Annotated in this window: 105 protein-coding genes (2 of these 105 cut by a window edge); 48 read left to right on the top strand and 57 right to left on the bottom strand. The window is 69.8% G+C overall.

The window, feature by feature from the left end:
- Window positions 1–692, bottom strand: partial view of an ATP-dependent zinc metalloprotease FtsH gene (gene ftsH / locus ACFV9C_RS32290; protein ID WP_380199347.1) — the 5' end (the start) only. Its footprint begins 1,354 nt before the window's first position; 692 of the gene's 2,046 nt are visible here — the first part of the coding sequence; it begins with the start codon at window positions 690–692; its stop codon lies beyond the left edge, outside the window.
- A 48-nt stretch (window positions 693–740) separates the two neighbouring features.
- Here ftsH and ACFV9C_RS32285 point away from each other — a divergent pair, with 48 nt between their 5' ends.
- Together ACFV9C_RS32285 and ACFV9C_RS32280 are read left to right on the top strand one after the other, a co-directional pair.
- Complete coding sequence (locus ACFV9C_RS32285) at window positions 741–1,013, top strand: nucleoside hydrolase (protein WP_380199345.1); 273 nt, start codon at window positions 741–743, stop codon at window positions 1,011–1,013.
- A 186-nt stretch (window positions 1,014–1,199) separates the two neighbouring features.
- Window positions 1,200–1,730: an ATP-dependent Clp protease proteolytic subunit gene (locus ACFV9C_RS32280; protein ID WP_380199343.1), complete on the top strand. Its 531-nt coding sequence runs from the start codon at window positions 1,200–1,202 to the stop codon at window positions 1,728–1,730.
- On the opposite strand, the gene ACFV9C_RS32275 is transcribed toward ACFV9C_RS32280, so the two are convergent.
- From ACFV9C_RS32275 to ACFV9C_RS32265, 3 genes are read right to left on the bottom strand one after another with little or no spacing between them, the layout of a single operon-like run.
- Window positions 1,714–2,685: a zinc-binding alcohol dehydrogenase family protein gene (locus ACFV9C_RS32275; protein WP_380199341.1), complete on the bottom strand. Its 972-nt coding sequence runs from the start codon at window positions 2,683–2,685 to the stop codon at window positions 1,714–1,716. The genes ACFV9C_RS32280 and ACFV9C_RS32275 overlap by 17 nt on opposite strands.
- Before the next feature lie 9 nt (window positions 2,686–2,694).
- Window positions 2,695–2,904, bottom strand: coding sequence for a hypothetical protein (locus ACFV9C_RS32270; RefSeq protein WP_380199339.1), 210 nt, complete (start codon window positions 2,902–2,904; stop codon window positions 2,695–2,697).
- On the bottom strand, window positions 2,901–3,194 hold the full coding sequence (locus ACFV9C_RS32265; RefSeq protein ID WP_380199337.1) for a hypothetical protein: 294 nt from the start codon (window positions 3,192–3,194) through the stop codon (window positions 2,901–2,903). Before ACFV9C_RS32265 ends, ACFV9C_RS32270 begins: the two co-directional genes overlap by 4 nt.
- Before the next feature lie 7 nt (window positions 3,195–3,201).
- Between ACFV9C_RS32265 and ACFV9C_RS32260 the strand changes: the two genes are divergently transcribed.
- Together ACFV9C_RS32260 and ACFV9C_RS32255 are read left to right on the top strand one after the other, a co-directional pair.
- Entirely contained in the window at window positions 3,202–3,792 is a 591-nt protein-coding gene (locus ACFV9C_RS32260) for an IclR family transcriptional regulator C-terminal domain-containing protein (RefSeq protein ID WP_380199335.1), read from the top strand.
- Between the two features lie 8 nt (window positions 3,793–3,800).
- On the top strand, window positions 3,801–4,223 hold the full coding sequence (locus ACFV9C_RS32255; protein WP_380199333.1) for a VOC family protein: 423 nt from the start codon (window positions 3,801–3,803) through the stop codon (window positions 4,221–4,223).
- On the opposite strand, the gene ACFV9C_RS32250 is transcribed toward ACFV9C_RS32255, so the two are convergent.
- The 3 genes from ACFV9C_RS32250 to ACFV9C_RS32240 form a co-directional block, all read right to left on the bottom strand.
- Window positions 4,220–4,681: a hypothetical protein gene (locus ACFV9C_RS32250; RefSeq protein WP_380199331.1), complete on the bottom strand. Its 462-nt coding sequence runs from the start codon at window positions 4,679–4,681 to the stop codon at window positions 4,220–4,222. The two genes, ACFV9C_RS32255 and ACFV9C_RS32250, sit on opposite strands and share 4 nt — an antisense overlap.
- A 4-nt stretch (window positions 4,682–4,685) precedes the next feature.
- Window positions 4,686–5,261, bottom strand: a complete 576-nt coding sequence (locus ACFV9C_RS32245) for an RNA polymerase sigma factor (protein ID WP_380199329.1) — start codon at window positions 5,259–5,261, stop codon at window positions 4,686–4,688.
- 69 nt (window positions 5,262–5,330) lie between these two features.
- Window positions 5,331–7,982: a CHAT domain-containing protein gene (locus tag ACFV9C_RS32240; RefSeq protein WP_380199328.1), complete on the bottom strand. Its 2,652-nt coding sequence runs from the start codon at window positions 7,980–7,982 to the stop codon at window positions 5,331–5,333.
- A gap of 49 nt (window positions 7,983–8,031) precedes the next feature.
- On the opposite strand from ACFV9C_RS32240, the gene ACFV9C_RS32235 reads away from it, so the two are divergent.
- Window positions 8,032–9,294, top strand: coding sequence for a S8 family serine peptidase (locus tag ACFV9C_RS32235; RefSeq protein WP_380199327.1), 1,263 nt, complete (start codon window positions 8,032–8,034; stop codon window positions 9,292–9,294).
- A gap of 191 nt (window positions 9,295–9,485) precedes the next feature.
- Here ACFV9C_RS32235 and ACFV9C_RS32230 read toward each other — a convergent pair whose 3' ends face one another.
- On the bottom strand, window positions 9,486–9,875 hold the full coding sequence (locus ACFV9C_RS32230) for a hypothetical protein (RefSeq protein WP_380199326.1): 390 nt from the start codon (window positions 9,873–9,875) through the stop codon (window positions 9,486–9,488).
- 158 nt (window positions 9,876–10,033) lie between these two features.
- Here ACFV9C_RS32230 and ACFV9C_RS32225 point away from each other — a divergent pair, with 158 nt between their 5' ends.
- The gene (locus ACFV9C_RS32225; RefSeq protein WP_380199325.1) at window positions 10,034–11,479 is read left to right on the top strand and encodes an alkaline phosphatase PhoX; all 1,446 of its coding nucleotides are present in this window, start codon (window positions 10,034–10,036) and stop codon (window positions 11,477–11,479) included.
- On the opposite strand, the gene ACFV9C_RS32220 is transcribed toward ACFV9C_RS32225, so the two are convergent.
- The gene (locus tag ACFV9C_RS32220) at window positions 11,448–12,461 is read right to left on the bottom strand and encodes a serine hydrolase domain-containing protein (RefSeq protein ID WP_380199324.1); all 1,014 of its coding nucleotides are present in this window, start codon (window positions 12,459–12,461) and stop codon (window positions 11,448–11,450) included. The two genes, ACFV9C_RS32225 and ACFV9C_RS32220, sit on opposite strands and share 32 nt — an antisense overlap.
- A 72-nt stretch (window positions 12,462–12,533) precedes the next feature.
- Here ACFV9C_RS32220 and ACFV9C_RS32215 point away from each other — a divergent pair, with 72 nt between their 5' ends.
- A complete protein-coding gene (locus tag ACFV9C_RS32215) occupies window positions 12,534–13,112 on the top strand; it encodes a TetR/AcrR family transcriptional regulator (RefSeq protein ID WP_380199323.1) in 579 nt (192 codons plus the stop codon).
- On the opposite strand, the gene ACFV9C_RS32210 is transcribed toward ACFV9C_RS32215, so the two are convergent.
- The 10 genes from ACFV9C_RS32210 to ACFV9C_RS32165 form a co-directional block, all read right to left on the bottom strand.
- Window positions 13,078–14,184 carry an MFS transporter gene (locus ACFV9C_RS32210; protein WP_380199322.1) on the bottom strand — a complete coding sequence of 369 codons (1,107 nt, stop codon included), beginning with the start codon at window positions 14,182–14,184 and terminating at the stop codon, window positions 13,078–13,080. The genes ACFV9C_RS32215 and ACFV9C_RS32210 overlap by 35 nt on opposite strands.
- 146 nt (window positions 14,185–14,330) lie before the next feature.
- On the bottom strand, window positions 14,331–14,762 hold the full coding sequence (locus ACFV9C_RS32205) for an ArsR/SmtB family transcription factor (protein WP_380199321.1): 432 nt from the start codon (window positions 14,760–14,762) through the stop codon (window positions 14,331–14,333).
- 1 nt (window position 14,763) lies between these two features.
- Complete coding sequence (gene groL / locus ACFV9C_RS32200; RefSeq protein ID WP_380199320.1) at window positions 14,764–16,413, bottom strand: chaperonin GroEL; 1,650 nt, start codon at window positions 16,411–16,413, stop codon at window positions 14,764–14,766.
- Between the two features lie 13 nt (window positions 16,414–16,426).
- On the bottom strand, window positions 16,427–17,446 hold the full coding sequence (locus ACFV9C_RS32195; RefSeq protein ID WP_380199319.1) for an NAD(P)-dependent alcohol dehydrogenase: 1,020 nt from the start codon (window positions 17,444–17,446) through the stop codon (window positions 16,427–16,429).
- The gene (locus ACFV9C_RS32190; RefSeq protein ID WP_380199318.1) at window positions 17,443–18,135 is read right to left on the bottom strand and encodes an iron-sulfur cluster assembly protein; all 693 of its coding nucleotides are present in this window, start codon (window positions 18,133–18,135) and stop codon (window positions 17,443–17,445) included. Before ACFV9C_RS32190 ends, ACFV9C_RS32195 begins: the two co-directional genes overlap by 4 nt.
- Entirely contained in the window at window positions 18,132–19,127 is a 996-nt protein-coding gene (locus ACFV9C_RS32185; protein WP_380199317.1) for an amidohydrolase family protein, read from the bottom strand. The genes ACFV9C_RS32190 and ACFV9C_RS32185 overlap by 4 nt, the downstream gene beginning before the upstream one ends.
- 8 nt (window positions 19,128–19,135) lie before the next feature.
- Window positions 19,136–19,471 (bottom strand): propane 2-monooxygenase effector subunit MimD, encoded by a 336-nt coding sequence (gene mimD / locus ACFV9C_RS32180; protein WP_380199496.1) that lies wholly within the window; start codon window positions 19,469–19,471, stop codon window positions 19,136–19,138.
- A 5-nt stretch (window positions 19,472–19,476) separates the two neighbouring features.
- Complete coding sequence (locus ACFV9C_RS32175) at window positions 19,477–20,574, bottom strand: aromatic/alkene monooxygenase hydroxylase subunit beta (protein ID WP_380199316.1); 1,098 nt, start codon at window positions 20,572–20,574, stop codon at window positions 19,477–19,479.
- 1 nt (window position 20,575) lies between these two features.
- Window positions 20,576–21,595, bottom strand: a complete 1,020-nt coding sequence (locus ACFV9C_RS32170; protein WP_380199315.1) for an FAD-binding oxidoreductase — start codon at window positions 21,593–21,595, stop codon at window positions 20,576–20,578.
- A gap of 10 nt (window positions 21,596–21,605) precedes the next feature.
- Window positions 21,606–23,222: a hypothetical protein gene (locus ACFV9C_RS32165; protein WP_380199314.1), complete on the bottom strand. Its 1,617-nt coding sequence runs from the start codon at window positions 23,220–23,222 to the stop codon at window positions 21,606–21,608.
- A 149-nt stretch (window positions 23,223–23,371) separates the two neighbouring features.
- Between ACFV9C_RS32165 and ACFV9C_RS32160 the strand changes: the two genes are divergently transcribed.
- Window positions 23,372–25,051, top strand: a complete 1,680-nt coding sequence (locus ACFV9C_RS32160; RefSeq protein WP_380199313.1) for a sigma-54-dependent Fis family transcriptional regulator — start codon at window positions 23,372–23,374, stop codon at window positions 25,049–25,051.
- Here the strand turns inward: ACFV9C_RS32160 and ACFV9C_RS32155 are convergent.
- Window positions 25,044–25,277 carry a hypothetical protein gene (locus ACFV9C_RS32155; RefSeq protein WP_380199312.1) on the bottom strand — a complete coding sequence of 78 codons (234 nt, stop codon included), beginning with the start codon at window positions 25,275–25,277 and terminating at the stop codon, window positions 25,044–25,046. The two genes, ACFV9C_RS32160 and ACFV9C_RS32155, sit on opposite strands and share 8 nt — an antisense overlap.
- The gene (locus tag ACFV9C_RS32150) at window positions 25,250–25,822 is read right to left on the bottom strand and encodes an NADPH-dependent F420 reductase (protein ID WP_380199311.1); all 573 of its coding nucleotides are present in this window, start codon (window positions 25,820–25,822) and stop codon (window positions 25,250–25,252) included. Before ACFV9C_RS32150 ends, ACFV9C_RS32155 begins: the two co-directional genes overlap by 28 nt.
- A gap of 81 nt (window positions 25,823–25,903) precedes the next feature.
- On the opposite strand from ACFV9C_RS32150, the gene ACFV9C_RS32145 reads away from it, so the two are divergent.
- Complete coding sequence (locus ACFV9C_RS32145; protein ID WP_380199310.1) at window positions 25,904–26,386, top strand: MarR family winged helix-turn-helix transcriptional regulator; 483 nt, start codon at window positions 25,904–25,906, stop codon at window positions 26,384–26,386.
- Here ACFV9C_RS32145 and ACFV9C_RS32140 read toward each other — a convergent pair.
- Together ACFV9C_RS32140 and ACFV9C_RS32135 are read right to left on the bottom strand one after the other, a co-directional pair.
- On the bottom strand, window positions 26,364–27,383 hold the full coding sequence (locus tag ACFV9C_RS32140; RefSeq protein ID WP_380199309.1) for an L-idonate 5-dehydrogenase: 1,020 nt from the start codon (window positions 27,381–27,383) through the stop codon (window positions 26,364–26,366). The genes ACFV9C_RS32145 and ACFV9C_RS32140 overlap by 23 nt on opposite strands.
- A 20-nt stretch (window positions 27,384–27,403) precedes the next feature.
- Window positions 27,404–27,844 (bottom strand): SRPBCC family protein, encoded by a 441-nt coding sequence (locus ACFV9C_RS32135; protein WP_380199308.1) that lies wholly within the window; start codon window positions 27,842–27,844, stop codon window positions 27,404–27,406.
- A gap of 86 nt (window positions 27,845–27,930) precedes the next feature.
- On the opposite strand from ACFV9C_RS32135, the gene ACFV9C_RS32130 reads away from it, so the two are divergent.
- Window positions 27,931–28,986: a hypothetical protein gene (locus ACFV9C_RS32130; protein ID WP_380199307.1), complete on the top strand. Its 1,056-nt coding sequence runs from the start codon at window positions 27,931–27,933 to the stop codon at window positions 28,984–28,986.
- 52 nt (window positions 28,987–29,038) lie between these two features.
- Entirely contained in the window at window positions 29,039–29,545 is a 507-nt protein-coding gene (locus ACFV9C_RS32125; protein ID WP_380199306.1) for a hypothetical protein, read from the top strand.
- Between the two features lie 50 nt (window positions 29,546–29,595).
- On the opposite strand, the gene ACFV9C_RS32120 is transcribed toward ACFV9C_RS32125, so the two are convergent.
- Window positions 29,596–33,021: an error-prone DNA polymerase gene (locus ACFV9C_RS32120; RefSeq protein ID WP_380199305.1), complete on the bottom strand. Its 3,426-nt coding sequence runs from the start codon at window positions 33,019–33,021 to the stop codon at window positions 29,596–29,598.
- A gap of 90 nt (window positions 33,022–33,111) precedes the next feature.
- Between ACFV9C_RS32120 and ACFV9C_RS32115 the strand changes: the two genes are divergently transcribed.
- The 4 genes from ACFV9C_RS32115 (at window position 33,112) to ACFV9C_RS32100 (ending at window position 35,341) form a co-directional block, all read left to right on the top strand.
- Window positions 33,112–33,732 (top strand): hypothetical protein, encoded by a 621-nt coding sequence (locus tag ACFV9C_RS32115; RefSeq protein ID WP_380199304.1) that lies wholly within the window; start codon window positions 33,112–33,114, stop codon window positions 33,730–33,732.
- 214 nt (window positions 33,733–33,946) lie between these two features.
- Entirely contained in the window at window positions 33,947–34,699 is a 753-nt protein-coding gene (locus tag ACFV9C_RS32110; RefSeq protein WP_380199303.1) for a GNAT family N-acetyltransferase, read from the top strand.
- A gap of 2 nt (window positions 34,700–34,701) precedes the next feature.
- Window positions 34,702–34,926, top strand: coding sequence for a translation initiation factor IF-1 (infA, locus tag ACFV9C_RS32105; protein WP_344187311.1), 225 nt, complete (start codon window positions 34,702–34,704; stop codon window positions 34,924–34,926).
- Between the two features lie 79 nt (window positions 34,927–35,005).
- Window positions 35,006–35,341 carry a hypothetical protein gene (locus ACFV9C_RS32100; protein ID WP_380199302.1) on the top strand — a complete coding sequence of 112 codons (336 nt, stop codon included), beginning with the start codon at window positions 35,006–35,008 and terminating at the stop codon, window positions 35,339–35,341.
- Here the strand turns inward: ACFV9C_RS32100 and ACFV9C_RS32095 are convergent.
- Entirely contained in the window at window positions 35,338–37,452 is a 2,115-nt protein-coding gene (locus ACFV9C_RS32095; protein WP_380199301.1) for a transglycosylase domain-containing protein, read from the bottom strand. The genes ACFV9C_RS32100 and ACFV9C_RS32095 overlap by 4 nt on opposite strands.
- Before the next feature lie 21 nt (window positions 37,453–37,473).
- Window positions 37,474–42,972, bottom strand: coding sequence for a carboxyl transferase domain-containing protein (locus ACFV9C_RS32090; RefSeq protein WP_380199300.1), 5,499 nt, complete (start codon window positions 42,970–42,972; stop codon window positions 37,474–37,476).
- 171 nt (window positions 42,973–43,143) lie between these two features.
- Between ACFV9C_RS32090 and ACFV9C_RS32085 the strand changes: the two genes are divergently transcribed.
- Window positions 43,144–44,511: an FAD-binding oxidoreductase gene (locus tag ACFV9C_RS32085; protein ID WP_380199299.1), complete on the top strand. Its 1,368-nt coding sequence runs from the start codon at window positions 43,144–43,146 to the stop codon at window positions 44,509–44,511.
- On the opposite strand, the gene ACFV9C_RS32080 is transcribed toward ACFV9C_RS32085, so the two are convergent.
- A complete protein-coding gene (locus ACFV9C_RS32080) occupies window positions 44,495–45,196 on the bottom strand; it encodes a hypothetical protein (protein ID WP_380199298.1) in 702 nt (233 codons plus the stop codon). The genes ACFV9C_RS32085 and ACFV9C_RS32080 overlap by 17 nt on opposite strands.
- Window positions 45,197–45,307: 111 nt before the next feature.
- Window positions 45,308–45,679, bottom strand: coding sequence for a DUF5997 family protein (locus ACFV9C_RS32075; RefSeq protein ID WP_380199297.1), 372 nt, complete (start codon window positions 45,677–45,679; stop codon window positions 45,308–45,310).
- A gap of 67 nt (window positions 45,680–45,746) precedes the next feature.
- On the opposite strand from ACFV9C_RS32075, the gene ACFV9C_RS32070 reads away from it, so the two are divergent.
- Window positions 45,747–46,409, top strand: coding sequence for a LysR family substrate-binding domain-containing protein (locus tag ACFV9C_RS32070; RefSeq protein ID WP_380199296.1), 663 nt, complete (start codon window positions 45,747–45,749; stop codon window positions 46,407–46,409).
- Window positions 46,410–46,442: 33 nt separating this feature from the next.
- On the top strand, window positions 46,443–46,958 hold the full coding sequence (locus ACFV9C_RS32065) for a VOC family protein (RefSeq protein ID WP_380199295.1): 516 nt from the start codon (window positions 46,443–46,445) through the stop codon (window positions 46,956–46,958).
- Here the strand turns inward: ACFV9C_RS32065 and ACFV9C_RS32060 are convergent.
- Entirely contained in the window at window positions 46,955–48,880 is a 1,926-nt protein-coding gene (locus ACFV9C_RS32060) for a GMC family oxidoreductase (RefSeq protein WP_380199294.1), read from the bottom strand. The two genes, ACFV9C_RS32065 and ACFV9C_RS32060, sit on opposite strands and share 4 nt — an antisense overlap.
- Before the next feature lie 33 nt (window positions 48,881–48,913).
- Here ACFV9C_RS32060 and ACFV9C_RS32055 point away from each other — a divergent pair, with 33 nt between their 5' ends.
- Entirely contained in the window at window positions 48,914–49,684 is a 771-nt protein-coding gene (locus ACFV9C_RS32055; RefSeq protein WP_380199293.1) for an SDR family NAD(P)-dependent oxidoreductase, read from the top strand.
- 45 nt (window positions 49,685–49,729) lie between these two features.
- Window positions 49,730–50,827: an aldo/keto reductase gene (locus tag ACFV9C_RS32050; RefSeq protein ID WP_380199292.1), complete on the top strand. Its 1,098-nt coding sequence runs from the start codon at window positions 49,730–49,732 to the stop codon at window positions 50,825–50,827.
- Here the strand turns inward: ACFV9C_RS32050 and ACFV9C_RS32045 are convergent.
- Genes ACFV9C_RS32045 through ACFV9C_RS32035 form a run of 3 tightly spaced genes read right to left on the bottom strand, consistent with a single transcriptional unit; the run spans window position 50,814 to window position 53,360 of the window.
- Window positions 50,814–51,398 (bottom strand): TetR/AcrR family transcriptional regulator, encoded by a 585-nt coding sequence (locus ACFV9C_RS32045; protein WP_380199291.1) that lies wholly within the window; start codon window positions 51,396–51,398, stop codon window positions 50,814–50,816. The genes ACFV9C_RS32050 and ACFV9C_RS32045 overlap by 14 nt on opposite strands.
- Window positions 51,399–51,414: 16 nt before the next feature.
- Entirely contained in the window at window positions 51,415–52,359 is a 945-nt protein-coding gene (locus ACFV9C_RS32040) for an aldo/keto reductase (RefSeq protein ID WP_380199290.1), read from the bottom strand.
- On the bottom strand, window positions 52,359–53,360 hold the full coding sequence (locus ACFV9C_RS32035; protein ID WP_380199289.1) for a hypothetical protein: 1,002 nt from the start codon (window positions 53,358–53,360) through the stop codon (window positions 52,359–52,361). Before ACFV9C_RS32035 ends, ACFV9C_RS32040 begins: the two co-directional genes overlap by 1 nt.
- A 62-nt stretch (window positions 53,361–53,422) precedes the next feature.
- Between ACFV9C_RS32035 and ACFV9C_RS32030 the strand changes: the two genes are divergently transcribed.
- The 3 genes from ACFV9C_RS32030 (at window position 53,423) to ACFV9C_RS32020 (ending at window position 56,365) form a co-directional block, all read left to right on the top strand.
- Entirely contained in the window at window positions 53,423–54,028 is a 606-nt protein-coding gene (locus ACFV9C_RS32030; protein ID WP_380199288.1) for a TetR/AcrR family transcriptional regulator, read from the top strand.
- A gap of 256 nt (window positions 54,029–54,284) precedes the next feature.
- Window positions 54,285–54,767, top strand: coding sequence for a (2Fe-2S)-binding protein (locus tag ACFV9C_RS32025; protein WP_380199287.1), 483 nt, complete (start codon window positions 54,285–54,287; stop codon window positions 54,765–54,767).
- Window positions 54,768–54,847: 80 nt separating this feature from the next.
- Window positions 54,848–56,365, top strand: a complete 1,518-nt coding sequence (locus tag ACFV9C_RS32020; RefSeq protein WP_380199286.1) for a DUF222 domain-containing protein — start codon at window positions 54,848–54,850, stop codon at window positions 56,363–56,365.
- Between the two features lie 1,087 nt (window positions 56,366–57,452).
- Here the strand turns inward: ACFV9C_RS32020 and cpt are convergent.
- Both cpt and ACFV9C_RS32010 read right to left on the bottom strand, forming a co-directional pair.
- Window positions 57,453–57,980, bottom strand: a complete 528-nt coding sequence (gene cpt, locus ACFV9C_RS32015; protein ID WP_380199285.1) for a chloramphenicol phosphotransferase CPT — start codon at window positions 57,978–57,980, stop codon at window positions 57,453–57,455.
- Window positions 57,965–60,142, bottom strand: coding sequence for an MFS transporter (locus tag ACFV9C_RS32010; protein ID WP_380199284.1), 2,178 nt, complete (start codon window positions 60,140–60,142; stop codon window positions 57,965–57,967). Before ACFV9C_RS32010 ends, cpt begins: the two co-directional genes overlap by 16 nt.
- Before the next feature lie 76 nt (window positions 60,143–60,218).
- Here ACFV9C_RS32010 and ACFV9C_RS32005 point away from each other — a divergent pair, with 76 nt between their 5' ends.
- Genes ACFV9C_RS32005 through ACFV9C_RS31985 form a run of 5 tightly spaced genes read left to right on the top strand, consistent with a single transcriptional unit; the run spans window position 60,219 to window position 65,396 of the window.
- The gene (locus ACFV9C_RS32005; RefSeq protein WP_380199283.1) at window positions 60,219–62,180 is read left to right on the top strand and encodes a potassium transporter Kup; all 1,962 of its coding nucleotides are present in this window, start codon (window positions 60,219–60,221) and stop codon (window positions 62,178–62,180) included.
- Window positions 62,180–63,019, top strand: a complete 840-nt coding sequence (locus ACFV9C_RS32000) for a helix-turn-helix domain-containing protein (protein WP_380199282.1) — start codon at window positions 62,180–62,182, stop codon at window positions 63,017–63,019. The genes ACFV9C_RS32005 and ACFV9C_RS32000 overlap by 1 nt, the downstream gene beginning before the upstream one ends.
- Window positions 63,000–64,205 (top strand): FAD-binding oxidoreductase, encoded by a 1,206-nt coding sequence (locus ACFV9C_RS31995; RefSeq protein WP_380199281.1) that lies wholly within the window; start codon window positions 63,000–63,002, stop codon window positions 64,203–64,205. The genes ACFV9C_RS32000 and ACFV9C_RS31995 overlap by 20 nt, the downstream gene beginning before the upstream one ends.
- On the top strand, window positions 64,202–64,792 hold the full coding sequence (locus tag ACFV9C_RS31990) for a dihydrofolate reductase family protein (RefSeq protein ID WP_380199280.1): 591 nt from the start codon (window positions 64,202–64,204) through the stop codon (window positions 64,790–64,792). The genes ACFV9C_RS31995 and ACFV9C_RS31990 overlap by 4 nt, the downstream gene beginning before the upstream one ends.
- On the top strand, window positions 64,752–65,396 hold the full coding sequence (locus tag ACFV9C_RS31985) for a DUF664 domain-containing protein (RefSeq protein ID WP_380199279.1): 645 nt from the start codon (window positions 64,752–64,754) through the stop codon (window positions 65,394–65,396). Before ACFV9C_RS31990 ends, ACFV9C_RS31985 begins: the two co-directional genes overlap by 41 nt.
- On the opposite strand, the gene ACFV9C_RS31980 is transcribed toward ACFV9C_RS31985, so the two are convergent.
- Window positions 65,393–66,007 (bottom strand): maleylpyruvate isomerase family mycothiol-dependent enzyme, encoded by a 615-nt coding sequence (locus ACFV9C_RS31980; RefSeq protein ID WP_380199278.1) that lies wholly within the window; start codon window positions 66,005–66,007, stop codon window positions 65,393–65,395. The two genes, ACFV9C_RS31985 and ACFV9C_RS31980, sit on opposite strands and share 4 nt — an antisense overlap.
- An 88-nt stretch (window positions 66,008–66,095) precedes the next feature.
- On the opposite strand from ACFV9C_RS31980, the gene ACFV9C_RS31975 reads away from it, so the two are divergent.
- From ACFV9C_RS31975 to ACFV9C_RS31955, 5 genes are all read left to right on the top strand, one after another.
- Window positions 66,096–67,310 carry a helix-turn-helix domain-containing protein gene (locus ACFV9C_RS31975; RefSeq protein WP_380199277.1) on the top strand — a complete coding sequence of 405 codons (1,215 nt, stop codon included), beginning with the start codon at window positions 66,096–66,098 and terminating at the stop codon, window positions 67,308–67,310.
- A 65-nt stretch (window positions 67,311–67,375) separates the two neighbouring features.
- Entirely contained in the window at window positions 67,376–67,540 is a 165-nt protein-coding gene (locus ACFV9C_RS31970) for a hypothetical protein (protein WP_380199276.1), read from the top strand.
- Window positions 67,541–67,564: 24 nt separating this feature from the next.
- Complete coding sequence (locus tag ACFV9C_RS31965; protein ID WP_380199275.1) at window positions 67,565–68,785, top strand: DegT/DnrJ/EryC1/StrS family aminotransferase; 1,221 nt, start codon at window positions 67,565–67,567, stop codon at window positions 68,783–68,785.
- Window positions 68,782–69,510, top strand: a complete 729-nt coding sequence (locus ACFV9C_RS31960) for a hypothetical protein (protein ID WP_380199274.1) — start codon at window positions 68,782–68,784, stop codon at window positions 69,508–69,510. Before ACFV9C_RS31965 ends, ACFV9C_RS31960 begins: the two co-directional genes overlap by 4 nt.
- Window positions 69,504–70,235, top strand: coding sequence for an amidohydrolase family protein (locus ACFV9C_RS31955; RefSeq protein ID WP_380199273.1), 732 nt, complete (start codon window positions 69,504–69,506; stop codon window positions 70,233–70,235). Before ACFV9C_RS31960 ends, ACFV9C_RS31955 begins: the two co-directional genes overlap by 7 nt.
- Before the next feature lie 18 nt (window positions 70,236–70,253).
- On the opposite strand, the gene ACFV9C_RS31950 is transcribed toward ACFV9C_RS31955, so the two are convergent.
- From ACFV9C_RS31950 to ACFV9C_RS31935, 4 genes are read right to left on the bottom strand one after another with little or no spacing between them, the layout of a single operon-like run.
- Window positions 70,254–70,802, bottom strand: coding sequence for a GNAT family N-acetyltransferase (locus tag ACFV9C_RS31950; protein ID WP_380199272.1), 549 nt, complete (start codon window positions 70,800–70,802; stop codon window positions 70,254–70,256).
- A gap of 41 nt (window positions 70,803–70,843) precedes the next feature.
- Window positions 70,844–71,182 (bottom strand): hypothetical protein, encoded by a 339-nt coding sequence (locus tag ACFV9C_RS31945; protein ID WP_380199271.1) that lies wholly within the window; start codon window positions 71,180–71,182, stop codon window positions 70,844–70,846.
- Between the two features lie 53 nt (window positions 71,183–71,235).
- On the bottom strand, window positions 71,236–72,351 hold the full coding sequence (locus ACFV9C_RS31940) for a CPBP family intramembrane glutamic endopeptidase (protein WP_380199270.1): 1,116 nt from the start codon (window positions 72,349–72,351) through the stop codon (window positions 71,236–71,238).
- A 3-nt stretch (window positions 72,352–72,354) separates the two neighbouring features.
- Window positions 72,355–72,939 (bottom strand): TetR/AcrR family transcriptional regulator, encoded by a 585-nt coding sequence (locus ACFV9C_RS31935; RefSeq protein WP_380199269.1) that lies wholly within the window; start codon window positions 72,937–72,939, stop codon window positions 72,355–72,357.
- Window positions 72,940–72,985: 46 nt separating this feature from the next.
- Here ACFV9C_RS31935 and ACFV9C_RS31930 point away from each other — a divergent pair, with 46 nt between their 5' ends.
- Window positions 72,986–75,466, top strand: a complete 2,481-nt coding sequence (locus tag ACFV9C_RS31930; RefSeq protein WP_380199268.1) for a beta-glucosidase — start codon at window positions 72,986–72,988, stop codon at window positions 75,464–75,466.
- Between the two features lie 18 nt (window positions 75,467–75,484).
- On the opposite strand, the gene ACFV9C_RS31925 is transcribed toward ACFV9C_RS31930, so the two are convergent.
- Complete coding sequence (locus ACFV9C_RS31925) at window positions 75,485–76,456, bottom strand: ArsR/SmtB family transcription factor (protein ID WP_380199267.1); 972 nt, start codon at window positions 76,454–76,456, stop codon at window positions 75,485–75,487.
- Window positions 76,457–76,515: 59 nt separating this feature from the next.
- On the opposite strand from ACFV9C_RS31925, the gene ACFV9C_RS31920 reads away from it, so the two are divergent.
- Genes ACFV9C_RS31920 through ACFV9C_RS31910 form a run of 3 tightly spaced genes read left to right on the top strand, consistent with a single transcriptional unit; the run spans window position 76,516 to window position 79,143 of the window.
- Window positions 76,516–77,760 carry a hypothetical protein gene (locus ACFV9C_RS31920; protein WP_380199266.1) on the top strand — a complete coding sequence of 415 codons (1,245 nt, stop codon included), beginning with the start codon at window positions 76,516–76,518 and terminating at the stop codon, window positions 77,758–77,760.
- Window positions 77,672–78,481: an ATP-binding cassette domain-containing protein gene (locus ACFV9C_RS31915; protein WP_380199265.1), complete on the top strand. Its 810-nt coding sequence runs from the start codon at window positions 77,672–77,674 to the stop codon at window positions 78,479–78,481. Before ACFV9C_RS31920 ends, ACFV9C_RS31915 begins: the two co-directional genes overlap by 89 nt.
- Window positions 78,478–79,143, top strand: coding sequence for a hypothetical protein (locus ACFV9C_RS31910; protein WP_380199264.1), 666 nt, complete (start codon window positions 78,478–78,480; stop codon window positions 79,141–79,143). Before ACFV9C_RS31915 ends, ACFV9C_RS31910 begins: the two co-directional genes overlap by 4 nt.
- Here ACFV9C_RS31910 and ACFV9C_RS31905 read toward each other — a convergent pair whose 3' ends face one another.
- Both ACFV9C_RS31905 and ACFV9C_RS31900 read right to left on the bottom strand, forming a co-directional pair.
- Window positions 79,144–80,196 carry a LacI family DNA-binding transcriptional regulator gene (locus ACFV9C_RS31905; RefSeq protein ID WP_380199263.1) on the bottom strand — a complete coding sequence of 351 codons (1,053 nt, stop codon included), beginning with the start codon at window positions 80,194–80,196 and terminating at the stop codon, window positions 79,144–79,146.
- Window positions 80,197–80,200: 4 nt separating this feature from the next.
- Window positions 80,201–82,558, bottom strand: a complete 2,358-nt coding sequence (locus tag ACFV9C_RS31900) for a glycoside hydrolase family 3 N-terminal domain-containing protein (RefSeq protein ID WP_380199262.1) — start codon at window positions 82,556–82,558, stop codon at window positions 80,201–80,203.
- Window positions 82,559–82,817: 259 nt separating this feature from the next.
- Between ACFV9C_RS31900 and ACFV9C_RS31895 the strand changes: the two genes are divergently transcribed.
- From ACFV9C_RS31895 to ACFV9C_RS31885, 3 genes are read left to right on the top strand one after another with little or no spacing between them, the layout of a single operon-like run.
- Window positions 82,818–84,188, top strand: coding sequence for an extracellular solute-binding protein (locus ACFV9C_RS31895; protein WP_380199261.1), 1,371 nt, complete (start codon window positions 82,818–82,820; stop codon window positions 84,186–84,188).
- On the top strand, window positions 84,185–85,126 hold the full coding sequence (locus ACFV9C_RS31890) for a carbohydrate ABC transporter permease (protein ID WP_380199260.1): 942 nt from the start codon (window positions 84,185–84,187) through the stop codon (window positions 85,124–85,126). The genes ACFV9C_RS31895 and ACFV9C_RS31890 overlap by 4 nt, the downstream gene beginning before the upstream one ends.
- A 3-nt stretch (window positions 85,127–85,129) precedes the next feature.
- Complete coding sequence (locus ACFV9C_RS31885; RefSeq protein WP_380199259.1) at window positions 85,130–85,963, top strand: carbohydrate ABC transporter permease; 834 nt, start codon at window positions 85,130–85,132, stop codon at window positions 85,961–85,963.
- 68 nt (window positions 85,964–86,031) lie between these two features.
- Here ACFV9C_RS31885 and ACFV9C_RS31880 read toward each other — a convergent pair whose 3' ends face one another.
- Genes ACFV9C_RS31880 through ACFV9C_RS31870 form a run of 3 tightly spaced genes read right to left on the bottom strand, consistent with a single transcriptional unit; the run spans window position 86,032 to window position 88,582 of the window.
- Window positions 86,032–86,775 (bottom strand): FAD:protein FMN transferase, encoded by a 744-nt coding sequence (locus ACFV9C_RS31880; RefSeq protein WP_380199258.1) that lies wholly within the window; start codon window positions 86,773–86,775, stop codon window positions 86,032–86,034.
- Window positions 86,772–87,194, bottom strand: a complete 423-nt coding sequence (locus ACFV9C_RS31875; RefSeq protein WP_380199257.1) for an FMN-binding protein — start codon at window positions 87,192–87,194, stop codon at window positions 86,772–86,774. The genes ACFV9C_RS31880 and ACFV9C_RS31875 overlap by 4 nt, the downstream gene beginning before the upstream one ends.
- A 5-nt stretch (window positions 87,195–87,199) precedes the next feature.
- Window positions 87,200–88,582, bottom strand: coding sequence for a ferric reductase-like transmembrane domain-containing protein (locus ACFV9C_RS31870; protein WP_380199256.1), 1,383 nt, complete (start codon window positions 88,580–88,582; stop codon window positions 87,200–87,202).
- A gap of 191 nt (window positions 88,583–88,773) precedes the next feature.
- On the opposite strand from ACFV9C_RS31870, the gene ACFV9C_RS31865 reads away from it, so the two are divergent.
- Window positions 88,774–91,002 (top strand): HelD family protein, encoded by a 2,229-nt coding sequence (locus ACFV9C_RS31865; protein ID WP_380199255.1) that lies wholly within the window; start codon window positions 88,774–88,776, stop codon window positions 91,000–91,002.
- Here the strand turns inward: ACFV9C_RS31865 and ACFV9C_RS31860 are convergent.
- The gene (locus ACFV9C_RS31860) at window positions 90,970–91,836 is read right to left on the bottom strand and encodes a helix-turn-helix transcriptional regulator (RefSeq protein ID WP_380199254.1); all 867 of its coding nucleotides are present in this window, start codon (window positions 91,834–91,836) and stop codon (window positions 90,970–90,972) included. The genes ACFV9C_RS31865 and ACFV9C_RS31860 overlap by 33 nt on opposite strands.
- Before the next feature lie 101 nt (window positions 91,837–91,937).
- Between ACFV9C_RS31860 and ACFV9C_RS31855 the strand changes: the two genes are divergently transcribed.
- The 4 genes from ACFV9C_RS31855 (at window position 91,938) to ACFV9C_RS31840 (ending at window position 97,639) form a co-directional block, all read left to right on the top strand.
- Entirely contained in the window at window positions 91,938–92,975 is a 1,038-nt protein-coding gene (locus ACFV9C_RS31855; RefSeq protein ID WP_380199253.1) for a zinc-binding dehydrogenase, read from the top strand.
- A gap of 87 nt (window positions 92,976–93,062) precedes the next feature.
- Window positions 93,063–93,782, top strand: a complete 720-nt coding sequence (locus ACFV9C_RS31850) for a hypothetical protein (RefSeq protein ID WP_380199252.1) — start codon at window positions 93,063–93,065, stop codon at window positions 93,780–93,782.
- A gap of 123 nt (window positions 93,783–93,905) precedes the next feature.
- The gene (locus tag ACFV9C_RS31845) at window positions 93,906–96,326 is read left to right on the top strand and encodes a penicillin-binding protein (protein ID WP_380199251.1); all 2,421 of its coding nucleotides are present in this window, start codon (window positions 93,906–93,908) and stop codon (window positions 96,324–96,326) included.
- Between the two features lie 50 nt (window positions 96,327–96,376).
- A complete protein-coding gene (locus ACFV9C_RS31840; RefSeq protein WP_380199250.1) occupies window positions 96,377–97,639 on the top strand; it encodes an aminotransferase class I/II-fold pyridoxal phosphate-dependent enzyme in 1,263 nt (420 codons plus the stop codon).
- On the opposite strand, the gene ACFV9C_RS31835 is transcribed toward ACFV9C_RS31840, so the two are convergent.
- A complete protein-coding gene (locus tag ACFV9C_RS31835; protein WP_380199249.1) occupies window positions 97,630–98,142 on the bottom strand; it encodes a PaaI family thioesterase in 513 nt (170 codons plus the stop codon). The genes ACFV9C_RS31840 and ACFV9C_RS31835 overlap by 10 nt on opposite strands.
- Window positions 98,143–98,260: 118 nt before the next feature.
- On the opposite strand from ACFV9C_RS31835, the gene ACFV9C_RS31830 reads away from it, so the two are divergent.
- Window positions 98,261–98,896 (top strand): excalibur calcium-binding domain-containing protein, encoded by a 636-nt coding sequence (locus ACFV9C_RS31830; protein ID WP_380199248.1) that lies wholly within the window; start codon window positions 98,261–98,263, stop codon window positions 98,894–98,896.
- Here the strand turns inward: ACFV9C_RS31830 and ACFV9C_RS31825 are convergent.
- The 3 genes from ACFV9C_RS31825 to ACFV9C_RS31815 all read right to left on the bottom strand — a co-directional run bounded on the left by ACFV9C_RS31825 (window position 98,851) and on the right by ACFV9C_RS31815 (window position 102,645).
- Entirely contained in the window at window positions 98,851–99,723 is an 873-nt protein-coding gene (locus tag ACFV9C_RS31825; RefSeq protein ID WP_380199247.1) for a hypothetical protein, read from the bottom strand. The genes ACFV9C_RS31830 and ACFV9C_RS31825 overlap by 46 nt on opposite strands.
- A 24-nt stretch (window positions 99,724–99,747) precedes the next feature.
- Window positions 99,748–101,202 (bottom strand): hypothetical protein, encoded by a 1,455-nt coding sequence (locus tag ACFV9C_RS31820; protein WP_380199246.1) that lies wholly within the window; start codon window positions 101,200–101,202, stop codon window positions 99,748–99,750.
- Window positions 101,203–101,283: 81 nt separating this feature from the next.
- Window positions 101,284–102,645, bottom strand: a complete 1,362-nt coding sequence (locus ACFV9C_RS31815; protein ID WP_380199494.1) for an NAD-dependent succinate-semialdehyde dehydrogenase — start codon at window positions 102,643–102,645, stop codon at window positions 101,284–101,286.
- Between the two features lie 126 nt (window positions 102,646–102,771).
- Between ACFV9C_RS31815 and ACFV9C_RS31810 the strand changes: the two genes are divergently transcribed.
- Window positions 102,772–103,806, top strand: coding sequence for a hypothetical protein (locus tag ACFV9C_RS31810; RefSeq protein WP_380199245.1), 1,035 nt, complete (start codon window positions 102,772–102,774; stop codon window positions 103,804–103,806).
- Here ACFV9C_RS31810 and ACFV9C_RS31805 read toward each other — a convergent pair.
- Window positions 103,786–104,355 carry a histone deacetylase gene (locus ACFV9C_RS31805; protein WP_380199244.1) on the bottom strand — a complete coding sequence of 190 codons (570 nt, stop codon included), beginning with the start codon at window positions 104,353–104,355 and terminating at the stop codon, window positions 103,786–103,788. The two genes, ACFV9C_RS31810 and ACFV9C_RS31805, sit on opposite strands and share 21 nt — an antisense overlap.
- A gap of 80 nt (window positions 104,356–104,435) precedes the next feature.
- Between ACFV9C_RS31805 and ACFV9C_RS31800 the strand changes: the two genes are divergently transcribed.
- Window positions 104,436–106,469, top strand: a complete 2,034-nt coding sequence (locus ACFV9C_RS31800) for a phosphocholine-specific phospholipase C (RefSeq protein WP_380199243.1) — start codon at window positions 104,436–104,438, stop codon at window positions 106,467–106,469.
- A gap of 81 nt (window positions 106,470–106,550) precedes the next feature.
- Here the strand turns inward: ACFV9C_RS31800 and ACFV9C_RS31795 are convergent, their stop codons facing one another.
- The 6 genes from ACFV9C_RS31795 to ACFV9C_RS31770 all read right to left on the bottom strand — a co-directional run.
- A complete protein-coding gene (locus tag ACFV9C_RS31795; protein ID WP_380199242.1) occupies window positions 106,551–107,438 on the bottom strand; it encodes an ABC transporter ATP-binding protein in 888 nt (295 codons plus the stop codon).
- A complete protein-coding gene (locus ACFV9C_RS31790; protein WP_380199241.1) occupies window positions 107,435–108,244 on the bottom strand; it encodes an ABC transporter ATP-binding protein in 810 nt (269 codons plus the stop codon). Before ACFV9C_RS31790 ends, ACFV9C_RS31795 begins: the two co-directional genes overlap by 4 nt.
- Window positions 108,237–109,112: an ABC transporter permease gene (locus ACFV9C_RS31785; RefSeq protein WP_380199240.1), complete on the bottom strand. Its 876-nt coding sequence runs from the start codon at window positions 109,110–109,112 to the stop codon at window positions 108,237–108,239. Before ACFV9C_RS31785 ends, ACFV9C_RS31790 begins: the two co-directional genes overlap by 8 nt.
- Before the next feature lie 5 nt (window positions 109,113–109,117).
- Window positions 109,118–110,212: an ABC transporter permease gene (locus ACFV9C_RS31780; RefSeq protein ID WP_380199239.1), complete on the bottom strand. Its 1,095-nt coding sequence runs from the start codon at window positions 110,210–110,212 to the stop codon at window positions 109,118–109,120.
- Entirely contained in the window at window positions 110,209–112,068 is a 1,860-nt protein-coding gene (locus ACFV9C_RS31775) for an ABC transporter substrate-binding protein (RefSeq protein WP_380199238.1), read from the bottom strand. Before ACFV9C_RS31775 ends, ACFV9C_RS31780 begins: the two co-directional genes overlap by 4 nt.
- 250 nt (window positions 112,069–112,318) lie before the next feature.
- Window positions 112,319–113,251, bottom strand: partial view of a hypothetical protein gene (locus ACFV9C_RS31770; RefSeq protein ID WP_380199237.1) — the end only. It continues 2,208 nt past the right edge of the window; the window shows 933 of its 3,141 coding nt (coding positions 2,209–3,141); the start codon falls outside the window, past its right edge; the stop codon is at window positions 112,319–112,321.

Genomic DNA, 113,251 nt, shown 5'->3' with positions numbered 1-113,251 from the left:
ATCCCCGCGACGTCCGCGAACGTCACCCGCACCGTGCTCGGGTCGACCGGCTTCTTCTGCTGCCCGCCACCGCCGAGCAGCCCGCCCAGACCACCACCGGCCCGGCTCCGCCGGAACAGCCAGAAGTAGAACGCCGCGATCAGGATGAACGGGCCGAGCGAGATCAGCAGGTTCCACAGCACCCCGCGCTGCGCGACCACCGGCGTCGCCCGAACCGTGGCGCCGCCCTTCTGCAGTTCGCCGTACAGGTTGTCGTTCGCGAACGTCGGCCGCTCGGTGGTGAACTTCGTGTACGTCGACCCGCTCTTGCCCGGCACCTCCGCCGCCTGCTTCAGCCGCCCCTGGATCGTGTCGCCCTGGGCGAAGACCTCCGCGACGTTCTGCTTCTGCACCTGTGCGGCGAAGTCGGTGTAGGCGATCGTCTGCTCGCCGCCGGCCAGCTGGTCCTGCATCGTCGTGAGCAGGAACAGGACGAGATAGCCGCCGATGATCCACGCGGCCCACTTCCACCAGCGCGGCCGGCGCGGCTTGTCGTCGTCCCCGTGCCCGGCCGGCAGCCCCTCGGTCCGCCACGGCTTGTGCGGCGCCCGCGACGACCTGTCGTCCTTCCGGTCACCGCTCCGATCGGCACTCTGGTCGGCCCCGTTCGGCTCCGAGGCCTGGTCCTTGGCCGGCGGTTCCTTCTCGCTCATGGTGCCCAACATAAGACCTTCGGCAACCTGTACACAGTAGGCTGACGCATGGTTACACCGCTGATCCTCACGTTCACCGGCGAGCCGTCGGTGCCGGAGTCGCCGTCGCCGGCGCAGGAGTTGCTCGTCGACGTACTGCGGGAACCGGCGACGATCGTGGCGACCGGGGCGCTGACGAACTTCGCGTGGCTGCTCACGGAGGCGCCTGACGCGGCCGCGAACATCACGGAGATCGTGTGGATGGGCGGGTCGACGGACCGCGGCAACCTCGACACCAATGCCTTCTGGGACAAACTTCTCACCGCGATCTCCGTCTGCTGACAGCGGAACACCCTTCTCCCCGAAGCTCCTCTCCCGCAGGCTGGAGCAGTCGAAGGAGAACACATGTACGTCGAGAAGCAGACTGCTACCTGGCCACCGCACGGACCCGAGGTGCCCGGACCATGGCCCAGGCAGCCTCCGAAGCCGGAGTCGCCGCAGCCGATACTTCCTGCTTGGTATGAGCCGGTGTCGGTGAACGTGGAGCGGGAGCTGGCCGATCGGTTGCTCGCGGAGCGGGTGATTCTGGTCGGTGGGCGGTTGGACGACGGGCTGGCGGAGCACGTTGCGGCGCAGCTGTTGCTGCTGGATGCCGGGGGCAACCAACCGGTGACCATCCACCTGTCGGCGACGGACTCCGAGCTGGATGCCGCGCTCTCGGTCGCCGCAGCGATCGACCTGATCGGCGCGCCCGTCCACGTCGTTGCCCGCGGCACCGTCCGTGGTCCCGCGGTCGCCGTACTCGCCGCCGCCGCGCGACGTCAGGCGCACAAGCACACGATGTTCGTACTCTCGGTCCCGCCGTTCACCGCCAACGGAACCGCCGACGAACTCGCCGCGCTCGCCGCCCAGCACGACCGCGAACTCACCCGCCTCCGCGACCTCGTCACCCAGGCCACCGGCCGCACCCCGGACGAGGTCGCCGAGGATCTCACCACCGGCCGAGTCCTCTCCGCCGAGGAGGCGCAGATCTACGGCCTGATCACTGACCTGCTGTAAATGTGAGCACCAGACGGCCGGAGGTCTTCCCGGCCGCCTGGCGCTCCCACGCCGACCCGACATTGGTGAGCGTGACGGTCTCGTGCGCGACTCTGATCGCACCCGCCGCCGCATGCTGGAGTACGGCGGTCAGCGCATAGTGCCGCTGCTCCGCCGTCAGCGCGTTGTTCGTGTACCCGAGCACACTCGCCGACTTGCTCCGCAGTACGGCCGACGAGAACACCGCCTCGTCCCCCGACGACCCGCCGAGGTTGACCAGCCGCCCGCCGTCCGCCAGTACCCGCGACGCAGCCGTCGCCGCGACGCCGAACACCGGATCGACCACCACGTCGTACGGCCCACCGAGCCGCGCCGTCAACTCGTCCACCTCGGGGCTCAAGGCAACCACCTCGTCCGCCCCGGCATCCACCGCCCGCTGTCGCGAAGCATCCGACCGTACGACGGCCACCACCCGCGCCGCCCCGAGCACCCGGGCCGCACCGATCGCCACCTGACCGACCGCACCGCCGCCTCCGAGCACCAGCACCCGCTCCCCCGCCCGCAGCCGCGCCCGCCACGTCAACGTCATCCACCCGGCCACCCCGGACAACCCGATCGCCGCCACCGCAGCGTCGTCCGCGCCCGGCTCGAGCACCACCAGGTCCCCATCCGGTACGGCGGCCCGCTCGGCGAGACTGCCGTCGCCCGGGGCCATCCCGGCTGACGTCGCGAAGAACACCCGCGTCCCGGGCGCGACCGTCGCGGACTCCTCCACCACACCGACGCCCTGCACACCGGGCACGTACGGCAGCGCCGGCGCCCCGAAGTACGACGTACCGGAAGCGCACAGCAGATCCAGCGGCACGATCGGCGCGGCCGTCACCCGCACGATCGACCGGCCCGCACCCGCGACCGGGTCGGGATGTTCCGCCTGCGTCGGCGGTTCACCGTGGGTGTGCAGGACTGCGGCTCGCACGCGGCCTCCTCAGGTGGCGATGTCCGGATAGGGTAACGAGTGGTGCTGTAGTGCGTGGCCGTAGGCCTTCTGGTATTCGAGTGGGCCGTGGTCACGTTCGAACATCGCGATGAAGAGCGTCAGCGTGAGGAACGGATGCGCGCCCAGCTCGAAGAGCGCCACGTGGTCGTGATCGCGGTCAACCGTGTAGAGGAACTTGTTCAGCAGGTACTTGCTCATGCCGGCACTCCGTTCGGGTACCAGGTGAAGCAGGCCTCCATGGTGTGGAACAGGTCCAGCGAGTCCACGTGATCCGCCTTCGCGCCGGCTCCGGCGACGCCCATCATCAGCATGAAGTCCATGAACCCGCGCGTCGCGTTGCCCGGCAGGTGCAGGCTCTCCAGCGTCACCTCGGTCCGTTGTTCCCGGCCGTGATGATCAGCTCCCCGTCCGCACACGGCAGCGGCTCGTACGGGAACAGGCTCCCCGCCCGGATCGCCGGTCAGGCTCATCAGCCCGAAGGTGCTCACGCTCGGGATGGCGTACGTCGGTTCGCTCGGCCTCTGGGACATCGCGCGACCGCATCTGGAGGCGCTCGTCGCCCGCACCGGCGAGTCGTCTTCGATGGCGCAGCTCGACGGGTCGGACATCGTCTACGTCGCCCGCGTGTCGGTGCCGAAGCTGATCGCGCTGCGGGTCGACATCGGCACCCGGTTCCCCGCCGTACAGACGTCGCAGGGGAAGGTGCTGCTGTCGGCGCTCTCTCCCGACGAGTTGGCGGACGTACTGGCGCAGCCGAGCCGGGCGGGGCTTCCGCCGTACATCGGGCGAAGTGGTGAGCAGCTGCGGGACGAGCTGACCGAGATCCGGGCGCGCGGCTGGGCGTTGGCGGACGAGGAACTCGCGCCGGGAGTTCGTTCGGTCGCTGCACCGGTCCGCGACGGGACCGGCACGGTCCGAGCCGCGATGAACGTGACCGTGCATGCGGCGGAGACGTCGGTCGACACGCTGCTGCAGGACCACCTGCCACGGCTGCTCCGCACGGCCGGAGACGTCAGCGCGGAGTGGGCGCTGTGGCAGTCGCGGCCACATGTGGAGATCGAGTTGCGGGACGAGACGACTGCTTGAATGGTGTGATGACTGATTCCATCCCCCGGTTCCATCTGGCGATGCCGGTCGACGATCTGGACGCGGCGCGGCGCTTCTACGGTGAGGTTCTCGGACTCGAGCAGGGCCGGAGTTCCGAGACCTGGATCGACTGGAACCTGCGCGGCCACCAGTTCGTCACGCACCTCGCACCCGAGCGCGCGCAGCGGATCCACAACCCGGTCGACGGGCACGACGTACCGGTGCCGCACTTCGGGCTGATCCTCGCGGTCGACGACTTCCAGGCGTTCGCGGAGCGGCTCAAGACCGCCGGCACCGAGTTCGTGATCGAGCCGTACGTCCGGTTCCAGGGGCAGGCCGGCGAGCAGTGGACGATGTTCTTCCTGGACCCGGCCGGGAACGCCCTGGAGTTCAAGGCGTTCGCGGACGACTCGCAGGTGTTCGCGACCTAGGGCGTGATCCAGCCCGTCAGGATCGTGATGCCCGAGCGCGTGCTGCAGACCAGCCGGTACGGGACGGTCGGCGGCGGGCCGAGGACGAAGAAGCCGAGCTCGTCGATGTCCGCGGTGACCAGCGTGCCGCCGTCGCCGCGGGCCGTGACCGAGCCATCCTCGGGTGGGTCGAGTTGCCCGAGAACGGCGTCCGGGGTGAGCTCCAGCTCCACTGTCCAGCCGTCCGACGCGAACGTCATCGACCGCAGTACCGCACTCTCGGAGCGGACCGCGAGCGCGGCCGGCGGATCCAGCGCCGAGTCGTAGGTGAGCGCCGCCAGTTCGGCGTCGATGGTCCGCCACGCGAACGCCGCCTCGCCCGCCTCGACGAACGCCGGCGGTACGTCGTCGGACGCGGCGAGCGCCGCACGCAGCGCCTCGATCAGTTTCTCGTCGTCGTTCCAGTCCGGGTCGATCACGATCTCACCCCCTCGTTCCGTCGTCGGCCGCGAGCATCGCCAGGGCCGGGGTCTGCCGGAGCCGGGTCAGGCACCTGGCCCGGTTCGGCCCGATGCTGCCGATCGGCAGTTCCAGTCGCCGGCTGATCTCGTCGTACGGCGCCGGCGGGTCCTGCATGAGCAGCGAGAGCAGCAGCTGGCACCGGCGGGACAACTCGCCGAACGCGGTCCGCAGGATCGCGCCGCGCTCGTGCCGCAGTACTTCCTCCTCCGCGATCGCCTGCTCCGGTACGTCGGCGGAGTCCGCCAGGTCGACCGGCTCGACGCGACTGCCGGCCCGGATCGTCCGGAAGCACTCGCGCTGGGTCGTGGTCGCGATCCAGCCCGGCAGCGCGGCCGGCTCGCGCAGGCCGGGCAGGTGCTCGACCAGCCGCAGCCACACGATCTGCCCGACGTCGTCGATGTCGGGCTGCGCCAACCGGTACCGCCGGCAGATCGAGTAGACCAGCGGCGCGTACCGCTGGACCAGCTCGTCCCACGCGTTCTTCTCGCCGTCCCTGGCCCTGGCGACCAGGTCGACGACCGTCGGATCGTTCCGCATGCCGTCCCCCTTTCCGCCGGACCACTCTGCTCTTACTGGTACAGAGCGCTCCGGCCGACTGCTGATACATCACGCCCCGAGTGCGACGAACGATCGCCCGGCCGCCTCCGCGACCGGGTCGTCTTCGGTGGTCCGGCGGGCCGCCGCGAACGCCTCCGCCAGCGACTGCCCGGCCCGCAGGTTCGCGTGCACGGCGAGCATCAGCGGCGCGGTCGCCGGGTCGTTCACCGGTACGACGCTCGCGAGGATCCCGGCCGCGCCGAGCGGGATCAGGCTGCTGCTCAGCCCGAGCAGCTCGTCCGCGCCGACCGGCTTCGCGAGCCCGGAATCGCAACTGGACAAGACCATCCGGTACGGCGCCCTGCGCAGCCGCTCGAAGTCGTACACGGTCAGCGGCCCGTCGTCGAGCCGCAGCGACGAGAACAGCGGACTGTCCGCGCGGAACGTGCCGTGCGCCGCGATGTGCGCGATCCACGCGCCGTCGAGGGCCCGCAGTACGTTCTCCGCCGTCGCGTCGCCGTCCGCGAGCACGGTCGCGTCCGGGTACTCCGCCGCCAGCCGCATCACCTCACCGCGCGCCGCGGACAACCCCGGCCCGAGCACCAGCACCACCCGGCGCTCCGCCGGCGCGCGTACCTCCCGAGCCCGCAACCACACCGCCGCCGATGGCACCACGTTCACCGCCTGCTCCCCCAGCGCCAGCCCCCAAGGCAACGCCTGCAACCGCCCCGGCGGCACCACCACCACCGGCCGATCCCCGATCAGCTCCCGTGCACTCCCCAGCACCGCGTCCGCCAACCGGCTCCCCAACACCTCGAACGACAGCCGCCCACCTCCCCCACCCACCACCTGACGCCGCCCGGCCACCGCCCGTCCGGGTGGGTGCGGTTCAGGTGTGGGGGTTGGTGGGCGGTTGTGGGCCAGCCGACGGAGGTGGAAGCGGGAGCGTTCTCCCTCGAGAGCAGCTGCCGCCAGCGGACCTACTTCGTGGCGCGTGATCCGCCCGTCCCGCACCACCACCGCATGCAGCACCCCGCCGACGTCGACCAGTTCGACGAGCACCGTCCCGCCCAGCGCCTCGATCAACTCGTCGACGTCGAACGGAAGCAACGCGCCGTCCCGCGCTCCACCCTGCGCAAGGAACGTCCGTTCCCGCACGGTCTTCTCCAGCCGCCGCCGTTCCTTCTCCAGCAGCGGATCCGGTGCCGCGTCCAACCGCCGTACGACGTCCCGCAGCGCCGCGAGCTCACCGGCCAACTGCCCGTCGTCAGACGGCCGGACCGGCGGAACACCCAGCGCTGTCGCCCGCCACCGCTCGGCCCACACCAGCAACCGCCGCAGCTCATCGCGCCGCAACGCGTCCCGCAACGCCAGCTCGGCCAACTCGGCGCCCTGCCCCGTCGCCAACGCCCGCAGCTCGGTCGCGCCCATCGTCAACCGGTGCTCGTCCAACGCATCCAACCCACGACCGCACGCCGACAACATCGCCCGTACGTCGTCCCTCGCCTCGGCCCGCAGCGCCTTCCCCAGCCAGGCCGCACTCCGCGCGATCGGCGGCGCGTCCTTGCTGTGCTGCCCCGCCAGCTCCAACTGCCGATCCGCCGCCACCGGCCGCCCCGCCGCCAACGCCAACCGGCCAGCCAGCAGATGCGCGGCCGTCGCCTCCGACGCACCCACCGCATCGAGCCGCCGCGCCACCTCGGTCACGCGCCGAAGCAACGCCTCCCCGCGCTCACCCGCCTGGTACCGCGCCTCCAGCACCACCATCGACGACCGCACCGACCACCACTCCCGCCGCTGCGCCGAGAACAACCGCCGCGCCCGTTCCGCCCGCTCCTGCGCCCCGGCCGGATCCCCCGCCGCCAGCGCGGCCGTCGCCGCCGCGAACAACAGCTCGCCCCGCTTCGTCGCCGTACCGCCACCGGCGGCGATCGCCTGATCCATCTCGGCCAGCGCCTCCGCGCTCAGCCCGGCCGCCAGCAGTACGCCGCATCGGTCGATCGCGAGGTCCGGCCAGCTGACCCCGACCGCCGCGAACCGCCGGCCCGCCTCGTCCAGGTACCGCAGCGCGGCCGGCAGATCCCCGCGCGCGTACGCGACCAGCCCGCGGTTTCCACGCGCCTCGGCGTACTCGAACTCCTGGCCGACCGCGGCGTACAACTTCTCCGCGACCGCGAAATCCGCGTCCGCCCGCTTGGTCCCGCCCAACGCCAACTGGATGAATCCGCGATAGTTCCGCGACCGCGCCTCCCAGACCTGATCGCCGGACCGCCGCAGCCGGGTGATCGCCGCGCGCAGATCGTCGAGCGCCTCCCGGTGCCGGCCGAGCACCAGCAGTACGTCGGCCCGCCGCAGCAGCACCCGCCCCGTCAACGCGCCGCGGCTGAGGTCGACCGCCCGGTCCAGCCGGGCCAGCCCCTCGCGGCTGCGGCCCGCCCGGCCGAGCGTTGCGCCCAACGTGGCAAGGACATCCGCCTCCCGCTCCGACCGCCCGGACTGCTCGGCCAGCCGCAGCGCGGTCCGCAACTGCCGGACCGCCGGCGGCACCTCGCCGAGCTGCCGCAGCCCGATCCCCCACGCCTGATGCGCGATCGACGCGGCGACGGCCGGCGGCGAGCCGGCCAGCACGGTCCGCGCGGCGGCGATCGCGTCGTGCGGACGCGACAACGCGAGCGGCAGCAGATTCTCCACCGCCGCGGCACTCCCCCCGGCCACCGGCATTCTGAAATGATACGGCGGCAGATTGATCCAGGGGAGGAAAAGGAAAATGGTGGATCAAACGAATGAGCGAAAGTACGTCGCGCAACTCGCATTGATTCTCGCGGCGTACGGCAAAGAGGTCGAGATCTTCCCGCCGGACTGGGAGAAACGGCCGGAGGGGGCCGACTACCTGTACCGCACCGGCGTGGTGCTGGTCCGCGACGAGGACGTCCCGCGGGTGATCGAACTGTTCCGCGGCGGCCGCCCGGCCGAGGGCGGGATCGGCGGCGTCACCCGGCTGCTGCTGCCCGCCGAGGTACCGCCGGACGCACCGGAGGATCGTTCGTACACCCAACGATTCCTGCGGTACGCCGACCTGCGTCTCGGGCGCGGCGTGGTGACGCCGGAGCACCTGTTCTACGTGTGCCCGAGCGTCAGCCCGTGCCCGGCGACCGAGCCCGAGGAGGTACCGCCCGGCAGCCCGCCGGACCCGGTGCTGCCGACGCCGTTCCTGCCCGCGGGCGCCGCGGACGGCCGCGGCGTGAAGGTCGTCGTACTCGACGTCGGCTGGTCGGACGCGCCCGCGGCGTACTGGCTGGGCGGGGTGACCGGCGACCCGGAGACCGCGTTCGACGGTTCCGGGCGGATCCGGCCGTACGCCGGGCACGGCACGTTCATCGCCGGAGTGATGCGGGCGGTCGCGCGCAACGTGGAGATCGTCGTGAAGAGCTACTTCACCACGGCCGGGGCGATGTGGGAGTTCGATCTCGCGCAGGCGCTGGACGAGGTACTCGATCTGGCGCCGGACATCATCAGCCTGTCGGCCGGTACGCGGACCCGCTTCAACCTTCCGCCGCTCGGGCTGGACGTGTTCATCAAGACCAGGCTCGACCGGATCAACGGCCTGGCCCTGGTCGCGGCCGCGGGCAACGAGGCGACCCGGGACTACTTCTGGCCGGCCGCGTTCCCGGAGACGGTCGGGGTCGGTGCGCTCGCGGACAACGGGCGCGACCGGGCGTCGTTCAGCAACTTCGGTGGCTGGGTCGACGTGTACGCACCCGGCTCGGAGCTGGTGAACGCGTTCCTCACCGGCGAGTACCAGTGCACCGAACCGCCGCACGCGGGCGAACTGCGTGAGTTCGGGGGAATGGCGCGCTGGAGCGGTACGTCGTTCGCGACCCCGCTCGTCGCCGGGCTGATCGCGGGGCGGATGTCCGTCACCGGCGAGAACGCCGTCCAGGCGGCCGGCGCGCTGCTCGCGTTCGCCCGGACGCAGCCGGTTCCCGGGACCGGTCCGGTCCTCCAGGCCGGGGACGCGCTCGCCTCGCTCTGAGACGACCGCTGACGCGCGCCGACGCGGTGCGGACCTCCGGCCTGACCGCCCGGACTCCCCGCACCGCGTCAGCCTCCCCCTCTACGCCGCCCTGCGCCGCTCTCCCCCCTGCAACGGCCGAGGGCGTCCCCCCACACTGCTGCGGAGTCGCCCTCGGCACGGATTGATACACCCGATCGGCCGGAAAGTTTTCACCGTGCGGGTGGCTTCGGATGCTCACAAAGGAACGGCGCCCGGGAGGCGCTGGAGTGGTACGCGTACTGCTTCCCGTCGACCTCGAGGATCGTCCGGTTCCCCTGCACCAGCATCTGGGTGTACATCATCCCCGGCTCCGGGCAGCCCAGACTGCCGTCCGGCCAGGTCACCTCGGCCGAGCTGACCACCTGCACCGCGGCGGCGTCGACGCCCAGTCGCTTGGCCAGGTCGGCCGTCGCCTGCTCGGCGGGACTGCCGCCGGGGCTCGCAGGTCCGGAACTGCTACTCGTGCTCGGCGTCATGGACGGTTGTCCTCCAGTCGTCGATTCGTTGCCGCACGCAACCAGCAGCGCGGCCACAGCCACCACGGTCAGCGCCTTGCGCATCACGATCACCTCTCACCCTAGACGCCGCCCGGTGACGGTTCGTTGCAGCGACCCAACTGAGAGTTTACTGAGAGCAGTTCACCTGATGTTTGCCGCTTGTCAGCCGACGGCCGGAAGGATCCAGATCTCGGGAACCGTCATTTCCAAGGAGTCACACCATGTCTGTCGACCGCCGTTCCGTCCTCCGCGGCGCCGCTGCCGGCGCCGCCGGCGTCGGCTTCACCACCGTCGGCGCCGTGCCGACGCTGGCCGAGGCCACGCCCGCGTCGCACCCCGGCCGCGGGCCGTTCCCGCAGCACCGGCCCTTCCCGCCGCTGCTCGACGACCCGAAGGGGATCCTCGCGCTGCCGGCCGGGTTCAAGTACAAGATCGTCACCAAGGCCGGCGAGACCAAGCTGAAGAGCGGCCACCCCACGCCGGCCCTGCACGACGGTACGGCGGTGTTCGCCGGGACCCGCGGCCGGTACCAGCTGATCCAGAACCACGAGATCGGCGGCAACGACGCGCTCGGCGTACCGCAGCTCGCGGGCACCGTCTACGACACCGGCGTCGGCGCGGCCGGCGGCTGCACCGTGATCGACGTCGACAAGGACGGCACGAACCTCGGTGAGTGGGTCGGCATCTCCGGCACGCTGACGAACTGCGCCGGCGGCCCGACGCCGTGGGGCACCTGGATGACCTGCGAGGAGACCGAGAACAAGGCCAACGGCACCACCCGGCTGAAGGACCACGGGTACGTGTTCGAGGTCTGGGGCGACGGCAAGACCGCACACCCGGTGCCACTGAAGGCGCTCGGCCGGTACGCCCACGAGGCGCTCGCGATCGACGCGGACCGGACCCACGTCTACCTGTCCGAGGACGCGTCCGGCCCGACCGGGTCCTTCTACCGCTGGTCGGCGCCGCGCGGCTACAAGCTCAGCTCGCGCAGCTGGCAGGACCTGCAGAACAAGGACTTCGGCACGCTCGAGGCGCTGGCCATCCTCGGTGACGACGGCCAGCCGATCCCGGACGTCGCGTACCTGACGTCCGCGCAGCTGCTCCGCCCGTTCCGGGTGAAGTGGGTGCCGGTGCCGGACCGCGACGGCGCGACCACCTCGGTGCGCAAGCAGTTCGCCGACGGCCAGATCACCCGCGGCAAGAAATTCGAGGGCGTCTTCGGCACCGAGGACGGCGTGTACGTCGTCAACTCGTACGCCGAGTCCGGTACGGCGGACCTGCCCAAGGACGCGGTCCCGCACGACGGCATGGTCTGGTTCTACAACTACAAGACCGAGACCATCCAGCTGGTCACGTACTTCCCGGACAACGCCGCCGCCGACCTCGGCCCGGACGCGAAGTACGACGACTACAACTTCGACAGCCCGGACAACGTCACCGTGACGCCGTGGGGCTCGCTGGTGCTGGCCGAGGACGGCAACGCCAGCAGCCACGTGCTGAGCGCGACGCCGGGCGGCCCGGCGTACGCCATCGCCCGCAACCAGCTGAACCTCTCCGAGTTCACCGGCCCGTCGTTCTCCGCCGACGGCAAGGTGCTGTTCGTCAACATCCAGACGCCGGGCATCACGCTGGCGATCACCGGCCCGTGGCGCGACTACCTCGGCTGAGCGCCCGGAGCAGGTTGACCGGACGCGCGTCCGGCGCGTTGCGTACCTCGGTCATCAGGTAGGAGAAGCTGGTCTCGCGGCCCGGCCAGGCGCCGTGCCGCGAGCCACCGGCCCCGGCGTGCCCGAACGCGTCCGCGTCGTCGCCCATCCGGCCGTCACCGTTCTGCAGTTCGAAGCCGGCGCCGTACCGCATCTCGCTGCTCCGCCGCAGCTCGCGCCGGCCGAGCTCAACGGTCTTGGGTGTCAGGACACCGTCGGGGTCCAACAGAGCTGAATAGAACTTGGCCATCCCGCGGGCCGTCGCATAGCCACCGACCGCGGCCAGGCCCGCCGTTCGGTACTCGGTGCTGTTCCAGATCTTCTCCGCCCCCGGCACCCACAAGGGGTTCGGCCCATCGACCAGTACGCCTGCCGGCGCCACCATCGTCGCGACCCGGTGGTGCAGCTCCGCGGGCAACCCGATCCACACCTCGAGCTCCAGCGGCGCGGCGAACTCGTCCGCGAAGAACCGCCCGACGGTCCGCCCGTCCACCCGGCGCACCAGCTCGTCCAGCAACCAGCCCCAGGAAATCGGGTGGTAGACGAACCCGGCGTGGGCATCCGGGGCCTGCGCGGCCAGGTGCGCCGCCATCACATCGTGGTCGAGCAGCTCGGCATACCCCGCCTCCACGCCCGGCAGCCGCGCCTGGTGCGACAGCACCTCCGCGACCGTGACCGCTTCCTTGCCCTGGGCACCGAACTCGGGCCAGTACCGGCTGAGCGGATCGTCCAGCGTCAACTGTCCGCGCTGCACGAGCAGCAGGACGCACGCGGCGGTCAGCCCCTTCGTGCCGGAGAACATCAGGTGGATCGTGTGGCGGCCCGCCGTACCGCCCCACAGGTCGACCACCAGCTCGCCCCGGTGGTACGCCGCGAACGCCGCGCCCGGCTCGCCGTCCTCGGTGAAGTTCCGCTCGAACGCCTCAGCTACTTGTGCCCACATGAGACATGATGGTACCGACCGTTCTTATCTTGCTCCAGCTCGGTAGGGTGGGGCCGTGGAGGTGATCGCACGATGCCGGTGAAGGCTGGCGAACGGCTGGACCCCGAGGCGACCCGGGCCCGGATCCTGAAGGCGGCGGCCGAGGTGTTCGGCCGGCGCGGGATCCACGCGGCCGGGATCAGCGAGATCGTCGAGGCGGCCGGCGCGTCGAAGCTCACGATCTACAAGAACTTCGGCTCCAAGGAGGGCCTGGTCGAGGCGGTGCTGACCGACCGTACGCAGCGGGTCCGCGCCTGGCACCACGAGGCCGTCGACGCCGCACCGCCCGGCCGCGCGCAAGTGCTCGCGGTCTTCGACCTGATCGCGACCTGGTACGCCGAGGCCGGGTTCCGCGGCTGCGCGATGATGAACGCGGCCACCGAGGACCGCGGCCAGGACGGTGCACCGCGACGGCTCGCGCGGGATCATCTTCGGTTCTACCGGGAGCTGTTCGAGCGGCTGCTGGCCGACGCGCGGGAGCCCGAGGTCATCGCGCGGCAGCTGGTCGTCGTACTGGAAGGCGCGACGCTGATCAGCGCGATCGACCAGGACCCGGGGCTGGGCGCGGAGGCGCGGGTCATCGTGGAGACCCTGCTCGACGCGGCATTCTGAGCAGTACGACGGCACACGCGAGCCCGGTGCCGGCCGCAACCAGGAAGGCTGCCGGGAACCCGGCCCGCTCGGCGATCAGGCCTCCTAGCGGACCGGCCGCCATCACGCCGAGGTCCCAGAACGACGTCATCACGCCCATCGACACGCCCGGCCGGAGTCCACGCACCCGGTCGAGCGTCATAGAGACACACGCCGGGTAGATCAGCGCCATCCCGAACCCGGCGAACGCCGTACTCACGAGAGCTACCACCGGCGTACTCGCCAGCGCGATCCCGGCCAGCGCGACAACCTCCACGGCGACCGTCGACACGGCGACCACGCGCCCGCCGTACCGATCGACCAACGGGCTCCCGGCGAACCGCAGCACGAGGAAGGCGCCCGCAAACACACTCAGCGCGAAGCCATCGCCGCCAAGGCGTCCGTCCCGCAGGCGCAGCACCAGCAACGCGGCCACCGTCCCGTAGCAGTAGGCCGCAAGCCCAATAATTGCCCCCGGCAACGACGCGACCACCCGGATCCTCCCCAGCGGAAGCATCCGCCCCGGATCGCGCCGGGTACTCACCACCAGCAGAACTGAGACAACACACAGTCCGGCAACCACCCACCAGACCACCCGGCCGACAGCACTTGCCAGTACCGGACCTGCGGCCAGGCCGCCCCACATCGAGAGGCCGAACCAGCCGGCGAGCCTCCCGCGTTGGGAGGTGCGGGCGCCGGACAGGACCCACGGCAGAGCGGCCGAGAACAACGCGGCCTCGCCTGCGCCCATCACCAACCGCGCGACCAGCAGCACCAGCAGATCGGGCGCGAACAGTTGCCCCAGGCCACCAACCGCGGCGAGCACTCCCCCGGCGATCACCACCGGCCGCGACCACCCCGCATCCGCCAGCCACCCCGCGAACGGTCGCCCGCACGCCGTCGCCAGGAACGCGATCCCGACCGCCGTCCCACTGGCCAGCGCACCCCCACCAAACTTCGCCGGCACGTACGTCGGCAACACCTGCAACGCCGCCCCGAACGCGAGGTACCCACACAACACCGCCACCCACAACCGCCGCACCGGAACACCCACACGTAAGATAGTACCGCTCGTTACCATCTATCCGCATCCAGCCCGACAGCGATGTAGGAACACCCGCCGGGGTCGCGCGACAAGCAATGGCTTGTCGTCCGACCTCGGCGCTTGTGGTCAGCTCGGCGTACGGCGGGCGGGCTGGGTCAGGCGGCGGGGACGGGTGTGCGATCGGGGGCGAGGGTGCCGTCGGGGGTTATGTGAGCGAAGATCTGGTCGACCAAGGCGCGAACGTGCGGGTCGTCGACCGTGTAGATGTGGTGCCGGCCTTGACGATGCACCGTGGTCAACCCGGCGATCCGGAGTTTGCCGAGGTGCTGGCTGGCGGTTGCCACGCTCACGCCGGCGCGGTCCGCCAGCGTGCCCACGTCGTACGAGTCCTGCGTCGCGAGCCACACCAGGTGCAGCCGCACTGGTGAAGACAGCAACCCGAACGTCCGCGCCGCGGAGGCAAGCTGCCGCCGGGGCGGGCCAACCGTGTGTTGGCCCGCCGCACCTCGGATGTACGTCGTGCTGCCAGCGCTCCGCCCGGACCTGACCACCGTGGCCGCATCCACCGCGGGCTCAGGCGCGGACATCTCAGTAGATGTTCGACGGGCGGACCATGCCCTCGGCCAGGTCGCCGAAGCCGGGGGCGAGGATCGCGCCGGGGTTGCCGAGGACCTCCTCGACCACGGCGGTCTCGGTCGTGATCAGCAATGCCGCGATCGACGCCGCGCTCTCCAGTGCCGCGCGGGTCACCTTCAGCGGATCCATCACGCCCTGGTCGAACATGTCGTCGTACTGCCCGGTGAGCGCGTTGAACCCGTGCCCCAGCGGCAGGTCGGCGACCTTCTTCACGACGTCGTCGCCGTCGTACCCGGCGTTGATCGCGATCCACCGCAGCGGTTCCGGCAGCGCCCGCCGGACGACCTCGCGGCCGATCGCGTCGTCACCAGTCAACTCGACGCGAGACACCGCCTCCTGCGCCTGCACCAGCGCCGTACCGCCGCCGGCCACCACGCCTTCCTCGACCGCGGCCCGGGTAGCGGCGAGCGAGTCCTCGACCCGCAGCATCCGCTCCTTCAGCTCGACACTCGTGGCCCCGCCGACCCGGACCACCGCGACCCGCCCCGACAGCCGCGCCATCCGCAGCTGCAGGCTGTCCCGGTCCGCGTCGATCCGCGCCCGCTCGAACTGCGTCTCCAGCTGCGCCAACCGCGCCTCGACCAGTGCGGGATCACCGTGCCCGCCCACGATCGTCGTACTGTTCTCGCTGATCGTGATCCGGTCACATGTACCAAGGTGCTCCAACGAGACGTCGGCCAACTCGAGCCCGGTGTCCTGAGCGATCACGTGCCCGCCCAGCGCCACCGCCAGGTCCTCCAGCTCGGCGATCCGCCGGTGCCCGAAACCAGGCGCCCGTACGACGACCGACTGCATCGTGCCGTGCATGTTGCCGCCGACCAGGAACTGCAGCGCCGGCCCGGTCACGTCCTCGGCCATCACCACGAGCGGCCGGTCGGCACGCTTGGCGACCTCGACGGTCGGCATGATGTCCTGTACCTGGTTGATCTTCCGGTTGGTGAGCAGGATGACCGGCCGCTCGTGCACCGCCTCCATCCGCTCCTTGTCGGTGACCATGTACGCCGACGTGTACCCGTGGTCGAACTCGATCCCGTCGACGACCTCGACCGAGAGCCCGAGCCCGTCGGACTCCTCGGTGCTGACGATGCCGTTCCGCCCGACCCGCTCGACCGCCTCGGCGATCACCTCGCCGATCGACTCGTCGTCGCCGGCCGCCATCGTCGCGATGTTCCGCAGGTCCTGCCCGCCGCCGACGTCGGCCGCCCACGAGCGCAGCGTCGCGACCACCACCGGTACGGTCTGCTCGATGCCGCGGCGTACCCGCATCGGGTTGGCGCCCTCGTCGACCGCCCGGAGTCCCTCGCGGACCATCGCCTGAGCGAGCACGGTCGCGGTCGTCGTACCGTCGCCGACCACCCCGTTGGTCTTCATCGCGACTTCCTTGACCAGCTGGGCGCCCATGTTCGCGAACGGCTCGCGCAGCTGGATCTCGCGGGCGATCGTCACCCCGTCGTTCGTGATCGTCGGCGGTCCGGTCAGCTTCTCCAGGACGGCGTTGCGGCCCTTCGGCCCCAGTGTCACCTTGACCGCGTCGGCCAGGGCGTTCACCCCGGACTCGAGCAACCGGCGCGCGTCTTCGTTGAACCGCAGTTCCTTCGCCATGGTCAGACCTCTCTCACGGGATGAGGATCGCCCGGCCGCGGACCAGCCCGCGGCCGAGGTCGTCGATCGCCTGCTGGTAATCGGCGAGCGGGTACTTGCTGGTGTGCAGGGTGACCTTGCCCTGGGCGGCGAGCACCATCAGTTCCTGCAGGTCGGTGTAGGAGCCGACCAGGTTCCCGACGAAGTTGACCTCGGTCGAGATGATGTCGATGGTCGGTACGTCGAGGTTCTCGCCGTACCCGACCACGTAGTAGTTGCCGGCCCGCCGCAGCATCGCCACGCCCTCCGCGGTCGCGCCGCCCTCGCCGACGAAGTCGATCAGCGCCTGGGCGCCGCCGGTCAGGTCCAGGACCTGCCGCACCTGGGTGCCGTCGGCAACGATTCCGTGGTCGGCGCCGATCGCCACCGCGAGCTCGACGGCGGCCGGGTTCCGGTCGACCACGACCAGCGTCGCGGCCGAGATCGCCTTCAGCACCTGGATGCCGATGTGCCCGAGGCCGCCGGCCCCGATCATCACGCAGACGTCCCCCGGCCGCAGGACCGCCGCCGCCTTCCGGACCGCGTGGTACGCCGTCAGTCCCGCGTCCGCGAGCGCCGCGACGTCGGCCGGCTCCAGGCTGTCGTCGATCCGTACGACGCTGCGGGCCGTGGTCCGCAGGTACTCGGCGTACCCGCCGTCGGTGTCGATCCCGGGGAACCGGCTGTTCTCGCAGTGCACGTCGTCGCCGAACCGGCACGCCCGGCACAGCCCACAGGTGATCAACGGGTGCAGGATCACCTTGTCGCCCGGCTTCACGTTGGTGACGGCGTCACCGACAGCCTCGACCCAGCCGGCGTTCTCGTGGCCGATCGTGTACGGCAGCGCGACACCGGACTTCTCCGCCCACTGCCCTTCGAGGATGTGCAGGTCGGTCCGGCACACCCCCGCCCCGCCCACCCGAACGATGACGTCGAGCGGCCCCTCGATCTTGGGTTCCGGTACGTCGGCCAGCTTCAGGTCGGTGTGATAGCCGACCACCTGTACCGCTCTCATGGTGTGCCTCCATACCTTGTAGCGAGCAGTCCACGACAGAAGTGCGCGTTGCCTTCCATCGAGATCCGCACGGACTTCGCGAACCGCAGCCTGAGCGGCACGTCCTCCGCCGCGAGCGGCCCGCCCTGCTCGTCGACGACCACCGGATCGCCGGGGTGAACACCGAGACCGATCGCCACCCGCCGCCGGAGCAACGCCTCCTTCTGCGGCCCCTCCGGCAGGTCCGCGAGCGTCACCAGTTGTAGATTGTCGACAATCAGCTCGGTGTCCCGCAGGAGCGCCGCGGCGCACCGCTCCATCGCCGCCAGATGCGCCTTCTCCTGGAAGATCCGCCGGAGGTCGTCCAGACTCTCCTCCGCCTCGACCCCGAAGGTGCCGACATACCCCGCCTCCGCCGCCAGACCGGCGTTGATCTTGTCCGAGTCGTGGTGGTCGTCGAGCTGCACGACCACGGCGCCGATCCGCTCGACCTTGCGCAGTGCGTCCAGGGCGTCCGACGCCATCAGGTAGGCGAAGTTCGGCGAGCAGAACGACGTCGGCAGCCGTAGGTGCACGGTCACGTTCCCGTCCTGGATCCGGACCGAGCGGACGAAACCGAGGTCGGTGATCGGCTCGTCCAGCTCGGGATCCGCCACTGTCGACAGGGCCGCGAGGACCCTGTCGGACAGCGAGGTGGCGACCGCAATCATGCGACTGCCTCGGCGACCCGCAGCTCGGCCGGTACGTCGAGGCCGTACAGCTCGGCCGCGTTCAGGCCGAGGATCTTCTTCTTCTGCGCGGTCGTGATCGGCGCGTACTCCGGCAGGTCGTCCGGGATCTGGAAGTCCACGAACTTCTCCACCAGCCACTTCGGCGTCCACAACGCGTAGTCGCTGGCGAACAGGATCTTGTCCTCGCCGAGCCAGTACAGCAGCTCGCCGATGATCTGTGCGAAGTACTTCGGTCGCGCGTGCACGAACGGCATCGCGACCGCGAGTCCGCCGTACACGTTGGACTCCTGGGTGGCGATCCAGCAGAAGTCCTCGAGCCGCGGCAGTCCGACGTGCTCGACGACGAAGTTCAGGTCGAGGTAGTCGGTGGCGACCTTGTCGATGTCCGCGACGTCGAACGCGTCCCGGTCCAGCGGCCGGATCGTGGGGCCCTTGTGCACGTGGATGTTCTTGATCCCGAGCTGCAGGCACTCCTCCAGGTACCGGCGCGACCACGGCTCGTCGAGCTTGTAGCCGCGCGAGTCCCCGTGCCATTCGGCGGTGTAGAGCTTGACTCCCTTGAGCCCGAAACGCTCCGCGTCTCGACGTAGTTGCTCCAGGCCCGCTTCGCCGTTCCGCGGGTCGTAGGCGTGGTTGTACGTGAGCTTGCCCGGATGCGCCTGGGTCAGCCCGAACGCCTCCTCGGTCTGGCCGAAGCCGTTCTTGTAGAAGTCGTTCAGCAGGGTGGCCTGGAAGATCGCGTGGTCGGCGTACCCGTCCTCGAACACGTCCTTCATCAGCCGCTGGCCGCCGTAGTACGTGTAGGTGTCGTAGTCCCACACCTGCTCTTCGGGGCTCAGGTTGCGGTGGTAGTCGTAGAAGCAGTCGATGAACTGCTTGCCGTGCACGTTCTTCAGGTTCGACTCGCGCCCGTCCCAGAGGTGTACGTGCGCGTCGACCACGTAGTACTTCTCGCCGTCCTTCTCGTACATGTGTCCTCCTAGTGGACGGTGAGGTCGAAGCCGATGTACTCCGCGGCGTCCTCCGGGCTGGCGAACAGCAGCGTCCGCTCGTCCAGGTGCACCATCCGGCCGTAGTGCGTCGAGCTGATCTCCTCGAACACCGACCCGTCGAAGTCCGAGCCGAGCGCGTCGGTCAGCTCCGCGTAGTCGAAGTCGAGGACGCCGGTACCGTCGACGCGGATCATCGACGGGTACTCGGTCAGCTCGACGCCGTCCTTGCCGCCCATCACGTCCGCGACCACCCGGCCGACCGGCGTGTTCATCAGGGTCACGCCGCACTTGTTGGAGAACTCGGTCTGGGATCCGAACTGCATCGCGGTCACTGGTCCAGCTCCTTCGGGGTGTCGAGCCCGAGCTCGGTGAGCAACGAGCGGAACTTCTGCTTGGCCGCGTCGAAGCTCGACGCGAACGTGACGGCCTTGTCGGCCGGCTGCGACCAGATCGGCTGCAGCGCGTGCGCCGCGTCCAGGCACCGCGGCACCCAGGTCGCCAGCCACTCGCCGAACAGGACCTTGTTCGTCCCGCCGTACGACTCGTCCCGGGTCAGCAGCCGGAACAGGTTCCGCGTGTAGCCGAGGTCGCGGTCGTAGTCGTACTCGCCGGTGCCGACGATCGTCGGCGTGATGTAGTCGCCGTTGCGGGCCGCGATCTGCATCACCAGCTCGCTCCGGAACAGCGAGCCGACGAGCTGCTCGAACACGATGTTCGTCGCGAACAGCAACTCGCACCAGTCCCCGACCGCGGTCAGCCGCTCGACCACCTCGCGCGTCGGCTGCCACTCCGGCGCCGACTTCCACACCTCCTGGTGCGCCGACCCGTCGAACGGTACGTCGGCCTCCGACAAATCCAGGTTGAACAGCGCGAGGTCCTGCGCGAACCGCAGCTTGTGCGCCGCGTTGACCGCCACCGCGGTGTTGATCATGTTCGTCGGACCGGACCGCTGTACCGCGGTGAACACATGCAGCCCGAGCCCGTTCTCGGCGTGCATCCACGCCCCGAGGTTGCGCTCGATGAACTTCAGCCAGGCGGAACTCCACCCGTCGTACGCCCTGGCCCGCTTGGCGTTCTGCAGGCACAGGTCGACCTGCCGGACGACCGCGGAGTTGTTCCGGTAGATGCTCTGGTCCCACTCCTCGTTCGGGTCCAGGAACGCGTGCCAGTTCGACGACTTCGCCGCCGTCCACTCCTTCGGGTAACCGCCCGGGCCGTCGCCGAAGCCGTAGATCCAGCCCTGGCTCAGGTGCCGGTCCGGGTCCGGCTGGACGTCGACCGTGACGTCCTCGTACATCGTCGCCCGCAGCTTGGCCGGCTTGTAGTAGTTGTAGCTGCGGCTCGTCGAGCTGGGGAACTCCAGCGCCCCGGCCTCGGAGTCGGTGAACTCGATCCGCGGGAAACTGCGTTGCTTGGTCTGCGTCATCTCAGACTCCCTGAGTAGCTGGGCTGGTGAACTTGTCGTAGAAGACCTGGTCCTTCGGTACGGCGTGGTTGTCGAGCAGGGCGAGCGCGGCGTCGACCATCGGTGGCGGACCGCACAGGTACGCCTCACACCTGTTCAGCTGCGGCTCCCGCCGCTCGACCACCTCGGTCACGTTGCCGACCTCGTACGCGCCCTCGGGCGACTCGGACAGGCAGGGCACGAACTCGAAGTCGGGCAGCGCCGCCCCGAGGTCCCGGATCGCGTCCAGGTAGAACAGGTCGGCCGCGGTCCGGGCGCCGTAGTAGAAGCGGACCGGACGGGTGCTGCCGGTCGCGCTGAGGTGCCGCAGGATGGACAGGATCGGCGCCATCCCGGCACCGCCGGCGATACAGACGACCGGCAGCACATGGCCGTCCTTCACCGTCGACGAGCCGTACGGCCCGGTCATCGTCAGCTCGTCGCCGACCGCGAGGCCGTCGTCGAGCAGCCCGGAGAACCGGCCGCCCGGGTACTTCTTGATCAGGAACTCGATCTCACCCGAAGGTGTCGTCGCCATCGAGAACGACCGGTGTTCCTCGGTGCCGGGGATCGTCAGGTCGACGTACTGCCCGGGCTTGAAGTCGAACTCCTCTGCCGGTTTCAGTCGCAGCGACACGATGTCCCGGGTGACCGGCTCGATCGCGGCCACCGTCGTACCCACGGTCCGGATCGGGATACCGCCGAGCAGCTCGTCCTCGTCGAAGTTCAGCAGCTCGATCGTGCAGTCGCTGAACGCGTGCGCCTTGCACAGCAGCACGTAGCCTTCCGCGACCTCGGCGTCGTTGCACGCGAACGTCGAGTAACGCTCCATCTGGATGTCGCCCTCGAGCAGGTAGGACTTGCACGCCGAGCACTGTCCTTCGCGGCAGCCGTGCATCAGGTGGATGCCTTGCCGGAACGCCGCGTCGAGGATCTTCTCCTCCTCGCCGACCTCCATCTCGATGCCGACCGGTTCGAACTGGATACGGTGTTTGTCGGCCACCCGGACCACCTCAGCTCGCGCGGTACGCCGCGACGTGCGCCGCGCGCTCCGCGTCGGTCATCTCGTTCAGCAGCACGTTCGGGCTGTTGAAGGTGTTGCCGCGGACGTCGTCCAGGGTCCACATCTTCTTCGGGTCCAGGTCGAGGTGCGGCTGCCCGATCAGGGTCTTGCCGTCGTCGCGGACGTAGCCGAGGTCGGACACGATGTCGGCGAGGTCCTTGCCGTGGTGCAGCGTCTCCCACTCACGGAAGCCGGTCAGCCGGCCCATGTTCGGCGTCGGACGGCCGTCGTACTCGCTCCGGAACGCGACCGCGTCGGTCCAGTAGCAGGTCTCCGAGCAGTACGTCCGCCACTGGTCGTCGACCTTCTCGACCACCATGTCCTCGTGGATCAGCGCCGGCACCATGCAGGTCCAGCAGCGGTGCGGGTACTGGTAGCCGACGTCCTCGAACGCGATCGGCTTGTTCCGGCCCGGGTACGCGAGGCGGTTGTAGTTCTCCCACCACTTGCCGTACTTCGAGTACCAGCCCGGGTACTTGTCCTCGAACCACTCGAAGTCCTTGTCGGTCATCGCGTCGATCCGCCAGTAGTTCACCGGCCAGCCGGTGGCGAAGAACCGCGCGACCTCGTGCACGTAGCCCTTGTTCGTGATCCGGTTCCACGCCTCCTCCACCAGGTCGTGCGGAATCGTGAGCCCGTACTTCTCCAGCGGCAGCAGGTAGCTGCGGTAGTAGTCGTCGTAGATCCACCGCCGCCACATCTCCGCATAGCTCTCCCGATCCTTACGGCGGTCCTTCGTGCCGTACTCGATGAAGGTGCCGATGGCCGCGTCCACGACACAGTGGTTGTTCCACCACGCGTACCGCAGGTCGCGCTCCAGCAGCGGCCGGTTGCGCTCGTCGGCGAGCGCCATCAGCAGGATCGAGTACCCGTTGCTGATGTGCCGCGACTCGTCGGACTGCACCGAGTGGAACACGGTCGGCAGCAGGTAGTCGCCGTTCGCGGCCGCCTCGTCCGGCATCGCGACGAACAGCGTGTTGGTGAACGCGGTCTCCGCGACCACCGTGAGGTAGATGTTCGCGGCGGTGATCGCGTCACCGGTGATGAACCCCTCGCCGAACTGCCGGCCGATGGTGCCCGCGTAGTTGTTCGCGAACGCCTTCTCGGTCATGTCGAACCCGGCCGGGTCGATGTAGTTGTTCATGTACAGCCGCTTGAGGTTCATCTGGATCGTCGAGTGCCGGACCTCGTCGATCATCTGGACCGCGAGCCCGTTGTGGATCTCCGGGTTCGGTACCGCGTCGATCGCCATCGGCATCGCCCGCGCCGCGGAGATCTCCGGGAACGGGATGATGCTGAGGAACAGCTTCTGCCACTCCAGCCAGCGCTGCTGGACCTGGCGGAACATGTTGCCGCGGATCGCGCCGTCCATGGCGCCGTACACGCGGTTGTCCTTCTCCTCCTCCATCGGGAAGTACGACCGCATGATCTGCTTCAGCGGGTCCTTCTTCGGCGCCTTCTCGAACGTGTAGTCGGTGCCGAACCGGGTCGCCGGGGTCGCGAAGGTCGGCTCCCACGAGAGCTCGGTGATCTTCGCGTGGGCCTTGGTGAGACTTTGCCTGCTCATGTGCCTGCCTCCAGGGGTCGGGCTGATTGCAGGAATGAAAGCCGGACCTTCAGGGGGCTGCTGTCTCAATGTGAGATACCGGTCACACCGTTGCCGGACTACCTTGGGCGGTGTTCGCTGGGGAGATCCGTCGATCGAGGAGGTGCACGATGTCGCTTCGCGAGTCGATCCTGCAGTCCTGGCAGCGGTCGGAGGCGTCGCTGGTCGACGTCGACCAGCCCTCGCCGGCGTACATCTCCGGCATCGACGTCGACACCACGCTCACCCGGGCGGCCCGCCCGGTCATCGACGCGCTCGCCTCGGAGCTCACCAACGAGCCGGTCTGCATCATCCTGACCGATGCCAAGGGCATCGTCCTGGACCGTCGCGGCGGCGACCCGGCGCTGATCCGCCGCCTGGACGCGGTCGACCTCTCCCCCGGCTTCACGTACTCCGAGTCCGAGGTCGGCACCAACGGGATCGGTACGGCGCTCGAGGTCGGCGGCCCGATCCTCGTGCTCGGACCTGAGCACTACACCGGTGTACTGCGCGGATTCGCCTGCGCCGGCGCACCGATCACGCACCCGGTCACCGGCGGGCAGCTCGGCGTCCTGGACATCACCACCCAGGCGCGGAACTCGAACGCGGTCCTGCTGTCGTTCGCGAAACTCGCCGCCCGGCGGATCCAGGAGCGGATCATCGAGGAGGCCAACGCGCTCGACCAGGCGTTGCTGAGCGACTACTACGCGGCCTGCCGGCACACCGGCGGCTCGGTGATCGCGCTCGGCGAAGAGGTCTTCATGATCAACGCCCACGCCCAGGCGCACTTCGACTCGGCCGACCAGGCCGCGCTGATCGACCGGACCCGGGACGCCCGCGGCGGCACCCGGCCGTGCACGTTCATCGCGGACCTGCCGAGCGGGTTCACCGCGCGGCTCGCCTACCAGCCGACGTTCCTCGGCAACCGGTTGGCCGGCGGCATCGTCCAAGTCCGGGAACACCGCTCGGCGCTCCGGAGCGCCGCGGCCCGGGTGCCGACCTTGCCCGGCGTGATCGGCACCAGCGCGCTGTGGCGGCACACCACACAGGAGGTCCTCGAATCCGCCGGCCGTTCGGAGTGGATCGTCGCGGAAGGTGAGGCCGGCACGGGCAAGCTGACGTTGTTGCGGGCCGTCCACAACTACTCGCGGCCTGGCAACCGGCTGGTCATCCTCGACGCCGACGATCCCGAGGTCGTCAACGCCGCCACCACCGAGCTCGAAGCAGGTTCGGACCTCGTAGTGCGGCACGCGCATCTGCTGTCCACCGAGGACATCCACGCGCTGGTCGACGTACTCCAGACCGTCCGCGACAGCCTGTCCGACGAGCCGTGGATCGCGTTGACCGTGATCACGGGTCAGTCCGACGCGCAGGACGAGCTCGACACCCAGCTGCTGCGGTTCTTCCCGCGTACGGTCGCCGTGCCACCGTTGCGGCACCACCTCGACGACGTACAGGCGCTCGTACCGCATCTGCTCGCGCGCACCGGGGTCGCGGGCGTGACGCTTTCGCAGGCCGCGGTGAGTCAGCTGATGCGACTGCCATGGCCGGGCAACGTCACGCATCTGCGGACGGTCCTCGGTGAGGTCGCGCGGCGGCGCCGGTCCGGTGTCGTCGAGGTGGACGGGCTGCCGGCCGAGTGCCGGGCGTCGACGCGGCGGCACCTGACCCGGCTGGAGGCACTCGAGCGGGACGCGATCGTCGACGCGCTGGCCGCGCACCAGGGCGACAAGGCGGCGGCCGCGCTGGCGCTCGGGATGTCGCGCGCCACGATCTACCGGAAGATCCGCGACTACGCGATCGTCACCTGAGCCGCTCGTCCAGCACGACCTCGCAGTTGTAGTGCTGGGACGCGGTCATCTCGCCGCGGAACCAGAGCAGCGGGATGCGATCCGGGTCGCCCGGCGCGACGATCGGGCGGAGGTTGTCGACGGTCGAGTTCTCGGTCACCGGCGTCCACGTCCACGTCGCGCCGCTGTCCGGCGTACGGGCGTGGAAGATCTCGTGGGTCAGGCGAGACCGAAGCCGCCCGTCCACGGGGTCTTCTCGGCGACCGCGAGGGTGAGCTGCAGGAAGCCGACCGCCTCGAGCTCACGGGCGCGCCTCAGCGAGCCGGCGTCGACGGCGCGCAGGCCGCCGGCGGAGACGATCCCGGCCAGCAGTGCCTTGGCGTCCGCGTCGTCGCCCGCGATCAGGACCGTGGTCGGGACCTCGCCGGCCTTGCCGGTGGCAACCGTCGCTGCGAAGTTGGTGTTGAACGCCTTCAGGACCTTGGAGTCCGGGAGCTTGGCGGCCAGCTCCGCCGCCGCGGAACCGTCGGCGGGGACGGTCAGCGAGTCGAAGGTCTCGAAGTTCAGCGGGTTGCTGATGTCCACCACGACCTTGCCGGCCAGCTGGTCGGCACGCTCCGCGAGGATCTGCTCGTACGCCGGATACGGCGCCGCGAGGATCACAACCTCGCCGGTGACCACCTTGTCCTTGTCGCTGGAGTTGAACAGCTCGACCGTGTTGCCGCCCTTGGCGACGACCGCGGAGATCGCCTGGCCCATGTTTCCGGTGCCGATGATGCTGACGTGCGTCATGCTTCCCACTCCTCTTTGGTTGTAGCTTCAACCATCACGATAGCGCTTTATAGTTGTAGCTACAACCATTAGGATGGTGGCGTGAGCACACGATGGCTGGACGACGCCGAGATGACCGCCTGGCTACGCCTGGTCGGCGTGGTCGAACTGCTCCCGGGCGTCCTCGACACGCAGTTGCGCCGGGACGCCGAGCTGACCCACTACGAGTACTACGTGCTCGCGATGCTGTCCGAGGCGCCGAAGCGGACGCTGCGGATGACCGCGCTCGCGCAGCGGACGAACGCCACACTCCCCCGGCTGTCGCATGTGGTGAAGCGGCTCGAGGACCGCGGGCTGATCGAGCGGTTCCCGTGCCCGGAGGACGCCCGCGCCACCAACGCGCGGCTCACCGCGGCCGGCTGGAAGAAGATCAGGGCGACCGCTCCCGGCCATGTCGAAACGGTCCGCCAGCACGTCATCGACGCGCTCACCCCGGAGCAGATCATCCAGCTCGCCGACATCGCCGGCGCGATCCTCGAAGCCGTCGACCCCGACGGCGACCTCAGCGCGGTCTATCGGCGCTGATCTCCAGCAGGACCTTCGATGCGACGGTCCGATCGGACGCCAGGTCGAACGCCGCGACCGCGTCCGCGAGCGGGAACGTGTGCGTGACGATCGGGTCGACGTACAGCCCGTCGGCCAGCCACTCGATCGCGGTGTCGAACTCGTGGTCGAACCGGAACGCCCCGGTCAGCGTGAGCTCCTGCGTCATCAGCAACGCCCCCGGGAATCCCGTGTCACCGGGCGGCAACGATCCCACCTGTACGACGGTCCCGCCGCGACGTACCCGCTGCACACAGGTCCGCAACCCGCCCGCCGTACCGGACGCCTCGATCGCGACGTCGATCTCGTCCGGCCACTCGTCGGCGTCCGCACGGACGGTCGCGGTCGCACCGACCTCGGTCGCGAGCGCCAGCGGGGTCTCGTGCAGGTCGGTCGCGACGATCTCCCGCGCCCCTGCCCGCCGCAACGCCGCCACCACCAGCAGACCGATCGGCCCGGCCCCGGTGACCAGCACCTTCTTCCCGTCCACGGCTCCTGCACCGGCCCGCCGTACCGCGTGGATCGCCACCGACAACGGCTCCGCCAGCACGGCCCGTCGCAGCTCGAGCCCGTCCGGCAGCACCCGCACCTGGTCGGCCGGCAGGACCAGCTCGCGCACGAACCCGCCCTGGATGTGCGGCGTCCGCGCGGCACTGCCGAGATAGTTGCTGATGGCACAGATGTTCCGCCGGTCCCGCACGCACTCCGGGCACTCCCCGCACGGCGTCGCCGGATGCACCCCGACCGGCGTCCCGCCCGGGAGATCGCCCGCACTCACCCACCCGGCCACCTCGTGGCCGAGCACCAGAGGCTGCTCGATCCGGAAGTTCCCGACGCCGCCGTCGCGGTAGTAGTGCAGGTCCGTCCCGCAGATCCCGCCGTACGCGATCCGCACCGCGACCTGCCCGGCCGCCGGCTCGACAGCCTTCCGCTCCTCGACCCGCAGATCCCCAGCACCGTGCACCACACACGCGTCCACCTGGCCATCACCCCTGCACTTCATCGCGATTCGAGGACGTGCTTCAGCCTAGCCAGGTCCTTCGTGTTCGCGCGCCGCATCGCCGCCGCCATCAGCGGCGCCGCGACGCCGGCGAACCCACTCGGCTCCCCACGGTTCCGCAACGTCATCCGGGTGCTGCTCTCGCTCGCCGGCGACCACTCGTAGCTCGTCTCCATCGGGAACGGGCCTTGCGCGGTCCGCATCACCAGCCGGCGGCCGGGAACCAGCTCGACGACTTCGTACGTGTACGCGAGCCGCCGGCCGAGGAAGTGCGCGACGAAGTCCATCCGCGAACCGACGGCGATCGGCGGATCGGTCCGCCAGTTCACCGACTCGATGTTCGAGTACCACCGCGGCGCGTTGGACGGATCCCCGGCGTACCCGGCCACCACCTCGACCGGACACTCGATCACCGTCTCGGTCAGTACGTCGACTGCCATGCCGCCGACTCTACGGCCGCGCACCGAGCTATTTACAGCCCGTGGCCGGGCGGCGATCCTCGGTCTCAGGGGATGGGGGTGGACTGATGTCCGGGGATCAGGAACAGCAGACGAACCCGCGCCCGTGGTGGCGCTTCTGGCAGAGCCGTTCGGGCGGCGGTGCGTCGGCGGGCTCGAGGGTCTCGGCCGTGTACGCCGTGGAGGTGACGGCGATCGCGGGCGGCCTGGTCGCGACCATCGTGTACGCCGCGGCCGGGTCGAAGGCGAGCTTGCCCGTCGTGTCCGCGTCGGTGATGATCGCGGTCGCCGCGCTGGGCAGCGGTGTCCTCGTCGGCATCCTGTTCGGCGTACCGCGGACCACCACCGGCAACGACCGCCCGGCCGGCGGGGACGCCGCCATACCGGCGACCGGTGCCGTCGGCGCGAACACCAATCTCGAGCAGATCTCGGACTGGCTGACGAAGATCCTCGTCGGCGTCGGACTCACGCAGTTCGTGGCGATCAAACGCGAGGCAGGCCAACTCTTCCACGCGTTGGCCCCCGCGCTGGGCAACGGCAACGGCCGGGAGTCCTTCGCCGGCAGCGTGGTGATCTACTTCTTCGTCGTCGGCTTCCTGAGCGGCTGGCTGTACGCACGACTCCGCCTCGGCCTGTTGATGAGCAACACCGACGCCCTGCTCGAACTCGCCCGCCGCGCGGACCGAGCGGGCGACACCGAAACCGCACAAACCGCCCGCGAACGAGCCAACAACCAACTGGCCCTCGCTACCGACGCCTCGCCCGGCCGCCAGGCCCGGCGACTCACCGACGCTCAAGCCTTCGCTGCGCCCGACGTCGCCCAACTGTTCAACGAAGGCACCCCCGCCAGCCGCATGGCCGCGCTGGCGCTGATGGAGACCGACCTTCAGCTGGCCGACTTCCCGTCGGTCCTGAACGCGATCCAGAGCCCGCGCTCGACCTCCGAGCAGTACCACGCACTGACGGTCGCGAACCTGATGGCAGCAGCTCTCGCCCCGGACGACAAGACCCGGCTGCATCAGGCGCTGGAGTCCGACGACGTCCGCAGCCAGTGGGAAGGCGACACCAGCCGCGCCGATCTCGCCGCCACCATCCTCACCACTCTCGCGTCCGCAACCGGCTGACGATGTATCGCGGCGCTCGCTGACGACTCCGACCCAGTAGGGGGGAGTTGTCATGAGCAACACAGTTCGACCGGGACGCCGGCGGTCCGTACGCCGGACGATCGCCGGAATCAACGTCGCCGAAGCCGTCATCGCGCTGCCGTTCCTGATCGCGTCGTACGGCCTGGCAGAACGGCTCGTCGCCGCGCAGGAACTCGCCGGACCGCACCGGGTCGCGAGCCGGTCGGTCGCGCATGTCGCGATCACCCTGAACATGAGCCTGCTGATCGTCGGCGCCGCCGCCGGGATGGTCGGCAGCGTGATCCACCAGAGCATGACGTTCGCACGCAGCAGTACGCCGGGCCACCAGGCGAGCTGGTACGTGATGCGCCCGCTGTGGTCGGCGCTGCTCGGCTCGGTCTCGGTGATCGCGGTGAACACCGGCCTGCTGAGCATCGGCGACGAAACCACCTCCAGCGCGGCAGTCGCCGTACTGGTCCTCACCGGCTGCCTGGCAGGCCTGTTCACCGACCAGTTCCTCGCCCGCCTACGCCGAATGCTCCGCCCCCGCCCAACGTGATCGGGGTGGTGGTGCGCCCCACACCTCCCTCGTTGGACGAGCGTGCCGAGCTACCTGAAGTCGCGGGACTTGGTGCGGGCGGCCAGGGGAAGGCGTTGGAGGTGTTCGGCGGAGAGGTTGGTTACTTCGCCGGCGCGTTCGACCCGGCCGCGGATGATCAGGGCGGCGGCGTTGCGGGCGACGGCGGCGTGGTGGTGCCAGCAGCCGACGGTGATGACGATGTTCGCCATGCCGGTCTCGTCCTCGAGGTTCATGAACGTGACGCCGGACGCGGTCGCGGGGCGCTGGCGGTGGGTGACGACGCCCGCGACCCGGACGCGGGCGCCGTTCGGGGCCTCGCGGAGCTGGGCGGCGGACAGGATGCCTTCGGCGCGGAGCCGTTCGCGGACCCGTTCCATCGGGTGGCTGGTGGTGGTGATCGCGGTCGACCACAGGTCCGCCATGTCCGCCTCGACGTCGCTCATCCCGGGCAGGGTCGGCGGCGGACCGGCCGCGCTGATCCCGGCCAGCCGGCCCGGGCGTTCCTCGGCGGCGCGGCCCGCTTCCCAGAGCGCCTGCCGCCGGTCCAGCCCGAAGCAGTCGAACGCCCCGGCGGTGGCCAGCGCCTCGACCTGCGCCGCGGTGATCCCGGTCCGCCGGACCAGGTCGGCCATCTCGGCGTACGGCCCGCCGCGGTCGCGTTCCTCGACGATCAGCTTCGCCCCCTTCTCCCCCACCGTGCGCACCTCGGCCAGCCCGAGCCGCACCGCGAACGCCCCGTCCCGCCGGTGCACGGTGGTGTCGAACGGCGCCTTCGGTTCGAACGGCCCGACCGGCGGCTGCGGATCCGCCAGGCACTCGTCGAGCCCGGTCGGCCCGGTCAGCTGCTGCCCGTCGACGAGCAGCTCGAGCCCGGCGTCGACACCGGACAGCTGCAGGTGCGGACGCCGTACCTCGACACCGTGCCGGCGGGCGTCCGCGACCAGGGACTGCGGCGAGTAGAACCCCATCGGCTGCGCCCGGAGCAGTGCGGCGAGGAACGCGGCCGGGTAGTGCAGCCGCAGCCAGGTGCTGGAGTACACCAGCAGCGCGAAGCTGATCGAGTGCGACTCGGCGAACCCGAAGTTCGCGAACGCCTCGATCTTGGCGTAGATCTCGTCGGCCAGCTCGCCGGTGATCCCGTTGCCCGCCATCCCGGCGTACAGCTTGTCCTTCAGTGACGAGATCCGTTCGATGCCGCGTTTCGAGCCCATCGCGCGGCGCAGCAGGTCGGCCTCGTCGCCGTCGATCTCGCCGACCGCCATCGCCATCTGCATCAGCTGCTCCTGGAACAGCGGCACGCCCATGGTCCGCCGCAGCACCGGCTCCAGCTTCGGGTGCAGGTAGGTGACCGGCTCCTCCCCGGTCCGGCGGCGGATGTACGGATGCACGGCGCCGCCCTGGATCGGGCCGGGGCGGATCAGCGCGATCTCGGTGACCAGGTCGTAGAACCGGCGCGGTTTCAGCCGCGGCAGCGTCGCCATCTGTGCCCGGGACTCGACCTGGAACACGCCCACCGAGTCCGCCCGGCAGAGCTGGTCGTAGACGCCGGCCTCCTCGCGCGGGATCGTGTGCAGCTCCCAGTCCTCGCCGAGCTGCTCGCGGACCATGTCCAGGCAGTACTGCAGCGCGGCCAGCATGCCGAGCCCGAGCAGGTCGAACTTCACCAGCCCCATCCACGCGCAGTCGTCCTTGTCCCACTGCAGGACCGTGCGGTTCTCCATCCGGGCGTGCTCGATCGGCACCACCTCGCCGACCGGCCGCTCGGTCAGCACCATCCCGCCGGAGTGGATGCCCAGGTGCCGCGGGAACTTCAGCAGCTCACTCGCCATCGCGACCACCTGCGGCGGGATGTCGTGCTCGGTCGAGGTGATCTCGGGGCTCCAGCCGTCCACCTGTTTGGACCAGGCGTCCTGCTGACCGACGGAGTACCCGAGGGCCTTCGCCATGTCCCGGACGGCGGACTTCGGGCGGTACGAGATCACGTTCGCCACCTGGGCCGCGTTGTGCCGGCCGTACTTGGTGTAGACGTGCTGGATCACCTCCTCGCGGCGCCCGGAGTCGAAGTCGACGTCGATGTCCGGCTCCTCGGCGCGCGTCGTCGCCAGGAACCGCTCGAACGGCAGGTTGTAGAGGATGCTGTCCACCGCGGTGATCCCGAGCGCGTAGCAGACCGCGGAGTTCGCCGCGGATCCCCTGCCCTGGCAGAGGATCCCGTTGTCCCGGGCGAACCGGACGATGTCCTCGACGATCAGGAAGTACCCCGGGAACTCCTTCTCCGCGATCACGGCCAGCTCCCGGTCCAGCCGCTCGTACGCGTCCGGCCGCTGCGCGGGCGTCCCGTACCGCCGGGCGGCGCCGTCGAGCGTCAGCTTCCGCAGCCACGACATCGGCGTCTCGCCCTCCGGTACGTCGCGCAGCGGCAGCTTCGGCTTCGCCCGCGCCAGGTCGAACGCGAGCTGGTCCGCGAGCGTCACGGTCCGCGCCACCGCCCCGTCGTACCGCCGGAACCGGGTGGTCAGCTCCGCGCCGGACCGCACGAACGCCATCCCGCTCGACGGCAGCCAGCCGTCCATCGCGTCCAGGTCGCGCCGGGCCCGGACGGCGGCCAGCGCGGACGCCAGCCGGTACTGCGCCGGGGTCGCGTAGTGAACGTTGTTCGTGGCAACTACCGGGAGGCCGTGGTCGGCGGCCAGCCCGGCGAGGATCCGGTTCCGGGTGGTGTCGGCGGGCAGGTGGTGGTCGATCAGCTCGACGACCACCCGGTCCTTGCCGAACAGCGCGGTCAGCCGGTCCAGCTCGCGGCCGGCCGCGGCCGGACCGTCGGCCCGCCCGCCGAGCTCGAGCGCCTGCCGGACCAGCCCCTTCCGGCAGCCGGTAAGGATCACCCAGTGGTCACGCCCTTCGGCGGCCAGCCGTTCCAGCGAGTAGACCGGCTTGCCCTTCTCCCCGCCCTTCAACTGCGCCTCGGTGATCTCCCCGGCGAGTTTGTGGTACCCCTCCTGCCCCTCGGCCAGCACCAGCAGGTGACTGCCCTCCGGGTCGGCCACCCCGTTCTGCGGTCCGGTCAGCCCGAGGGACAGCTCCGCCCCGAACACGGTGGGCAACGAGTACGCCGCGGCGGCCTCGGCGAACCGCGCCGCGCCGTAGAACCCGTCGTGATCGGTCAACGCCAGCGCATGCAGCCCCTGCTTGACCCCCGCCTCGACCAGGTCCTCCGGCTGCGAGGCCCCGTCCAGGAAGGAGAAGTTCGAATGCACATGCAGCTCCGCATACGGCACCGCATGCTCCGGCCGCCGCACCGGCTCCGGCACATACGGCCCCCGGTGCTGCGACCACGCCGGACTGTCCCCACCGTCAGCCGTCACCGGCCGCCCACCATGACTCCCCGGCCGCGAGCGATCCGACAACTTCCGCTCCAACTCCGACCACTTGATGGGAGGATTGTTGTACCCCATCGCCGCTCGCCTCCCGTCTCCGGATATTAGAACATATGTTCCCTTGAACTGCGAACCCGCTCCGGGGGCGCGTAGGGCAGACTGGGGCCGGTGAGCATGTTCAAGCGACGGCGCCGGCCGCCGGCCGGGCTGGCGGCCGAGGCGGCCCGGAATCCGGGCGGGTGGGTCTACGAGATCGACGGGGAGTGGGTCGACGATCCGGACGGTTACGTACCGCCCGAGGCGATTCGTGGGGGCTGGCGGGTCGACGACGCGGGAGAGCTCACCGGTGAGTTCGTTGCGAACAAGCGGCACGGGCGCCCCCGGAACGACTTCGAGTTGCTCACCAAGCCCGATCATTGGCTCGACTGGCTGGGAGATCGGCCTGCGCGAGCGGTGCGCGACCGGATCGAGGAGTTGCTCGCGGAGCAGGTCGACGGGGCCAAGGTCGAGTGGTTGAAGGTCACCAAGGAGCCGACGTTCGTCACGGGCGGCAAGCCGCTGGCCGATGATCCGGGCAAGGCGCAGGTGGTACGGACCGGCCTTGCCCTGGAGTTCGCGCTGTCGGTGGTGCGGCCGGACGGGCGGCGGGACGTCCTGACGGGGGTGTTCAGCCTGGCCGTGGCCAGGATGGACGAGCCGGAGGCGCAGGAGCAGTCCTGGCTCGATCTGGGCGAGACCATCGATCACGCCGGACCACTCCTGGAGGAGCGACTGCTCTCCCTCGGCTGAGGTCCGGCCGTTGTCCCGGTGGCGCCTGAAAACCGGTTGACCGGTGGCGTGGCGACGCTGGTACCGTTCGGGCGTCCGTGACATTGCACCTGGAGGTGATGCCCGCATGAACGTCGTAGCGCTGTGGGTGCTCATCCCTCTCGTGGTCACGGGCGGGCGATTGACGTAGGTGTCGTCGGGAGCGCCCTGAGAAGCTCCCGAAGGGACAACACCTATGAACACTTCACCTTCCCGTCCGGGTCTCCGGGCGGTGACCGTCTCGCAGGTCGCGGGCAACCAATGGCATGCGGTGCGGAACGATCGGACCATCGGCCGCGGGTACGCGTCGCGGCGGCTCGACGGCCGGACCTTCCTCAGTATCGACACCTGGCAGGACGCGGTCTTCGACCAGCTCGCCGCCGTCATGCTGGCCAACCAGCCGGAACCGGTGTACACGGTGGTGGACGAGGCCGACCGTGAGCTCGCGGCCGGCTGGCAGCGCGCGGGATTCGCGATCTGGCGGCGCGAGTCCGAGTACGTCGTCCCCGGCCGGCTCCCGGCGGCCGTGCCCGGCGGCGTGGCGATCGCCGCCGCCGACGAGGCGCCGTTGCGGGAGCTGGACCGGGCGATCCGCGCCGAGGTCGAGGCCGGTCCCGGCTGGCACACGATGCCGGCGGAAGTCCTGCCCTGGCAGGGCGGAACGCGTCCGCTCGACCCGGCGAGGTACACCGTGGCGATCCGCGGCGGCCGGTACGTCGGGATGATCCGGCTGGCGACGCACACCCGGCGCCCACGGATCGGGCTGGTCGCGGTCCTGGCCGCCGAACGCCGGCACGGCATCGCCCGGGCCCTCCTCGGCCACGCCCTCCGCGACACCGCGGAAGCCACCGCGGAGGTCGACGAGACCAACACGGCCGCGACGGCGTTGTTCGACGACATCGGCCGGCGCACCGGCCGGAGTCTCGAGCTGATCAGCGGGAGGGCCTGACCATGCCCAGAGCAGCAGGCGGCATCGAGGTCGAGGGCACCGTCGTCGAGTGCCTCCGGAACGCGACCTTCCGGGTCGAGCTCGGTAACGGCCACAAGGTGCTCGCGCACATCAGTGGCAAGATCCGGAAGAACTACATCAAGATCGTCCTCGAGGACCGCGTCCTGGTGGAACTCAGCCCCTACGACCTGGATCGGGGCCGGATCATCTTCCGCTACCGGAACTGAGGAACTGTCACCCATCACACACACCTCCTGTCCCGATCAAGACTAGAACATGTGTTCGATCAGGCGTTAATCTGAAAACATGCTTGGTCGGTTCACGGTTCGCCCGTCCGACGACGGATCCAACAGGTTCGGCGTCTGGGACGGTGCGGTCAACGGGTGGCGTGCAACAGGAATCGACGACGAGGCGCAGGCGCACGAAGTCGCCTTCGACCTCGACGTCCAGTACGACGCACACGGCCCCCGGGCCGCGGACGCCGTACGGCGGATCGACCCCAGCCAGCCGGTGGAGCGGGCCACCTGGTCCACCGGCGAGCTGGAGGTCTGGATCCGGCACAACGGCGAATGGCTCGGCAAGTTCCGGGACAAGAACGGCGAGCTCGCCTGGGTCCCCGGCAAGGACCTCCGCCCGCTCTAGCCGCCCGGTTTGGGCTTCGGGTTCTGCTTGTCCGGCGGCGTCTTCGGCGGGTTCGGGTTGCCGATCATCTTCTTCGGCGGGGCGACGAAGCGTTCGACCGGCAGGCCGCGGACCGCGCCCTGCATGGCGGACTCCCAGAGCGGGCCGGCGGTGCCGGAGCCGGTCGGGTCGTGGATGCGGTCGCCGTTCAGGGTCTGGTTCATCAGGTTCTTGTACGGCGGGCTCGCGTCGGCGACGACCGCGGCGGCGGCCAGGTTCGGCGTGTACCCGGAGAACCAGACGGCCAGGTTCTGCTGGATCGTCCCGGTCTTCCCGCCCATGTCGCGGGTGCCGAACCGCAGGTGGCCGCCGGTCCCGCCCGGCATCATCACCTGGCTCAGCACCCGGTTCACGCCGTCGGCGACCTGCTTCGACAGCACCTGCTTGCAGTCGAACCCGGGCCCCGGCACCGGCCGCCCGGCCTTGTCCCGCACCGACGTGACCACCAGCGGCTTGCAGTACATCCCGCGGGCCGCGAACGTCGCGTACGCGTTCGACAGCATCAGCGGGGTCACGTACCCGACGCCCAGCGTCATCGACACGACCTGCTCGAGCGGCTCGCCGGTCTGGGCGTTGTACATCCCGAGCTTGCCCGCGACCTTCCCGATCGCGCACAGCCCGGTCCGCTCGGACAGTTGCAGGAAGTACGTGTTGGTCGAGAACCGGGCCGCCTCGACCATGGTCAGGTCGCCGCTGTGCGTCGAGTTGTGCGGCTGGTACGTCGGGTCGCGGGTCCAGCCCGTGCAGGTCCGGAACTTCTTGTTCCGCAGGTCGATCTGCTGCGGCGAGTTGATCCGGTAGTCCATCGGGATGCCCTTGGCCAGCGCGGCCGCGATCGTGAACGCCTTCATCGTCGAGCCGTTCTGGAACCCGCCGTACCCGCCGGCGTACGACTTCTCGACGTTGTAGTTGTAGTTCGTCTGGTGCCGCCCGTTGCCGTACGGCTTGCTCTGCACCATCGCCTTCACCAGCCCGGTGCCCGGCTGGACGATCGTGATCGCGGCGATCGAGGAGTCGGTGGCCTGGCTGTGCCGGTCGATGGACGCCTGCGCGGCGGCCTGGATCGCCGGGTCGATCGAGGTCCGGATCAGCAGCCCACCGGTCTTCAGGTAGTGGTCGCGGTCCTTCACGGTCGTACCGAGCGCCGGGTTGGCGAGCAGCTTGGAGACCACGTAGTCGCAGTAGAACGGGTACCGCGAGTTCGCGCAGCCGTTCGGTACCGGCTCGACCAGCGAGAGGTCGATCGGCGTCCGCAGCGCCTGGTTCGCCTGCCCGACGGTGATCACGCCGAGCTCGAGCATCCGTTTGATCACCACGTCCCGGCGGGCCCGGGCGCGGGCCGGGTTGTTGGCCGGGTTGTACCCGGTCGGGTTCTTCACGATGCCGGCCAGGAGCGCGGCCTGCGGCAGCGTGAGCTTGTCGGCCGTGGTCCGGAAGTAGTGCTGCGCGGCGGTCTGGACGCCGTACGTGCCGGCGCCGAAGTTCGCCAGGTTCAGGTACTTCTCCAGGATCTCGTCCTTGGAGTACTCGCTCTCGACCGCGATCGCGTACCGCAGCTCGGTGATCTTGCGCTCGTACGACACCTCGGTCGCCTTGGCCCGCGCGGTCGCGGTCTTCGCCTTCTCGACCAGGCTCATCTTGACGAACTGCTGGGTGATGCTGGACCCGCCCTGCTGCACCTCGCCGCCGGTCTGGTTGCGGACCATCGCCCGCAGCGTGCCCTTCAGGTCCAGCGCGCCGTGCTCGTAGAACCGGGAGTCCTCGATCGCGACCATCGCCTTGCGCATGATCGGCGCGACCGCGCTCAGCCGGACCGGTACCCGGTTCTGCTCGTAGAGCGTGGCGATCAGCGTGCCGTCCGCGGCCAGGATCCGGCTGCGGACGGCGGGCGCGTCAGTCTCGAACTCCCTGGGCAGGCTCTGGACCGTGGCCGCGACCTGGGCCGATCCCTGCCCGGCGAAGCCCGCGAACGGGATCGCCAGCCCGGCCGCGAGCGCACCCGACAGCGCGCTCACGCCGATGAACATGATCACCGACCGAGCCCAGTTGCGACCGCCCCTCTCGGCACGCATTACTCCAGGCTAGACCACCGATCACTCTCCGGGTACCCCGGAATTGATTGCCTCGATCAACTTTGGCCGCAGTTCGCCGGCCTTGATCACCTCGTCGACCGACCCGACCTCGCGGGCCCGTTCGATGCTGTGCACCCGGTCGAACTCGGTCGCCACCTCGCCCAGTTTCTCTGCCCGTACGACGGTTCGGACGTCCGCGAGCTCCGTCGCGAGGGCGGCCCGTTCCGCGCCGGAGGCCTCGCCGACCCGCTCGGCCAGCGCCGCCACCCGCGGGTCCGCGGCGGTCCGCGCATCCACCTCGCCGGCGAAAACGACCGCGGCGGCCGGCGCGCCGCCGAGCACCGAGGCGAACGATCCCTCCACCGCGAGCACCGTCATCGACGGGTTCAGCGACTTCGAGAACACCACGAACGCGCCGCCGTGGTACCGGGAGACGACGCAGAACACGATCGGGCCCTGGAAGTTGACCATCGCGCGGCCGATCTCGGCGCCGTACTCGAGCTGCAGGTTCCGCATCGAGTCCGGCGAGCCGTCGAACCCGGACAGGTTCGCCAGCACCACCAGCGGCCGGTTCCCGCTCGCCGAGTTGATCGCCCGCGCGACCTTCTTCGACGACCGCGGGAACAGCGTGCCCGCGGTGTAAGTGTCCGGGCCGTCGGTGGGCGGGAAGCCCCGGCGCGGCACCGACCGGGACTCGATCCCGACCAGGCAGACCGGGAACCCGCCGAGCCGCGCGTCCACCACGACCGCGGTGTCGGCGTCCGCCATCCCGGCCCAGCGCTCCAGCACCGGGTGGTCCTGGTCGGTGACGGCCCGCATCAGCGTGCGGATGTCGAACGCCTTCTTCCGGTCCGGGTTGGTCGCCGCGGAGAAGATCTCGCCGACCGTCTTGAAGTCGCTCCCGGCCACGTCGTGCGGGTACGGCGTGACGTCGCGGTCCAGCGGGTCCGACGTCGGCGCCCGGCGCGGCCCGTGCTCGCCGGGGACGACGTACGTGTGGTCGTAGTACGTCATCAGCACGTCCCGCGCGCCCTTCAGGTCCGGCGCCCAGTACTGCGCCTGGCCGTTCGGGCCCATCACCCGGTCGTACCCGCCGATGCCGAAGTTGTCCTCGGCGGACACGCTGCCGGAGAAGTCGAGCGTCTGCTTGCCGGTCAGCACCATCGCGCTGTCCGGCGTCATCACCAGGATGCCCTTGGTGTGCATCAGCATCGTGGCCTCGGCGTTCCAGTACGGCTGCGCGCCGACGTTGATGCCCGCGACCACGACGTTGATCTCGCCGCCGGCCTGGGTGAACTCGACGATCCGCTTCAGCGCCTTCGCGACCCAGTCCATGTTCTCGGTGCCGGAGTCCATCGAGATCCGCGCGCCCGCCGACAGCGAGTACCACTCGACCGGGATCCGGAGCCGCTCGGCCAGGTCCAGCGCGGCGATGATCCGCGAGCACTCGGCCTCGGCGACCGCGCCGAGCGCCTTGGTCGGGTCGCCGCTCATCGCGACCCGGGTGACGCCCTCGGGGTACCGCTCGGTCGGCGTGGTGACGATGCCGACGATCAGGCCGGCCTTGTTCAGGCCCTTCGGCCGCTCGACCGGGACCAGGTTGCCGGCGTCGTCCAGATCGTGCTCGACGAACGAGCCGCCCTGGCCGGCCACCATGCCGCTGACCTCGTACGGGTAGATCGTGTTCCGCCGGCGGGACCGCTGCACCTTCTGCGCGTAGTCGTCGAGCGGCAGCAACCGCCCGGTCGGCGGCTGCTCGATCGACGTCACGACGCCGGCGCCGTGCTGGTAGTAGAACCGGGCCGCGACCGGGTTCACCGAGCCGTCCGCCGCCGCGACGTCGCCCTGCACCAGGACTTCCTCGATCCCGGCACCCGCGGTCATCGGGGCGATGTTGCGCTGCAGCGCGGTCACCTCGTCGATCTGGACGTCGACCACCGGCCAGATCTGCACCCAGACGTGGTTCATGTCCAGCTTCGCGCCGGCCGCGCCACGGGCGGTCCGGGCCCGGCGGATCGCCTCCAGGCAGTTCGCGATCGCGCGCTCGGCGTGCGGCAGCGAGGTGACCTGGCCGTCCTCGTCGCGGGCGACCGCGAACTGGCGGACCTGGGCCAGCGCGACCAGCCGCCGGTCGGCCTCGTTGTCGCGTGCGACGCAGTAGTACAGCAGCACGTCCTCCGGCGCCTCCAGGCGGGTGATCCGGAAGTCGCGCAGCCGCCACAGGTTCAGCCGGCGGCCGACCATCGGGTGGACGCCGCGGACGTTGTCGTCCTCGGCCATCGAGCCACCGGCCGGGCGGTACGTGAAGTACGAGACCGGCCGGCCCTGGCCCGGGGCGACCGCGACCGAGATCCGCCGTACTCGCTGGGCGATCGGCAGGTCGGCGACCATCCGGCGGTACAGGTCGGCGGCGTCCTGCTGCGACTCCGGGAGGTCCGGGCCGTACAGGTACAGCTCGACGACGGCCTCGTGGCCCGCCGTACGGGCGTCGATCCGGTCGGTCAGCGCCCGCGACAGCGCACTGCCCGGGTCGGCCAGCTCGGCGACCGTTCCGACCGTGGTGACCAGGTGGCTCGGCTTGTTGTCGATCGAGTAGTCGGCGGTCGCGAACGGCCGTCCGTCGACCGCGAACGCACGCAGGTCGTGCAGCTCGTACTCGCGGTAGTGCCGGCGGATCAGGACCTCGAGCATCGGCTCCTGCTCGCCCCAGCCGTGCTCCAGCCGCTGCGCGAGGAACCGGACGATCGGCTCCGGGATCGCCGCCAGCGCGTCGATCCGCTGCTGCCGGTCCGGCGCGTCCAGGCGGGTGGCCAGGTCGGCGACCTCGTCGCTGACGCCCGCGATGATCGACGCCCGCTCGGCGTCCACCTGCGGCTGGTCGAACCACCGGAACCGCACACTCCGGGCCAGGTCGCCGACCACCGGGAACCGCAGCTGCGTGGCCGGCACCAGCCGGTCCAGCAGATCGTGCACGCACTCGTCCAGCGGCGCGTCCGGCAACGGCTCGGCGATCCACCGCTGCAGCACGGAGGTGACCAGCAGTACGTCGGGGGTCGACCGCAGCTGCGCCAGGAAGATCCGGAAGACCGCTTCCTCGAGCTCGGGGCTGCGCTCCAGCCCAGTCACGCCGTAGTGGCTGAGCACCCGGCTCAGCCGCGACTGGAACTCTGCCGGCAGCCCGCCGCGATCCGGGTCGAGGCTCTGCAGGTACGTGTGGAAGTACTCGCGCGGGCTGTGTACCCGGTTCTCGATCGTGGTGTCGGTACCGGCCGGCCGGTTCCGGCTCAGCTCGGCGAAGTCCGCGAACACCGCCAGCAGCTCGATCTCCGCGGCCACCGGCGGCTCGTCCAGCTCGGCCCGCGCGGCGAGGTAGCCGGCCAGCATGCCGCCCTCGTCCTGCGGGTCGATGTCGAACCCGAGCAGCATGCTCCGCAGGTCGTCCAGCCCCCGCTCCGCCCGCTCGGCCGCGGACTTCTCGCCGGTCCCGTTCGGCAGATCCAGCTGTACGCCGTTGTGCACCGGCGCTGCTTCTTCGGCGGCGGACTCGTCCGCGGCCGGCTCCAGCCGGAGCAGCGGCGCGCCCGTCTCCACCTGGCTGCCGGTCGAGACCTGCAGCTCCTTCACGGTGGCCTTGAACGGCGCGTACAGCACCGTCTCCATCTTCATCGACTCGAGCACCAGCACCGGCGCACCGGCCTCGACCTCGGCCCCGGCCTGTACCGGCGTCGCCACCACGAGCGCCGGCGCAGGTGACCGCAGTACGCCGCCCTCGTCGCGGCTGACCCGGTGGGTGACGCCGTCGACCTCGACCAGGTGCACCGGGCCGTGGGTCGCGGTCACCAGCCGGAACCGCTGCCCGCCGACGACCAGGCGGCTCGTGTACTCGTCCAGCCGTTCGAGCTCGGCGTCCACGATCTTCAGCTCGCCGTTCCCGACGCCGACCCGGAACCGCTCGGGCCCGATCCGCGCCACGGTCACCTGGTAGCTCGCGCCGCGCAGCTTCAGGTCGATCGCGCGGCCGACCTCGTGCTGCACCTGCGGACGGCCGCCGTGCGCGGTCTCGAACAACCGGACGCGCTCGACCTGCTCGGCGTCCTCGTACCCCTCGATCGCGGCCGCCACCAGCGCGATCCCGGAGTGCCGGTGCGAGACCAGCCGGCCCTCGCCGCGGACCCGGTCGATCCAGCCGGTGTCGGCGCTGCCGTCGATCACCTCTGGCTGGTCGAGCAGCTCGAGGATGAAGCTCTTGTTGGTCGCGCCGCCCTCGATCAGTACGGTCGTGGCCCGCATCGCGCGCCGCAGCCGGGCCAGTGCCTCCTCGCGGGTGCGCCCGTACCCGATGATCTTCGCGATCATCGAGTCGAAGTCGGCCGGGATGCTGTCGCCGGCGCTCACGCCGGTGTCGACCCGGATCCCGGGACCGGCGGGCAGATCGAGTACGACGATCTTGCCCGGCGACGGGGCGAAGTCGCGGTCCGGGTCCTCGGCATTCAGCCGGGCCTCGACCGCGTGCCCGCTCTCCACCGGCTTCGGGCCCTCCAAGCGGCCGCCGGACGCGACGTGCAACTGGGCCTTCACCAGGTCGAACCCGGTGGTCAGCTCGGTGATCGGGTGCTCGACCTGCAGCCTGGTGTTCACCTCGAGGAACGCGAACGACTTCTCGCCCGGGTGGTACAGGAACTCGACCGTCGCCGCGCCGCGGTACCCGACCGCGATCGCGAGCCGCTCGGCCGACGCCTTCAGGTCCTCGACCTGGGACGCGGCCAGCAACGGCGACGCCGACTCCTCGATCACCTTCTGGTTGCGGCGCTGCACCGAGCAGTCCCGGACGCCGAGCGCCCACGCCGTACCCTCGCCGTCGGCGATCACCTGGACCTCGACGTGCCGGGCGCCGGTGACCAGGCGCTCCAGGAACACGATGCCGCTGCCGAACGCGCGGGCCGCCTCCTCGCTGGTCCGCGCGTACGCGTCGGAGAGCTCGTCGGCGGAGCGGACCACCCGGATACCGCGGCCACCGCCGCCGGCCGTTGCCTTGAGCATCAACGGGTAGCCGATCCGGTCGGCCGCCGCCAGCGCGGCGTCCAGCGACTCGACCGCGCCGCGGCTCCACGGCGCCACCGGTACGCCGACCTCCTCGGCGATCAGCTTCGAGCCGATCTTGTCGCCGAGCTTGCGCATCGCCTCGGCCGACGGGCCGATGAACGTGACGCCGATCCGGTCGCACAGCTCCGCGAACGCCGGGTCCTCGGCGACGAAGCCCCAGCCGACCCAGGCGGCGTCCGCCCCGGTCTCCAGCAGCGCGCGTTCCAGCACCGCCAGGTCCAGGTACGGCCGGGCCGCCGCCGGGCCGAGCGGATACGCGATATCGGCGGACCGTACGAACGTAGCCGTGCGCTCGCCGTCGGTGAACAAGGCCACGGTTTCGATCGGGTCACCGCCCTCGGCGTTGACTTCCCGGACCGCGTTGATCAGCCGCATCGCGGCTTCTCCCCGGTTCACTATTGCGATACGCTTGAACATAGACCGCCTCCGTGTCTCACCCTGCGTCCGCCAACGGGATCGCCGTCGCTGGCACAGGCTTTCAGGCTTGGGCTGTTACCGTCGAGTCGGCCCCCTTCTGAGGCGTGTTCTCAGCTCTGCTAAAGCATGACCCTGACGTGCGGAAAACTGCCGCGCAGGAGGGGAAATCACATGACTGAGGAACTGATCGCCCGGCTACGCAACGAAGTCGCCGGACCTGTACTGACGCCCGCCGACGAGGGGTACGCCGAGGAGCTGTCCGGCTTCAACCTGGCGGTCACGCACACCCCGGACGTCGTGGTCGGGCTGACGTCCGAGGACGACGCCGTCGCCGTCGTACGGGCCGCCGCCGAGACCGGTACGCCGGTCCGCGTGCTGGCCACCGGCCACGGCATCCCGAACCCGATGCGGGGCGGGATCGTCGTCACCACGACCCGGATGACCGGCGTGACCGTCGACGCCGAGACGCAAACCGCGCACGTCGACGCGGGCACCCGCTGGGCCGAGGTGATCGCGGCCGCCGCACCGCACGGACTCGCACCGATCACCGGCGGGTCCGACGCGGTCGGCTGCATCGGCTACACCCTCGGCGGCGGCCTCGGCCCGCTGGCCCGCACGTACGGTTTCTCGTCCGACTGGGCGCGCAGCTTCCGCGTCGTGACGGCGACCGGCGCGGTGACCGCGAGTACGACCGAGAACGAGGAACTGTTCTGGGCGTTGCGCGGCGGCAAGGGCGGCTTCGGCATCGTCACCGCGATGGACTTCGCACTGGTCGAGCTGAGCACGCTGTACGGCGGCTCGGTGTTCTTCGACGCCGAGCACATCGCGCCGGTGTTCGGCACCTGGACCGAGTGGACCAAGACGCTCCCCGAGGAGGCGAACTCGTCGGTCGTCGTCCTGCGACTGCCGCCGCTCGAGTTCATCCCGGCACCGCTGCGCGGCAAGACCGTGCTGAGCGTCCGGTTCGCGTACGTCGGCGACGCCACCGAGGGCAAGCGCCTGTTCCAGCCGATCCGGGACGCCGGCACGACGCTGATCGACGCGGTCGGCGAGATGTCCGCGGCCGACATCGCGCTGATCCACAACGACCCGAAGGACCCGACGCCGTCGTGGGACCGCGGGCTGATGCTCGACGAGCTGGACGCGGACTTCGTCGCGGCGTTCCTGGACGCGGCCGGCCCGGACCAGCAGCTGCCGCTGGTCGCGGTCGAGGTCCGGCACCTCGGCGGCGCGACCGAGCGCGACGTACCGGAGGGCAGCGCCGTCGGCGGGCGCGGCGGTGCCTGCACGATGACGCTGATCGGCGTACCGGACCCGAACCTGTTCGAAAAGGTGCTGCCGGCAACGGTCGACGAAATCCTCGGCAAGCTGGCGCCGTGGGTGTGTGCGGAGACCACGGTGAACTTCGCCGGCGGGTTCGCGCTGCCCGGGTCGTACGAGGCGGCCTGGCCGGCCGACACGTTCGCGCGGCTGGTGGCGGTGCGGTCGGCGTACGACCCGGACGGGGTGTTCCCGTACGGGCCTACTCCGCGGCGTTGACGGCCATCAGCCACTCCGCGCTGACCACCCGGTAGCCGAGCTTGTACAGCCCGCGCAGGATGCCGGGCACATGCGCGGCGCCGTACACGACCGCCACCTCGATGTCGTCGCCCACGCGCTCGCGGACGATCTCCGCGAGCGCCTGGACGGCGCGGCCGTCGCGGCGGTCCAGGACCAGGTCGAGGAAGCGGTCCCACTTCTCGTCGAGCAACTCCTCCTCCCGGGTCGGGAGGTCGTTGACCTCGATGTTCCGCGACAGCAGCGCCCGGCGGCCGGCGAAGAAGTGCCCGATCGACGTCACCGGGACGGCGGCCCAGGTGAGAGCCTTGGTCTGCCACGGGAGCTCCTGGAACCCTTCCTGGAACTCGGCGCCGGTCAGGTCCGGCGTCACGAACGGTACGCCGAGCTCGCCGTACGGGATGTCGTCCTCGACCAGCCCCGAGTCGTCGGCGACCGGCATCACCCGGTAGGTCATCGTCAGGCCTTCGACGGCCGTCGACTCGCCCGTGATGCCTTCCACCACGAGCAGGTCGCTCGCCCGCAGGCGGGTCTCGACCTCGCGGTAGAACTGCGGCTCCGCGACGTGCAGCATCGGGTACACGACGATCTCCGGTCCCCCGGCCCGCCTGGTCAGCCGCAGTACGGCCGACCGTGTGCCCACGATGCTGTTCTCGATGATCTGCATCGCCCCCACCCCCTGGTGACAGTGTCGGTTCCGTCCGGGGTCAAAATGGAAAGCAACGGCCGCGGCTTCCGCCGCCTTCGGGTGCGGATCAGCTGAATCCTCCGGCGGCGGCTACGACCGGGGCTTCTTCTTCAGCTCGGCCTCCTGCCGACGGACCTCCGCCTGAGTGGCACGCTCGTGCTCCAGCCAGTCGGGGTTCTCGTCGCGGATGGCTTCGATCTCGTCGGTGGTGAGCGCCTCGGTGACCCCGGCGCGCGCCAACCCACTGATCGAGACGCCGAGCCGCGCCGCGACCACCGACCGCGGATGCGGCCCGTTCTTCCGCAGCTCACGCAGCCACTCCGGCGGGTCGGCCTGCAGCGCGTTCAGCTCCTCCCGCGACACGACGCCGTCCTGGAACTCCGCCGGCGTGGCCGGCAGGTACACGTCCAGCTTCTTGGCCGCCGTCGCCGGTTTCATCGTCTGAGTCTTACGCGCCGTCATAGGGGCAGCGTAACGACCGCCTCACCACGCTCGGCGGGGTGGGTGCGCGCCCGGTAACCTCGGCTCCGTGACCGCATTCCGGCTGGGCTACGTCCCCGGCGTGACGCCCGCCAAATGGTCCCGGATGTGGACGGAGCGACTCCCCCGGATCCCCCTCGACCTCGTCCAGGTCACTGCCACCGAGGCCCCGGACCTGGTTCGGCGCGCCGAGCTCGACGCCGCACTCCTCCGCCTCCCGATCGACCGCACCGGCCTGCACGCGATCCCGCTGTACGTCGAGCAGACCGTGGTCGTCGTACCGAAGGACCACCTGATCACCGCCGCCGAGGAGATCACCGTCGACGACCTCGCCGACGAGCTGATGCTGCACCCGCGCGACGACGTCCTCGACTGGGCGCAGCCGCCCGGCCGGCTGATCGCGGACCGCCCGGCGCGGACCGCGGACGCGATCGAGCTGGTCGCCATGGGCACCGGCCTGCTGGTGGTCCCGCAGTCGCTGGCGCGACTGCACCACCGCAAGGACCTCACCTACCGGCCGCTGACCGGCGTACCCGAGTCGCAGGTCGCGCTCAGCTGGCCGGAGGACGCGACCGGCGAACTCGTCGAGCACCTGATCGGGATCGTCCGCGGGCGCACCGTGAACAGCTCCCGCGGCCCCGCCCTGCCCAAGCCGCGCGCCAAGACCAAGCCACGGCCCGCCCCGCAGAAGAAGCCCAGACGCCGGCGCTAGAAATAAGTTGAGTCTTCAACTACCATGGTGGACATGGCGATCTTCCGGTTGAACCACGCGGTGTTGTACGTACGTGACGTCGAGGCGAGCGTCGCGTTCTACCGAGACGTGCTCGGCTTCGGGTACACCGAGACCGGCGACGCGATCCCCGGCGCGGCGTTCCTGCGCGCCCCCGGGTCGGCCAACGACCACGACCTCGGCCTGTTCCAGATCGGCTCCCAGGCGGGCCCGTCGGGCGCCGGGCGGACGAGCGTCGGGCTGTACCACCTGGCCTGGGAGGTCGACACCCTCGGCGACCTCGAGTCGCTCGCCGGGGCCCTGAGCGCGGCCGGCGCACTGGTCGGCGCGTCCGACCACGGCACCACCAAGTCCCTGTACGGCAAGGACCCCGACGGCCTCGAGTTCGAGATCGTCTGGATCATCCCCGCCGACCTCCTCACCGACGCCGACCGGAACAAGGCGGGCATCTCCCGCCTCGACCTCGCCGCCGAACTGGCGAAGTACGGCCCTGAGGCCCGCAGCGGCGTCGGCATCTCCCGGATCGGCTAGCCCACAATCCCCTCAGCCGTACGGAGTGCGGTGGCCAGGACTGTGAGGACCGGGTTCACGCCGCCGTTGGTGACGTGGACCGAGGCGTCGGTGATCCAGAGGTTGTCGTGGCCCCAGACGCGGCCGTGTGGGTCGGTGACCGAGTGGGCCGGGTCGCCGCCCATTCGGCACGTCCCGGCCTGGTGCTGGCCAGTGCTCGGGTGACTGAGGCTCCCGAGTTCACCAATCGACGTACGGGCCGCGCCGGCCTCCTCCAACCATGCCTGGGCCTTCGCGCTCATGAACTGGTGCGCCCGAGCGTCCTCGGGGTGGATCGACCCGCTCGTCACGACCACGGGGTTTCCGTACCGGTCGACGACGGACGGGTCGACCCGCACCCGCGACTCCGCCGACGTCACCTCCTGGATCGGCCCCACCACCCGCAGCATCCGCCGTACCGCGTGCCGCATCCCCGCCACACTCTCCGCACCGGCCGCCGGAATCATCCCGGCCGCGGTCAGATAGTCGTACGTCGCCGCGGGCGTCGGCACGAACTCGTTGGCAAGCATCCCGCCCCCAACAATCCCGTCGTTCCCGTGCCGGAAGTCGCACGTCGCGATCGACACCCCAGGCCCGACGAGATCAACCACCTCGTCCTCGAACAGCCCAAGCGCACCGGCATACACATGCGCCTGCAGATGCCGCCCGACCTGATCCTGGTTGTTCCCGATCCCATCCGGCTCACCGTCGTGCGCACTGTTCAGCAACAACCGCGGCGTCTCCGAAGCACCAGCCGCAACCACCACCTCCGCGCATGACACGGTCCGCCGGCCGTCACCACTCACCAGCGCAACACCCACGACGCGCCCGCCCGAGTCAGTGACCAGCCGCTCAGCGGTAACCCCGGTCACGAGCGCACAGTTTCCGGTCGCCAGCGCAGCCGGCAGCGCCGTGTTGTGCGTCCCGGCTTTCGCCTCGACCGGGCAAGCAAACCCAACACACTGACCACACCGCACACACCCCGAACGCCCTTGATAGTCGACCGAGTTGATCAGCAGCGGTACGTCGAGCGTCCCCCACCCCAACCGCTCCGCGGCCGCAGCCAACAACTCCCCCGCCACAGTGCGTGGCATCGCCGGCATCGGCAACGGAATCGACCGCGCCTCATGCCACGGATCCGTACCCCCGCCACTCACCCCGAACCGCTGCTCCGCCAACGAGTAGTACGGCTCCAGCTCGTCGTACGTGATCGGCCAGTCCGCCAGCGCGCTCCCCTCAGGTACGCCGTACGTCGTCGCCATCCGGAAGTCCCGCGGCACGAACCGCCAGGCCTGCGCGCCGTACACCCGGGTCCCACCGCCGACCGTGAACGCGTTGTTCCCCCACGCGCCGTCCGACGGCAACACCTGCTGCCGTACGCCGTCCACGACCGCGACCCGCGGCCGCCCCGCCGGGTCCGGATCGGTCGGCGCCGGCAGCCCGAGCGTCGACCGCGGGTTCCGCAGATGACCGTGCGCGAGCGCCTCCGTCGACGGGTAACCACCCATCTCGACAACCAGCACGGACCGCCCCGACTCCGCCAGCACCTGAGCCGCCGCACCACCACCGGCACCCGACCCGATCACCACACAGTCGTACCGCTCCCCGATCGCCGCCCACGGCGTCACAGCCAGCGAAGTCCGCACCTCCGCGAACTCGCCCGTCCGCCACCCCACCCGCTCCCAGGCGGCAGGCTCCGCGTAGTACCCCTGCGCCACCAGTCCGGTCAGCCAGGCCCGATCATCACCGCTCAAGGCCTGCTCGACCCGCCCACGCCAGTCCGGCCGGTCCTCGGTCAGCACCCGCTCGACAAACGCGACCGCAGCCCGCTGCCACCCCTCCCCCGGAACCACAGACTCCGCCAACCGCTCGAGCTCACGCCGCTGCTGCTCAGACAGGTGCACCCCGAAATCCTTGCACGCACTACCGTTTGGCGCATGGGTGAACTCTTCGGCCTGTCGGGTCAGGTAGCGGTGGTGACCGGGTCGAGTCGTGGGATCGGGCTGGCGATCGCGCGAGTGTTGCTCGGGCAGGGCGCGGCCGTGGTCCTGAACGGGTACGCGGCCGACGAGACCGCGGGCGCCTCGAGCGAGTTGTCCCAGGCGTTCCCCGGGCGGGTGGTGGCGCTCGCCGGGGACGTCGGCGAGGCGGAGGCCGGGCAGCGGCTGGTGGAGGCCGCGGTGGACGCGTTCGGCGGGCTGGATCATCTGGTCTGCAACGCGGGGATCGACATCATCAAGCCGGCCGTCGAGTACACGCCGGACGAGTGGGACCGGATCCTGACCGTGAACCTGCGCGGCGCGTTCCTCCCGGCGCAGGCGGCCGCGCGGTACTGGATCGCGCACCGGCGCGGCGGCTCGGTCACGATGACGTCCTCGATCGCCGGGCAGGTCGGCATCCCGGCGCTGGCGCCGTACGCCGCGAGCAAAGGCGGGATCAACCAACTGGTCCGGACGCTCGCCGCCGAGTGGGCGGAGCACGGGATCCGGGTGAACGCGGTCGCACCCGGGTACGTCGCGAACATCATGGACAGCGTCACCGCCCACGACGACCCCGCGTCGGACCGGCGGATCGCGACGTTCACGCCACTCGGACGGCGCGCCACGGTGGACGAGATCGCGGCGCCGTACGCGTTCCTCGCCTCGGCCGCGGCGGCGTACGTGACGGGTGCCGTCGTACCGGTCGACGGCGGGTACACGGCCACCTGAGAGTTTGTACTTGCCGGTCCATTTTTGCCGAGCAACCCTGTGGTCATGGCACTTGACGACTACTACCTGCTCGGGCGGTCCGGACTGCGCGTCAGCCGGCTGGCCCTGGGCACGATGAACTTCGGCCAGGACGGGTTCCACGCGCCGTACGGCAAGACCGAGGACGAGGCGCGGGCGATCTTCCGCGCGTACATAGATGCCGGCGGCAACTTCATCGACACCGCGGACTTCTACACCGCGGGCGAGAGCGAACGGATCGTCGGCCGGCTGATCGCCGAGGCCGGCGTCCGGGAGCGGATGGTGCTCACCACCAAGGCGACCAACAGCGTCGACGCCGGCGACCCGAACGCGGGCGGCAACAGCCGCAAGCACCTGATCCGCGCGCTCGACGACTCGCTGCGCCGGCTCGGCACCGACTACGTCGACCTGTTCCTGCTGCACACCTGGGACCGGATCACCCCGGTCGACGAGGTACTGCGGACCCTCGACGACCTGTCCCGCTCCGGCAAGATCCGGTACGCCGGGCTGTCCGACGTACCGGCCTGGTACGCCGCCCGCGCGCAGACGCTGGCCGACGCACACTCGCTGACGCCGATGGTCAGCCTGCAGCTGCCGTACTCGCTGATCGAGCGTGCGATCGAGACCGAGCACGTGCCGATGGCGCAGCAACTCGGCCTCGGCGTCACCGCGTGGAGCCCGCTCGGCGGCGGCTTCCTGACCGGGAAGTACCGGCGCGACGACGGGCAGCGGATGGCCGGCGAGGGACGGTTGACCGGGGACGGCGCGGCCGGGCAGAGCTGGACCGATCGGCAATGGGAGCTGCTGCCGGCGGTTCGCGAGGTCGCGGACAAGCTGGGCGTGACAATGGCGCAGGTCGCGGTGAACTGGGCCGCCACGCAGCCGGGCATCGCGTCCGCGATCGTCGGCGCGAGCAGCCCGGCGCAGCTCGAGTCGAGCGTCGCGGCGCTCGGGTTCGAGCTCCCGGCCGAGCTGCGGGTACAGCTCGACCAGGCGAGCGCCGTACCGCCGTCGTCGGTCTACCGGATGTTCACGCCGGAGTACCAGGGCTGGATGGTCAGTCCGGGCGCGAAGGTCGCCGACAAGCCGGCCGGATACCACCCGCCGGTGGTCAACTGGCGCTGAGGTAGTCCAGGCACAGATCCAGCGCGTACTCCAGATGCGTCGCCGAACCGGACGCCATCAGGATCGCGACACCACCCTGGATCGCCGCGATCAGCGCGGCCGAGGCACGGGCGGGATCCACGTCGGCACGGATCTCGCCCGCCGCCTGCATGTGCTCGATCCCCTGCCGCAGCCGCCGCTCCCACTGCGCGAGCAGCTGCCCGGTCACCGCCTGCGCGGCCGGCGTGTGGCGGCCGATCTCGGTGATCAGTACGCCGAGCGGACAGTTCACGCCCTGCCGCCGGTACTTCTCCACGACGACGTCCCGCCAGTCGTGCCAGGCGTCCCAGCTGGTGAGCTGCCCGAGGTGCGGCTCCTGGTCCTCGAGCACCTGCTCCGCCTCGCGTTCGGCGACCGCGAGCAGCAGCTGCTCCTTGCCGTCCGGGAAGTAGTGGAACAGCTGGCTCTTCCCGGTCCGGCTGCGCCGGCCGACGTCGTCCAGCTTGACCGCGTTGATCCCCCGCTCGCGGATCTCGGCCGCGGCCGCCGCCACGATCCGGTCCCGCGTCGCCACACCTTTCGCTGTCAGCACACCTCGAATGTACCTGTCAGTCCAACACCGGATGCGGTCGGTACGGCGCTTCCAGCCGAGCCCGCTCCGCCGCCGACAGCACCAGGCCGGCCGCGGCGACGCCGTCGTCGATGTGCCGCGTCTTCGTCGCACCGAGGATCGGCGCGGTCACCCCGACCGACCCCATCAGCCAGGCGAGCGCGATCTGCGCCGGCGGTACGTCGCGCTCGGCGGCCAGGGCGTGTACGGCGTCCACCACCTCGCGGTCGTTCGCGCCGTACAGGTCGTCGGCGACCGGGTCGCTGCCGGCTCGCGCCGTACTGCCGGTCCGGGCGAGCAGACCGCGGGCGAGCGGGCTGTACGGGATCACGCCGACGCCCTGGTCGACGCAGAGCGGGATCATCTCGCGCTCCTCCTCGCGGTACACGAGGTTGTAGTGGTTCTGCATCGCGACGAACGGGATCGGCGCGACGCGTTGGGCCTTCGCGAACTGCCACGCGGCCATGCTCGACGCGCCGAGGTACCGCGCCTTCCCCGCCCGGACGACGTCGGCGAGCGCGTCCATCGTCTCCTCGATCGGCGTCTCGTCGTCCCAGCGGTGGATCTGGTACAGGTCGACGTACTCGGTGCCGAGCCTTTTCAGGGACGCGTCGATCGCGTCCAGGATGTGCTTGCGGGACAGGCCGCGGTCGTTCGGACCGGGACCGGTCGGGTAGTACACCTTGGTGGCGAGCACGTAGTCCTCGCGGCGCGCGAAGAACTTCCGCAGCAGCCGGCCGGTCAGTTCCTCGCCGGTGCCCTTCGAGTACGCGTCCGCGGTGTCGAAGAACGTCACGCCCGCGTCGACCGCGCGCCGTACGATCGGCTCGGCCGCCTCCTCACCGAGGTGCCACTCGCGGGCGCCGCCGGTCCCGAAGCTCATCATCCCCAGGCAGATCCGCGACACCTTGAGACCGGTGCCGCCCAGCCGGACCTGGTCCATCAGCGGTCCGCGTTGAGCTCGGCGAGCTTGCCGAAGACCTGCTTCGGCGTCCAGTTCCCGTCGTCGTCGACGGCGACCAGGCCGTACGCCGCCAGATCCAGGTCGTGCCGCGGATCGCCGGGACGGTGCGGCAGCTCGAAGCCGGCGAAGCTGAACCAGAACGCGGCGGCGAGGTTGATCCGTTCGAACTCTTCGACGAGGTCGATCAGATACTCCACTTGTTCCTCCTCCCGTCGCTCGTACGGGCCGTCGAGCGCGGGCGGGTCGGACTTCGCGTCCACGATCGCCCAGCCGAGGCCGCCGCGATCGGCGGCGCCGCGGTACGTGCAGCAGCCGAACTCGGTCGCGACGACCGGCTTGCCCCATTTGCTGCGCGCCGCCAGCTCGTCGGTGAAGGTCGCGGCGTTCTGGGCGTCGCGGTAGGCGTCGACAGCGACAATGTCGAACAGGTCCCAGTTCACGTCCTCCCACAGGCCGGCGGCGTACGTGATCCGGCCCCCGAAGACCTTCCGGGCGGCGGCTGCGAGGTCGGCCTGGACGGTGGTCCAACGGGCCAGCCCGGCCTGGAACTCGCCGACCTTGACGGGGTCGGTCCAGGTCGCGGGGTCCGACATCAGCGCGATCCGCTCCTGCGAGGTCTCCCCCGGTACGAACCCCTTGCAGAAGAGCGTGAGCTCGCAGCCGAGGACCATCACCACGTCGCCGTTCTGCCGCAGGACCTCCGCGCGGGCCGCGCAGTCGGCGAGGAACGGTACGAACTCGGCCGGCTCCAGATCGACCGGCATCGGCGAGAACCACACCTCCAGCCCGGCGGCGAGGGCGGCCTCCGCGGCGGCCACCAGCCGGTCCGGGTTGTCGCCCGAGATCCGGACCGCCGGGGCATGCAGCTGCTCGGCGATCACGGTCATGTCGTTGCGTACTGCGTCGACGTCGAAGCGCCGGCGGGTGTTGCGGCCGCCGTACACGAAGCCCGTGTCGTAGTTCACCCCGATGGAAACCATGGTTGGCAGCCTACAACCGGAAGACATACTCGGTACATCTTTTTATCCAGTATGGTTACGCCGTGGAGCATCAGGGCCGCCGGGAGCGGAAGAAGGCCGAGGTCCGGGCACGGATCTCGGACGTCGCGACCGGCCTGTTCCTGGAGCGCGGATTCGACGAGGTGTCGGTCTCCGAGGTCGCCGAAGCGGCGGACGTGGCGCGACCGACCGTCTTCGCCCACTTCGCCCGCAAAGAGGACCTCTTCTTCGACCGCTACCCAGAGGCCGAGGCACTGGTCGTTGCCGCAATCAACGACCGTCCGGACGGTACGTCGGCAGTCGCGGCGCTGTCGGACCTACTGATCAAACTGTCCGACCAGGGGCATCCGCTGTCGACGATCCGCGCGCGCTTCCGGCGCTTCTGGGAGGTGGTGGCAGAGTCGCGGGCACTCCAGGCGCGGGCGCGCGAGCTGCTGCAACACCTCGAGGAGGCAATCGCCGAGGCGATGGAGCACACCGGCGTACCAGACCCCCAACTAACCGCAGCACTCACCGTCGCGGCCGTCCGGACTGTGCACCTCGAAGCAATCCGCCGAATCCTAGCCGCCGAGGACGAAACAGTAGTCGCAGCCGACTACCGCACCCGCCTCATCACCACCCTCGCAACCATCGCCGAACTCCACGACTGACGGCCTGGGCTGGCAGGTGCTGAGCGGTCGAAGAGCTGGCGGGCACGTGACGGACTGCCGTAGTTGCTAAAGAGAAGGCGTCGGCGTCACCAGAAACCCGTCCCGCATCGATTGCCGCGATCTCGCCCACGTCGGCGAACTTCCGACGCCACCAGCTGGACAGATCCTCGCGGATCGCATCGCCCAGACGCGGGCCTACCTCGGCGCCGCGAGCGGCCAGGACCCGTCGGCGATCGAAGTACGCGTCGCCGCCTCGGTGACCCACCTGGGCCTGGTTGCCCGCCTCATCTCCCCAGCCCTCGCCGCCGTCGTACTCGAGGACCGCGTCCCGAACCTCACCCTCGACCAACTCCACTGGCAGCCAGTCCTCGGTGGCGTCTTTCCCCTTTCCCTACCCCCGATCCCGCCTGCCGGGGGAGACCTGTACCGCGAACTCTTCGACGGCCCGCTGCCCGCGATCGCGCAGGCCTTCGAACTGTCGGACCACATACTGATCGGCAACGTCGCCTCAGCCGTCAACGGCGCCGCCACCGCCCTCTCCAATGCCGCGCTCTCCAACGCCGCGCCCACCCTCGCGGCCCGCGCCCACGCCGTCGCCACCGACCTGCTGTCCACCCCACCCCTCCGCGACGCCCACACCCCCAACCCTTTCCGCCGCCGCAGCTGCTGCCTCATCTACCGCGCCGCCCCCGATCGCGACGGCCCACTCTGCGGCGATTGCGTCCTCAACAAGCCATAAATCTGTGGATAACTATTTCCCTTGAAAATAAGGGGTTCCCGGCTTTGAAAACTGTCGGTGGTGCCAGCTAGAGTCTGTTCATGGACATTCTCGGCGGACGCACAGTGGTTGCCATCGGCAACCACGAGGTGCTGCCTGCCCTGGACAAGGTCCGTACCCAGATCGCCCGCCTGCGATCCGTCGAGTTGCAACTCATCGCCCGCGCCGAGACCGACGGCCTGCCCGAGGAAGTCGGCGCCCGCGACACCGTCGAACTCCTCACCGTCCGCCACCGCCGCGACCGCACCGAGGTCTCGCGCGACGTCCGCCTGGCCCGCGCGCTGCCCAAGTACCAGGCCGTGAACACCGCCCTGACCGGCGGCATCGAGTCGGCCGACGGCACCGTCCATCAGATGCAGATCGGCCACGCGGCCGCGATCATCACCGAACTCGAACGCGTCCGTGACCGCGTCCCGACCGAAACCCTCGACGTCACCGAGCAGCAACTGGTCGGCCTCGTCCCCACCCACACCCCCCAAGAACTCCGCACCGCCGCCAAACACCTCTGCGACCGGATCGACGCCGACGGCCCCGAACCCGAAGAACACAACGCCTATCAGCGCGAATCGTTGACGTTGACCACCGCCGAGAACGGGGTCAAGTTCCGCGGCTACCTCGCCAACGACAACGCCGAACTGCTGCGCGCGATCGTCCACGCCGGCGCCCGCCCCCACAAGACCGTCGACGGCGAACACGACCCCCGCCCCCGCGACAAACGCCAAGCCGACGCGCTCACCGCAGCGCTCACCGTCGCCACCAACGCCTGGGACACCGACACCGCCGGGCACGGCGCGAAGGCCAACATCACGGTGACCATCGACCTCGACGACCTGAAATCAGCCACCGCCCACGCCACCGGCCAAACCATCTACGGCGACGACCTGTCCGCCGCCACGATCCGCCGCCTGGCCTGCGACGCGAACGTCATCCCGCTCGTCCTGGGCTCGAACTCCGAACCCCTGGACGTCGGCCGCCGCGAACGCCTCGTCACCAGACACATCCGCCACGCCCTGATCGCCCGCGACCGCGGCTGCGTGGTCTGTGCAGCGCCGCCGGTAATGTGCGACGCCCACCACCTGACGCACTGGGTCGACGGCGGAGCCACCGCCCTCACCAACCTCGCGCTCCTATGCCGACGCCACCACGTCGACCTCCACAACGACCGCTGGACCATCACCATCACCAACGGCAAGGTCCACGTAGCCCGCCCCACCTGGGCCGACCCGGCACCCATCACCCCACCGGCGCACCCGCTCCTGCCCGAACCCGATCCTCCAACCGACGAATCACCACCCAAAACCCCACCCTCACCCGCACCCACGCCTGCACCTACGCCGCCAGGCGCCGTACCCGCCTGCCCTAAGCACCCCGACAACAACCCCAGCCCACCCGAACCCCACAACCCCTCAGACAACCCATGGGGCGACACAGACCCACCGACCCCACGAACCAACCGCTGGACAGCCGACGAAGCAACCCTCACCGCCGCAACCCGCTTCGCCGTCTGGGGAGACCGCACGCCCACCACCAGCGGCCCGCCCCCGTTCGCGACGATCTGACCAGCGGCCCCAGCCACCTCCACCGGATGCGCCGGACGCCTGCCGCTCTGGCACCCACTCGCCACCTCTCACAACCGCGGAACGGGCCCACTCGCCCGGTCGCGCGGTTGATGTCAGCTGTCGAGGCAGCCGTCAATCCGGCGGGCGCACCCGCAAAGCCGCAGACACCGGCCCGCGACCCACCCGCTCACGCAGGTGCTGTCAGCCCTCGAAGAACCCGACGACTACGTTCCTGGCAGCCGCGCGCCTGCCCGGAACCACCCGCTCACGCAGGTGCTGTCAGCCCTCGAAGAACCCGACGGCCACGTTCCTGGCAGACGCGCGTCTGCCAGGAACCCACCCGGTCGCGCAAGGGATGTCAGCTCTCGATCTAGCGGCCGCACACCGCAGGCACGCGTCTGCCCGCGACCTACTCCCTTGCGCGACGACTGTTACCTCCAGACGCAGCGCTTGAACTGGTCGCCGGCGTCACGGACGTACGACGACCTAGCGGTCCCACCCCACAGGCCGCACACGGCGGGCGTGTGCCTGCCCGCAACCCACCCGGTTGCGCGACGGCTGCCAACTCCAGACGCAGCGGACGATCTAGCACGCCTACCCCTACACGCCGCACACGGCGGGCACGCACCTGCCCTCAACCCACCCGGTTGCGCGGGTGCTGTCAGCTCTCGACGTACCCGACGACCACACGCCGCACGCATCCGCCCGCGACCCACGCGGTCCCGCACGCGTTGTCAGCTCTTGAGGTACCCAAACGCACACTGCAGGCGCGCCTGCCTGCGACCCACACCAGGTTGCGCGACGGTTGTCAGCTCCAGGCGCAGCCGACGAGCTAGTGGGCCTACCCAACAGGCCGCACACGGCGGGCGGCGCGTGCCCGCGGCCCAGCCGGTTGCGGCGACGGTTGTCGGCTCCAGACGCAGCCGAGGAGCTAGTAGGCCTACCCAACAGGCCGCACACGGCGGGCGGGCGCGTGCCCGCGCCCAGCCGGTTGTGGCGACGGTTGTCGGCTCCAAGGGCAGCTGGCGATCTAGTGGGCGTACGCCGCACGCATCTGTCCGCGACCTAGCCGGTTGGGCGGGGGTTGCTAGTTCGTGAGGTGCTCGGCGATCTGGTGGGCGAGGGTGAGCGACTCGGTGTGGGAGCTGTCTACTTCGACGTCGTACGTGACGCCTTCGTGGACGGCGTACGCCTGTTGTTCGGCCATGCCGCGGGTGCGGTCGCCTCGGGCGAGCTCGCGGCCGGCAGCGACTTCGGGGGCGCAGTGGACGCCGACGAAGACGGTTTCGAGGTTGCCGGCCGCGGTGCGCCAGCGTTGCTGGGAGGAGGCGCCGCCGAGGAACACGTCGTCTACGATCGCGCGGCCTCCGGCGCGGCACATGGCGACGATGCCGGCGGTCCAGGCGGCTTCGAGTTCGCGGAACGCCGGGCCGACCGACACCTCGCCGTTCGGGCCGAACTCGATGCCGCCGTTCATCACCGCGGGCAGCGCGTCGACGAAGTCGTCCACGCTGAGCGCGAGCCAGGGGTCTGGAAGCACCGCCTGCAGGCACCGGACGATGCCGGTCTTCCCGGAACTCGAGCCGCCGTTGATGATGATCAGTCGCGCTGCCACGTGCGCAAGGCTAGGGGTTGGGCGTCGGCGGTCTCGACCGGTTTACGGCGGGCGAGGCTGAGGACCGGTACGGCGAGCAGTTGGACGCCGGCGCAGATCAGGTACGCCGGTCCGTAGCCCCACACGTCTGCCGCGCGTCCGAGGGCCGGTTGTACGACGACCCCACCGGCGGAGCCGACCAGGTTGTCGAAGGAGAGAACGGTGGCGCGCTGAGCGGACGGGATGTGGCTGTTCAGGTAGGCCTGCCGGACGGGCATCATCGCGGCGAACATGCTCCCCCACGCCATCAACAACACCAACGCAACCCAGAAGGTCGTCACCACCCCGATCCCAGCAACAACCACCCCCGACACCACAATCGCCCCCATCAACATCCCCACCCTCCGATCCGCCCCTCCACTCCGCTCCGGGCCGGGATGGAACGCGAGCCCCCGCTTCACAGTCGGCTGGCTCGCATCCCCGCTCCCCCGAACTGTTCGACCGGCGGCCGCCCCCTCCAGCCTCAGATGGCCGGCGTCGCCACCCTCCAGTGTCAGGTAGGTCGCTCCCACCCCCTCCGCCGCTCGCCAGGGAACGCCCGCTCCCTCCACCGCCAGGTCCGCAGCGCCCATCCCCTCCAGCGTCAGGTGGGTGGCGCCCACCTCCTCCGCCGTTCGCCGGGCGGCGCCCGCTCCCTCCACCGTCTGGTGGGCGGCGGCCATTCCGTCGGCCGTTGGTTGGGCGGCGCCCGCCATCTCCAGGGTCAGGTCGGCTGTGCCAGCCCCCTCCACCGTTCGCCTGGCGGCGCCCGCCACCTCAAGCGTCAGGTGGGCAGCACCCGTCCCCTCCAGCGTCAGCTGGGTGGCGCCTACCTCCTCCGCCGTTCGCCGGGCAGCGCCCATCCCCTCCAGCGTCAGCTGGGTGGCGCCTACCTCCTCCGCCGTTCGCCGGGCGGCGCCCATCCCCTCTAGCGTCAGGTGAGTGGCGCCCACTCCGTCGGCCGTTGGCTGGGCGGCGCCCGTCATCTCCAGGGTCAGGTCGGCTGTGCCAGCCCCCTCCCCCGTTCGCCAGGGAGCAGCCCCCTCCGCCGTTCGCCGGGCAGCATCCAGCGCCTCCACCGTCGGGTGGGTGGCGCCCACTCCGCCCGCCGTTCGCTGGGCAGCACCCACGCCCTCCGGCGCCATGTGTGCGGCGCCCAGCCCATCCAGCGTCGGGTGGTCAGCGTCCGCCTCCTTCGGCATTGGGTGAGTGGCGGTCGTTCCGTCCGCTGCTGGGTGAGTGGCTGTCGTTCCGTCGGCGGTTGGATGGGGGGTGGCTTGTTTGTTGGGGGTGGGTTGGAGGAGGTGGGGGGCTAGGAGGCCGCCTGCTATTTGGGCGGCGGCTACTACGCCGGCGGAGAGGCCGGCTATGGCGTAGGACGTGGTGTGGCCGTAGAGGTGGAGGAGGTAGGGCTGGGCGGCGTAGAAGCCGTAGGCGCTGACGCCTGCGGTGAAGGGGCCGGCGAGGATCAGCCAGCGGACGCGGGGGTTGTGGAGGCCGTGGTGGAGGGAGGAGCGGACTATGCCGGTCATCTCGCCGCGGACGGAGACGCCTGTCTTGGGTGTGAAGCCGAGGTCGCGCATCGAGCGCCAGGCGACAGCGAACGTGGCCGTCAGCAACAGTGCCCGGGCGATGTACGGGGTCCCGAGGTTCGTCAGCTGGGCGAGTACGCCGCCGCCGATCGAGCCGGCCATCATCGCGATGCCGTTCGCCACCTGTCCCTTCGCGAACGCCGCGTCCAGCGACCCTTGGTACCCGGTCGCGTGCAGTCCGTCGACCAGCCAGGCCTCCGTCGCGCCGCTGAAGAACGTGAACCCGAGCCCGAGCAGCGCCGACACCACCGCCCACCACCCGAACCCGGCGTGCACCCGCCACAGCCACAGGTACAGCAGCGTCGTACCGAACAGCGTCGCCGTCCCCAGCAGGTACGACGCCCGCCGCCCGATCGTGTCCGCGACCACCCCGGTCGGGACCTCGAACAGCACCATCCCGACGGTGAAGAACGCGTTCGCGGCGAACGCCTGCCCGACGTTCAGGCCGGCGTCCAGCAGGAACAGCGTGTTGATGCCCCAGATCATCGACGACGCCCCCGTCGACACCGCGACCAGCGTCAGGTAGGTCCGCAGTACCCGTTCGGCTGTCATGTCCGGTACGTCGGAGCCGGGGCCGTGGGCTCGACATGCACTCCGATAGCTCCCGGGGCGGGTATCGTCCGGTGCCGTGACGGATCAGCAGGCGCCCAGCGCCGATGAAAGCCCTGGGCATACGACGGGGCACAGCGCGGCACACGACACGGTGAAGCTGGCCGTGATCGTGGGCGCCCTCGGTGTCGTGTTCGGTGACATCGGAACCAGCCCCATCTACACCCTGCAGACGGTCTTCAACCCGGAGGACCCGCACCCGGTGCCGCTCAGCGACAACAACGTGTACGGCGTGGTGTCGCTGATCTTCTGGTCGGTGATGATCATCGTCACCGTCACGTACATCATGCTCACGATGCGCGCCGACAACAACGGCGAAGGCGGCGTGGTCGCGCTGATCACACTGCTGCGCAAGTGGCGGCAGACGCACCCGGGCCGGAAGGCCGCCGCGGTGCTGGCGACGGTGGGCCTGTTCGGCGCGTCGCTGTTCTTCGGCGACGGCATGATCACGCCGGCGATCTCGGTGCTGTCCGCGGTCGAGGGGCTCAAGACGGTGCAGCCGTCGCTGGGCGAGTACGTGATCCCGATCACCGCGGTGATCATCATCGGGCTGTTCATGGTCCAGCGCCGCGGTACCGAGTCCATCGGCCGGGCGTTCGGACCGGTGATGATCGTCTGGTTCGCGGTGATCGGCGCGGCCGGGATCGGCGGCATCCTCACGCACGCGCAGATCCTGAAGGCGTTGTCCCCGACGTACGCGATCTCGTTCCTGGCCGGGCACTTCCACATCGCGTTCTTCGCGCTCGCGGCCGTCGTGCTGTCGATCACCGGCGCCGAGGCGCTGTACGCCGACATGGGCCACTTCGGCCGGAAAGCGATCAGCCGCGGCTGGCTGTTCCTCGTACTGCCGGCCCTCACGCTCAGCTACATGGGCCAGGGTGCGCTGATCCTGAAGAACCACGAGAACATCAGCAGCCCGTTCTTCCTGCTGGTCCCGAGCTGGGGCCGGCTGCCGCTGGTGCTGCTCGCGACCGCGGCGACCGTGATCGCGTCGCAGGCCGTGATCACCGGCGCCTACTCGGTGATGGCGCAGGCCGCCCGCCTCGGGTACCTGCCGCGGCTGCGGGTCACGCACACGTCGGCGACCACGATCGGCCAGATCTACGTACCGTTCGTCAACTGGCTGCTGTTCGTGTCGGTGCTGACGCTGATCTTCGCGTTCCGCAGCTCGGCCGCGCTGGCGTACGCGTACGGCATGACCGTGACCGGGACGATCAGCGTCACCACGCTGCTGTTCTTCTACGTCGCGCACTACCGCTGGAAGATCTCGAAGTGGGTGATCATCGCCGGCGCCACACCGCTGCTGCTGATCGACGGGCTGTTCATCGCGGCGAACCTGACCAAGCTGCTGCACGGCGCGTGGCTGCCGCTGCTGATCGCGCTCACCACGTTCACCGTGATGACGACCTGGCAGCGCGGCCGCGAGGTCGTCACCCAGGAGCGGGAGCGGGCCGAGGGCTCGTTGCAGGAGTTCATCGACGAGCTGCGCTCCGGCAAGATGCCGGTCCGCACGGTCCCCGGTACGGCGATCTTCCTGAACCGCGGCGGCGTCAGCGCCCCGCTCGCGCTCCGGGCGAACGTCGAGCACAACCAGGTCCGGCACGAGCACGTGGTGATCGTCGCGATCGACACCGAGCCGGTACCGCGGGTCGCCGAGGAGAACCGGGTCACGGTCAACGACCTCGGGTACGGCGACGACGGCATCACGCACGTCACGATCAAGTTCGGCTACATGGAGCGCCCCGACGTACCGGCCGCGCTGGCGCTGCTGGATCCGTCCGAGTCCGAGGGACCGCTCGACCTCGCCCGGGCGTCGTACTTCCTGTCGAAGATCGAGCTCCGGCGCGGCAAGGCCAAGACCATGGCGGGCTGGCGCAAGCAGCTGTTCCTCGCCACGGCGCACATCACCGCGGACGCCGCCGAGGCCTTCAGCCTCCCCCGCGACCGTACGGTCATCATCGGTTCGCACATCGAGGTCTGATGACCCAGACGTACGACGAGAGCGCGCCGGTGCCCGCACTGGCCGGTCTCGTCCGTACGGTCTGGATCCAGCGCACCGGCCCGGAGCCGTACCCGCAGCGGGACCTGCCGACGGGCGGCGTCGAGCTGCACTGCCCGGTGGGCGGCGTACCGCGGCTGATCGGGCCGTTGACGCGGGCGCAGCTGCAGGTGATCCCGCCGCGGACGACGATCGTCGGCGTACGGTTCATGCCGGGCGTGGGGACGCGGCTGCTCGGCGTACCGGCTGACGAACTGGTGGACTGCGCTGTCCATCTGTGGGGGCCGCTCGCGGATGCGATCGGGTCGGTGGTCGCGGAGGCGGCGGGTCCACAGTTGGCGTTGCTCGGCGTACAGCGGTATCTGGTGCGGCAGGAGCTGCGGCCGGATCCGGTGGTGGCGGAGCTGGTACGCCGGTTGATGCCGTGGGAGCCGTCCGCGATCGCGACGCTGGCGGACGACCTGTCGCTGTCGGAGAGCCAGCTTCGCCGCCGGTGCCTGACGGCGACCGGGGTCGGGCCGAAGGCGCTGCAACGAACGCTCCGCTTCCAGGGGTACCTCGCGCTGGCGCAGGCCGGTTTCGGGAGCGGGCTCGCGGACCTGGCGGCCGAGGTCGGGTACGCCGATCACGCCCATCTGACCAGGGAGTGCGTACGGCTGGCCGGGGTGACGCCGCGGGATCTGCTCGGCGACAAGGCCGACCGGTGCGACTGCGGGCACGACCACACCGCGTCGTGGGCGCCGTTCTTAGGCGCACGTTTCATTCAAGCGCGCCGAGCGGGTGCCGTCCTAACGTCGGTGCATGGAACTGATCGGGCCTGACCACGACCTGTACGACGTACTTCGCCGCCCGGCGCAGCCGCAGTACGACGCTGTCCGTCCGGCCGTGATCGCGCGCTGCCGGTCGACCGATGACGTGGCGGAGGCGCTCGCGTACGCCCGATCGCGGGGCCTGCCGGTGACTCCTCGCGGGGGCGGGCATTGCTTTGCTGGGCGGTCGTCCACGACCGGTTTGCTGATCGAGCTGTCTCCGCTGTCCGAGGTGTCGGTGGCGGACGGTCGGGCGACGATCGGGGCGGGGGCTCGGCTGGCGGAGGTGTATCGCGGGCTGCACGAGTACGGGCTGACGATTCCGGCGGGGTGTGGTCCGACGGTGGGGATCGCGGGGCTGACGCTCGGCGGCGGGCTCGGGCTGCTCGGGAGGCGGTACGGGCTGACGTGCGACCGGCTGGTCGCCGCGACGGTGGTGCTTGCTGACGGCAACGTTGTGGAGGGTGACGACGAGCTGCTCTGGGCGTTGCGGGGTGCGGGCGGCGGGCAGTTCGGGGTGGTCACGTCGTTGGTGTTCGACGCCGTACCTTCGCCGGCCGCGACGCGGTTCCGGATCAGGTGGGCGCGGGAGCGGGCCGCCGAAGTGATCGCCACCTGGCAGGAATGGGCGCCGGACGCTGCCGACGAGGTGACCGCGAGTCTGGCGGTGACGGGTGATCGCGTGGAGGTGTTCGGGGCGAGCCTTGACCGGTTCGATCCGGGGCCGTTCGTGGACGGTGAGATCGACGTACGCGACGACCTCAGCTGGCCTGAGCTCAAACGCAGTCTGTCGGAGGAGGATGACGAGCGTGTTGTGCACAGCAGGTCCGAGTTCGTCCGCGCCGCACTCCCCCGGGCGGTGATCGACGAACTCCTCGGCACCGGCTGCGAGCTGAACTTCACACCGATGGGCGGCGCGTACAACCGGGTCCCGGTCGACGCCACCGCGTTCGCCCACCGCGACGAACGCTTCCTCCTCGAACACGTCGGCACCGACCGGGACGCCGTACGCCGGTCCTGGTCCATCGCGCACCCGCACGCGTCTGGGCACGTCTACCCGAACTTCCCGGACCCCGACGTACCCGACTGGCACACGGCGTACCACGGCCCCAACTACGAGCGTCTGCTGAGCCTCAAGCACACGTACGATCCCACGAACACCTTCACGTTCCCCCAGGCACTCGGAGGCGCTCGATGATCCGCCTGTACATGAGTATGTCGCTCGATGGCTTCGTGGTCGGGCCGGACGACAGCGTCGAGGAACCGATGGGGCGCGGCGGCTTCCGCTTGTTCAACTGGCTCGACGACCGTGACTCCGACGGCCCGAGCGGTCAGGTGTACGCCGAGGCGCTCGCGACCGGCGCGCTGATCGCGGGACGCCGTACGTACGAGCACGCCGGACGGTGGCACGGCGACCACCACGACGGCGTACCGATGTTCATCCTCACCCACCGCGCGGACGACGTACCTCCCGGGACCGCCGTCTACGTCAGCGACGTCGCCGAATGCGCCGCCCGGGCGAAAGCCGCCGCAGGTGACCGAGACGTCCTGGTCCACGGCGCCGGCGCCGCCCAGGCGCTACTCCGGGCCGGTCTGCTGGACGAACTCGAACTACACGTCGTCAACGTCCTCCTCGGCCAAGGCCGGCGCCTGTTCGACAACCTGCCACCCGAGTACATCGAACTGGAGAACGTCCGCCAACTGCGCGACCGAGATGTCACCCACCTTCGCTACCGTGTCGTGAATGCCACCCGAGAAGACGCTGCTGCTCCGACACCTGGATGAGGTCCAACGCTCGCTGCTCTGGAAGGTCGAAGGCCTGAGCGACGCCCCCCTCCGTCAGCCGATGACGCCGACGGGGACGAATCTGATCGGGATCGTCAAGCACCTGACCGGGATCACCTACGGCTATCTGGTGGTGGCGTTCGGGCAGGAGCAGGCCGGCGACCGCATGTCCGACGGGCTCGACGACGAGGAGCTGTTCTTCGGGCTCGACCTGTGGGCGACGCCGGACGAGTCGGTCGAGGAACTCCTCGCGGCGTACCGGCGGGCCTGTGCGGCGGCCGCGCGTTCGATCGAGGCGCTCGAGCTGGACGCGACCGGGACGCATCACTCCGGGAACACGGTGACCTTGCGTGAGATGGTTCTGACCGTGCTGCTCGACACCACCCGGCACACCGGTCACGCCGACGTCGTTCGCGAGCTGACCGACGGGCGGGTCGGCAGCCGTCCAGGGGATCCGATGTCGCCGGACGACGAGGAGTATCTGCGGATGTATCGCGCCCGCATCACCGGTGGGATCGACCGGGACACGTGGATGGCGTATGTCCGTGGCCTGCCCGGCTATGACCCGGCGGTCTGGGAGGAGTTCCGGGCGCGGAACTCCTAGAGCCAGGCTGGGAGCGGCTCGGCGGGAGTGCCGTCCGGGGCGGTGACGTTGGTGTACGGACGGCCGGACAGGTACGCCGCGACCTCGGCGAGGGGACCGTGGACGTCCGGTACGTCGCCGCGTGAGGTGCGGATGTCGTCGCAGAGGCGGGTGAGGAAGTCGTTCGGGAGGTCGGCGAAAATGATGCCGGCGTCGAGGTCGACGGCGTGGATCATGACCTCGCGGGACCTCATCCACGGGACCTCGGTGGCCGGGATCGGGGCGCCGCGGGAGCTGCGGACCTGGGTCTGCCACTGGGCGTCGGTCAGCGCGGCCATCGACGCACGCAGTATGGCGCACGCCTCGTCGAACCAGGTCCGCAGCTCGTCCGCGGGCCGCGACGAGGCCTGCTCGATGTCGGCGTTCCGGGCGTCCGCGGACGGGTACATGTGGCGTTCCTCACCGGTCCGCGCCCAGTGCACGAGGTTTCCGAGGGCCTCCGCGTTCAGGGCCAGGTGCGCGGCCACGTGGCGTCGCGACCACCCCGGCAGCAGTGACGGCGCCTCCAGGTCGGCCAGTGCTCCGCGGCACAGCGCCGTACCCTCGTCGATCCAGTCCAGAACCCGGTCCATAACTGGAACGTAGCCCACGACGGCGCGGGTTCTTGCAGCGGTGGGGTCTTGTGGCGAGACTGACCCGCATGGAGGAGGGGACCTGCGCATGGTGACGACGATCGGAGTGGTGGGACCGTCGGACCTGGTCACCTCCAGCAGCCGGATCGTCAAGGGGCTGCGGGGTGTCGAGGTCGTTCCGCTGCGGTACCGGCGGGAGACCGACACGCCGAAGGTGATGGCCGAAGCGCCCGGCAGTGTCGACGCCTGGCTGTTCACCGGTGTGGTCCCGTACCAGATCGCCGCCGCGCAGGACCTGCTCGACCGGCCGGCCGCGCACGTCGAGTACACCGGCGCGACGCTGATGCGGACGCTGGTGCAACTGCTCAGCGAGGGTCACGACGTGACGTCGCTGAGTATCGACGTACTCGACGAGGCCGACGTCCGGGAGACGTTCGACGAGGTCGGGCTGCCGATGCGCGGCGTGAAGGTGCTGCCGTACCGGCCCGGGCTGAGCCTCGACGACATCGTCGCGTTCCACCGGCAGGCCAAGGCCGGCGTGGCGATCACCTGTCTGCGGTCGGCGTACGAGAAGCTCCGGACCGAGCAGACCACGGTGCGGCTCGCGCCGTCGGTGCACTCGGTGCGCGCCGCGGTGAACAGTCTGCTGCTCGTTCATGACGCATTGCGCAGTGACGATGCGCAGATCGCGCTCGGCCTCGTCGAGATCTCTCCGGACGCGGAGGGCGCGCTGCGCCGCGAGGCCGGCTCGCTCGGCGGCAGCGTGCTCCGGTACGACGACAAACGCTGGCTGGTGATCGCGACCCGCGGACCGCTCGAGCAGGCGACCGCGGCGTTCACCGAGCTGAGCATGCTGACCCGGCTGAAGGAGCAGTTCGGCCCGGTCCGGATCGGGTTCGGCATCGGCGGCTCCGGCACCGAGACCGAGGTCCTCGCCCGCCGCGCGCTCGGCCGCGCGAAGACGGCCGGACGTACGGCGGCCGTCGTGTCGCTGCGCAACGACATCGACCTGGTCCTGGTCGGCGGCGCCGCGCCCCGCGCGCAGCAGCGCTCGAAACTCCAGCTGCTCGCCCAGCGCGCCGGTCTGTCCAAGGCGACCCTCGAACGGCTCCAGGAGCTCGTCCGCGCCACGCCGGACGACGGGCTCACCACCCGCTCGGTCGCCGATCACCTCGGTATCCAGCCGCGGACCGCCCGGCGGGTGCTGAACCGCCTCGAGCGGGCCGGCCTCGCGGACGCCACCGGCACCCAGCTCGGCACCGGCAGCGGCCGTCCGCTGGTCGTGTACCGCGTCCACCTGTAGACCGTTCAGAGCTGATTGGTTCCCGAACGGTTGACGCACTCACGCACGTCCGGCTAATTTCAGCCATGACCGTAATTCGGTGCGAACTGTCCCGGGAGTACGGCGAGGTGCTGGTGAACATGCTCGGCGACGGGTGGTACACCGTGCCGCAACTGACCCCGGTCCGCGGCGCCGGGCACCGTGCGTGGGGCCTGTCCGACCGCGGCCTCGTCCAACCGCCATTGCCCTGAGCAACCAACGGAGGAATCGCTTTCATGGAGAAGCTCGCCAAGGACGGCGGTACGCCGGTGCGCACCGGGCCGTTGCCGTCGACGATGGACGCCAGTGGCCGGCGGTTCGGCGACGACGAAGTGAAGGCGGTCGAGCGGGTGCTGCGCAGCGGCATGCTGTCGGCCACCTGGGGCGTCGAGGTGCCGGCGCTGGAGATGGAGTTCGCCTCGCTGCTCGGCGCCGGGTATGCGGTCGCCTGCAGTTCGGGTACGGCGGCGCTGCACCTGGCCGTCGCGGCGGTAAACCCGGACCCGGGCGACGAGATCATCACCACGCCCATCAGCGACATGGGCACGGTGTTCCCGATCATGATGCAGAACGCCGTACCGGTGTTCGCGGACGTCGACCCGATCACCGGGAACCTCACACCGGAGACCGTCGAGGCCGCGATCACGCCGCGGACGAAGGCGGTGATCGTCGTACACCTGTTCGGCAAGCCGGCCGCGGTCCGGGAGCTGCGCGCGCTGTGCGACCGGCACGGGATCCTGCTGATCGAGGACTGCGCGCAGGCGTATCTGGCGCCGGTCGGCGACACGTACGTCGGCCGGATCGGGCACATCGGGTGCTTCAGCCTCCAGCAGACCAAGCACATCAGCGCGGGCGACGGCGGTTTGACCGTCACCGACAACGCGCAGCACGCGCGCCGGATGCGGCTGTTCGCGGACAAGGGCTGGCCGCGCGACACCGACGAGCGCACGTACCTGTTCCTGGCGCTCAACTACCGGATGACCGAGCTGGTCGCCTCGGTGACCCGCGCCCAACTGACCAAGCTCCGTGCGGTCGTCCAGGATCGCCGTACGGCGGCCGCCCGGCTGACCGCCGCGATCGGGGACCTGGCCGGCGTCACCGCACCGCCCGACGGCGGCGACCACGTCTACTGGCAGTACCCACTGATCATCTCCGCGGCGGCAGGCGACATGCGCGAATGGGCCGCCGCGCTCACCGCCGAGGGCGTGCCGGCGAACGGCGGCTACCTGACCAGCCCGCTGTACGCCGCCCCCGCGGTCCGCGAGCGAGTCACGTACGGCAGTTCCGGGTTCCCGTTGCAGGATGTCGAGTACCCGGTCGGCCTGTGTCCGAACGCCGAGGAGCTGATCGGCCGGACCCTGCTGGTCCTGCCCTGGAACGAGAACTACACCGACGCCGACGTCGACGACATCGCCGCCGCCGTCCGCAAGGTCCACAACGCACTGGAGCCCAAATGAGTGAAACGCCCCGGCTGCTCGACTGCGACATCCTGGTCGGGCACGACGTGACGACCGGGCGCTGGGGGCAGCCCGAGACGATCGCGAAAGTCCTCGCGGACAGCGGGATCTCCGGCGGCCTCGTGGCGGCGCTGCGGGCGGTGCACTTCGACGTACCGTCCGGGAACGCCGAGGCCGCGCACGTTGCCGCGGGCAACGGGTGGACCGCGTGTCCGGTGCTCGACCTGCGCGATCCGCTCGGCGCCGAGAAGGAGCTGGAGCGGCTGCTCGCGAGCGGCACGCCGCCGCGGGCGGTCCGGCTGGCGCCGACCGCACAGAGCGTCGAACCCGGGTACCCGGCGTTCGAACACGTGGTCCGGCTGCTCGCCGGCGCGGGGCTGACGATCTTCGTCGAGGGCGACGTCCGGAAGGTCGGACCGGCGCTGCGCGGGATCGGCGCCCGGGTGGTGTTCCTCGACACGCACTTCTACTACCTCGGCGACTTCGTGCTGCTGGCCCGTTCGGAGCCTGGGTTCCACACGTCGACGCGGATGCTGACCGGGCCGGACTCGCTGGAGATCGTCGCCGCCGAGGTCGGCGCGGAGCGGCTCGTGTTCGGCGCCCGTACGCCGTTCCACGAGACGCGGTCCGTCGTCCGCCGGTTGCTCTCGTCGAAACTGAGCCCGGACGAGATCGCGCAGGCCGGCAGCCGCAGCCTCGAGACCCTCCTGGAGCCCGCATGCTGATCGACGTCCACGCGCACTGGGGCCCGTGGTTCTTCTCGATGGACGTCGCGAGCATCGACGTGAACCTCGACGGCCTGGACCGGTTCGGCATCGACCTGCAGCTGGTCTCGGCGATCGAGGCGATCGTGTACGACGCCCCGCTCGGCAACCGCTCGCTCGCCGCGCAACTCCCGGCCGACCCGCGGTTGCGCGGCATAATCGTCGTCGACCCGCGACGGCTCGACGAGGCCCGCAAGGACCTCGACGAACTGCTCGCCGGCGACGGGCGGACGCGGTGGGTCGGCGCGAAGATCCACAGCGAGTACAGCCGGACCCCGATCAGCACGCCGCCGATGCGGGCCGCGATCGAGCTGACCACGGAGTACGGCCTGCCGACGCTCGTCCACACCTGGGGCGACACCGTGCTGGACCTCGCCGACGTCGCGGCGCGGGTGCCCGGCGCGCGGGTGCTCGCCGGGCACATGGGCGCGAACGGCTGGCCGCGCGTCCCCGAGGCGGCCGAGCGGTCCGACCGGATCTGGTTCGAGCCGTGCTGGTCCGCTCCGGAGGCGAACCGGATCCGCTGGATCCTCGACCGGATCGGCCACGACCGGATGATGTTCGGCACCGACGCAACCCTGATCGACCCGTCCGTCGCGCTGGGCGCCCTGGAGGCGGCGGAGCTTACCGCGGACGAGCACGCCGCGATCACCCACCGCAACGCCCAGGCGCTCTTCGGCCTCTGACGTTCCGGAAAGAATTCGTCAGCTGGTGACGGTTTCTTTCCGGAGAGAGCCGGTGACGAAGACCAGGATGTCGTGTTCGGGGCCGCGGACCTCGGGCTCGTGCCAGCCGAGGTGGCGGTAGAAGGCGATCGCGTCGTGGTTCTGGTTCCAGGCGAGCAGCCAGGCGCGGGTGTTGGCCTGGGTCGCCGCCTCCAGCAGGCGGCGGGCCAGTCCGGTGCCGCGGGCGCGCGCGCGGACGCCGAGCTCGTCGACCTCGAACGCGCCGATCAGCAGCTCCTCCACCTGCTCCGCCCCGATCCGGTCGAGCACGCTGCCGTACGACCGGTCCGTCCGGAACGGCGCCGGCGTCGTCCACCCGGTCAGGAACCCGGCGATCTGCCCGTCGTCCGAGCGTTCGATCCACGCCTGGAACCCGTCCCGCCCGGCATCACCCTCGAGGCGTTTCCGGAACGCGAGCCGGGTCTCCTCCGGGTCCCGGTGCTCGAACGGCGGCGCCGTGAACACCTCGACGTACGCCGTCGTCAGCTCGTCGGCGATCTCCAGGACGTCCCGCCCATGCGTGTACACCGCTCCAACCTAGGCGATGGAGCGGTGCGTCGTACGCCGAGTTACTTCGCGGCGGCCGCCTTCTCGAGGGCGGCCGGCGTACCGTCCGGAGCGGCTGCCGCGGCACCGCCGGCCGGAACGGCGTCGGGCGTGGCCGCGATCGTCTCCAGCTCGGACCGGAACTGCGGAAGCATCCAGCGCAGCGGCTGGTCCAGCACCCGTGCGATGGTCGCCTCGTCGACCTTCAGCAGGCCGCCGATCCGGGTGAGCGCATCCGGCTCGTCGGTGGCGGCGTACAGCAGATGGACGACCTCGTGCCGATGCGCGAACACCGCGAGCGCGGCGGCGGCCAGCCCGGCATCGATTTCAGGCGGACTCGTGATTTCCCCGTTGCTTGTCACGTCTCCAACAACCCGTCGGGGGGTGGATCGGTTACGCGTCAGTCTTCAGAGGTTCAGCTCGGCAGCCAGGAGACCTTGCCGAGGAGGTACGTCGCGCCGATCAGCGCGGTGGTGTCGATCAGGGTGTGAGCGACGACCAGCGGCATCACGCGGCCCCAGCGGCGGTACAGGTAGGTGAAGATCACGCCCATGATCACGTTGCCGGCGAAGCCGCCGAGGCCCTGGTAGAGGTGGTACGAGCCGCGCAGCAGCGCGCTGGTCGCGGTCGCCCGGCGGACGGACCAGCCGAGCTGGTCGAGACGGTGGTTGAGGTACCCGAGCACGATGACTTCCTCGAGTACGGCGTTCTGCGCGGAGACGGCGAACAGGATCGGGATCCGCCACCAGTAGTCCGGGAGCTGCGACGGGTCGACGGTCAGGTTCACGCCGGCCGCGTGTGCACCGATGTAGAAGAGGAGTCCCGCTCCCCCGATCACTGCCGCGATCGCCGTACCTCGGCCCAGGTCCCGCCGGCGGTCGCGCAGGTCGAACCCGATCGTGCTGAGCGACTCCTTGCCCCGCACCAGCAGATGCCCCACCAGCACGACCGGCACCAGGGCGGTCACCACCGCAAACACCTGCCACGCAAGGTCCAACCACGGCCGCCCCGGCGCCCGCGACCCCACAATCACCGCCGTCTGCCCACCAAGCGGCTTGCCCGACGTCAGCACCCCCGCAAACGAGATAACAGCCGCCACCCCCGACGCCCCCAACGAAAGCGCCAGCACCAACCAGACCTCCCGAGAGATCACCCGCCGCCCGACACCGTCGGGTGTGGAGGTGGCTGGCATCGAGCCGGCGGGCGCTCCACCCGCGGAGACGGCCGACGAGGCGGACGCCGCCCCGGAGACGGCGGCGGACGCTCCATCCCCGGAGACGGCGGCAGAAGCTGTCAGCCCGGAGCCCGTGGCGTCGGCCGGAGCCGCCGCACCACCACCCGGCGCCGCGACCGGCGCACGACGACCGGCAGCTGACACTGCGTCCGCCGCCGTGCTGGGCGGTGGGGTGGCCGACGCAGGCGCGGGGGTGGTGGGCGCCGCAGGCGCGGGGGTGGTGGGCGCCGCGGGCGCGGGGGTGGGTGGGGTGGCTTGGTCCGCGGTTGGGTTGGGGGGTTCGGCGGACTTTGTCATGGGTCAACTATTGCGCGGGCGGACGGACAGGAGGGTGAGGAGGTGGTTGAACGCGTCTGCGGGGGGTGTGGTGAGCGCGTACTGGGACTGGACCTGGAGGCCGTCGGAGACGGCTATCAGGAGGGTGGCGATGGTGTCGGGGTCGGCATCCGGCGTGAGGGTGCCTTCGGACTGGCGGGTGCGGATGGTGGCGGCGAGGCGGGCGCGGATGGTGGCGTAGCGGTCGACGAAGAACTCGTGGGACGTGTGCTCGGGGTCGCCCGCCTCGGCGGAGAACGTGGAGTAGAGCTGCACCAGACCGGACACGGTCCCGTTGTGCCGGATCACCGCCTGCAGCCCGTCGATCGGGTCCTCGTCGGCGAACCGCGCGGCATCGACCTCGTCGCGGGCCCGCAGTACCTCCTCGAAGAGCTTCTCCTTCGAGCCGAAGTAGTGCAGCATCCCCGCCTCGCTCAGCCCGGCGGCGGCCGCCAGCTCGCGCGTCGACGTCTTCCGGTAGCCGTGCCGCGCGATCACCTCGAGCGCCGCGCGCAGGATCTCGGCGCGCTTCGCGACCCCCTTGGCGTACGGACCCCGGGAACTAGCCATACCCAAAACCTAGCATCACTCGGTTTTCGGTCGTAGCATTCTCGCCATGAACTTCGACGACCTGCTCGGCCGGCTCTCCCTGGAGGAGAAGGTCCGGATCCTCACCGGCCAGGACTTCTGGTCCACCCATGCGCTGCCGTCGATCGGCCTCCGCTCGATGGTGCTGTCCGACGGCCCGAGCGGCGTCCGCGGCCCGGTCTGGGACGAGCGCGACCCGTCGCTGAACCTCCCGTCCGCCACCGCGCTCTCCTCGTCGTGGGACGTCGGGATCGCCCACCGGTACGGCGTCGTGTCGGCGCTCGAGGCCCGCCGCAAGAACGTCGACGTCGTACTCGGCCCGACCATCAATCTCCACCGATCGCCCCTGGGCGGCCGGCACTTCGAGGCGTTCAGCGAGGATCCGGTGCTGACCGCGGACCTCGCCGCCGCGTACGTCGCCGGCGTTCAGGAGCTCGGCGTCGGCGCCACGCCGAAGCACTACGTCGCGAACGACTTCGAGACCGACCGCTTCACCGCGAACGTCGAGGTCGACGAGCGCACGCTCCGCGAGGTGTACCTGCTCGCGTTCGAGAAGGCCGTCACCGAGTCGAAGGCGTGGCTGGTGATGAGCGCCTACAACTCGATCAACGGCGCGACCGCGTCCGAGAACGACCTGCTCGAGACCCCGCTGAACACCGACTGGGGTTTCGACGGCGTGGTCGTGAGCGACTGGACCGCCGTGCGCAGCGTCGAGAGCGCCAAGCACTCGCAGGACCTGGCAATGCCCGGCCCGATCGGCGCCTGGGGCGACGCCCTGGTCGCGGCGGTCCGCTCCGGCGAGGTCAAGGAAGACGCGATCGACCGGAAGGTACGCCGCATCCTCGCGCTGGCTGCCCGCGTAGGCGCGCTGGAAGGCACTGCCAAGCCGGCCGACCCGCCGCAGGTGGACGGACCAGCCTTCGCCCGAATCGCGGCAACCGAAGGCACCGTCCTGCTCTCCAACAAGCGCACCGACGAGCAAACAGGTGCCACTCAGGGAGAGCCGGGCGAGGGGCCGGGCGCACCGGCGGGCGCTGGGCAGGGTGAGTTGCCTTGGCGGGTGGACCAGCTTGCGAGGGTTGCTGTGATCGGGCATAACGCTCGGGATGCTCGGACGCAGGGTGGTGGGAGTGCGACTGTGATCCCGGACAAGGTTGTCTCGCCGCTTGATGGGATTCGGGCGGCGCTTCCTGGCGCGGACGTCAGCTACTCGATCGGTGCGGTTGTGCAGGAAGGTGTCGCGGAGTTGCCGCTCGGTACGATGACGAACCCGCAGACCGGTGGGCAGGGTGCCCGGGTGCGGTTCCTGGCGGCGGACGGTGCGGAGTTGTTCGCCGAGGACCGGTTCTCCAGCGGGCTCGTGTACCTCGGCGGCAACGCGCCGATCGGCGACACCGCGGTCTTCGAGTTCCGCACCACTTGGACGCCGGCCGAGTCCGGCCCGGTCAACCTCGGCTTCGCGTCGGTCGGCCACGGCCGGATCTTTGCCGACGGCAAGCTCCTCCGCGAGGACACCGCCGTACCGGTCGGCACCGACCTGGGCGCCGCGCTGCTCTCCCCGCCGTCGATCTCGACCCCGCTCGACGTCACCGCCGGTACGCCGGTCGACGTACGGATCGAGCTGGATCTGCCCAAGGTGGAGGGCGGCCTGAGCAACGCCCTGAGCGTCACGGTCGGCGTCGAGCCGGCCAACGACGACCCGCAGGCGCTGATCGACGAGGCCGTCGCCGCCGCCCAGGACGCCGACGTCGCACTCGTTGTCGTCGGCACCAACTCGAAGGTCGAGTCCGAGGGGTACGACCGCACCGGCCTCGCGCTGCCCGGCCGGCAGGACGATCTGGTCCGCGCCGTCGCGGCCGCGAACCCGCGTACGGTCGTGGTCGTCAACGCGGGCTCCCCCGTCCTCCTCCCCTGGCGGGACGACGTCGCCGCGGTGCTGGTGACGTACTTCGGCGGTCAGGAGTACGGCGACGCGCTCGCCGACGTGCTGCTCGGCCGGACCGAGCCGGGCGGCCGCCTCCCCACCACCTGGCCGCGCACGGAGGCCGACGTACCGGTCATCAACGTCACGCCGGACAACGGCGTCGTGCGGTACGACGAGGGCATCCACATCGGGTACCGCGCCTGGCTCAAGGCGGGGACCGAGCCGGCGTACGAGTTCGGCCACGGGCTCGGGTACACCACCTGGGAGCTGTCCGCCCTGCGCGCCAACGACCCGTCGTCGGTCGCGCTGACGGTCCGCAACACGGGCGACCGCGCCGGCAAGCATGTCATCCAGGTGTACGTCGAGCGCCCGGACAGCGCGGTCGACCGCCCGGTGCGCTGGCTCGCCGGGTTCGCCGTCGTACGGCTGGACGCCGGACAAGCCCGGGAGATCACCGTCAACCTGCACGAGCACACCCTCGAGCACTGGGACAACGGTTGGATGACCGAGCCAGGTGCTTTCACGATCCGAGCCGGCTCGTCGGTTTCGGACCTGCCGCTCTCCACGGAGCTTCAGGTCCGTTAGCTGCCCGGCTGCACGAGCTCAACGGGGCTCGGGAGGGTTCGATGCCGGCCGTCGTACGACGCGGCGGCCGGTGTCGGACTGCCAGTACAGCACCGACCGTCCAGAGCGCCGGCGCTCCAGCAGACCGGCATCGGTCAGCACCCGCAGGTGGTCGGAGATGGTCGCGAGCGACAGCCCGGTCGTTGCCGCGAGCAACGTCGTACTGACCGGCGCGGCCGCCTCGGCCAGGATCAGCGCACGGTTGCGGCCGAGCAGCTGCACCAACGGCTCGTCCGGCGTCTCGGTCGGCGCGAAGATGCCGGTCACCGGGTACGTCAACGCGAAGCGGTCCGGTAGCCGCCAGCTCACGTTGACGCGCTGCGTGTGCGCCGCGATGAACATCAGGTCCCGCCCGCGGACGTCGGTCGGCGGGTAGTCCCAGCGGTTCACCTGGATCCGCCCGTCGCCGAGCCACCGCACGTCCGGGCCAAGTCCGCGCAGTACGCCGGACCACCCCTGCTCGCTGAGCCGCGCCGTACGGGACACGACGTCGGCCTGCAGCACCCGCAACCGCCGCGGCCAGTCGGGCTCGACCGTCTCCGTCCACACCCAGCGCAGCAGCTCCGCCGCCGCCTCGGACAACCCGGACGTCTCCTGGATCACGGCCGGCAACGGCGTCCGTACGACGCTGAGGTCCGCGCGGATGTGGTCGTCGTCGAGTGACGTCAGGTACGCGAGCTCCGCCTCCAACGTGAGGTCCGGCTCGAGCGGCGGCACGGTCAGGAAGTCCGCGGCCCAGCTCACCCCGAACGCGCTGTCGAGCAACGCCGCCCACAACGGGTGCGCGTCGAGCACCGCCCGGAACGCCGCCACGTGCGCGTCCTTCCACGGCCGGAACCACGGCTCGACCGGCGCGCGCAGCAGCTTCAGCGCGGCCACCGTCTCGGTAAGTTGCGACGTACCGAACCGCGCGTTCACAAGCGTGTCGGCATCGACCAGGAATTCGGACAACGTTTCGCCTCCACCCGAAACTGTAGGCGGCAACGAGCAGGGCGTCGATCCTGCACACCATGGGCACCTACCGGGCGATCTTCGCCAACGCCGAGTTCCGGAACCTGTGGATCGGGAGCGCGCTGAGCAACGCGTCCGCGACGATGACCAGCCTGACGCTCGCGCTGATGGTCGACACCGCGACCGGGTCGGCGCTGCTGTCCGCGATGATCATGTTCGGCCCGTCGCTCGCGCAGGTACTCGGTCTCTCGACGCTGATGTCGGCGGCGGACACCGCACGGCCGCGGCAGGTGCTCACCTTGCTGAGCCTGCTCGCGACTGTCGAGGTCGCGGCGCAGGCCGCCTTCAACCTGCCGCCCGGTGCCAGGCTGGTGCTCGCGCTCGCGCTGGCGTACGGGTTGTCGATCGGCTCCGGCGCGCGCTGGGGTCTGCTGAGCGAGGTGGTCGATGAGCGGCAGTTCGTGCTCGGCCGGTCGGCGATCAACCTGTCGGTCGGCGCGATGCAGATCGCGGGGTTCGGGATCGCCGGCCTCCTGCTGCAGACGCTCAGCCCGTCGACCGTCCTGTGGATCGCCGTCGGGTTCTCGGCGGTCGCCGTACCGGCCAACCGGTTCGGGCTCCGGGACCGCCCGCCGCGGCGGGTCGCGCGGACCGGTCTCGCGGAGATCTGGCGCGGCAACCGCACGCTGCTCGCGGACCGGCGTACCCGCCCGTTGTTCGTCGCGCTGGCGATCCCGAACGGCCTGGTCGTCGGGTGCGAGGCGTTGTTCGTTCCGTACGCCGGTTCGCGCGCGGGCTGGCTGCTCGCCGCCGGGGCGGCCGGGATGATGACGGGCGACCTCGTCGTCGGGCGCTTCCTGACCCGGAACGGCCGCCGGATCGCGGCACGGGTGCTGCGGCTGGTGCTCGCCGTACCGTTCCTCGCGTTCGCGTTCGACCTGCCGCTCGCGGTGCTCTGCGTACTGGTCGCGATCGGCAGCAGCGGGTACTCCGCTTCGCTGGCCCAGCAGGAGTTGCTCGTGGACCTCACCCCGCCGGAGCTGCGCGGGCAGGTCCTCGGGCTGGAGTCGGCGCTGCGGATGACGACGTTCGGCGTGGTCGCGATCCTCGCCGGCGCCCTCGCCGACCTGACCACACCCGCACCGGCGATGACTGTGTGCGCCGCGGCTTCACTGCTCGTCTCGCTTGCCCTGACCCGCCCTCTAAGCTCGCTGCATGGACGTGGTGCGGTTGCGGGAGGTCTCCAAACGGTACGGACGGCGGGAGATCCTGACCGGCGTCGACCTGCACCTGAACGCGGGTGAACTGGTCGCGCTGATCGGCGCGAACGGCTCCGGCAAGTCGACCGTACTGCGGTTGATGGTCGGCCTCTCGCACCCGTCGGCCGGCTCGGTCGAGCGGGACGCCCGCGTGGTCGGCTACGTCCCGGACGTGTTCGGGTCACACGATCGGCTGTCGGCCGCGACGTACCTGATGCACGTCGGGCGGATCCGCGGGCTCAGCGCGCAGGCTGCCCGCGAGCGCTCGCACGAACTGCTGGAGCGGCTCGCGCTGTCGGGCGGCGCGGACACCCCGATGCGCAAGCTGTCGAAGGGTAACGCGCAGAAGGTAGCGCTCGCCCAGGCACTGCTCGAACCGCCGCAGCTCCTGGTGCTCGACGAGCCGTGGTCCGGTCTCGACGCCACCGCGCACACGACCTTGCGCGAACTGTTGACCGAGACCGCCGAGCAGGGCGCCGCCGTCGCATTCACCGAGCACTCCGCCGAGACCGTCCGTACCACCGCGACCCGCGTCTGCGAGCTCAAGCACGGCCGGCTCACGACAACGGAACAGCAGCTCAGCCTGACGGAGGTCTCGTTGGTTCCGGGCGCGGAGATCGACTGGGCACAGCACCCCGACGTCCTCGACGTACAGCGGCAGAACGGTCACATCACGCTGACGCTGCCGACCGGCCGGCACGACGCCGCGCTGCTGACCGCGTTGAACCACGGCTGGTCGGTCACGACCGTACGGCGGCTGCGATGACGGCCCAGATGGCGGCCCTGTACCGGTACCTGATGCACAACGTCCTGCTCTCCCAGCGTTACCTCCCGCCGATGCTGATCTTCTTCGGCGCGCTCGCCGTCGGTACGGCGTCCGACAACGGCCCGCTGCAGTCGTCGTACGCGTTCGGCGTGCTGGTGATGCTCGTCTGCTCGACCTGGCTGACGGTCGCGATCGTCAACCACGAGGACGCGACGCAACGTCAGATCACGCTGGTCACGGTCGGCAGCTCGCTGCGTGTCCTCGCGGTCACGATCGCGGTGGTGGTCACGTGGTGCGTGCCGCTGGTGCTGTTCGGGCTGATCTGCCCGCTGGTCACCGGCGATCATCACGCGACCGCCGGCGACGTACTCGTCGGGGCGCTCGCGATGCTCGCGTCCGCGATGATCGGGATCGCGATCGGCGTCGTGTGCTCGCGGCTGCTGATCCGCCGGATCGGGATCGCGATGCTGACCGCGGCGACGCTGATCCTGCTGATGACGGTGCGCCGGATCTCGCCGGTCAGTGCGCTGATGAAGGTGCTGTCCGACGACAGGTCCGCGACCGCGAACGCCGTACCGACGACGCTGCTCGCGGCGCTGTGCCTGGCCGTCCTGGTCGCCGCCGTCCTCGTGGTGCGGACGGTGTCCGACCGGAAGGAGTAGTCAGGAGGCCGCGATCGACGACAGGCCGTGGTGGGTGGCTGAGCCGCGGACGATCAGCGAGGTCGCGAGTTCGACGTGGTGCGACGCGACCGGCTCCCCCGCGGCCAGCTGCAACGCGGTCCGGAGTGCGACCGCGCCCATCTCGCGCAGCGGCTGGCGGACCGTGGTGAGCGGCGGCGACGCGAGCCGGGCGACCTCGGTGTCGTCGAAGCCGACCAGGCTGAGCTCCTCCGGCACCCGCAGGCCGCGCGCCCGGGCCGCCTCGAGCACGCCGAGCGCCACCTCGTCGCTGCCGGCGAAGATGGCGGTCGGCCGGTCCGGCAGGTCGAGCATCGCGGACCCGCCGGCCACGCCGTCGTCGTACAGGAAGTCGCTGAGCCAGATGTACTCCGGCGGGATGCCGGCGCCGACCGACTCCATCGCGTTCCGGTAGCCGCTCATCCGGGCCTGGTTGCAGCGCGACGTCGGCGGGCCGCCGATGTACGCGATCCGCCGGTGCCCGAGCGACAGCAGGTGCTGGGCCGCGGCCATCCCGCCGGCGAAGTTCGTCGAGCCGACACTCGTCACGTCCGGCTCCGGGGTGTTCGCCGGGTCGATCACCACCATCGGCACCCGGGCCCGGGACAGCGCCGCCAGGTCGGCCTCGGACAGCTCGCTGGTGAGGCCGATGGCGGCCCGGCGGTCGTTCGCGATCAGTTGCCGGATCCAGGTCGCGGCCCGGCCCGGGGCGGCGCCTGTCGACGGCGGATGCTTCGGCCGCGAGTTCAGCACGACGTCGACGCCGGCCGCCTGGCCGGCCTCGACCACACCCTGGATCACCTCGACCGAGTACGCGTTGACGACGCCCTGGTAGAACAGCTCGACCGTGTCGCGCTGCACCGGCTCCGGGCGGCGTCCGACGTACCCGTGCTTCTCAAGCACGTCCTGGACGCGGGCCCGGGTGGCCGGGGAGACGTCGCTGCGCCCGTTCAGCACCTTGGAGACCGTGGCGATCGAGACACCGGCCGACCCCGCCACGGTGGCCAGGGTGACGCGTCCCTTCAACCGCGACATGTCGTCACCCTCCTCCTGGGTCCGCGCTGATCGTCACCGGCGTCGTCAGGACCCGGTCGTGCCCCACCACCCTCACATCCCCAGTCATTCGCAGCATCGCACGACACGGCAGGTCCAGGGCAGACGTGCCCACCATCACGTCGAACTCTCCCGGCTCGACGATCCGCCGCAGATCCGGAGCCGTGTACGCCGTGCGATCGGCGTGCACGCGGAACGTGACCTCGGCCGCCTGCCCCGGCTCCAGCGACACCCGGGCGAACCCGGTCAGCAGCTTCAACGGCCGCGCGACCTGGGCGACCAGGTCCCGCAGGTACAACTGCACGACCTCGGCACCGGCGCGATCACCGGTGTTCCCGACCCGCACGGTCGCGGTGAACTCGCCGTCGCTGCCGATCTCGGACGCGCTCAGCCGCAGGTCGCCGACGGAGAAGCTCGTGTACGACGCGCCGTACCCGAACGGGTACAGCGGCCGCGTCTCCAGCCCGCTGATCCCGGCGCTCTCGACACTGCCGAGCGCGGGCTGCAGGTACGTACCGGGCTGCCCACCGACGTGCCGCGGGATCTGTACCGGCAGCTTGCCGCTCGGCACGATCCGCCCGCTCAGCACGCCCGCGATCGCCGCGGCACCTTCCTGGCCCGGGATGAACGCCTGCACCAACCCGGCCAGCCGGTCCGCGTACGCACCCAGCGCGTAGGGCCGACCCGACACCACGACCAGGACAACCGGCTTCCCGGTATCGAGCAACGCGTCAACCAGCTCCCCCTGCACACCAGGCAGCCGCAGATCCTCCGCGTCACACCCTTCTCCGGAGGTCCCATGCCCAAACAACCCGGACAGATCACCAACGAACGCAACCACCACGTCACAGTCCTGGGCCACCGCCACAGCCTGCTCGAACCCGGAGCGATCGTCCCCCGTCACACCACATCCCCGCGCATACTCCACCCCTCCCAACTCGTTGCGCAGGGCATCAAGTGGCGACGGGATCGTGATGCCCAGTCCACGCTCGGGATACCGCGGCAGCACATGGTTCGGGAACGCGTAGCAACCCATCAGCGTCCGCGGGTCGTCGGCGCACGGGCCGACCACAGCCACCTTCGCACGGTTGGTGAGTGGGAGCGCGGTGCCTGCGTCGAGGAGAACGATCGACTTCTCGGCCAGCTCGGCACCGATGGCCCTGTTCTGTTCCGAGTCCAGGTCGATCGGCTTGTCGCTCACCGAGGATTGGGGAGTCCAGTCGGCGTCGAGGAGACCTAGTTCGGCCTTTTGCCGCAGGACACGTGTTGCTGCTCGGTCGATCAGGTCCTCGGAGATTTCGCCGGAGCGGACCTTCGCGACGAGCCCGGCGTACCCGATCGTGTCCGGCAGTTCGACGTCCGTGCCGGCGGTCAGCGCGAGCGCGCCCGCGTCGGCGTCGTCCGCCGCGACGTGGTGCATCGACGCCAGGAACGGGACCGCCCAGTAGTCCGAGACGACCGTTCCCTCGAACCCCCAGTCCTCCCGCAGTACGTCGGTGAACAGCCACGGGTCCGCGCCCGCGGGCAGTCCGTCGAGGTCGGCGTACGAGCTCATCACCGACCCGGCGCCGGCCGTCGCGATCGCGGTCTCGAACGTCGGCAGGATGATGTCCAGCAGTTCGCGCCGTCCCATCGACACCGGCCCGTGGTTCCGGCCGGCGCGCGAGGCGGAGTACCCGGCGAGGTGCTTCAGCGTCGCGAGCACGCCCGCGCTCTGCAGGCCACGGACGTACGCCGACCCCAGAATCCCTACCAGATAAGGGTCTTCGCCCATCGTCTCCTCGACCCGGCCCCACCGGTAGTCACGCACCACGTCGAGCACCGGCGACAACCCCTGGTGCACGCCGACCGCGGCCATGTCCCGCCCGATCGCGGCCGCCATCCGCTCGACCAGCTCCGGGTCGAACGTCGCGCCCCACGCGATCGACGCCGGGTAGACGGTCGCGCCGTACGTCGTGAACCCGGTCAGGCACTCCTCGTGCACCAGCGCCGGTACGCCGAGCCGGGACCCTTTGAGCACGACCTCGTGCTGGCGGATCACCTCCGCGACACCCTGCTCGACCGACTGCGGGTAGCTGCCCCAGACCCGGGTGAGGTGCCCGAGACCGTTCCGGCTCGCGTCCTCCAGCGACAGCGAACCGCCGGTCGAGAACACGTCCTCCATCGGCGCGACGTTGATCGTCTCGTCCTCGGGGAGCTCCTGGTCGGCCATGTCGTTGCCGGCCCAGCGGCTGCCGAGCTGCGCGACCTTCTCCTCCAGTGTCATCGCGGCCAGCAGCAGTCCGGCCCGCTCGGCGGCGGGCAGCGACGGGTCGGACCAGGGCCGCTCGGTCGAGATGGACAAGAAAATCTCCCTTGATGAACATTCGTTTCGGTGAGCAATTATCGAAAACTTTTCGAGGATCGCCCAACATCCCCGCCGCAGTCGCTCGGTGCTGTGAAACTCCTGTATGACCAGGCGATTGCGTGACCTCACTGTGACCCGGAAAAGTCCTTAGTTCAAGTCTTGACAGCCCATTCCCCGAAATCTATGTTTCGAAAACAAGTCATATCGGCAGGTGCTTCCGCAACCTGTGGGGGCAGCACGGAGTACGGAGACCACTGTGGATCCCAACACGACATCCCGACGTACCTTCCTCGGCCTGGTCGGCGGTGGGGCGCTCGCCGCCGGCCTCGCGGCCTGCGGCAGCTCCGGCCCGAGCAGCACCCCCGGTTCCACCACCGGTGCGGGTGGCGGCGGCGGAGCCGGCAGCGGTGCGACGTACTGGTTCCTCACCGGCCAGCCGCAGCAGGCCATCCGCGAGGCGCAGGTCAAGCGGTTCAACGACGCCAACCCGAACACCAAGCTCAAGACGACCGAGTTCCAGAACGACGCGTTCAAGGCCAAGATCAAGACCGCGATCGGCGCCGGCCAGGGCCCGACCCTGATCTGGGGCTGGGGCGGCGGTGGCCTCAAGGCGTACGTCGAAGCCGGTCAGGTCGAGGACCTCACCGACTGGCTGAACACCGAGCAGTCCGCGCTGAAGGACTCGATCTTCCCGTCCGCCTTCACGGCGGCGACCGTCAACGGCAAGATCTACGCGGTGCCGGGCGAGACCGTCACGCCGATCGTGCTGTTCTACGACAAGCGCGCGTTCGAGAAGATCGGCGCCCAGCCCCCGCAGTCCTGGGGCGACATCCTGGACCTGGTGCCGAAGTTCAACGACAAGGGCATCGCCCCGTTCTCGCTGGGTGGCCAGTCGCGCTGGACCAACATGATGTGGCTGGAGTTCCTGTTCGACCGGATCGGCGGCAGTGAGGTCTTCCAGAACATCTTCGACGGCAAGAAGGACGGCTGGTCCGACCCGTCCGCGCTCAAGGCGCTCGAGGAGATGCAGAAGCTGATCAAGGCGAACGGCTTCATCAAGGGCTTCTCGTCGATCACCGCCGACTCCAACGCCGACCAGGCCCTGCTCTACACCGGCAAGGCCGCGATGATGCTGCACGGCGCCTGGACCTACGGCGGCATGAAGGCCTCCGGCGGCGACTTCGTGACCGGCGGGCACCTCGGCTACATGAACTTCCCGCCGGTCGACGGCGGCAAGGGCGACCCGAGCGACACGGTCGGCAACCCCGGTCAGTACATGTCGATCTCGTCCAAGGCCAGCGACGCGGACAAGGCGACCGCGAAGAAGTTCATCGCGAACAACACCCTCGACGACGCCACCATCGACGCCTGGGTGAAGTCGGGCAACATCCCGGTCGTGAAGAGCGCGAAGGACAAGCTGTCCTCGATCACCGACAAGAACGACAACGCCTGGCTGAACTTCATCTACGACACCGCGTCGGGCGCGAAGAACTTCGCCCAGTCCTGGGACCAAGCGCTCAGCCCGACCCAGGCCGAGACCCTCCTCGACAACATCGCCAAGCTGTTCCAGCTGTCCATCTCCCCGCAGCAGTTCGCGACGAACATGAACGCGGTGATTGGCCAGTGACAACTACCGCTCCGCCCGTCGCACCGTCGACCGGCCGCACAGCTGCGTCCCGCGCCGGCTCCTCAGGCGTCGGGCGGAGCGGTCCGGTCGCCTGGATGGTGCTGCCCGCACTCCTGTTGTTCATCGTGTTCGGCGTCGTCCCGCTGGTCGGCGTACTCGTCCTGAGCTTCACCCAGTGGGACGGGCTCGGCGCGATCCACGCCGCCGGGTTCTCCAACTGGAAGACCGTGCTGACCGACTCGCAGCTGCCGCACAGCATCCTGGTGACCTTCGAGATCATGATCCTCTCGTGGGCCGTGCAGACGCCGATGAGCCTGCTGCTCGGCACGTTCCTGGCCGGCCGGCAGCGGTACCGCGCGTTCCTCGCGGTGTTGTACTTCATCCCGCTGCTGCTCAGCTCGGCCGCGATCGCGATCACCTACAAGGCGCTGCTCGACCCGAACTTCGGGCTCGGCGCCGGCCTGAAGATCGGGTTCCTCACCCAGGACTGGCTCGGCAGGAGCAACCTCGCGATCGGCGTGGTGATCTTCATCGTGTCCTGGCAGTTCATCCCGTTCCACTCGCTGATCTACCAAGGCGGCGTCCGGCAGATCCCGACCACGATGTACGAGGCGGCGTCGATCGACGGCGCCGGCCGGGTCCGGCAGTTCTTCAGCATCACCGTGCCGCAACTGAAGTACACGATCATCACGTCGTCGACGCTGATGGTGGTCGGGTCGCTGACGTTCTTCGACCTGATCTTCGTCCTCACCGCTGGCGGTCCCGGTGACGCCACCCGGGTGCTCGCGCTCGACATGTACAAGCGCGGTTTCATGTCCAACCAGATGGGTCCGGCGAGCGTGATCGCCGCGATGATCGTCCTGCTCGGCCTCGCGCTCGCACTGATCCTGCGGCGCCTCGGCGGCAGTACGACGGCCAGCCAGCAGGAAGGTGCGTGACCGATGCAGGCTCGCAAGCTCACGCAACTGAACTGGTTCGGCGGCCTGGCCGGCTGGATCTGGCTGGCGATCGTGCTGATCCCGCTGTACTGGATCGTCGTCACCAGCTTCAAGGACCAGAGCGCGTACTTCAGCCAGAACCCGTTCGCGCTGCCGTCCGCGCCGACCGCGAACAACTACCAACTGGTCATCCAGTCCGACTTCCCGCGGTACTTCCTGAACAGCGTGATCGTCACCGTGGGCACGATCATCCCGGCGGTCGGGATTTCGTTCATGGCGGCGTACGCGATCATCCGCGGCGCCGGCAGCAGGTTCCTTGCCGGCGTCAACGGCCTGTTCCTGATGGGCCTGGCGATCCCGTTGCAGGCAACAATCATCCCGGTGTACCTGCTGATCATCCGGATGCACCTGTACGACAGCCTGCTGGCGCTGATCCTGCCGTCGATCGCGTTCGCGATCCCGCTGTCGGTGCTGGTGCTCGCGAACTTCATCCGCGACGTACCGAAGGAGCTCTTCGAGTCGATGCGCGTCGACGGCGCGACCGAGTGGGGCATGATGCGCACGCTCGCACTGCCGCTCACCCGGCCCGCACTGGTGACCGTCAGCATCTACAACGGCCTCGGCGTCTGGAACGGGTTCCTGCTGCCGCTGATCCTCACCCAAAGCCCCGACAAGCGCACACTCCCACTGGCACTGTGGACGTTCCAGGGCCAATACAGCGTGAACGTCCCGGCAGTGCTCGCCTCCGTCGTCCTCACCACGCTACCGATCGTGATCCTGTACGCCGTGAGCCGCCGGCAACTGCTCAGCGGCCTGACGGCAGGGTTCTCCCGCTAGCAGCTTTCTGTTCCGGGGTCTGGTCGCCCACGACGCGAGCGCCACTACGGCGAACGCGGCGGGGGCGATCATCGGGTGCTGTTACCGAAGACCTCACGTGTCCCGTCTGCGAGGATCACCAGCCCGGCGCGTCCGGGCCGGGACTGCAACCAGTCGAGCCCGTCCGCGCCGAGCGCGAACGCGGCGGTCGCGTCGATGTCGGCCTGCGTGAGTGACCGGTGCACGACGGTGACCGAGGCCAGCACGATCGGCGTCACGCCGGTCCGGGCGTCGGTGATGTGGCCGCCGCGGCGGTGCAGGCCGGACGTGGCGATCGCGCCGTTCCGGATCGGCACCACCGCCGCGAGCTTGTCCGGGGCGAGCGGGTCCTCGATCCCGACCCGCCACGCCTCCGAGTCCGGCCCGGAGACCCGGCACGTCAGGTCACCGCCAGCCCCGAGGCAGTAGTCCGTGGCCGGCAACTGCGCGAGCTTCCGCGCGGCGCGTTCCACCGCCCAGCCCTTCACCACGCCGCTCGGGTCGAGCCGCGAGTCCCGCCGTACGTCGAACGCGCCGCCGGACTCGATCCGGGCCTGCTCGCCAAGTGCGAGCACCGCCGCGACCTCGGGCGGGCAGTCCGCGAGCGCCAGCGCGCCGCGATTCAGCCGGGACACGTACGAGTCGGCCCGGTAGGTGCTGAAAACCCGGTCGGCAGTCTGGAGTACGTCGAGCACCTCGGACCATGCCCGTACGGCGCGATCGTCGTCGGTGTGCCGGCCGCGCAGGGCGAGGCTGATCGGCATGCCCATCACGTGCTCGACGTACCGCTTCATCTTCCTTGGTCCAAAGCGCTTTGCAGGGAACGGATGTAGCCGTCGCTGGTGACGGTCGCGCCGCTGACCATGTCGATCTGGGCGCTCTGGGCCTGGACGGTCTCGTTGATCAGGATCGGGAGTGCGTACTGGTTGATCTCGGCGTCGCGGTGGTTGCCGTTCGGGTACTGGACGACGTTGACCGCGGTGATCTTGCCGGCCTGCTCGGTGAGCCGAACCTGGACGGGTCCCCACTGGGTCTGCGCGACGCTGCCGGTGACGGTGGATGCGCCAGGTGCCGTCGTTGCCGGTGTTTCGTTGGCGCCGCCACCGATGGTCGGGCCCACGGATGGCTCGGGGCCGGAGGTGGAGGTGTGGTAGCCGAACATCAGGACCACCGCCGAGACGGTACCGAGGAGCCAGAGCACGATGCGTTTCACGGCGGTCACCACTTGAAGGTTTCGAGATGGAGCCGCTCGGCCGGCAGACCGGCGGCCGTGAGGGTGGCCCGGACGAGGTCCGTCCACGGCCCGGGCCCGCACACGTACACGTCCCGCTCGGCGATGTCCGGGATCCAGTGCAGCAGCGCGGTCAGGTCGTCGTACTCCGGGACCCCGGCGCCGAACCACGAATCCGGCCGCCGGCGCGCGCCTGGCAGTGTCAGCAAGGACAGCCCGCGCTCGTGCCACAGCGTCTGGAACTCCTCGTGGAACAAGGGCTGGTCCGTGTACCGCTGGACGAGTACCGCGTCGCCCGGCGCGTAGTCGAGCCCCTCCGCGAGTGCCCGCAGCGGCGTGACGCCGACGCCCGCGCCGATCAGCGCGACCTTCCGACGGGTACGAGCGCGCGGGCTCATCCGGCCGTACGGTCCCTCGACGAGGACGCGCGTACCGGGCCTGACCGAGCTGAGGGCCGCGCTGCCGTCGCCGGCGTCCTGCACGGTGATCCGCAGGCCGCGTCCGTCAGGGGCGGCCGACAGCGAGTACGGGTTCGCGCGGGTCCAGCCGGGGCGGTCGAGGAAACGCCACGAGAAGAACTGCCCGGCCTCGGCACGGAGCCGGTCGAGGTGGTGCCCGCCGACGTACACCGAGATGACCCCGTCGGTCTCCCGTACGACGGCCGTCACCCGGAGCCGGTGGCGTACGTTCCGCCAGACCGGTACGCCGATCCGGTAGCCGAGCACCGTCGCCGCGGCGACGGCCCAGGCGGTCCACCAGAACACGGTGCGGCCGGTAGACCCGAGGAACTCCTGCCCGGTCCAGAGCTGGTGCGGAATCGCGAGACCGACACCGAGGTACGCGTACAGGTGCAGGAGATGCCAGGACTCGTACCGCAGGCGTCGACGGGCCGCGCGGATGCTGGTCAGCACGCTCAGGCACAGCGCGACGGTCCCGCCGACCGCGAGCAGCATGCCCGGGTAGTTGATCGTGAGGTCCCACAGCTCCGCAGGAGTCTTCCCCAGCGACCCCTCCGCGTAGCCCCACGTGATCGCGACCAGGTGCGCCAGCATCAGGTTGAACGACGTGAACCCGGTGATCCGATGGATCCGCGCCAGCCGGTCCTGCCCGAACGCGGCCTCCAGCAGCGGTACCCGGGCCATCAGCACGACCTGCGCCAGCAGAAGTACGGCGGCACCGAGACCGGTCAGCCGCCCCAGCGAGGTCAGCCCGGTCGCCCAGCCGCGGAGCTCCTGGACACCGCCGCCGGCGACCCACCAGTACGTGACGAGCAGCAGGCTCAGCCAGAGAACGGCCAGCGCCCCGAGCCGGACGGCGCCGTCCGTGCGAGCCCGCTGCCCGAGCGGCTCCTGCACAGGGATTGCGAACACACCTCAGTGTCGGATCGCTCGCTGAGCACCAGCTTGGGCTTGGCTGGCAGTCCGCTGTGAAGTATCGTGGGGTATTTGTGCCGGGAAATGAAAAGAAGCCCTCTCGGGGCTTCCAAGAACAGAATATCAAAGCTTTTCGGACAATGCAATACAACGGATCGGGGGCAGGGGTGCTGGCAGACGAGATCGCTGTGGAGCAAGGGGAAGTGACCGCGATGTACGAGCGGCTCGACGTACTGCGGGAAAAGGCCCGCGGCGAACTCGGCCGGGTCCAGGTTGAGGAGACCGTGGGCACCGATCAGGCCGCCTCGGAACGGGAATCCTTCACGCGACTGTATTCCGGACGGTTCGCACAATTGTCGTCGGTCGAACGCGGGCTGTGCTTCGGCCGGATCGACGAGACGGCCGGCGAACGGTTCCACATCGGCCGGATCGGGCTGTTCGACGACGACTACAATCCGCTGCTGATCGACTGGCGGACACCGGTCGCGCAGGTGTTCTACCGGGCCACGTCGGCGGAGCCGCTCGGCGTCAAGCGCCGGCGGCACATCCGCCTGCACGGCCGTACGGTCGTCGGTGTCGACGACGACCTGCTGGACGTCGACGCGCTCGGCGACAACGAACGCAGCACGCTGATCGGCGAGGCTGCGCTGCTCTCGTCGCTCGGCGCGAGCCGGACCGGCCGGATGAACGAGATCGTCGCGACGATCCAGTCCGAGCAGGACGAGATCATCCGCTCCGGTCTGCCCGGGGTGCTGGTCGTCCAGGGCGGTCCTGGTACCGGCAAGACCGTGGTCGCGTTGCACCGCGCGGCCTACCTGCTCTACACGCATCGCGAGCAGCTCGGGCGGACCGGCGTACTCGTCGTCGGACCGAACACCACGTTCCTGCGGTACATCGACGAGGTACTCCCCTCGCTCGGCGAGAACGACGTCGTACTCGCGACCGTGAGCGAGCTGTTCCCGGGCGTGACCGCGACCGCGCCGGAGTCCGCCGAGGCCGCACGGATCAAGGGGGAGCTCGCGATGGCCGACGTGATCGCGCGGGCGATCGCCGGCTTCCGGATCGTGCCGGCCCAGCCGGTCCGGCTGAAGCTGAACTCCGAGGAGCTGGTGCTGCGCCCGGACGCGATCCGGAAGGCGCAGCAGGGCGCGCTCGCCGCGCAGCCGCTGCACAACCGGGCGCGGCCGCTGTTCGTCCGCCGGATCCTCACGACGCTCACCAACCAGGTGGTCCAGCGGATCGGCAAGCAGTACGTCGGGGACGCGGACGTCGAGGACATCCAGCAGGAGCTGTTCGACGACGACCACGTCCTCGAACTGCTGGACCAGCTGTGGCCCGAGCTGACGCCGGAGCTGCTCGTCTCGGTCCTGTTCTCGTCGGACGACCGCCTCGCGACCGCCGCGCCGTACCTCACCGGGGCCGAGCGTTCCGCCGTACTGCGGCCGCTCTCGGCGGAGTGGACGCCCGCGGACGCCGCCCTGCTCGACGAGGCCGCGGAGCTGCTCGGCGACACCGCGGAGATCGTTGCCGGACGCAAACGTCAGGCGACCGAGGCGGCCGCTGCCGAGGACGCGAACCGGGAGTACGCGAGCGGCGTCGTCGACATCGAGCTGACCGCCGAGCGGATCGAGGTCATGCCCTGGGAGATCGAGCAGTTCCGCGACCTGATCGCCCAACGCACCCAGCAACTCGCGAACCCGGCACCCGACGGCGACCGTGGATTCGACCGTACGTCGGTGTTCGGCCACGTGATCGTCGACGAGGCCCAGGAACTCTCCGCGATGGACTGGCGGATGCTGATGCGCCGCGCACCGCGCCGCTCGATGACCCTGGTCGGCGACATCGCCCAGACCGGCTCGCCCGCGGGCGTCCGCTCCTGGGCCGAACTCCTCGACCACTACGCCCCACGCCGCTGGCGCACCGCCGAACTCACCGTCAACTACCGCACCCCGTCCGAGATCATGACCGTCGCGGCCGACGTCCTCGCCGCCATCGACCCCACCCTCCAACCACCCACGTCCGTCCGCGACACCGGCACCCACCCGTACCTCGACCCGATCCCCGCCGACGCCCTCCTGGACGCCGTCCGCGCCACCGTCACATCCGAACGCGACACCATCACCGACGGCCGCCTGGCCGTCATCGTCCCGACCTCCCGCTACGACGAGTTCGCCGCCGCCCTCCCCGACGTGGCCCACACCCACGACCCCGCCGTCCTCGACGGCCCCACCGCCCTCCTCGACGTCCCCCAGTCCAAGGGCCTCGAGTTCGACGCGGTCCTGATCGCCGACCCCACCACCATCCTCACCGACTCCGACCAAGGTCTCTCAGACCTCTACGTAGCCATCACCCGAGCCACCAAACGCCTCACCATCCTCGGCGATCTACCGGAGGTGCTCACCCGAACCAGTAGGTGAGTTGGTGGCTGCCCAGCTGGCGAGGAGTTTGAGGGCGTCGGCGGTGGGGGTGTTGGCGGGGGCTGTGTAGACGACCATGGTGAGGCCGGGGTCGGAGGGGAATTCCATGGCTTCGAAGTCGATTTCGAGGTTGCCGACGACCGGGTGGTGGAGTTTCTTGCGGCCGGAGCGGTGGAAGCGGACGTTGTGGTCCGCCCAGCGGGTGCGGAAGGTTTCGCTGCGGGTGGAGAGTTCGCCGATCAGGTCGCTGAGGGCCTTGTCGTGGGGGTTGTGGCCGGCTTGGAGGCGGAGTACGGCGGCGATGTCGTCGGCGGCTCGTTCCCAGTCGACGAAGAACTCCTGGGCGGCCGGGTCGAGGAACGTGAAGCGGGCCGTGTTCGGGTGGGGGTCGGCGAAGAGGGAGGCGTAGAGGGCGCGGGACAGCTGGTTCGCCGCGAGGATGTCGAACTGGGCGTTGCGGATCCACGCGGGGGCGTCGGTGATTGCCTCGAGCACCTGTTGCAGCGCGGGGCGGACACCTTTGGTCGGGGTACGTCGGCGTACCGGCGCGGCGTCGGACTCGCGGGCCAGGGCGAACAGGTGGTCCCGCTCCGCGTCGTCCAGCTGCAACGCGCGGACCAGGGCCTCCAGCACGCTCTCGGAGGCGCCCGCGAGGTTTCCGCGTTCCAGCCGGACGTAGTAGTCCACGGAGACGCCGGCGAGCAGCGCTACCTCCTCGCGGCGCAGGCCCTTCACGCGGCGGTTGCCGCCGTACGCCGGTAGGCCGGCCTGCTCGGGGCTGAGCCGTGCACGCCGGGAGCTGAGGAACTCCTTGATCTCCGCCCGGTGGTCCATGCTCTCCAGACTACGGACCACCACCGCGCCAAGGGAGGCACTGGCGTTACCTGGAACGACAGGCACTGCCAGGACCGTGAAGGACCGCGTTCACTGGAGCCATGCGAGCGACTTACATGTACGGCGCCGGAGACGTGCGGGTGATCGACGTACCGGATCCGGTGATCCAGCAACCAACTGATGCCGTGGTGCGGGTGGTGCGGTCCTGCGTGTGCGGGAGCGACCTGCACCCGTACCACAACCTGCCGGACACGCCTGGCGGGAAGACGATGGGACACGAGTTCATCGGCGTCGTCGAGGACGTCGGGCGCGACGTCAGCACGCTGCGGAAGGGCGACTTCGTGATCGCGCCGTTCGCGTGGTCCGACGGGACCTGTGACTTCTGCCAGGAAGACCTGCAGACGTCCTGCCGGCACGGCGGGTTCTGGAACGCGAACGGCGTCGACGGCGGCCAGGCGGAGGCGGTACGGGTACCGCTGGCGGACGGGACGCTCGTGAAGGTCCCGGGCGGCGCGGACGAGGCGCTGCTGCCGTCCCTGCTGACGCTGTCCGACGTGTACGGCACCGGGTACCACGCGGCGCTCAAGGGCGGCGTGTCCGCGCGGACCAGTGTCACCGTGATCGGCGACGGCGCGGTCGGCCTGCTCGCCGTACTGGCGGCGCGGCAGTTCGGCGCCGAGCGGATCGTGCTGATGGGCCGGCACAAGGACCGTACCGACCTCGGCGTCGAGTTCGGCGCGACCGACGTGGTGGCGGAACGCGGTACGGCGGGGATCGAGAAGGTCCGCGAGCTGACCGGCGGCGACGGGACGCACGTCGTCCTCGAGGCGGTCGGGCACATGCCGGCGTACGAGCAGGCCCTCGGCGTCGTCCGCGCGGGCGGGGTGATCAGCCGGGTCGGGGTCCCGCAGTACGATGAGGCGCCGGTCGGGTTCGGCACGCTGTTCGGGCCGAACGTCACGTTGACCGGCGGCCCCGCCCCGGCACGGGCGTACATCGAGCGGCTGCTCCCGGGTGTCCTCGACGGCACGGTCGAGCCGGGCAAGGTCTTCGACCGTACGGTCGGCTTCGACGGCATCCCGGACGGGTACGCCGCGATGGACGCCCGTACGGCGCTCAAGGTGCTGATCCGGCCCTGACGCGACACGGCACTCACGGCGGTTGGACCGTCACTGACTGCTAGCCTCGGAAGCTCCTCCGTGAACGAGCAGTGGGGCGACTGCAGAGTGGCTGACGATGAACCGGACGCAGAGTCCTCGAACGACGGAAAGAACTGGTTCGGGCGGCATCAGCAAGCCGCCTGGATCACCGCCGGTGCGAGCATCGTCGTCGCGCTGATCACCGCGCTGGTCCCGGTCCTCGGCTCGTCCGGCGACGACAAGATCGCAGGCCCGACCGTCACGTCACCGCCAGGCCCTGCACAGGTCACGGTGCCCGTCACGGTCCCCGTCACCGTGCGTACGACCGTCCAAACCACTGTTCAGACGTCCGCAAGGCCCACAGCACAGCCGACCCCACCAACCGCCTCGCAGCCCGTCGAGACGCCGCTACCGGCCTCTACAGCGGGCACGGTGCTGTGGCAGGGCTCGTTGCTGCTCGACACCTACGCGAAGGACCTGGACGTCGCGCCGCCGGGGCCTGCGAGCGACGCCGGGTCCGACGGTGACATGTACATGCTGCTCGACCAGCAGCTGTCGGCGATGAACCGCACCCTGCTCACCCGCTGGGCAAGAGCCTCGCCCAGCCTGCCGGGGTACAAGGACTGCGCCGCGACGATCCAGGCGGGCGACATCCACGACCAGCAACCGCTGTCGAAGTCGGCCGTGCTCTGCGTGCAGACCAGCGCGGGGAACGTCGCCCGGCTCCGGGTCAGGGCGCTGCCGGTCAACCAGTACGGTATGGGCTACCGGGCGACCTTCGACGTGGTCGTCTGGAGCGGCAGCTGAGCACCCGAAACGTCGGCACGCAGTGAGGCGATGGTCACCGAAGGTGAGATCGTTGGGCTAATGTGTAAATTCCGTAACGAGGAGTCTCCCGGAAAGCACTCTCCTCACGTACTCTGCCCAACCATGCACAGAGGCGAGCGGCGGGCCAAGCGGCCCAATGTCGTGTGGTCGGTGTTCGTGTTCCTGGTGGCCAGTGCGGTGGCCGGAGCATTGACCGCCGGACTGGCCCTCCCGTTCGCCGGTCTGGTCGGCGTCACCACGGCGAAGGCACACGACTCGGTCCAGTACCTGCCACAGGACCTGGAGACGGCACCGCTGACGCAGAACTCGATCATCCAGGACGCCGAGGGCCGGGTCATTGCGACCCTGTACCAGCAGAACCGGAACCCGGTCACGCTCAAGCAGATCAGCCCGATCATGCTGAAGGCGATCGTCGCGATCGAGGACGACAGGTTCTACGAGCACGGCGCACTGGACTTCAAGGGCACGCTCCGGGCGCTGCTGCGGAACCAGTCGGCCGGCGGCGTCCAGCAGGGCGGCTCGAGCATTACCCAGCAGTACGTGAAGCAGACCCTGATCAACAAGGCGCGGACGCCGGACGAGGTCAAGACCGCGACCGCCGACACGTACGAGCGGAAGATCGCCGAGCTCCGCTACGCCATCGCAGTCGAGAAGCAGATGACCAAGGGGCAGATCCTCAACGGGTACCTGAACCTGGCCTTCTTCGGCAACCGCTCGTACGGCGTCGAAGCCGCGGCCATGCACTACTTCGGCGTCCACGCCGCCAAGCTCACCCTGCCGCAGGCCGCGATGCTCGCCGGGGTCGTGAAGAACCCGAACGGCTACGACCCGATCGACAACCCGAAGCGCGCCAAGGCCCGCCGCGACGTCGTCCTGCGGCGGATGCAGGAACTGAACATCATCACCGCCAAGCAGGCCCAGGACGCGATCAAGACCCCGGTCCTCGACCCGGCCAAGGTCCGGGTCGTGCCGAGCGGCTGCGCGAACTCGAAGTACCCGTTCTTCTGCGAGTACGTCGTGTCGAAGCTGAAGGAGAACAACGCGTTCGGCAAGACCAAGGAGGAGCGCGAGAACTACATCGAGACGTCCGGCCTGGTGATCAAGACCTCCCTGGACGAGAAGGCGCAGAAGGCCGCCGAGACCTCGATCGCGGAGCACTCCAAGCCCACCGACGACGTGATCGGCGCGGTCACCATGGTCGAACCGGGCACCGGCCTGGTGAAGGCGATGGCGCAGAGCCGCCCGTACGGCTCGAAGAAGGGACAGACGGCGTACAACTACAACGTCGAGAAGTCTTACCCCGGCGGCTTCGGCGGATTCCAGAACGGGTCGACGATGAAGGCGTTCACGATCGCCGCCGCGATCGCGCGCGGGGTGCCGACGACGTACCGGATCCGGTCACCGCAGACGATCGACCTGAGCGGCAAGAACTTCGAGACCTGCAACGGCCCGACCTCAGCCGACTCCTACACCCCGAAGAACTCGACCAAGACCGTCCTTGACCCGTCGATGGTGGACGCGGCCCGCGCCTCGACCAACACGTACTTCCTGCAGCTTTCCCAGCAGATCGGCCTCTGCCCGATCGCCACCATCGCGAACCAGCTCGGCATGTACGACGCCCAGGAGCTGAAACCGCTCAAGCAGGTGGTCTCGTACACGCTGGGTTCGGCCGGTCTGGTGACGCCGCTGATGCTGTCCAACGCGTACGCGACGTTCGCGGCCCGCGGCATGTACTGCAGCCCGCAGGTGGTCACGTCGATCACCTCGCTCAAGACCGGCAAGCAGATCCCGACCCCGGGGCCGAACTGCCACCGGGTGCTGTCGCCGGGCGTCGCGGACGGCGTGAACTACGTGCTGCAGCAGGTGATGGCCTCGGGCGGCACCGGCGCGAAGCTGAAGTTCGGCAACAGCGACCTGGCCGGCAAGACCGGTACCATCCAGAACAACTTCGCAGTCTGGTTCGCCGGGTACTCGACCCGGCTCGCGGCGGCGTCCGTGGTCGCGGACGCCGACCCGAAGATCGAGAACATGATCGGCCAGACCTTGAACGGGAAGCGGCTGAGCGACGCATCCGGTTCCGGCACCGCGGGTCCGATCTGGGAGACCGCCATGCAGCTCGCGCTGCAGGGCCTGCCGTCGACGAAGTTCGTCAAGGCCGACGACAAGATCATCCGCGGCAACGTCAAGGATCTGCCGTACCTGAAGGGCATGACCCCCGCCGACGCCGCCGCCAAGCTGCTGTCGATGGGCTTCAAGGTCCAGATGGACCACGGCGCGCGCGTCGACTCCGACGCCCCCAACGGCACCGTCGCCTGGACCAACCCCCGCCAGGAGGACGGCGCCCCGGCCGGCGCTGTGATCACCCTGTTCATCTCCAACGGCAGCAAGGCCACGCCGACCCCACCACCGGTCACTCCTCCCCCGGTGATCCCGACGGGGCCTCCGGCAACCATCAAGCCACCCCCGAACGTCCCGACCTGCCCGCCGTGGGACCCCAGGTTCCCCAAGTGCAAACGCGGCTGAGGCAGTCACTAAGCTGAGTCCAACACCTAGTACTTGTGAAAGGACTCCCCGTGAGTGTCGATGAGCTGACTGCCCAGGTCGAGCGTGCGCGCCAGGACTACGAGGCGTTGGTGGCGAAGGGGCTGAAGCTGGATCTGACGCGCGGGAAGCCGTCGCCGAAGCAGTTGGACGCGGCGAACGGCGTGCTCGGGCTGAGCGGGGATCCGGTGGCGGCGGACGGGACCGACCTGCGGAACTACGGCGGGCTGAACGGGCTGCCCGAGGTGCGGGCGATCTTCGCCGCGGACCTGCAGGTCCCGGTCGAGCAGCTGCTCGCGGCGGGGAACTCGAGCCTCGAGCTGATGCACGACGCGATCGTGTTCGCGCTGCTCGGGAAGGTGCCGGGCGCGGAGACCCGGTGGGCCGACGTCGAGGGGCTGTCGTTCCTCTGCCCGGTGCCGGGCTACGACCGGCACTTCGGGATCTGCGAGCGCTACGGCATCACGATGATCCCGGTGCCGATGACCGCCGAGGGTCCGGACATGGACGTGGTCGAGCGGCTGGTCGCCGAGGACGCCGCGATCAAGGGCATCTGGTGCGTGCCGAAGTACAGCAACCCGGACGGCACGGTGTACTCCGACGAGACGGTCCGCCGGCTCGCCGCGATGGAGACCGCGGCGCCGGACTTCCGGATCTTCTGGGACAACGCGTACGCCGTACACCACCTCACCGACTCCCCCGCGCAACTCGCCGACGTCCTCGCGCTGTGTGCCGAGAACGGGCACCCGGACCGGGCGTTCGTGTTCGGGTCGAGCTCGAAGATCACCTTCGCCGGGGCCGGTGTCGCGTTCTTCGGCTCGTCCCCGGACAACATCACGTGGTGGCTCAGCCACACGGTCAAGCGGAGCATCGGCCCGGACAAGATCAACCAGCTCCGGCACGTGCAGTTCCTCCGCGACGCCGACGGGCTGCACGAGCACATGCGGACGCTGGCCGCGCTGATCCGGCCGAAGTTCGACGTCGTCGACAAGATCCTCACCGCGGAGCTCGGCGGCACCGGGCTCGCGTCCTGGACCGCGCCCGCCGGCGGGTACTTCGTCAGCCTGCAGGTGCCCGAGGGCTGCGCGCGTGAGGTCGTCGCGAAGGCCAAGGCGGCCGGCATCGCGATCACCCCGGCCGGTGCGACCCACCCGTACGGCGACGACCCGACGGACCAGGTCATCCGGATCGCCCCGACGTACCCGGAGCTCCCCGAGGTGGAGGCCGCGATCACCGGCCTCGCCACCTGCGTACGCCTGGTCGCGAGCGAGAAGCTGCTGGCGGATCAGGCCTGAGGCAGCTCGAAGAGCAGGCAGTTCGAGGTTGCGTGGGCGAGGAGTTTGCCGCGTTCGTCGTACAGGTGCGCTTCGGCGACCGCCGTACGGCGTCCGCGGCTGATGATCCCGCCCTCGCACCGCAGCAGGCCGGACTCGACCGTGACCGGCTTGATGAAGCGTGTCATCAGGTCGAGTGACGTGTAGCCGACGCCGGCCGGCAGCGTCGAGTGGACGGTGCAGCCGGCGGCGGTGTCGAGCAGGGTCGCGATGACGCCGCCGTGCACGGTGCCGAGCGGGTTGTAGTGGAACTCCGCGGCCGGCATCAGCACGGTCACCTTGCCCTCCTCCACCTCGATCCCGGTCCCGCCGACCAGGTGCAGGATCGGCGGCGCCGGCAGGTCGCCGTCACGCATCGCGCGCAGCATCTCCAGGCCGGACGACCGGCCGAGCCGGGCCGCCGTCGCCGCCGGATCCGTCCATTCGAAGGTCCGGCTCCGTACCCCCTGCTGAGTCTCCGTCATGGACCGAGCCTCACACCACCTCGCTAAGTCTGTCAACGAGACTTAGCTCTCCAGGAGCAAACGTATGAATCTGTTCGACCACGGCCGCGATCGCTAGGCTCTCGCGGGGAGGATTGAAGTGAGGCAGTTCAACACACCGCCGGACTGGCCCGCGCCGCCGCGACCGGACTGGCAACCGCCACGCCGCTGGCAGCCGCCGGCGACCTGGCCGGCACCGCCCGCACGCTGGGCGTTCTGGGTCGACGAACACGGCCGCCCGGTCCGCGGACCGATCGGACGGTACGGCGGACCCCGCCGGACGACCGCGCTCGCGATCGTCGTCGTACCGGTCGCGTTGATGGTCGCCGTGCTGCTGAGCCCGTTCGGGAGCACCGACCAGACGGGTACGGCGCCGTTGTACCGCGCCGGCCCGTCGGTGAAGACCACCCCGGTCACGCGACCGCCGACGCCGGCACCAACGCCGCGACCTACCGAGCAACCCGTCCGGCTGCTCGCGAGTACGCCGACGCCGACCGTGGACCGGACCACGGAACGACCGACGCCGACGCCGGCGCCCACACCCACGCCGACTCCGACCATCACGCCGACGTTGGTCCCACCACCGACTCCGACGACGGCGCAGGTCACCTACAAGAACTGCGCCGAGGTCCGCGCCGCCGGCAAAGCACCGCTACACCGCGGTGACCCCGGCTACACCGAGCAGCTCGATCACAACGGCGACGGCGTGGCCTGTGGCGACCGCGGGAACTCCTGACGGAGCCCCTCGCTCCACAGCTCGGCCGTCTGGATGATCCAGAACGCGGCGAACAGCACGATCAGCGCGGCCTCGATCCCGAGCACCGCGTGCGCCCAGCCGAACAGCTTCGCCCAGCCGACCATCAGCAGCGGTACGACGACCATCGCGACCGCGATCACGGAGTACCGGTCGGCCCGTGACCGCGGTACGCCGTGCTTGCGGCGAAGCTGCTGGGCGTTCACCACCACGACCGCGATGATGCACAGGAACATCACGATCGCGGCCGCGTAGTGCGCATGCCCGATGAACCCGGACCGGTCGACGAGGAACCAGCCGAGCCCGCCGCCGAAGGCCAGCACCGCGACACCGAGCCCGAGCACGTACGCCGGCGTCCACGCGCCGGGCTCGCGGAGCCTGTCGCGGACGATGAAGTACGCCGTCAGCAGCAGGCACGGTACGCCGACCACGAACAGCGCGAGCATGTTGTTCGCGACGTTGGCGGACGCGTCGCCGAGCACCACCGGCACCGAGTGGCAGCTCCCCTGCCCCGGCGTCGGCACCAGCGCGACACCGGGCGCCAGGATCCCGGCCACGTTCAGCAGGATGTCCTCGGTCTCGGTGTTGCCCTTGAGCACCACCATGCAGACGCCGATCGTGATCAGCCCGCCGACGAAGATCGCCCGGACCGGCGTGTAGTAGTACGCGCTGATCGAGGTCTGCAAGCAGTGCGGCGACGTCTTCGACCATTCGATCAGCACCGCGGCGGCGAGCATCACGATCATCGCGACCATGGCCATCCGGAGGTAGCGGTAGGTCTTGATCGAGTAACCAGCAGGCTCCGTCATCGCAGGCCCCTTCTGCCAGCCCAACTATCGCACGACGAGCGGCCGGAACGCTGCCTGAACGGTGGCGGCGGTTTCCGCGACGTACTGGTCCGGGTCCGGCGCACCGACGCCGTTGTACGTCGTGTAGGAGATCGTCGACGGACACACCGAGCCACTGATCTGTACGGTCGTCTTCTCGATCAGCCGGCCGGTGCGCAGCTCGTACACCTGCACCGGAACGGCGATCTTGTGGAAGGTCACGTAGTGCGTGCCCCTGAAGCTGCCGATCAACGGCGTGTACGGGCACGTGCGCACCGCCGTCCCCTGGGTCTCGTCGCTCGCACAGACGACCATCGCGGAGTTGTCGGCCGTGGTGCCCTTCCACTGCGAGGGCAGCTTCGCGGTGTAGCGCGACGCGCCCGAGAACACCGCGCGGTTCAGGCCTGACCGGAGCTTCGGCGCGGGGCTGTACTTGGCCGGCGTCGCGCAGTACCCACCGGAGCTGACCAGGCCACGGACGCGAGCGAGCTCGGCCTGGATCTTCGCCTGCAGGATCTCGTAGTCGGCCTTCTTGATGCCGGCGCGGGCGCGGTCCGACTGCTTCGCGTGCGGGTAGCGCTGCACCAGCAGCACGTAGGTACCGCGCGCGCCCGCCCAGTCGGACTTGGCGAGCTTGGCGTCGCCGCAGCCGAGCAGTGCGTTCGGCTCGAGCTTCGGGACGATCTGCTTCGCCTCGTCGAGCAGGTTGCCGGCCTTGGCCCGGCCGCGCAGCCACTCCGTGATCGTGACGGTCTGACAGGCGTCCTTCAGCGGCAGCCCGCGAAGGAACTCGTTCAGCGCGGTCCGCGTGGTCGCCTGCTGGTCCGGCTTCGCGACGACCGCGGCGAGCATCTCGAACCCCACCTGGAGGCGCTCGGTGTCGGCCTGCGGCCGGGCGCTCCGCAGGACGGCCGCGGCCGCGTCGATCTTGGCGCAGGCGTCGGTGTCGGTCTCGACGCGGACCGTCCGCGGCGCGTCGCCGATCCGGTGCCCGACGCCGTACTTCTCCTGCGCCGCACGAACGCCGGAACAGTCGCCGGCCTCACGTGCGGCGACGGCGTCGTTGTCGATCCGGTGTACGTCGTACCGCTCGAACGCGACGCCCGCGAACACGAGCAACGTGACGCCGAGCGCGACCAGTCGCTGGGTGAGGTTCGCCGTACGGACCGGGTGGCGCTGCGCGAGGAACCAGCCGTGCACGATCTGGAGCAGCCCCCACCCGATCAGCGCGAACTCGTAGCCGGCCTTCCGTTGCGTGCAGAGCAGGACGACCAGGACCGCCGTACCGGCGAGGCCGAGGACGCCGAAGAACCAGCGGCGGATCAGGAAGTACCCGAGACCCAGCAGCGAAGCGTTGCCCAGGGCAACGGCCAGTGGGTCACGGGGGCGGCGGTCGGGGACTTTCGGGGCCGGTCCCGGGTACGGCAGGCCCTGCGGCGGCGGGTACTGCTGGTAGCTCATCGGCATCGCTCTCGGTCACGAACAGATAGACCAATTGTCACCGCCCCGAGGTCCACCCGCACCCCGACTGACCGGTTCCTGTCAGCCGAGCCGGATCGACTTCTTGTTCATGAACTCCTCGATGCCGGCCGGCCCGAGTTCGCGGCCGAGGCCGGAGCGTTTGATGCCGCCGAACGGGAGATCGGCCTGCGATCCACCGGCCCGGTTCAGGTACACCATGCCGGCGTCGATCCGGTCCGCGACGCGGCGGTTCCGGGCCGGGTCGGTACCCCAGACCGAGGCGCCGAGGCCGAACGGCGTGTCGTTCGCGAGCCGTACGGCGTCGTCCTCGTCGGCGGCCGCGAAGACCGTGACGACCGGGCCGAAGATCTCCTCGTAGTACGCGTCCATCGCGGGCGTGACGTCGGTGAGAACGGTGGCCTCGAGGTACGCGCCGGGCGTGATGCGGCGGCCGCCGGTGCGCAACGTGGCGCCCTGCGCGACGGCCTTCGCGACCTGGGCGGCGACCTCGTCCGCGGCTGCTGCGGACGCGAGCGGCGGGAGGGTGGTCGCCGGGTCGGACGGATCGCCCGGGACGTAGTACTCGGTGACGCGTTTGGTCAGCCGGTCGACGTACTCGTCGTAGAGGTCCGCGAGGACGATCATCCGCTTCGGCGCGTTGCAGGACTGGCCGCAGTTCCGCATCCGCGCGGTCGCGGTGGCGTTCACGGTCTCGTCGAGGTCGTCGGTGTCGAGGATGATCAGCGGATCGGAGCCACCGAGCTCGAGCACGGTCTTCTTGAGGTTCCGCCCGGCCTCGGCGGCGACCGCGATCCCTGCCTGCTCGCTGCCGGTCAGCGAGACACCGGCGATCCGCGGATCGGCCAGGATCGCGGGGATCTGCCGGCTGGACGCGAACGTGTTCACGTACACGTCCTCCGGTACGCCGGCCGCGCGCAGGATCTCCTCGATCGCACGGGCCGACCGCGGGCAGATCGACGCGTGCTTGAGCAGGATCGTGTTTCCCAGCACGAGATTCGGCGCGACGAACCGGGCGACCTGGTAGCACGGGAAGTTCCACGGCATGATCCCCAGCAACGCCCCGATCGGCCCCTTGCTGATCACCGCCGTACCACCCTTGATGCCGATCGTTTCGTCGGCGAGCAACGCCTCCCCGTGCTCCGCGTAGTACCGAAAGATGTCGACGACGACCCCGACCTCGCCCCGCCCCTCGTTGACCCGCTTCCCCATCTCCAACGTCATGATCCCCGCGAGCTCCTCGGCCCGCTCCGCAAACAGTTCCGCAGCCCGAGCCACGATCCCCGCCCGCTCCCCGACACTCCGCCCCCGCCACCCCGCATACGCCCCCGCCACCCGCCCGACCGCGGCCGCTACCTCCCCGTCGGTCCAGTTCTCCACTTCCTCCACCAGCAACCCACGCGCCGGATCGGTGACCGAGTACATCGACATCCCTCCATCCACTCGAGAAGCAACGCCACATACTGTATACAGTCTTCTCTCTCGTGTCGCGTGCGGGTTCGCGGATCTGCTCCTACTCTCGAAAGTGACGGTCTGTGACGGGAGGGCGGCGTGACGGCAGCTGGCGACTTCCAGACGCTGGTGGTGCTGCGTTCGCGGCGCGGCGAGTTCGACGCGCTGGCCGCTCTCGACCTCGACCACGGCGTACAACCGGTGCTGTCGCTTGGGTACGACCCGAGCGCGTCGGTCGACACCATGCTCGAGGAGGTCGTGCGGGTCGCGCGCCGGATGCTCGGGCTCGGGCGCCTGCTGATGCTCGACACCGCCAACATGGCCGGTACGCCGGGATTCGACCGGCCCGGCGCCGTACTGGACCGGCTGGCGGACCGTCTGTGCCAGCCGGACGACCTGTTCGACCCCGACGAGGTCCCGTTCGTACCCGTCGTTCACACCGACGCCGACGACCGGGACCTGACCGGCCTCGGGCGGTTGTCCCGGCACCTCGGACACGGTTGTGCCGTACGGGTGCCGATGGCGTCGGCGACTCCCGGCGGCGTCCTCGCCGCGATCGAGCGGATCGGTACGGATCCGGCCGACGTCGATCTGATCGTCGACCTGTCCTACATCGCAGGGGCCGACGCGTTCCGGGTGGACGAGATCGCCGGTCTGATCGACCGCCTCGGGGAGTTCCGGTCCAGGACGATCCTGAGTGGATCCGTACCCCGGATGCTCAGCCGGCTGCACCGGTGGGAACAGCAACGCTTCGAGGAGGACGTCTGGCGGTCGCTCGTCGCCGGCGGAGTCGAGGGGCTGCGTCTCGGCGACTACGGGATCGCACACCCGGTCTGGGATCCGCGGGGCTTCCCCACGAAGCACGTCAACGTGAAGTACACCTGCGGCGATCACTGGCTGTACCTGCGGGAGCGAATGGTCGCGGCGAGCGACGAGTCGTCGACGACGCGGACGGTACGGCTCGTCTCCAGGTATCTGGTCGAGTCCAACAGCTTCTTCGGAGCGGGCTACTCCTGGGGCGACCACAGGTTCGCCGAGGCAGCCGACGGCCTCCAGCAGGGCCTGTCGCGAACCAAGGTCGTCTCGTTCGCAACCTCCCACCACCTCGCCTACCTAGCCGACCTCGCCGCCTAGATAATCGGCGATCCGGTCGGGGCCCCAGCCGTGGGCCTCTGCGAGACCGGTGGTAATCCAGCGCAGGTACGCCGCGGTTGGGGCGGCTGGAGCGCCGATCGAGGCACTGGTGAAGGTGAACATGGGTATGCCGTCCAGCTCGCCCAAGCGCACCACCGTCTCGTAGCGACCGTCGCCGAGCGAATGCCGATGGGTGACGGACGAGAGGATCGCGGCGAGCTCGAGGGCGTACGTGCCGCCGGGGTCGCGCCACGTCTCCTGGGCGGCGACGTCGGCGAGCTGGTCGGGGGTGAGCAGGTAGGCTCGGCCGGCCAGTTGGCTGTCCACGGTGGGGTCGTAGAAGGCGGAGCCGCCGCCCCACACCTTCGACGTGCCGCTGAAGGCGAGGCTGCCGGGGATCAGTACGCCGGTGGAGCGGGTGGGGGCGGTGGGATTGCGGCAGCCGGGGTACACCCGGGCGCCACCTTGTGGTTGGCCGCCGGACAAGTAGCAGGTGAATCGTGCCAAGGCGAGGTTGGAGCCGTAGGCGACGTACCACACCTGATCCATGACGCTTGCACCTTCCGTGGGCCGAAGCGTCCAGATTAGGGTGCCGGGAGGCTCCACCCGCCCCGACAAGGAGACCCCAGATGCCAGACATCAACCGCCGGAGGTTCCTGCAGCTGGCCGGTGCGTCGGCCGCGTTCGCCGCGATGGCGAACAGCATCGAGCAGGCCGCCGCGATCCCCGCGCACCGCCGGTTCGGCACCGTCCAGGACGTCGAGCACATCGTCGTCCTGATGCAGGAGAACCGGTCGTTCGACCACTACTTCGGCACGCTGAACGGCGTCCGCGGGTACGGCGATCCGCGGCCGGTGACGCTGCCCAGCGGCAAGCCGACGTACTACCAGAAGAACCTCCTCGGGAAGGAGATCCTGCCGTTCCGGCCGCAGGCGGACAACCTCGGGCTGCAGTTCATCCAGGACCTCGCGCACAGCTGGCCGGACGCGCACGCCGCGTTCAACGGCGGCCGGTACGACCAGTGGATCCCGGCGAAGACGACGACCACGATGGCGTACCTGACCCGCGAGGACATCCCGTTCCACTACGCGCTCGCGGACAAGTTCACGGTCTGCGACGCGTACCACTGCTCGTTCATGGGTTCGACCGACCCGAACCGGTACTACATGTGGACCGGGTACACGGGCAACGACGGGACGGGCGGCGGCCCGGTGCTCGGGAACGACGAGGCCGGCTACGGCTGGACGACGTACCCCGAGCGGCTGGAGAAGGCCGGAGTGTCGTGGAAGATCTACCAGGACGTCGGTGACGGCCTGGACGGCGACCACGGCTGGGGCTGGATCGACGACGCGTACCGCGGGAACTACGGCGACAACTCGTTGCTGTACTTCAACAACTACCGCAACGCGCAGCCCGGGAACCCCTTGTACGACAAGGCTCGCACCGGCACGAACGCGAAGGCCGGCGAGAGCCTGTTCGGGCAGCTCGCCGCCGACGTCAAGGCGAACAAGCTGCCGAAGATCTCCTGGATCGCCGCGCCCGAGGCGTTCACCGAGCACCCGAACTGGCCGGCGAACTACGGCGCCTGGTACATCTCCCAGGTCCTCGACGCGCTCACCGCGAACCCCGAGGTGTGGAGCAAGACCGCGCTGTTCATCACGTACGACGAGAACGACGGCTTCTTCGACCACGTCGTACCGCCGTACCCGCCGATGGACGCCAACCAGGGCCTGTCGACGGTCGACCCCGACGCCGACCTGTACACCGGCGCGAAGGCCGCGCACGGGCAGTACGGCCTCGGCCAGCGGGTCCCGATGCTCGTGGTGTCGCCGTGGAGCACCGGCGGCTACACCTGCTCGGAGGTCTTCGACCACACGTCGATCATCCGCTTCATGGAGACCCGGTTCGGCGTCCACGAGCCGAACATCTCGCCGTGGCGGCGGGCGGTCTGCGGCGACCTGACGTCCGCGTTCGACTTCGGTACGTCGGCCACGCGGCCGGCGAAGCTCCCGGACACCAGCGCGTACCAGCCGCCGGACAACAAGCGGCACCCGGACTACGTCCCGACGCCGCCCGCGGTCGGCCAGCTCCCGGCGCAGGAACGCGGCCGGCGGCTCACCCGTCCGTTGCCCTACGCACCGGTCGTCGACGGAGCCGTTGCCGACAGCAAGTACAGGCTGACCTTCAGCTCCGGGGCGCAGGCCGGCGCCCAGTTCCTGATCACGTCCGCGAACCGCACCGACGGCCCGTGGACGTACACCACCGAGGCCGGCAAGACCGTCGCCGACAGCTGGAACCCGATCTACTCGGCCGGTGTCACCGACCTCACCGTCCACGGCCCGAACGGCTTCCTCCGCACCTTCAAGGGCAAGCCGGCCACCGGCCTGGAGATCACCGCCCGCGAGAACATCCGCACCGGCAACGTCGACCTCACCTTCACCTCCGACGCGGCCCGCCGCGTCACGATCACCAACGGGTACGGCGGCGCCCCCAAGACCCAGGACCTCCGCAAGGGCACCACGCAGTACGCGGTCCCCACCACAACCCGTTGGTACGACGTCTCGGTCACCACCGCCGACGACCCGACGTACCTCCGCCGCTTCGCCGGCCACATCGAAACCGGGATCCCGGGCGTCAGCGACCCGGCGATCAGGACCGTTTGAGAGGTTAACCTCGCCCGTTGCCCCTTCACCCGCTGGATGCGGTGGAGGAAGGGGCAACGCGGAGGGTTAACCAGTCAAACGTCAGATGATCGGGACCTCCGGGGCGGTTGCATCGCCGGGGGTTTGCTCGTCGAGGCGGTCGAGTTCGTCGACGGCGATCCGGGTGGTCCAGCGCTGGTCCGGGTCCGGCTGCGGGATCGAGTCGAGCAGCAGCTTCGTGTAGGCGTGCGACGGCTCGTGCATCACCGTCGACACCGGGCCGCGTTCGACGATCTGGCCCTTGGTGATGACCATCACCTCGCCGCCGAGGTAGTACACCGTGGACAGGTCGTGGGTGATGAACAGCGTCGTCATCCCGTGCTCGCGCTGGAAGTCCAGCAGGATGTCCAGGAAGTGCCTGCGGACCTGGGCGTCCAGCATCGACACCGGCTCGTCGGCGATGATGAACGACGGCTTCAGCATGTGCACGCGGGCCAGCATGATGCGCTGCCGCTGACCGCCGGACAGCTGGTGCGGGTACCGGCCGAGGACGTTCTCCGGCTCCAGCCGGACCGCGCGCAGCGACTCCTCGATCAGCTCCAGGCCCTTCGAGCGCGTGCCGGCCAGCTTGAACTTCTTGACCGCCTTCCAGAGCGCGCGGTCCACCCGGTAGAACGGGTTGAAGATCGCGTACGGGTCCTGGAACACCGGCTGCACGTCGCGCCGGTACTCGTCGTACTCGGCCCGGCTCAGCTTGAAGATGTCCTTGCCGCCGTACAGCACCTGTCCGGCGGTGGGCTTCTGCAGGCCGAGCACGTTCCGCGCGATCGTGCTCTTCCCGCTGCCGCTCTGGCCGACCAGGCTGACGATCTGCGGCGGCGACGCGGCCAGCGTGAAGCTGACATCGTCGACCGCGGTCAGGTACCCGCCCGGCACGTCCCGGGCGTGGAAGCGTTGCTCGACGCCCCGAAGTTCGAGTTCGGACTTCACGATGCCCTCCTGCCCAACTTCGGAATCGAGTCGATCAGCTGCCGGGTGTACGGGTCCTGCGGGTCCTTGAACACCTGCCGTACGTCGCCCACCTCGACGAGCTGCCCTTCGTACATCACCGCGACCCGGTCCACCAGCTGCGCGTGCACGCCCATGTCGTGCGAGATCACCATCAGCGTGACGCCGAAGTCGGTGCGCAGATCGGCCAGCGACTGCAGGATCACCCGCTGGATCGTCACGTCCAGCGCGGTGGTCGGCTCGTCCGCGATCACCAGGTCCGGCTCGAGCGCGACCGCGATCGCCATCAGCACCCGCTGCTTCATCCCGCCGGACAGCTCGTGCGGGAACATCCGGCCGACGCGGGCCTCCAGGCCGACCTGTTCGAGCAGCCGCGGGATCATCGTGCCGAGCGACTCCTTGCGGCTCGGGGCATGTTCCAGGATCACGTCCTTGAACTGGTCCTGGACGCGCATCACCGGGTTCAGCGAGCTCATCGATCCCTGTGGGAGGTACGAGAGCGCGCTCCAGCGCAGTACCCGCAACTGCTCGCCGTGCACCTTCAGCAGGTCCACCGGCGAACGGCCGGCGGGGTGGAACATCACCGAGCCGCCGGTCACCTTGCCCGGCGCCTTCAGCAGCCGCAGCAGCGCGACCGCGAGCGTGCTCTTCCCGCTGCCCGACTCCCCCGCGATCCCGAGGATCTCGCCGCGGTGGACGTCGAGGTCGATGCCGCGGACGGCCTTCACATCGCCGCGGCTGGTCGAGTACGCGACCTCGAGGCCCTTCACCTCAAGCACGTTATTCACCGGCCACTCCCCTCAATCGCGGGTTGTAGACCTCTTCGAGGCCGATGTTCACCATGTTCAGCGCCGCGAACAGCAGCGTCAGCAGCGCGATCGGGACCACGAACATCGGCCACGCGCCGAGCGTCAGCGCGCCGGTGCCGATCGCGTTGAAGATGATCTGGCCCAGGTCGATCACGCCGCCCGGTCCGAGGCCGATGATCTCCAGGCCGACCAGGCCGAAGATCGCGCCGAGCGCCGACGACGCGAACCCGACGCCGATGAACGGCAGCAGGTTCGGCAGCAGCTCGGTGACGATGATCTCGACGTCGCGGGCCTTGCTGACCCGCGCCAGGTCGACGTACGGCCGCGTTCTCAGCGAGAGCACCTGGGACCGGATCGTCTTCGCCGCGAACGGCCAGGAGAAGATCGAGATCATCACGCCGACCTGGAACAGGCTGACGTTCTTCGCGTACGCCGACAGCGCGATCAGCAACGGGAACGTCGGGATGACCAACAGGATCCCGGTGAACGTCGAGAGCACGTTGTCGATCCAGCCGCCCTTGTACCCGGCGACGAACGCCACGATCACGCCCGCGACGGTCGAGATCACGCCGGCGATCGCGCCGATCTGCAGGGATACCGCGAGCGCCTTCACCACCATCGCGAACACGTCCCGCCCGAACTGGTCGGTGCCGAACAGGTGCTTCGGCCCCGGGACGAGCCACTTGTCGTAGGCCGCCAGCTCGACCGGGTCCTGTCCGCCGCCGATCGCCTTCACGATCAACGGGCTGAACAAGGCGATCAGGACGAGCACGGCCAGGATGATCAGGCCGGTCGCGAGGCGCCGGCTGTTGCGGATCGTCCGCAGTACCGCGGTCAGGAGTCTCATCGTCATCACTTCCAGTACTTGACCCGCGGGTCAAGCAGCGGGAGCAGGAGGTCGAGGAGCAGGACGGCGGTCAGCACCGAGAAGATCGCGATGTCCGTGACCCCGAGGATCGTGTTGAAGTCGAGCTGCTGGATCGCGGTCACCAGCGTGGTGCCGAGACCGGGATAGTTGAACAGCTGCTCGACCAGCACGTTCCCGTTGAAGATGAAGCCGAGCGAGATCCCGAACGCGGTGATCTGCGGCAGGTAGCAGTTCCGCAGCGCGTACCGGGTCAGGATCCGGCGGCCCTTCAGCCCCTTCGCCTCGGCGTACACCAGGTAGTCCTCGCCGAGAATCGGGATCATCAGCATCCGGGTGGACAGGATCCAGCTGAACGTCCCGATGATCACGATCGACAACCCCGGCAGCAACCCGTACTTGAGCACACTGCCGATGAACGCGAAGCTGATCCCGGGATTGATGTTGGAGTCGTACGCCGATCTCGCAGGCAACAGTCCCATCGAGTACGCGAAGATGTAGACCAGGATCAGCGCGACGAAGAAGTACGGCACGTGCGAGAGCGCGATCGACAGGTTGGTGGCGATCGCGGAGCCGAGCTTGCCGCGCCGCCAGCCGGCGATCGCGCCGATGATCATGCCGAGGATCCAGGACAGGACCGCGGAGATGCCGAGCAGCCCGATGGTCCAGGGCAACGACCGCAGGATGACCGTCTGCGCGGGCGTCGGGTAGTTGATCAGCGACGGCCCGAGATCGCCGTGCAGGACCAGCTTCTCCATGTACTTGAAGTACTGGGTGAGCAGGTTCCCGTCGAGGCCGAACTCGTGCCGGTACCGGGTGATCAGCTCGGCACTGGCCTGCGCGTTGTAGACGTAGTTCTGCTGCAGCGTCTGGATCAGCGTCTGGACCGGGTCGCCGGGCATCATCCGGAAGAAGAAGAACGCGATCGTCAGCGCGCCCCACAACTCGACCAGGTACAGCCCGAACCTCCGGATGGCGTACGCCGCCAGCGGATGCCGTGACAGCCAGGCCCGCACCCCTGTCAGGGGTGCGGAGTCCCGGCTCTTGTCGACAGCTACAACCGGCGGCGCCTCCGCCGTCACGCCGGTCCCTTCTGCCCCGTGGCAGAGATCTTGCCGAGCACGAAGATGAAGTGCGGCCACCAGTTCAGCGGCACCTCGTACAGGTCGTCGTCGGTCGGCCAGTCCTTCCAGAACGCCGTGTTGAAGTACGACGGGTAGCCGGTCTGGATCGAGGCGAGCAACGGCAGCTGCTGGAAGTAGATCTCCAGCGCCTTGTCGAGCAGCGGCTTGGCCTCCGCCGAGTCCGGGTTCAGCTGGCCCAGCTGGTCGATGATCTTGTCGAAGTCGGGGTTGCGGAACCGCATCTTGTTCTTACCGGCCGAGTTCTTGCCGATCGGCTGGTACTTGTCGCTGGTCCAGTCGGTGTACAGCTGCTCCGGGTCGATCGCGAAGCCGGCCCAGTTCGAGTCGATGTCGTACTGGCCGCGCTGGAACTTGTCGTCGTGGACGCTGCCGGCCAGGCTGCGCAGGGTGGCCGGTACGCCGACCTTCTCGAGCTGCGTCTTCAGCAGGTTGGCGATCGCGTACTCGGGGCCGTCGACCGGCGAGACCGTGATGATCTCGAGGTTGATCTCCTTGCCCTTGTACGCCCGCTTGCCGTTCGCGTTCTTCGGGGCGATCTCGTCCAGCATCTGAGTCGCCTTGTCCGGGCTGAACTCGAACTTGTACTTGTTCGCGAGGTCGTCGTTCTTCCACTTGTCGTTGGTCGGGTAGTCCGCCCACGGGTACTGTGCGGGCGGCACCTTCACCGGCCAGATCGAGTTGCCGATCTTCTCCCGGTCGATGCAGTAGTTGATCGCCCAGCGCATCTTCGACTCCGCCATCACGCCGCGGCCCGGGTCGCAGTTCAGCCACAACACCCGTGGGTTCGGGTCGTGGAACTGCGTCGTCACCAGGTTCGGGTAGCCGTTGTTGCGCAGCAGCTTGGCGTGCGGCTCGTCGACCGAGCCGACGTCGAACTCGGCCCGCTCGAACGCCAGCGACGCCTGGTCGAGCTGCTTCGACGTGCTCTGGAACACGACGTACTGCGGCTTGACGTCGAGCTTGTCCTTGTTCCAGTAGTTCGGGTCCTTCTCCCAGACGAACATCTTCTGGTTCCGGATCGCGGTCTTCAGCTTGTACGGGCCGCTGCGGACCGGCGGGTTGTCCTTGTACTTCGTCGGGTCCTGCGACTTCCAGATGTGCTCCGGCATGATGTTGTTCGGCGCACCGGAGATCGCGGCGATGAAGTTGTAGTGGAAGCGCGGCGCCGGCTTCAGGAACGTGACCACCGCGGTCTGCGGGTCGGGCACGGCGATCGACTTGACGAACTCCTTCAGGTCGCCGCCACCGCCGAACAGGTCGGGGCGGTCCTTCAGCAGCATCACGGTGAACTTGAAGTCGTTCGCGCCGAGCGGCTGGCCGTCGTTCCAGTGCGCCTTCGGGTCGAACTTCAGGGTCAGCTCGGTGAAGGCGTCGTTGTACTTGTACTCCGTCGCCAGCCACGGCGTCAGCTTGCCGGTGGCGAAGCTGAGGAAGAACAGCGGTTCGGTGCTCAGCTCGACGCCGGCGCCCGAAGGCGATCCGTTCGGGATCATCCCGTTGAAGCTGTCGAAGACCGTGTACTCGACCTGGCCGACGATCACCGTCTGGTCCCGCGGGACCGGGATGTTCGCCTTGCCGATCTGGATGGACTTTCCGGCGCTGGGCTTGTTGTTGGCGTTCGCCGGTTTGTCGGAGTACGAGCCGCCGCCACCGGAGCAGGCGGCCAGGAACGCGGTCATGGCGGCCGCGGCTCCTCCTCCGACCATGCTGCGGCGGGACAACTGGTACCGGACGACATCTTCGACGTCTTCGAATTGCGGGCGCGGCCCACCACCAACTGGCACCGAATTCATGATGAATGTCACCTCCGTTTACGTTGCGTGGACTCGCGGATCACCGACCGAGAGGTGCCACGGACTATAGGTAGCGTTGACAACGTTGACAAGAGTTCGTTCCTACGTTGAAATCGCGCCGTCATATCCGCTGATCAGTCGATATACCAAGCTGTGACAACGTTGCTCGCTCTGGGTGACGCCCGGAGGCGGAAACGCTTCCAACTCCGGTTACACGGCGTACACCCGGCGGGCTACCGGCCGGTTCCGGTCAGTCGAAGACGGCGTCCACCAGAAGTTCGGCCGAACGGTCCGGTTCGTTGAGAACCGCGCGGATCACATGCCGCCGGTCCCAGCGCCCGGCCGCCCAGGCGAGCGCCTTCGCGAGGCCGTCGAAGGTCGCCGCGTGCGGCGCGCCGTCGGCGTCCACCCACCACGAGACCTCGACGCCGTCCACGGTCAGCTCCTCGTGCTCCCACCAGCCGGCCGGCACCTCGGGGACCAGTTCACGGACCAGGTCCGGTACGTCGGCCGCCGTACCCTCGCCGTCGATCTTGCCCTCGGCAACCTCCTGGGCGAGCGGTACGTCGAACAGGTCGCCGAGCCCGTCCGCGGCCGCGCCGGAGCCGATCACGAAGCCGCCGAGGTCGTGGCGTTGCACCCACATCGGGCCGTCGACGACGACCGCATGCTCGGCGTCCGTCACTCGGGTGCTGCCGTCGGCGTCGAGGACCCGTACCTGGGACGGTGCGTCGCCGGGGAACAGCGCGAGCGTGCCGAGGCGGTTCCAGAGCCGGAGCAGGGCGGCCTCGTCGAGATCGCGGTCCGGGTCGGCGAGCCGGTCCAGGACGAGCGCCAGACCGTCGGCGTCCAGGTCGTCGGCGGCCCGGACCAGGCCGATCGCGGTCCGCACCTCGGGGTCGAGTTCGGCCGTCCAGTCGGGGGCTTCGTCGAGGAAGGTCGCGAGGACTGGTTCGGCGTCGGGGTCGGCGTGGCCGGCGAGCGGTTCGCCGTCGTCGAGGAGGACGTGTTCACGGATCCACCAGGCGGCGTACGACGGTACGCCTCGCTGCTGGTCGTCCGGGCCGACGACCCGGACCTGCGTGACGAGTGCGCGGCGGAGGTCGGGGTCGGAGCCCAGTAGTTGCAGGGCTTTCGGCCAGTTGGCGTCGGTGATCCAGTCGAGGTCGCGGATCGCCTCCAA

The sequence above is a fragment of the Kribbella sp. NPDC059898 genome (genome assembly GCF_042730855.1).
Taxonomy (GTDB): Bacteria; Actinomycetota; Actinomycetes; order Propionibacteriales; family Kribbellaceae; genus Kribbella.
The sequence above is the reverse complement of the archived record's forward strand: the minus strand, read 5'-3'. Positions and strand labels throughout refer to the sequence as shown.

What these genes read in the sequence shown, in the direction of transcription:
- ACFV9C_RS32285 (WP_380199345.1), top strand. Translation starts at nt 741, where the DNA reads ATGGTTACACCGCTGATCCTCACGTTCACCGGCGAGCCGTCGGTGCCG.
- ACFV9C_RS32270 (WP_380199339.1), bottom strand. Translation starts at nt 2,904, where the DNA reads ATGAGCAAGTACCTGCTGAACAAGTTCCTCTACACGGTTGACCGCGAT.
- ACFV9C_RS32260 (WP_380199335.1), top strand. Translation starts at nt 3,202, where the DNA reads ATGGCGTACGTCGGTTCGCTCGGCCTCTGGGACATCGCGCGACCGCAT.
- ACFV9C_RS32255 (WP_380199333.1), top strand. Translation starts at nt 3,801, where the DNA reads ATGACTGATTCCATCCCCCGGTTCCATCTGGCGATGCCGGTCGACGAT.
- ACFV9C_RS32245 (WP_380199329.1), bottom strand. Translation starts at nt 5,261, where the DNA reads ATGCGGAACGATCCGACGGTCGTCGACCTGGTCGCCAGGGCCAGGGAC.
- ACFV9C_RS32240 (WP_380199328.1), bottom strand. Translation starts at nt 7,982, where the DNA reads ATGCCGGTGGCCGGGGGGAGTGCCGCGGCGGTGGAGAATCTGCTGCCG.
- ACFV9C_RS32230 (WP_380199326.1), bottom strand. Translation starts at nt 9,875, where the DNA reads ATGCGCAAGGCGCTGACCGTGGTGGCTGTGGCCGCGCTGCTGGTTGCG.
- ACFV9C_RS32225 (WP_380199325.1), top strand. Translation starts at nt 10,034, where the DNA reads ATGTCTGTCGACCGCCGTTCCGTCCTCCGCGGCGCCGCTGCCGGCGCC.
- ACFV9C_RS32220 (WP_380199324.1), bottom strand. Translation starts at nt 12,461, where the DNA reads ATGTGGGCACAAGTAGCTGAGGCGTTCGAGCGGAACTTCACCGAGGAC.
- ACFV9C_RS32215 (WP_380199323.1), top strand. Translation starts at nt 12,534, where the DNA reads ATGCCGGTGAAGGCTGGCGAACGGCTGGACCCCGAGGCGACCCGGGCC.
- ACFV9C_RS32205 (WP_380199321.1), bottom strand. Translation starts at nt 14,762, where the DNA reads ATGTCCGCGCCTGAGCCCGCGGTGGATGCGGCCACGGTGGTCAGGTCC.
- groL (WP_380199320.1), bottom strand. Translation starts at nt 16,413, where the DNA reads ATGGCGAAGGAACTGCGGTTCAACGAAGACGCGCGCCGGTTGCTCGAG.
- ACFV9C_RS32195 (WP_380199319.1), bottom strand. Translation starts at nt 17,446, where the DNA reads ATGAGAGCGGTACAGGTGGTCGGCTATCACACCGACCTGAAGCTGGCC.
- ACFV9C_RS32190 (WP_380199318.1), bottom strand. Translation starts at nt 18,135, where the DNA reads ATGATTGCGGTCGCCACCTCGCTGTCCGACAGGGTCCTCGCGGCCCTG.
- ACFV9C_RS32185 (WP_380199317.1), bottom strand. Translation starts at nt 19,127, where the DNA reads ATGTACGAGAAGGACGGCGAGAAGTACTACGTGGTCGACGCGCACGTA.
- mimD (WP_380199496.1), bottom strand. Translation starts at nt 19,471, where the DNA reads ATGCAGTTCGGATCCCAGACCGAGTTCTCCAACAAGTGCGGCGTGACC.
- ACFV9C_RS32175 (WP_380199316.1), bottom strand. Translation starts at nt 20,574, where the DNA reads ATGACGCAGACCAAGCAACGCAGTTTCCCGCGGATCGAGTTCACCGAC.
- ACFV9C_RS32165 (WP_380199314.1), bottom strand. Translation starts at nt 23,222, where the DNA reads ATGAGCAGGCAAAGTCTCACCAAGGCCCACGCGAAGATCACCGAGCTC.
- ACFV9C_RS32160 (WP_380199313.1), top strand. Translation starts at nt 23,372, where the DNA reads ATGTCGCTTCGCGAGTCGATCCTGCAGTCCTGGCAGCGGTCGGAGGCG.
- ACFV9C_RS32150 (WP_380199311.1), bottom strand. Translation starts at nt 25,822, where the DNA reads ATGACGCACGTCAGCATCATCGGCACCGGAAACATGGGCCAGGCGATC.
- ACFV9C_RS32135 (WP_380199308.1), bottom strand. Translation starts at nt 27,844, where the DNA reads ATGGCAGTCGACGTACTGACCGAGACGGTGATCGAGTGTCCGGTCGAG.
- ACFV9C_RS32130 (WP_380199307.1), top strand. Translation starts at nt 27,931, where the DNA reads ATGTCCGGGGATCAGGAACAGCAGACGAACCCGCGCCCGTGGTGGCGC.
- ACFV9C_RS32125 (WP_380199306.1), top strand. Translation starts at nt 29,039, where the DNA reads ATGAGCAACACAGTTCGACCGGGACGCCGGCGGTCCGTACGCCGGACG.
- ACFV9C_RS32120 (WP_380199305.1), bottom strand. Translation starts at nt 33,021, where the DNA reads ATGGGGTACAACAATCCTCCCATCAAGTGGTCGGAGTTGGAGCGGAAG.
- ACFV9C_RS32110 (WP_380199303.1), top strand. Translation starts at nt 33,947, where the DNA reads ATGAACACTTCACCTTCCCGTCCGGGTCTCCGGGCGGTGACCGTCTCG.
- infA (WP_344187311.1), top strand. Translation starts at nt 34,702, where the DNA reads ATGCCCAGAGCAGCAGGCGGCATCGAGGTCGAGGGCACCGTCGTCGAG.
- ACFV9C_RS32100 (WP_380199302.1), top strand. Translation starts at nt 35,006, where the DNA reads ATGCTTGGTCGGTTCACGGTTCGCCCGTCCGACGACGGATCCAACAGG.
- ACFV9C_RS32095 (WP_380199301.1), bottom strand. Translation starts at nt 37,452, where the DNA reads ATGCGTGCCGAGAGGGGCGGTCGCAACTGGGCTCGGTCGGTGATCATG.
- ACFV9C_RS32090 (WP_380199300.1), bottom strand. Translation starts at nt 42,972, where the DNA reads ATGTTCAAGCGTATCGCAATAGTGAACCGGGGAGAAGCCGCGATGCGG.
- ACFV9C_RS32085 (WP_380199299.1), top strand. Translation starts at nt 43,144, where the DNA reads ATGACTGAGGAACTGATCGCCCGGCTACGCAACGAAGTCGCCGGACCT.
- ACFV9C_RS32080 (WP_380199298.1), bottom strand. Translation starts at nt 45,196, where the DNA reads ATGCAGATCATCGAGAACAGCATCGTGGGCACACGGTCGGCCGTACTG.
- ACFV9C_RS32075 (WP_380199297.1), bottom strand. Translation starts at nt 45,679, where the DNA reads ATGACGGCGCGTAAGACTCAGACGATGAAACCGGCGACGGCGGCCAAG.
- ACFV9C_RS32065 (WP_380199295.1), top strand. Translation starts at nt 46,443, where the DNA reads ATGGCGATCTTCCGGTTGAACCACGCGGTGTTGTACGTACGTGACGTC.
- ACFV9C_RS32055 (WP_380199293.1), top strand. Translation starts at nt 48,914, where the DNA reads ATGGGTGAACTCTTCGGCCTGTCGGGTCAGGTAGCGGTGGTGACCGGG.
- ACFV9C_RS32050 (WP_380199292.1), top strand. Translation starts at nt 49,730, where the DNA reads ATGGCACTTGACGACTACTACCTGCTCGGGCGGTCCGGACTGCGCGTC.
- ACFV9C_RS32040 (WP_380199290.1), bottom strand. Translation starts at nt 52,359, where the DNA reads ATGGACCAGGTCCGGCTGGGCGGCACCGGTCTCAAGGTGTCGCGGATC.
- ACFV9C_RS32035 (WP_380199289.1), bottom strand. Translation starts at nt 53,360, where the DNA reads ATGGTTTCCATCGGGGTGAACTACGACACGGGCTTCGTGTACGGCGGC.
- ACFV9C_RS32020 (WP_380199286.1), top strand. Translation starts at nt 54,848, where the DNA reads ATGGACATTCTCGGCGGACGCACAGTGGTTGCCATCGGCAACCACGAG.
- ACFV9C_RS32010 (WP_380199284.1), bottom strand. Translation starts at nt 60,142, where the DNA reads ATGACAGCCGAACGGGTACTGCGGACCTACCTGACGCTGGTCGCGGTG.
- ACFV9C_RS32000 (WP_380199282.1), top strand. Translation starts at nt 62,180, where the DNA reads ATGACCCAGACGTACGACGAGAGCGCGCCGGTGCCCGCACTGGCCGGT.
- ACFV9C_RS31995 (WP_380199281.1), top strand. Translation starts at nt 63,000, where the DNA reads ATGGAACTGATCGGGCCTGACCACGACCTGTACGACGTACTTCGCCGC.
- ACFV9C_RS31990 (WP_380199280.1), top strand. Translation starts at nt 64,202, where the DNA reads ATGATCCGCCTGTACATGAGTATGTCGCTCGATGGCTTCGTGGTCGGG.
- ACFV9C_RS31985 (WP_380199279.1), top strand. Translation starts at nt 64,752, where the DNA reads ATGCCACCCGAGAAGACGCTGCTGCTCCGACACCTGGATGAGGTCCAA.
- ACFV9C_RS31980 (WP_380199278.1), bottom strand. Translation starts at nt 66,007, where the DNA reads ATGGACCGGGTTCTGGACTGGATCGACGAGGGTACGGCGCTGTGCCGC.
- ACFV9C_RS31975 (WP_380199277.1), top strand. Translation starts at nt 66,096, where the DNA reads ATGGTGACGACGATCGGAGTGGTGGGACCGTCGGACCTGGTCACCTCC.
- ACFV9C_RS31970 (WP_380199276.1), top strand. Translation starts at nt 67,376, where the DNA reads ATGACCGTAATTCGGTGCGAACTGTCCCGGGAGTACGGCGAGGTGCTG.
- ACFV9C_RS31965 (WP_380199275.1), top strand. Translation starts at nt 67,565, where the DNA reads ATGGAGAAGCTCGCCAAGGACGGCGGTACGCCGGTGCGCACCGGGCCG.
- ACFV9C_RS31960 (WP_380199274.1), top strand. Translation starts at nt 68,782, where the DNA reads ATGAGTGAAACGCCCCGGCTGCTCGACTGCGACATCCTGGTCGGGCAC.
- ACFV9C_RS31955 (WP_380199273.1), top strand. Translation starts at nt 69,504, where the DNA reads ATGCTGATCGACGTCCACGCGCACTGGGGCCCGTGGTTCTTCTCGATG.
- ACFV9C_RS31940 (WP_380199270.1), bottom strand. Translation starts at nt 72,351, where the DNA reads ATGACAAAGTCCGCCGAACCCCCCAACCCAACCGCGGACCAAGCCACC.
- ACFV9C_RS31935 (WP_380199269.1), bottom strand. Translation starts at nt 72,939, where the DNA reads ATGGCTAGTTCCCGGGGTCCGTACGCCAAGGGGGTCGCGAAGCGCGCC.
- ACFV9C_RS31930 (WP_380199268.1), top strand. Translation starts at nt 72,986, where the DNA reads ATGAACTTCGACGACCTGCTCGGCCGGCTCTCCCTGGAGGAGAAGGTC.
- ACFV9C_RS31920 (WP_380199266.1), top strand. Translation starts at nt 76,516, where the DNA reads ATGGGCACCTACCGGGCGATCTTCGCCAACGCCGAGTTCCGGAACCTG.
- ACFV9C_RS31915 (WP_380199265.1), top strand. Translation starts at nt 77,672, where the DNA reads ATGGACGTGGTGCGGTTGCGGGAGGTCTCCAAACGGTACGGACGGCGG.
- ACFV9C_RS31910 (WP_380199264.1), top strand. Translation starts at nt 78,478, where the DNA reads ATGACGGCCCAGATGGCGGCCCTGTACCGGTACCTGATGCACAACGTC.
- ACFV9C_RS31905 (WP_380199263.1), bottom strand. Translation starts at nt 80,196, where the DNA reads ATGTCGCGGTTGAAGGGACGCGTCACCCTGGCCACCGTGGCGGGGTCG.
- ACFV9C_RS31885 (WP_380199259.1), top strand. Translation starts at nt 85,130, where the DNA reads ATGCAGGCTCGCAAGCTCACGCAACTGAACTGGTTCGGCGGCCTGGCC.
- ACFV9C_RS31880 (WP_380199258.1), bottom strand. Translation starts at nt 86,775, where the DNA reads ATGAAGCGGTACGTCGAGCACGTGATGGGCATGCCGATCAGCCTCGCC.
- ACFV9C_RS31860 (WP_380199254.1), bottom strand. Translation starts at nt 91,836, where the DNA reads ATGGACCACCGGGCGGAGATCAAGGAGTTCCTCAGCTCCCGGCGTGCA.
- ACFV9C_RS31855 (WP_380199253.1), top strand. Translation starts at nt 91,938, where the DNA reads ATGCGAGCGACTTACATGTACGGCGCCGGAGACGTGCGGGTGATCGAC.
- ACFV9C_RS31845 (WP_380199251.1), top strand. Translation starts at nt 93,906, where the DNA reads ATGCACAGAGGCGAGCGGCGGGCCAAGCGGCCCAATGTCGTGTGGTCG.
- ACFV9C_RS31835 (WP_380199249.1), bottom strand. Translation starts at nt 98,142, where the DNA reads ATGACGGAGACTCAGCAGGGGGTACGGAGCCGGACCTTCGAATGGACG.
- ACFV9C_RS31825 (WP_380199247.1), bottom strand. Translation starts at nt 99,723, where the DNA reads ATGACGGAGCCTGCTGGTTACTCGATCAAGACCTACCGCTACCTCCGG.
- ACFV9C_RS31820 (WP_380199246.1), bottom strand. Translation starts at nt 101,202, where the DNA reads ATGAGCTACCAGCAGTACCCGCCGCCGCAGGGCCTGCCGTACCCGGGA.
- ACFV9C_RS31815 (WP_380199494.1), bottom strand. Translation starts at nt 102,645, where the DNA reads ATGTACTCGGTCACCGATCCGGCGCGTGGGTTGCTGGTGGAGGAAGTG.
- ACFV9C_RS31805 (WP_380199244.1), bottom strand. Translation starts at nt 104,355, where the DNA reads ATGGATCAGGTGTGGTACGTCGCCTACGGCTCCAACCTCGCCTTGGCA.
- ACFV9C_RS31800 (WP_380199243.1), top strand. Translation starts at nt 104,436, where the DNA reads ATGCCAGACATCAACCGCCGGAGGTTCCTGCAGCTGGCCGGTGCGTCG.
- ACFV9C_RS31785 (WP_380199240.1), bottom strand. Translation starts at nt 109,112, where the DNA reads ATGAGACTCCTGACCGCGGTACTGCGGACGATCCGCAACAGCCGGCGC.
- ACFV9C_RS31775 (WP_380199238.1), bottom strand. Translation starts at nt 112,068, where the DNA reads ATGAATTCGGTGCCAGTTGGTGGTGGGCCGCGCCCGCAATTCGAAGAC.